We start from the raw sequence: 115343 nt of genomic DNA, 5'->3' as shown, positions 1-115343 counted from the left end.
CGCCAATGCGTTTCGCCGCTTCCACACCGGAATCCACCGCCGCATTGACCGCGCCGACGTCGCCTTTCACCATGGCGGTGACCAGGCCAGAGCCGACGTTCTCATAGCCGATCAGCTCGACGTTGGCGGCCTTGCACATGGCATCTGCCGCTTCGATGCAGGCCACCAGACCTTTGGTCTCAATCAGACCAAGCGCTTCTTTCATCATGTTCTCTCCCGTTATTCGGCAATTTTGTAGTGGGCGACAATCTTGCTGATGTCGTTGTGCGGGCGGGCGATGACCAGCGAGGTCACCACTTCACCGATGCGCTGTGCGGATTCCACGCCGGAGTCCACCGCGGCTTTCACGGCCCCCACGTCGCCTTTCACCATGGCGGTGACCAGGCCAGAGCCGACGTTCTCATAGCCGATCAGCTCGACGTTGGCGGCTTTGCACATGGCATCCGCCGCTTCAATGCAGGCCACCAGGCCCTTGGTTTCAATCAAACCCAATGCATCACCCATTTGCGATCTCCCGGCCTCAAGCCTTGTGTTTAATGACGATTTTGTTGATGTCGTTGTGCGGACGGGCGATGACCAGCGAGGTCACCACTTCACCGATGCGCTGTGCCGACTCCACGCCGGAATCCACCGCCGCTTTCACCGCGCCGACATCCCCCTTCACCATGACGGTGACCAGGCCGGAGCCGATGTTTTCATAGCTGATCAGCTCCACGTTGGCGGATTTGCACATGGCATCCGCGGCTTCAATGCAGGCCACCAGACCTTTGGTTTCGATAAGCCCCAATGCGTCACCCATGGTGATCTCCTCAGAACAGATTGTGTGGTGTGGTTAAGGAACTCCGTCCGTGTCACGGCGTTGAGCCACGGTTGCGGCGTTCAATCGCCACTATAGGTACTGGCGGCATTTGTGGAATTTGAATCTGTAAAATTGAGATATTTAGTTTGTTGTTCTGGATTTATGATTTTTATAAGCCGTATTTATCTATTTATGCTGCGACCACGAGGCTGTTTTCACCTTGCATAAGGCCGAATTCAGGCCCGGGAAAAGATCGTTGGTCGATGTTAATGAGTTGTTGTGTAATGGGGGCCGAGAGGTAATTTGGCCGGCTGCTAACTGTGGCGGAGCTCATGTTTTGCCGGCGACGCTAAATGTAAAAACCGAGCGGTGTGTGACGGGAAGGCGAGATAAGGGCGGTGACGGCGGGTCAAATGGGGGGAGGTGGCATTGAGAGCGGGGCGCGAGTCATGTGGATGCCGGCGCGAGAGTGGATGGGACAGGCTGGAAAAGTAGCGGGAACCGGTCCTGCCTGGTGATGCGCAAGGGGCGTCTTGTCGGTACGGATGTGCAGTCGGGGGAAGGGGGGCAGGCCGAATCAGGGCTGAGTCATCAGGGGCTTGCGCGGGTCAGGTTGCGGGGGCCGGGCGATATGTGTGCGTCATCGACGCTTGGGTCGGGACCACCGGCGTATTGCCGGGACTAGTTCAGTTCGCTGCCGGATTTGAGGGTGCAGATCCAGAGCGGCGAGTTGATGGAGCTCAGCAGTATGGCCTGCTGATTGAGCCGCTGGGCGCTCAGAAACAGCCCATCGTGACTGTCGGACATCTCGCGCATGAAGTAGTCGAAGATGACATCCGGCGATTGATCGATGGAGGAGGCGCTCGCTTCCCATTTGTTGATGCGGTACTGACGCTCGGTGGCGGAGACCCGGTTGCTACTGTAGGTAAACGTGACGTAGCGCTGGAGGTAGAGCCAGCCTGCGGCCGAATCGGTATAGCCTTCAACCACCATGGAGCCTTTCCCTTGGCGGCCGAAATTGAAGTGGATGTTGCCGTTGACGTTCTCTTTGTTCATGTCCTCAAAGCGCATGATGCCTTTGGTGGCGCAGCTCATGACGCCATCATTTTCGCTGGGCAGCTGGTAGCAGGCATAGACTGCCGCAGCTAGGAATACTGAGCAGGACAAAAGAAAGAAGGGACGCGGCGCAAGTCTCATCACGGCTTCCAGGAGTAGTAGAAATAGTTGTCGCAATAGCTGAACGGGTTGTCTTCATGCATGGCGCAGTGAGCCAGAAATACCCGGCCCAGGCCGTTGGTTTCCAGTCTGTCCCCGTAGAAAAACAAAAAACGCTCGCCGGGTTTGCAGCTGATATTCAAACGCTGGCGCACCTGCTCGAAATGTTCACCATAGGTCGTGGCGCTGACCGAGCGCAGCATCTCGTCGCTGGCCAGCAATTCGCACTGGCTGTTGGGGATCCCGGTCAGGGTGACGGGGCGTGGCTCACGGCCATTCAACAGACCGAATGCCAGCAGCATGAGGGCAAATGCGAGCATGCAGCCCCCCGCGATGTACCAGCAGATGCCGCGTGAACGGGGGGTGAGGGGAAGTGGCCATTCGGCAGGGTCGAATGCCGGCTCGGCGGCGGCGACCGTGGAGGGCAAAGGTACTATTTCAATGGACGATGCTGGCGCATTTTCAATAGGCTCGATGATGACCTCGGGATTGAGCTGCAAATAACCGCGCGACACCGTGATGATGATATTGTCGATATCGTAGTGGCGAAAAGCCTTGCGCAATATGCTCAGGTATTGGTTGAGGTTGCTGTTTGATGAGGTTAATCCGTTATCGTCCCAAACTTTTTTAAGCACTTCCTCGCGGCTGACTATCCCGGTATTTCGCAAGAAAAAATAAAACAGCGCATTGGCGGTGATGGATAATTGGCTGTCCGGCTCAACGCTTTCCCGCTGAGTCAGGGAGCCATCGGTCGCGTCATAAATGAAGCGGGCATTGATGTGGTAGCGCATCTCGGCCTCAATCCATCAGCTTCACGTGGGGAGCGTCATAGTATGCAGGGTCTTGACCAGCGCCTGACGGTGCTCGGTGCTCATGGTGCGCCCTTCGGTCAATTCCGATAGCCAGATGCCGTCTGCGGCATAACGTACCAGGGTGCCGATATGGCCATTATCCAGCTCATCCCCTTGTGCCAGATGCGCCAGCATCCAGTCACGCCAGCATTGTCGCAGCACCGGCTCATCCGGCATGGCCAGCGAGAGCACCATCAGCTGACGGCTCTCCTGGGTATCCGTCAATTCAGGAGCAGAGAGATAGTGCAGGTAAGCACGGGTAAAGCGGCCGTAGGCGGTCTTGTCTGCCGCCATCAGCGCTGAAATGGCCTCTTCCATGATGGCCAGCAGGCGCGCAAACAGGGCAAAGATCAGCGCCTGCTTGTTGGGGAAGTGGTGCAGCAAGCCCCCCTTGCTCACCCCGGCCTCAAAGGCAACGGCGTTCAACGACAGGGCGGCGATACCGTCCCGGCCGGCGATGGTGGCGGCCGACTCCAGCAGTTGTCGATAAAGACGTACAGGGTCTTTTTTTCTATGTTGGGTTTCGATGTTCATGGCCCAATCATACCGACCAGACGGTATGATCATTCTTGATCGCCATCAATATGAGGAAATGGGGCGCGGGAGGAAAAGTCGTTATTGTGTGGTGCTTCACAAATAACCTTTAAATAAAGATTAAAGCGTCGTTTTAAATATTTAAATTGGATTTGTTTGAGAACCTTTTTTTGTCAATCAATCACGACTTGTTTATCTCCTGATTAAAGTCATTTTCAATGAGGAATAACTATTTAAAGAAGTCGAAATAGGGATTAAGTTGTCATTTATTTACCTCGTTGCAGCAATCATTTCTCTGAGAGTTTATCTCTTGTTGTTAACCAATGAACGGTTGTTTTTTAGCGGGAAGGTATATATTTCTGCCACCTTTGATCATGGCAGAAATATAAAAAAGCAGTGTGCTTGTTGGCGTCACCTTATTTTTCTAGGGGGGCGTCTGCCTCTTGCACCAGCTCGAGGAAGGCGCGCATGGCGGGGGTGATGCTGTGCTGGCGGGTGATGAAGGCGGTATGGCCGATGTCGCGTTGCGGCGCCAGCGGCAGGCAGACCAGATCCGAGAGCTTGCTGGCGGATCGGGCGAGGCCGGCACTGACGATGGCCCAGCCCAGCCGGTGGCGCACGGCGCTCACCAGGTGAAACAGGGAGTCGGTTTCCAGTACCACGTCAAGCCGGATGCCGGCCCGCTCGGCGGCGCGGTCCAGATACTTGCGAAACTGCATGGTGCGGCTGGGCAGTACCAGCGGCCGCTGCTGCAGTGCGGTCAGGGTCAGCTCATCGCCGGGGAGGTGCTGATCCGCCTCGTCGTGGTTCATCAGCACCGCCATCTGGTTGTTGCCCTGGGGATAGAGGTGAAAAGTCTGTCTGGCGGCGGCGGTGAGCGGCTCGTCAAACCCCAGCCCGATATCGCACTGGTGCAGCTCCAGCTGTGACAGCAGGGCTTCGTTGCTGAGCACCGAGAGACGGATGACGATGTCTGGGTAGCGCTGCTTGCAGCGGGCGATGAGCGGCATGATGTCGACATTGGACTGGGGCACTATGCCGATGCGCAGGGTGCCGGAGAGCTCGCCATGAAACAGTGCCAGCTCCTGCTTGAGCGCCTCCTGCTCCAGCAGCATCCGCTCGGCATACTGGCGTACCAGCTCGCCCGCTTCGGTGAGGGCGACGAACTGGCTGGTACGCACCACCAGATCGGTGCCGAGGTTCTTCTCCAGCGCCGTGATGCTGGCCGAGAGGGTCGGCTGGGTGATGTGGCAGGCCTTGGCCGCCCTGGCAAAATGCTGGTGTTTGGCCAGTTCGTGGAAATAGTGCAGCTGCTTGATGTTCATGATCATTGGGGAGGCGAGGATGAATCTAAAAATTAATCAATTGAAAAAACGCAGTCAATAGAACAACTCTATTGCCATATAGATTTATTTCATTGGTTTTGCGTCTGCCGCCTCTCTAAACTTGAATGCAGTTTGCATTTTTAGGCCAACCTGCATGCCTGCCTACACGCCCGTCGACATCCCCGTCAATTTGCCTGCCTCGTCTTCACTGGATCATCTGGTGGAGGAGGTAGCCGTCGCCATCAACATCAATGGCATCAACCATGCGGTGATGATGGCGACCCCGGACGATCTCGACGACTTTGCCGTCGGCTTTCTGTTTGGCGAGGGGATCATCCGGCACAACCACGAGGTCCACGACATCCAGATTGGGCCGGCCGAGCAGGGGATGGTGCTGGACATCACCATCGCCAACCGCTCCTTGGCCGCCCTGACCGAGCACAAGCGCCGGCTGACAGGGGCGACCGGTTGCGGCATCTGTGGCGTGGTGGCGGTGGAGCTGGCGCTGCCCGCACTGTCGGTATTGCCGCTGACGCCGCCGCTGGATGGGGCCTTGCTGGCGGGGCTGCGTGCGCAGATCGCCCAGTGGCAGCTCAAGGGTCAGCAACACGGCGCCCTGCATGCGGCGCTGGCGCTGGATGCCGAGGGCCGGATCCTGTATTGCCGGGAAGATATCGGGCGCCACAATGCCCTCGACAAGCTGATCGGCCTGCTGCTGCGCCGCCACAGTGCGTGCGACACCCTGGTGGTGACCAGCCGCTGCGGCAGCGAGCTGGTGCAAAAAGCCGCCCGCTTCGGTGCCCGTCACCTCATCTGTCTGGCATCGCCCAGCCAGCTGGCGGTCAGGTTGGCCCTCAAATACAACCTCAACGTCGTTCATATTCCCAAGTTTGATGCCCCGGTCAGCTACTCCAGCTATCGTCCGGCGGATCCCATCGGAGAGTGCCATGAGTCATATTGAAAAGCCCGCCAAAGCCGGCGGTTTTTCGTCCCTGCAATCCACCATGAAGCAGGTGCTGCGCAGCCAGAAGACCCGTCAGAACATCAAGAACCTGCTGCGGGTCAACCAGACCGACGGCTTCGACTGCCCGGGCTGTGCCTGGGGGGACAACGACCACGGCACCTTCCAGTTTTGTGAAAACGGCGCCAAGGCGGTGGCCTGGGAGTCCACCGGCAAGACGGTGGAGGCCGAGTTCTTCGCCGCCCACTCGGTGCGCCAGCTGGCCACCCAGAGTGACTACTGGCTCGAGTATCAGGGGCGGCTGACCGAGCCGATGCGCTACAACCCGGCGACCGATCACTACGAGCAGATAAGCTGGGACGACGCCTTCGCCCTGATTGCCGACACCCTCAAGGGGCTGAATAGCGCGGATGAGGTGGAGTTCTACACCTCGGGGCGTGCCAGCAACGAGGCTTCTTATCTTTATCAGCTGTTTGGCCGCCTGTTTGGTACCAACAACTTCCCCGACTGCTCCAACATGTGCCACGAGGCGAGCGGGGTGGCGCTGATCCAGTCGGTCGGTATCGGCAAGGGGACTGTGGTGCTGGATGACTTCGACCAGGCCGATGCGGTGTTCGTCTATGGTCAGAATCCGGGTACCAACCACCCGCGCATGATGAATGCCCTGCGCCAGGCGGCGCGCGGCGGCTGCAAGATCGTCAGCTTCAACAACTTGAAAGAGGTGGCGCTGGAGCGCTTCGCCAGCCCGCAGAGCCCGCTCGAGCTGCTGACCCCGGCGGCCACTACCATCAGCCACCAGTACCTGACGCCGAAACTGGGTGGCGACATGGCCGCCATGCGTGGCATGGCCAAGTACATGCTGGAAGAGGCGCCAGAGGCGGTGGATCGCGACTTCATCGCCCGCCACACCCGCCATTTTGACGAGTACGAGGCGCAGGTGCGTGCCACCGACTGGGCGGCGATCGAGCACCAATCCGGCCTGACTCGCGCTGACATCGTGCAGGCCGCCCGAGTCTTTGCCGCCAGCCAGCGCATCATCAGCTGCTGGGCCATGGGGGTCACCCAGCACCTGCACTCGGTCGATACCATCCGTGAAATCGTCAACCTGCACCTGATGCGCGGCCAGATTGGCAAACCGGGGGCGGGGCTCTGTCCGGTACGGGGCCACAGCAACGTGCAGGGCAACCGTACCATGGGGATCAACGAAAAGCCCACCGCCGCCTTTATCGACCGGCTTGAGCGTCACCTGCAGGTGAGCCTGCCGCGGGCCCGTGGTCACAATGTTTACGAGGCGCTCAAGGCGCTGGACGAGGGCAAGAGCAAGGTGCTCATCTGCCTGGGTGGCAACCTGGCGGCAGCGGCGCCCGATACTGACTTCACCTACGGGGCGATGAAAAAGGCCGAGCTCAACGTGCAGATCAGCACCAAGCTCAACCGCAGCCATCTGCAGGTGGGCAAGGCGGCGCTGATCTTGCCCTGTCTCGGCCGTACCGAGCTCGATATCCAGCGCAGCGGCAACCAGAAGATCACGGTAGAGGACACCTTCAGCATGGTGCACGCCTCGACCGGCGCTGCCGAGCCGGTGTCGCCCCTCTGCCTCTCCGAGACCGACATAGTGGCGCGGATGGCTCATGCTACCGTGGGCAGCGAGCGGGTCGACTGGCTGGCCCTGCGCGATGACTATGGCCGCATCCGCGATCTCATCGAGCAGACCATCGCCGGTTTCACCGATTTCAATGCCCGCATCCAGCAGCCGTGCGGTTTTCACCTCGATAACTCCGCGGCGCTGCTGACCTGGAATACCGCCAGCGGCCAGGCCGAGTTTCGTGCCAGCACCCTGCCGCACTCTGTGCTGCCGGAGTGTACCCGCCATGCCGAGCAGATGGTGGATCAGCCGGTGCTGCTGCTTCAGAGCCTGCGCTCTCACGATCAGTACAACACCACCATCTACGGCATGGACGATCGCTATCGCGGCATCAAGGGCCAGCGCAACGTGGTGTTCATGAACGAGGCGGATGCTCGTCAGCTTGGCTTTGCCGAAGGGGATCGGGTCGACATGGCGGCCATCTGCAACGATGGGCGCGAGCGCTGCGTGACCGGTTTTGTGGTGGTGATCTACGAGATCCCGCGTGGCAACATCGCGGCCTACTATCCGGAAACCAACCCGCTGGTGCCCATCGACAGCATAGGGGCAGGCTCATTTACGCCGACCTCCAAGTCCATCCCGGTGCTGGTGACCGCCTCCCGTCAACAGGACAATCTCTTGCTGCTATGAACCGAGAGGTTTGCAGGCTTGAGCCGGTTCAAGCCTGCCAGCCCAATGCAGCAGAGCCCGGACATCCTATAAACAACAACGCCGCATAAGATATGCGGCGTTGTTGTTTGCGTGATTGGTGCCGGTAAGAGGAGTCGAACCCCCGACCTTCGCATTACGAATCCAGATTTTGCCAATTTCAACCTGTTTCACCTCGTCTCATGACAAGGCAGTAATAACCAATAAAATCATGCCATTACACACCACCGCCCGTATCTGGTTGTGTCATGAAATATCACCCTATACCATGTGATCTGTTGGGCCCAATGTTGGGCCATAAATGGGGTGAGGTATGAGCGGGAAAGCGTCCAAGGTGGCAATCCGGCAAGATAGAGAGATCCCTTCACTAGTGGTGGATGAAGGGAAGGCGGTTAAGCGGGTATCGGTTCACTCCCGCCACGGGGGCGGACTTCACATGGAGATCCGTGCCGATGGCCGTAAACGCTTTGTGTATCGTGCCCGAGTGGGTGGGAAACAGATCGATTTTCAGATTGGATATTATCCAGCAGTAACCTTAGCCGCTGCTCGTCTCGCTCATGCCGATGCGGTGGCGTTAGTCAAACAGGGTATAGACCCTAGACAAACCGCCAAGCAAGCAAAGGCTAAGAACATCGAGATGCCGACCCTTGGCGAGATTTACCGTGATTGGCTGGCGATGCGAGCCAAATCAAAGCCGATAGGCCCGCGCACTCTGCGCGATTATGAGGGAACCTTTACCCGTCACATTGAATCGGCCATTGGCAATACCCGAGTTTGCGACCTCTCCCGTGCCGTACTGTATGAGCATTTCCGCCGAGTAGAGACCGCAGAGGGCGCACGAAAGGGGCTGATAGTCCTTAACCAGTGTCTTGATCATGCAGTGTTACAAGGTCACATCGAAATAAATCCCGCTCGCCTGCTCAAGCCCGCCATGTTTGGCGCATCTATGCCCCCACCTCGTGAACGCTGGTTGACCCGCGATGAGTTGCACCAGTTATGGGGAGCACTTGAACAGGCGACCGCTGGCGGCGGTTCTGTGGCTGCTGGTGGCCGTGGGATCGCGTCTAACGTAGTGCTATCGCTGGCTGTGGCAAACTGCTTGCGTTTGATAACCCTGACCGCTGTGCGCCGTTCCGAGGCTGTAGGGATGCGCTGGGAGCAGATTAACGGCGACCGCTGGACAATCCCCGAGACCAAGAATGGACGAGCCCACGTTGTGACCCTGTGCCCGCTGGCACTGGAGATTATCGAGCAGCAAAAAGCGTTATCCGGTGGCCCCTATGTGTTCGAGTCCACCAGCAAGGCCGGACACCCGATCACAGGGGATGCTGTAACCAAAGCGCTAGAGCGTGTTCGCATCAAGTACCTTGCCGAGCTTGCGCCATTCAGCCCGCACGACCTGCGCCGCAGTATGGCAACGGGGGCCGCTGAATATCTGGATGCCCCCGAGCGCCTGATTGAGTTGATGCTAAACCACGTCCCCAAAGACAGGCTGATCCGCACCTATCAAGTGGGCGGCATGGCAGAGAAGTTGCGAGCGCTGTTTCTGCGCTGGGGAGATTTCATGGCAACCATAACGCAACCGGAACAGGTCAAGCCAGATAACGTGGTTTCCGTCAACTTTGGGGGGCGTGGGTGATGGCGAAGTTTGATAAGCGCCCAGTACTTGAGGTTATGGGCAAAGTCCACAATGCCCATTATGAGTTTGGGCTTGAGTGGAAAATCTGTGAGGCCATTTACCGCGAATTTAGTCTTGAGCGCCTTGAGCAAATCCACTTGGCGCTAAGGCCGATATTCTTATTGGTCGGTAGGCAATGTGCCATAAAAGAAAAGGGGCTACCCAAAAGCCCCAACTTCAAAAGAGCGATCATAGAGGCGAAGCACGAGCAGCTTAGGCTACTGGAGGAGATTTATAACCTTGGGGTCTCCTTTGAGTGCGAGCATTTAATCATCGCCCTTAACGAGAAGATGGGGGCCGAGCTTGAGCGGTTTGAGAGCGCGGAACTTGGCGAGGATCCCGATAGCGCGGCTGCATTGGCGCAAGAAATCCAAGTCGCGTGGGCTAAGTTAATGCCAGATAAGGATTGGCAGCTTTACCGATTGAGCGAGCGAGCGGACGAGGAGACCCACGGCGGCAGTAGTCTTGATTTTGCAAGGCTGGTGATCGCCTCCATCCCTTGTAGCATACGCCCCTCCCTGCGGTCCCTGTTCGGATAGCGGTACGACACAAATCGGTACAACACCCGCCCCAAAATATGTCGTACCGTGCCGTGAGCAATTCATAAAAAATGCCCTCAGAAGCTACGACATACGCGTCGCTGGCAACGAGGGCAATCCCATGCTTATTCCAACCTCTCAAGTATCCACCCGCCTTGGCGTTAGCCGCTCCACTGTCGAGCGGTTGCGCCGCAACCCCGAAGCCCGTTTTCCCAAGCCCATCCACATTGGGCCCAATTCGGTCCGGTATAACCTCATCGAGATCGAGCAATGGCTAGAGTCTCGCCGTAAAGAGGGGGATAAAGCATGAGCTACGGATTCATAAACGCCAGAATGGACTTGCGCGAAGTTGCGGCAGCCGCAAGTGCCAAATTCGAACGGATCACGGCTCGTCACAGTCGAGGCTGCCCATATGAAACACGGGGCGAGCACAGAGAGATGATGATCCGAGAGCGGGCAAATATCCTGCAAGCCGCCTTTCAGGAAGAGATCGAGTACATAAAAAAAAGCGCCCCTGCTGAGGCGTAGATTAACCGCTGGTGGCCCGTACCTTTACCGAGTTAGGGGCTGCCAGCAAGTTCAAAAGGTATATCGAGATGATCAATTTTACCACTATTTCCAATGTTTCAAATAACGAAACGTTCGGAGTTATTACGTGGCAAGATCTGCAACAAACAGCCTGTATCCCTCACCGAAGCCGCGCTCACACGCCGGACGCCACAAAACGGACTGCCCCACTGGTGGCCGCACACAATGGCAAGACTCGTCACAAGGCAGAAGCAGAGGCTAACGGACTGTTTGGAATGCTTCGCGCCGATTTGGACAACGCCAAGGGCCAGACGCCCGAGAGCATAGCCGATGCTTTGCGGGAGCAAGGGCTGTGCTCGTTTATCATCTATTCAACCCTGAGCCACCAGCCCGACGCCCCCCGTTATCGGGTATTTGTGGAGCTGGCCGAGCCTGTGCCATTCACTATGTGGGCGGATCTGCAATTCGCGTTGGCCGAGTTGCTGGGATCTGATCCATGTGTTGGCCGCCCTGCTCAATTTATGATCCTGCCAACGGTTATCAAAAGAACTACCGAGCATTATCAGCACATGATCGCCGAGGGGGCCGCGCTAAGCCCGTCAGCCCCGTTCTGGCTCAATGCTGCCGCGCTGGCGGAGCAATACCAAGCAGCCACAGCCAAAGTTAGCCAGCGGTTTAAACAGGCAGCCCCCAAGCCATTTAATGAAAAACTGGTGGGTAGGCAGGTGTCGATCATTGAGTGCGTAAACGCCAGCTACGAATGGCCGGAGCTGCTCGCCCATTACGGGTATAAGCGAAAGGGGCGAAATGCATGGATGGCACCAGAATCAACCAGTGGAACCGCTGGGGTTCATATTCTGACCAGTTCGACGGATGGCAAAGAGCGCATTTTCTCGCACCACCAAAGCGATCCCGCTGGTAATAGGCTGTGCGACAAATTCGACCTGATCACCATTCGCAATTTCAGCGGGGATAGCTTCAAAGCCGTTCAAGAGATTGCCAGAGAGCAGTTTCCTGATATTCACGCGCACAACCGCCGCGAGTGGGCACGGGCACAGCGCGACGAGCAACGCCAGCAATTCGAGGCGATGCGAGAGGGCACCAAATCGTTAGCCGTTGCTAAGGGGCAAGCAAAGGCTATTAGCCAGCCCAAGGGGGTTATGTTTCCATTGCTGAGTGCTGCTCAAATGGCCGAGATCATGGAGGCCGCGCAATGAAGCCGCTGCCACCGCCAACAAACGTGATCCCGTTCGAGCCACCAGCTAGCCCCGAACAGAACGACCCACCGTTATTTCTGCCGGACACTGACGAGAAGGGAAAGCCGCTAAAAACGTCCGCTAACCTGTGGGCCGTGTTGGAGCATAGGGGGTGGGTTTACCGCTATAACACGATGACAGTAACCCCTGAGCTAATGACAGCCGAGGGACGCCGCCTTGGCAAAACTGATGAGGGGCAGCGTTCGGCTTTGGTGGACGCCTGCCAACGTGCCGAAGTTCCCGATGCCGCCATAGACGAGCACTTGATCGCGCTGTGCCAGTCGAACAGCTATCACCCTGTCAGAGAGTGGCTAGAGGCTGGCCCCAAATGGGATGAAGTGCGCCGAGTTGATGCTGTCTTGGCAACGCTCAACGCTGCTGAGCCCGATTATGCCGCCGCAGTCCTGCGCCCTTGGCTGGTGGGTTGTGTGGCAGCATTGTATGAACAGCAATGGCTGTCAAAGCTCGTGCCTGTATTGGTGGGGGGGCAGTCATTCAAAAAATCGGCATGGGTTAACAGACTGGCCGCAGTAGTGGCGGGCTCGACGTTGGATTGCTCGATTGACCCCAACAAATCGGACGATGTACGCCGTGCTGTTTCCGCTTGGATTGTGGAACTAGCCGAGTTGGAAACGACAACAAGGCACGAAGCCGGAGCATTGAAGGCGTTCATTACCCGCGATGTGGATCGGTTCCGCATACCCTACGCAAAATCATTCACGGAGAAACCCCGACAGACGGGCTTTATTGCGACGGTAAACGGCACTGACTTTCTCAAAGACCATACAGGGAACGCTCGTTTTGCTGTTATCGAGATGGCAGGTGCCGCAGACCTTGACCGCCTGAATGAATTATTGGGCTGGAGTTGGGATGCTGGCCGTCTAAGCCAAACCGCTCCCGAACTGTTGCGCCAGTTCTGGCTTGAAGTCAAAGCGGACTACGAAGCAGGGGCAAGCTGGTATCTCGACGAGGCCACCAGCAAGCAGGCCACCACGGCGAACGACACGCACACCGACAAGGGGCCGCATTACGAGACAATTGTTGACCGACACTTGGCCCGCCCGATGCAATCCGCCCGCTGGTTCACTGCGGCCGATCTTTGTGAACGTCACGGTGAAAAGCCCGCGATGGCGAGTAGATATGGGAGGGCGTTAACAATGCTGGAAAAGGAAGGGCGCATAGAATCACGCCCAGCCAGATCGGGGCGCAAGGAATACCGTTTGCCGGTGAACGATTTGCCGCAGCCCCAAGAATAGCCGTTGCTGGTGGCCCCCCCTTGAGCCCTGCCGATTTGGCGGGGCTTTTTTGTGGTGAAGCGGTGAGGTAGTGGTGAGGTAGAAAACGGGCTACCTCACCAGCGGCTAACCCTTGCTGCTGCTGGCTTTCATTCATATTTGGTGAAGTGGTGAAGTAGATCTCTTTATAAACTAATCACACATAGATAAGGGGAAGGGATAGGCACACAGGGAGCTGCTCACGAACACAAGCAACGGCTATCTCTGAGGGGGTTTATGGGGAATATTCTTCACCTTCTTCACCACCAACAAAAAACACCCCTGCAAGTCGCGCCAGCACTTAGTTTTAGCATGGTGAGGTACTGGCAACCGCTACCCCACCAGCTACCCCACCGCATCCAAACGACGGTGATATAACGGTGAGAGCCCAACGGTAATAAAACGGTAATATCTGGTTAGTGATTGGCTAGTACCGAACGGACGCAAACCAAAACGGCGTGATCGTTAACATGCAAGAAACAAGCTCCCACGGTTCAGATTGACGCCTGTAGGGTGGTATCATAACAGCTAGGTTACGGCTAGGTCATAGCTAGACGAACGACACAATAGCGGCATGATCGCCAGAAAAACGGGAGTTTGGGGAAGATGAAGAGAGTCATTTTCATGGTAATGCTTGCTGCGCTGACTGGTAATGTTTGGGCTGGCGCGTATGCGAATAAATATCCTACTGGGATGGGATATAACGATACCGGTGACAGAGAATATTGTAATGTTATTGTCGGCCCTAAAGCCAGAAATGCCATGGAGCTTCGCCTATCTGAGACATTCACTCAAGAGGAAGCGATTAAAAAGGCGCGAGATCTTGTTGTTCAAGCTGAAAATGCGTGTCCTGGATGTCAAGACAAAGCAATTGACCAGCTAATATACCTCAGGCTTGTGCTGGAAGCCTATGAAGCCAAGGTTCCGATTATTAAAAGCGAAGCAATGAAGACACAGGTTATAGTGGATTTTGTAGACACCGCATTTAGAAAATGTTACGGCACGGCCGAAGAGTCTAATAGAACAGCCCCAAATAGCATTACATTTTATCCATACAACACGGTTTCAGATTGCCATCAATTTGCAGAGCAGATGAGACGATACATCTATGCCCGCGCAAGCGGTATTCCAAGGGCAAAAATGCAGAATGAGGCAAGAGCCTTTTACTCTATCGATACGCACGAAAATGGAAATAAAGAAAAGGCCGTGTCTATACAGTTAAACCTAGTCAATTTCGCATATAGCATGGGTCCGGTTGGATTTGACGAACTTCATATGATTATGGACGGGGCCAGTGATGCGGTTTTTGATCTGTGCTTAGGCAGATAACCCGACATGAGCTTTTATTACACAGCTCATCCCCCGAACGAGAAGCCCACCCAAGCAGGATGGGCTTTTTTGTTACTCAAGCCGGAGGTGTAGCCAATCGCAAAAGAGGGGGGTATAGGTTGCATGATGTTGGGCCCATTGTTGGGCCAATCCACAAAAAAGCACAAAAGGTTAGCCTCAGTGAGAAGCTAACCCTTTGTTTTATATGGTGCCGATAAGGGGAATCGAACTCCTGACCTTCGCATTACGAATGCGCTGCTCTACCAACTGAGCTATACCGGCATGGCACTAGATTCCTGAAAACAGCAGGGCAAGTCAATGAGCTGCACTCAGTTTTATGAGTGGGCTCATGGAGTTACGGTCAATATCAGAGGTCGGCGAACTCCGGAATATGGGCCCGGCCGCGGCTTTCGAGAAAATCGAGTAACGCACGGGGGGAGCGCGCCAGGATCCGCTCTGCCGGGAAGCCGGCCTCGGTGACCAGTCGGTGGCAGTGCTCGAAATCCCCGAGGCTGAAGGCCACGTGGGAGTCGGAGCCGAAGGTGAGGTAGGCACCCATGTCCCGCGCCGCCTCGACGATGGCACGGCAGTTGCCTTCACTGCCCGGGCGGGAGTGGTTGAAGGAGGAGTTGTTGAGCTCCAGCGCCACCCGATACTCTGCCGCTGCCTTGACCACGGCCTGGATATCGATGGGGAAGGCGGGATTGCCGGGGTGGCTTATCATGTCGACCCGGCCGCTCTTGATGGCGTTGATCATGGCCTGAGTGTGGGTGGCCTGGTCGCAGGGGGGAAACACCGGCTCGTGAAAGCCCGCCATGATCATGTCGAGCCGCGACTCGTAGCGCTCGGGGAAGTCGATCTCGCCGTCGATGTTCTTGATGTTGGCTTCGATGCCGCGCAGGATGCCGACCCCGTCGACCACCCGTGGCAGCACGTGCAGATTGACGAAGTGCCAGAAGTGGGGGGCATCCGCCATGTCGGGGCCATGATCCGTGGTGGCGAACAGCTTGATCCCCTTTGCCTTGGCGATGGGCAGGTAGTCGTGGATGGTGCTGTAAGCGTGGGTGCTGGCGACGGTGTGGGTGTGGGTATCGACCGTGTACTTCATCTTATCTTCCCCTCTGGCGTGAGGCGCCAGCATAGCAAAGGCGGCGGGTCGAGACCATGTCGTGGCTTGTCATACTTTGTCACAAATTGGGGCCTGGCTGACAAAGTTTGAACACGCTTGGCGGTCATGATGGCGTCATCGATGAAAGCCTGAACTCGCATCGATGGGTTGGATCAGGATGGTGCAACCTCATTTCCCCGCCGTCGCGCCCTGCGACGGTTTTTTTTTGCCTGTTTGCCAGCGCGCTGCGCGGTTACCGGGCAAAAAAATGCCCAACTAGCATGGAGCAGGTTGGGCGAGACTTAATGTTTAATTGCAGTGGCATAGATATAGAGTCCGATTCGTCCGTGAAGTTCCCGCCTTGTTCCCCATTTTCAACAAAAACATTTCACTAACACCTGTTCACATTCTCTTGACACAAAAGGTTGTGAAACGTACTTTTTAAACATTCGTTTAAGTGAGGTGTCCTGTGAGTAAAATCGATACCAAAAACCGCATTCTCGATGCCGCTGAGGTGTTGTTTGCCGAACGGGGGTTCGCCGATACCTCTTTGCGTCTGATTACCAGCGAGGCCGATGTCAACCTGGCGTCAGTGAACTACCACTTCGGCTCCAAGAAGGAGCTGATCCAGGCGGTGCTCGATCGCTATCTGAGCCTGTTCATGCCCGAGCTGGATGCACGCCTGCATACCCTGATGGCGCAGGAGCAGCTGACCCTGCTGCAGGTGTTCGAGAGCTTCGTCGACCCGTTGATGAAGCTGGTGGCAGTGCGCACCAACGGCCCGGCCATTTTCATGCAGCTGCTGGGTCGCGGCTACATCGACAGCCAGGGCCACTTGCGCCGCTTCATCACTGCCCACTACGGCCCCATTTTGCAACGGATCACCCAGGCCATCTCCAAGGCCAACCCGGCCTTGTCGCCGGCGGATCTGTTCTGGCGGCTGCACTTCACCCTGGGCACCGTCGTGTTCACCATGGCCTCGGCCGATGCGCTGCGCGACATCGCCCAGGCCGATTTCGGCCAGCAGCTCGATGTGGAGGGGCTGGTACGCAACGTCATTCCTTATCTGGCGTCCGGTGTCGGGGCGCCCGTGGAGTCGACCAGGCTCTCCCTGGCCGTGTAACAACCAACAATAAATCAACGGAAACAGTGAAATAGAAGGAACTTGAGTATGATCACATTGCTTATCCTGCTGGTGCTGGCGATAGCCGTCGTGCTCGGCGTGCCCTCCATCCGTAAAAAGGTGGTCACCCGCCCGGTGTTCGGCATCTTCAAGAAGATACTGCCGCCCTTGTCGGCCACCGAGCGGGAGGCCATGGAAGCCGGCTCCGTCTGGTGGGATGGGGAGCTGTTTCGCGGCAACCCCGACTGGAAAAAACTGCACGGCTACGGTAAAGCCGAGCTGACCGCCGAGGAGCAGGCCTTCATCGACAATCAGGTCGAAACCCTGCTCGCCATGGTCGACGACTTCAAGATCGTCAACGAAACCAAAGACCTGCCGGAGCCGGTCTGGGACTATCTGAAGAAGGAAGGCTTCTTCTCCCTGATCATCCCGAAATCCTACGGCGGCCGTGAATTCTCGGCGATTGCCAACTCCACCATCGTCACCCGCATCGCCACCAAGAGCCTGAGCGTGGCGGTCACCGTCATGGTGCCGAACTCCCTTGGTCCGGGCGAGCTGCTGATGCACTACGGCACCCAGGCCCAGAAGGACTTCTGGCTGCCGGGGCTGGCCAATGGCAAAGAGGTACCCTGCTTCGCCCTGACCGGGCCGGAAGCGGGCTCCGATGCCGGCGCCATCCCGGACAAGGGGATCGTCTGCAAGGGGATGCACAAGGGTGAAGAGGTGCTGGGTATTCGCCTCAACTGGAACAAGCGCTACATTACCCTGGCCCCCCGTGCCACCGTGCTGGGGCTGGCGTTCAAACTCTATGACCCGGAAAAACTGCTGGGTGACAAGGAAGAGCTGGGCATCACCTGCGCGCTCATCCCCACCAGCCACCCCGGCGTGCGCGTCGGCGATCGCCACTACCCCATGGGTCTGGCGTTCCTGAACGGCCCGACTTTCGGTAAAGATGTGTTCATTCCGCTGGACTGGATCATCGGCGGCCCGGATTACGCCGGTCGCGGCTGGCGCATGCTGGTGGAGTGCCTCTCCGCCGGGCGCGGCATCTCGCTGCCAGCCCTGGGTACCGCTTGTGGTCACATGGCGAGCCGCACCGTGGGCGCCTACTCCTATGTGCGCAAACAGTTCGGCATGTCCATCGGCAAGTTTGAAGGGGTGCAGGAAGCGCTGGCTCGCATCGGCGGCCTCACCTATCAGCTGGAGGGGGCCCGCCGCATGACCGCAGGTTCGCTGGACTTGGGTCAGGCACCGGCCATCGTCACCGCGATCTCCAAGTACCACATGACCGAAATGGCGCGCCAGATCATGGATGACTCCATGGATATCCACGCCGGTCGTGCCATCCAACTCGGTCCCAAGAACTACACCGGCTACGCCTACATGGGCATTCCGGTGGCCATCACGGTGGAAGGGGCCAACATCCTGACCCGCAACCTGATGATCTTCGGGCAGGGTGCCACCCGCTGCCACCCGTACGTGTTTGCCGAGCTGGAAGCGGCGGCCGACACCGATGTGGAGCGCGGTCTTGAGAAGTTTGACGCCCTGCTGCTGAAGCACATCGCCTTTGGTGCCGGCAACTTCTTCGGTTCCCTGCTCCAGGGGCTGACCCTGGGCCAGTTCAACAGCGCGCCGGTGGCTGGCGAAACTGCCCGCTACTACAAGCAGCTCTCTCGCATGAGTAAAGGGCTGGCGCTGTGCGCCGACGTCTCCATGCTGATGCTGGGTGGCGATCTCAAGCGCAAGGAGATGATCTCCGCCCGTCTGGGTGACGTGCTGAGCCACCTCTACCTGGCCTCCGCCACCCTCAAGCACTACGAGGATCAGGGCCGCATGGTCTCCGATCTGCCGTTCGTGCAGTACGCGGTGGAGCGCAACCTCTACCTGATTGGCAAGGCGTTCGAGGGCTTCTTCCAGAACTTCCCGAACAAGGTGGTGGGTGCCGTGCTCAAGCGGGTGGTGTTCCCGTTTGGCGTCGGTTACAAGATGCCGGCAGACGATCGTTGCCACGCCATCTGTCTGGCCATGATGAAGCCGGGTGAGTTCCGCGACCGTCTGACGGCGCTGTGCTACGTCGGCAAGGACGAGGCGGATCCGGTCGGTCTGATGGAGCGTGCCTTCCAGGCAATGGTCTCGGTGCAGCCCTACGAGAAGAAACTGGTGCAGGCCCAGAAAGAGGGCAAACTACCCCGCAAACTGGCGCTGCCGGAGCTGGTCGCCGCTGCCCTGTCCCAATCCATCCTGAGCAAGGACGAGGCAGACAAGCTGCTGGCCGCCGATGCTCTGCGCTACGAGGCGATCCAGGTGGACAACTTCGCTCCGGGCGAGCTGGAGGGGTTATCCCAGCAAAATCCGGTGGTGCACGCCGCCTGAGAGAGCGCTCACTCCTGAACCTGAAACCGGCCGTCATGGCCGGTTTTTTTGTTTGTTAACCCTGCATTTACAACCTCGATTAATTCCAGTTTAATGCAATGGCCCCTCACCCTTGGGGCAGGAAGCAAGGCCAGCGGAATGGCCGACAACAACAAACTCAGGAAGAGTGAATGAATCTCGCCAAAACGGCGATCGAACGCCCCATCTGGGTGGCGGTCTCGATCGTGCTGATTTTTCTGCTGGGCCTGCTCAGCATCCGGGGGCTGCCGATCCAGCTGTTTCCCGACATCGATCGCCCGCACCTCAACATCTCGGTGGACTGGCGCTCGGCCTCGCCCCAGGAGATGGAGTCGGAGATAACCGACCCCATCGAGCAGGAGATGCAGGGGGTGCAGGGGCTCAAGAACCTCACCAGCAACAGCTTCCCAGGTTTTACCGAAATCGACCTGGAGTTTGCCCTCGGCACCGACATGCAGCGGGCCCAGCTCGACGTCATCTCCCGTCTGAACCGGGTCTCCGGCCTGCCGGACAAGATTGGCGGCCCCTACGTCAACAACTACAGCAGCAACGACACTCTCACCTTCTTCTTCATCCAGCAGTTGCCCGGTGCCAAGGGGCAGATCGACGATCATCAGGCGCTAATCGAGGCGCGGGTCAAGCCGGAGCTGGAGCGGATCCCCGGGGTGTCGACGGTCGACATCGAGGGGATCAACGAGCGCCAGATCCAGATCCGTTTCGACCCTTACCGCGCCGCCGAACTGGGGGTGGAGATCCCGGTATTGGCCAGCCGGGCCAGCACCGGCTGGGACGTCTCCGCCGGCACCCTCGACATTGGCCGCTGGGAGTACAAGCTGCGCTTTGCCGGCCGCTACGACGTGGCGACCCTGGGGGACAAGGTGGTGGACTGGCGCGACGGCCTGCCCATATATCTGCGGGATGTAGCGGAAATCAGGTTGGCCCGGGAGGAGAACCCAGTGCTGCGCATCCAGAACGGCAACACCGCCATCGCGGCCCAGATCTTCAAGGAGAGCGGTGCCAACGCCCTGGCGGCGCTGGAGGCCATCAAGCTCAAGGTGGGCGAGCTCAACCGCGAGGTGCTGGAGCCGGTCGGCCTGCACATGGAGCAGTCGTTCGACGCCTCCCTCTACATCAACCGGGCGGTGGGCATGGTGACCGCCAACCTGGGGCTCGGCGTGCTGCTCTCCTGTGCCATCCTCTGGGTCTTTCTGCGCCAGCTCAAGGCGACCCTGATGATCGCGATCGCCATTCCCATCAGCATCATGCTCACCTTCTGCCTGCTCAAGGTGCTGGGGCGGACCCTCAACGTCATCTCGCTGGCGGGGATCGCCTTTGCGGTGGGCATGGTGCTTGATGCCGCCATCGTGGTGCTGGAGAGCATCTACCGGCGCCACGAGCGAGGGGATCTCGGCAAGGCGGAGGCGGCGCTGGAGGGCACCAGCCGGGTGTGGACCGCGCTGGTGGCCTCCACCCTGACCACGGTCGCCATCTTCCTGCCGGTGCTGCTGCTCAACGACGTGGAGGGTCAGCTGTTTGCCGATCTGGCGCTGACCATCGCCTGCGCAGTGAGCGTCTCCATGCTGGTGGCGGTGACCGTGCTGCCGGCGGTGGCGGCGCGCTGGATGGGGCGTGAGCGGCTGCTCGATCCCTATGAGGGGCTGTGGCAGGGCACCACCCGACGGGTGATCCGCTGGACCGGCACCTCCCGCCAGCGCTGGACCGTCATCACCCTGATGATGAGCCTGCCGGCACTGGCCACCTGGGCCCTGTTGCCGAAGATGGACTATCTGCCGGATGTGAAGCGCGATGCGGTGGATGTCTGGATGAACTTCACCCCGGGCTTCAACCTGCAGGCCCAGCGCGAGGAGGTGATTGACACCCTGATCGCCCGTCTCGCCCCCTACATGAAGGGGGAGCGGGAGCCGGCCCTCAAGAACTACTACATCCTGCGCTACCCGGGCGGCGCCCAGATCGGGGTGCGGCCGAAAAAGGAGGATCAGATCAAGGTGCTGGAGCAGCTGTTGATGAAGCAGCTGCTGGTGGGGATCCCCGACACCCAGGTGTTTGGCGGCCAGGGGTCGCTGTTCGGCGGCTTTGACAGCGAGAACGGCATCTCCCTGCTGCTGCAGGGGGGCGATCTGGCCGAGCTCTACCAGGCGGCACGGGCCGCCATGGCCATCGTCAAACAGGATCTGCCGGGCGCCCAAGTGAGGCCGCAACCGGATCTCGATTTCACCGCCCCCGAACTGCGGCTGGTGCCGCAGGACAGGCGCCTGGCCGAGGTGGGCTGGGATCGTACCCCCATGCCCGCCATCATCCAGACCTTCGGCGACGGGTTGCGGGTCGGCGAGTATTTCGACGGGGAGGAGCGACTCGACATCATGCTGATGGGACAGACCTCGGCCAACCCGGACGAGCTCAAGGCGGTGCCGCTGGCGACCCCGTCCGGGCGCATCGTGCCGCTCGGCGAGCTGCTGCGGGTGGAGCACGACATGGGGCCGGCCAGCATCTTTCGGGCCGACGGCCGGCGCAGCATCAGCCTGCAGATCTCGCCCCCGGCGGGGATGAGCATGGAGCAGGTGCTCGATACCCTGCAGAGCAAGAGCTTTGCCGCCATCCGGCCACTGCTGCCCGCCGGCGGTGAGCTGCGGGTCTCCGGCAATGCCGACAGCCTGCAGCAGGCGCTGGGCAACCTGGGGGCCATCTTCCTGTTTGCGGTGATGATCCTGCTGATCCTGTTGTGGGGGGTGTTTGCCTCCCTCAAGGATGCCGTGCTGGTGCTGCTGACCCTGCCGCTTGCCACCGTCGGCGGCGTGCTGGCGCTGCACCTGAGCGGCCTGCTGGTGCCGCTGCCGATGGATCTGCTGACCATCATCGGCTTCGTCATTTTGCTGGGGTTGGTGGTCAACAACGCCATCCTGCTGGTGCATCAGACCCGCACCGCGGAGCGGGAGGGGATGAGCCGCCAGCTGGCGGTGGCCGATGCCCTGCAAAGCCGGATGCGGCCCATCGCCATGACCAGCCTCACCAGCATCTTCGGCATGCTGCCGTTGATGCTGAGCCCGAGCGAGGGCAGTGAAATCTACCGGGGGCTGGCCACCGTCATCGTCGGCGGCATGAGCTGCAGCACCCTGTTTACCCTGATCCTGTTGCCCGCCTTCCTGCGACTGGGAGAGCGGGTCGAATCACCGCTCGCCCTGCGCCAGCGGGCCTGAGCAAGGAGCTCATCGATGACACACGGTTTTACAAGGATGGTAGTGGGCGCGGCGCTGCTGGCGGGGGGCGTATTCCCCGTGCTGGCCCAGGGCAAGATGGTGACCCTGGCGGACGTGATCCGGGGGGAGGCGGCGGCCAGCATCTGGGTCAGCGGCACGGTGGCGAGCCGCCAGCAGGCGGCGCTCAGCGCCGAGGTGAGCGGCCGGGTGGAGTGGATCGCCGAGTTCGGCAGCCGGGTCAGGGCGGGGGATGAGCTGCTGCGCCTCGACAGTGCGGCGCTGCGGCTCTCGCTGGAGCAGGCCCAGGCCGAGCAGGCCAAGTGGGAGAGCAATGTGCGCTTCGCCCGCGCCGAGTTTGGCCGGCTGGCGACGCTGCACCGTCAGAAGAGCACCTCCCAGAGCCAGTATGACAAGGCGCGCTACGATGTGGAGCAGGCTGAACTGGCCGAGCGGCTGGCGCGGGTACAGGTGCGCCAGATTGAGGAGCAGCTGCGCAGAAGCCACATCTTCGCGCCGTTCGACGGGGTGGTGAACAACCACTTCATCCAGCCGGGGGAGCACGTGGATGCCGGCGAGCAGGCACTGGAGCTGGTCAACCCCGATCAGCCCGACATCCGGCTGCAGGCCCCCATCGTCTGGGCCGGTCAGCTGGCGCCCCAGACCCGGCTGCGGGTGGAAGGGGAGCAGCTCAGCGGTCACGGTGTCTATTACCAGCGGGCGGCGAGCGCCGATCCCAAGTCGCGCCTCATCGAGCTGCGTCTCAAGCCCGAAGCGGGCCGCTTCATCATCGGCTCGCCGGTGCGGGTGGCACTGCCGCTGGCGGAGCAGCAGACCATGCTGCTGCCGCGCGATGCCCTGGTGCTCAACACCGAGGGGAGCGTGGTCTATCAGGTGGAGCAGCGCGGCGAGGAGCTGACGGTAAACCGGGTGCCGGTGACTGTGCTGTTTGGCGACAGCCGGCAGGTGGCGGTGAGCGGGGCGCTCAAGCAGGGCGACAGGGTGGTGGTGCGCGGCGCCGGCAGCCTGCAGGATGGCGACAAGGTCGAACTGTTTCGCGGCTGAGGCGGCGGGTTCGCCATAAAAAAACGGCTCCTGCAGGAGCCGTTTTTGGTGCCGGTGAAGGGCGATTACTCGACCATCATCACCTTGCAGGTGTTGGTACTGCCGACGGTTTCCATCTTGTCGCCGTGGGTCAGCAACACCATGTCGCCGCTTTGCAGCAGCCCCTTGGCCTTGAGCACGTCCAGCGCGTCACGGCACACCTCGTAGACCGGCTTGGTCTCGTCGCCGTCGAACAGCACCGGGGTGACACCGCGGTAGAGGTTGGTCCAGGCCAGGGTCTTGTTGTGCGGTGACATGGCGAAGATCGGCAGGCCGGAACTGATGCGGGACATCAGCAGCGGGGTGGTACCCGATTCGGTCAGCGCCACGATCGCCTTGACCCCTTCCAGGTGGTTGGCTGCATACATGGTGGACATGGCGACGGCCTCTTCCACCGAGGTGAAGGTGTAGCTCATGCGGTGGTTGGAGACGTTCAGGCTCGGATGCTTCTCGGCACCGACGCAGACGCTGGCCATGGAGGTGACGGTCTCGATGGGGAACTGACCGGCGGCGGTCTCGGCGGAGAGCATCACCGCATCGGTACCGTCCAGCACGGCGTTGGCCACGTCCATCACTTCGGCACGGGTCGGCAGCGGCGCGTTGATCATCGACTCCATCATCTGGGTGGCGGTGATGACCACGCGGTTCAGGCGACGGGAGTGGCGAATGAGCTTCTTCTGCACGCCGACCAGCTCGGGATCGCCGATTTCGACGCCCAGATCACCACGCGCCACCATGACGGCATCGGAGCCGAGGATGATGTCTTCCATCGCCTCGTCGGTGGCGACGGTTTCGGCGCGCTCGACCTTGGCTACTATCTTGGCGTTGGAGCCGGCTTCGCGGGCCAGCTCGCGGGCGTAACGCAGGTCATCGCCGCAACGGGGGAAGGAGACGGCCAGGTAGTCCACGTTCATGCGGGCGGCGGTCTTGATGTCTTCCTTGTCCTTCTCGGTCAGGGCCGGGGCGGAGAGGCCGCCACCCTTCTTGTTGATGCCCTTGTTGTTGGAGAGCGGACCGGCCACGGTGACCGTGGTGTGGATGCGGGTGCCTTCGACCTGCTCCACCTTCAGCTGCACGCGACCGTCGTCCAGCAGCAGGATGTCGCCGGCGATCACGTCGCCCGGCAGGCTCTTGTAGTCGATGCCGACCTGCTCCTGGCAGCCTTCACCCTTGCCGAGCGCGGCATCGAGGATGAACTTGTCGCCGACGGCCAGATAGATCTTGCCGTCCTTGAAGGTGGAAACACGGATCTTGGGGCCCTGCAGGTCGCCCATGATGGCGACGTGACGACCCAGCTTGGCGGCGATGTCACGCACCTGGTTGGCGCGCAGGATGTGGTCTTCAGCAGTGCCGTGGGAGAAGTTCATCCGCACCATGTCGGCGCCGGCACGGATGATCCCCTCGAGGATCCCTTCGCGATCGGTGGCCGGACCGAGTGTGGTTACAATCTTTGTACGTCTTGGCATGAAAGACTCCAGTTTTGAAGTTGATATGACTTGAGATACTGCCCCGTCAAGCGCATGACCCATTGCACCCGCTTGCAAGCCATCTGGGTGGCTTTTGTTACTAAATTACAATACTACACCAAGGAAGGTGGCAGAGACAGCCGAGGGCCGAGGCCCCCGCTGCTTACGAAGAGTGGGGTGTATCAAAGCGGGATTCGCGCAAACCTTCTTTGACTTTCTTCAGGTTTTCGCGAAATTTCATGCCACGGCGCAGGGTAAAACCGGTCGCCAGCACGTCCACCAGGGCGAGCTGGGCTATGCGGGAGGCCATCGGCATGTAGACGTCGGTGTCTTCCGGCACGTCCATGGAGAGCACCAGGTTGCACTCGCGCGCCAGCGGGGAGTCCTTGGCGGTCATGCCGATCACGGTGGCGTCGTTCTCGCGGGCCAGCGCGGCAATCTCCACCAGCGCCTTGGTGCGGCCGGTGTGGGAGATGAGCACCACCACGTCCCCTTCGCTGCTGTTGATGCAGCTCATGCGCATCATGACGATGTCATCGAAGCTCACCACCGGGATGTTGAAGCGGAAGAACTTGTTCTGGGCATCGCGGGCGACGGCGGAGGAGGCGCCGAGGCCAAAGAAGCTGATCTTTTTGGACTGGGTCAGGATATCGACGCAGCGATTGATGGCGGAGATGTCCAGGCTGTTCTTGGCGGCATCGAGGCAGGCCATGGTGGATTCGAAGATCTTGGCGGTATAGGTATCGGGCCCGTCTTCCGCCTCCACATGGCGGTTCACATAGGGCGTGCCGTTGGCCAGGCTCTGGGCCAGATGCAGTTTGAAATCGGGAAAGCCTTTGGTATCGAGACGGCGGCAGAAACGGTTGACGGTCGGCTCGCTGACGTCAGCCATCTTGGCGAGGGTGGCGATACTGGAGTGGATGGCCGTCTGCGGGGAGGCCAGGATGACCTCGGCGACTTTACGCTCTGATTTACTGAAACTTTCCAAATTATTAGTAATTTTATCAAGGGTATTCATCATCACCACCAGGCGTTTTTGTAATTTAGCTTCAGTGTCTTTGCACTAAATTCATGGCTAAGCAGGTTTCCAATCAACTTGATGACTATACAAGACAAGCTCTTATCGAAACTAATCTCGGCCCTGCAAAGTATGACTCATGTCTAATTATTTCGTTGTTTTGGTTACAAACTTCCAGTCATTCCGTGAAAGCGCTTACAAATGTTGCAAAGCAACAACACTGTGAGCAGGCGCACAGTTGCACCCATCAAACGCGCCGCAAGGGGAGGGGCTCGGGTAGAATTGGCACCAAATAATAAGTGCGGGACGGTAACGGCCGCCCCGACCCCAGTAACGAAGGAGTTGTTTTATGCAGCATACCCATGCGCTGGTCGGCGACGTAGGCGGCACCAATGCCCGGTTGGCCCTGTGCGAGCTGGCAACCGGCACCATTTCCCAGGCCAAGACCTATTCCGGGCTGGCCCATCCCAGTCTGGAAGCCGTGGTTCGCCTCTATCTGGATGAGCACAAGGTGCAGGTGGGCGAAGCCTGCATCGCCATCGCCTGCCCCATCAATGGCGACTGGGTCGCCATGACCAACCACAGCTGGGAGTTTTCCATCAGCGAGATGCAGGCCAATCTGGGCCTGAGCCGGTTGCAGGTGATCAACGATTTTACTGCTGTCTCCATGGCGGTGCCGGTGCTGGACGCGGCTGACTGCATCCAGCTGGGGGGCGCGGCGCCGGTGGCCGGCAAGCCCATTGCCATCTACGGGGCCGGCACCGGCCTTGGCGTCGCCCACCTGGTGCACACCGGCGAGCAGTGGCTGAGTCTGCCAGGCGAGGGTGGCCACGTGGACTTTGCCGCCAACAGCGAAGAAGAGGATGCGGTGCTGCAGGTGATGCGCGCCGAGCTGGGCCACGTCTCGGCCGAGCGGCTGCTCTCCGGTCCCGGCCTCGTCAACATCTACCGTGGGCTGGTGAAATCCGACGGCCGCGAGCCGCAGGCGTTCGAACCCAAGGACATCACCGAGCGTGCGCTGGCGGGCGAGTGCCTGGATTGCCGCCGTACCTTGAGCCTGTTCTGCGTGCTGATGGGCCGCTTTGCCGGCAACCTGGCGCTCAACATGGGCACCTTCGGCGGCGTCTACATCGCTGGCGGCATAGTGCCGCGCTTTCAGGAGTTCTTCATCGGCTCGGGCTTTCGGGTGGCCTTCGAAGACAAGGGGCGTTTCAAATCCTACCTCAAGGATATCCCCGTCTTCCTCATCACCCACGAGGGGCCGGGTCTGCTCGGTGCCGGCGCCTATCTGCGCCAGTCGCTCGGCATCAAGTTATAAGCAGGCGGCTTGCCGGGGGACGGATCAGCCATGGTTCAGCCTTGATTCAGTGACCATGGCGTAGAGTGTCTACACGTACTCAAGAAGGCAGGGCTCCATAAGGAGTTGGGACTTGTCTTCATCCGCTGGGTGCGTTTGTCACCTGACAAGCCTGAACTGTTTCACCGGCCCTCGCGGCCGGTTTTTTTATGCCTGCGGTTTGCCGGCTGGATGGGGATGTCGTCCTCTGCGAAAGGATGAGCCTGCGCCGCAATGCACCTGCCGGGTGGCGGGCGCAGTGCATGGGCAGGGATGGGCTCAGGGCAGGTCGAGGGTGAAGCGGGCGCCCCCGAGCGGGGATTCATCCACCATGATCTGGCCGCCGTAGCTGTGCACGATTTCGGTGACCACCGCCAGCCCGATGCCCTGGCCGGGGGAGCTGTCGGCGCGCACCCCGCGCTGGAAGATCTGCTGCGACTTGCCGGGGTCGATGCCGGGGCCGTCGTCCTCGATTTCGATCCGCAGCCGGTCTAGCCGGCGGCTCACCGTTACCTTGATCTCGCTGATGGCGAACTTGAAGGCGTTATCGAGCAGGTTGCCCATCAGTTCCATCAGGTCTCCCTGTTCGCCGGCGAAGAAGACGTCGTCATCGAACTTGAAGCGGGTCTGCAGCTTCTTGTGGCGATAGACCTTGGCGAGGCTGGCCAGCAGCTTCTCGATGAGGGGCACCGGCTCGGTGCCCTTGCTGGCGAGGCGCTTGCGGCCGGTGACGGCGCGGCGCAGCTGGTACTGGATGATCTGATCCATGGTCAGGATCTGCTCATTGATGTTGTCGTGGATGTCGCGCCCCAGCTTGACCTCCTGCGCCGTCATCTGGATCAGCGCCAGCCGGGTTTTCAGGCTGTGGGCCAGATCGTTGAGGGCGTGCTGGTAGCGCTGGGTCTGCTGGCGTTCGTTCTCCAGCAGCTGGTTGACCGACTCGGTCAGCGGCGTCAGCTCCCGCTCATAGTCGTTGGAGAGGGCTTCCCGCTTGCCGGCCCGGATCTCGTCCATCTGGCGTGCCATGGTGCGCAGGGAGCCCAGGCTCCAGAAGCTGGTGAGCAGCAGCAGGGCGCCGAGCAGGGAGTAGGCGAGCAGGGCCTGGCGGATGCACTGGTAGAGGTAATCGCGGGTCTGGGCCAGGTAGCGCTTGGCCGAATCGACCATCACCACATAATAGGTGGTGGGGCCATCGCCGTGATTGCGCAAAAAGCGCAGGCTGTAAATGAAGTAGCTCTCGCCGTTCTTGATGGTGTGACGCTTGAAGAAGTAGTCCTGATCCAGCCCGCCCAGATACTTCATCAGATCCTGGCAGATGGTGTCCCTGGCCTGGATCACCTCCGGCATGTGCATGCTGGACCAGCTCAGCTGGCCGTCGGCCCGGCAGATCAGGGTATCCAGATTGGGGTCGACGGCATCCGGGGTGATCCGGCCCAGATCCGTGGTGGCATGGGCGTCCGGCAGCTTGGAGGAGAACAGCTTGGAGAGGTTCTCCTGCATACGGGTGCTGGCCTTCTGGGCCTGCTCCTCGGTGTGACCCAGGTAGAGGATGTAGACCGAGAAGGCCATGATGAGCGCGATGACCAGCATGGCGCTCAGCATCAGCTTGATGTGCAGCGAGCGGCGGATGAAGCGCATGGGGCGCAGCAGACGAACGTCCATCAGTTGCACGACAGGTTGAAGATGTAACCCTGGCGGCGGATGGTGGAGATGGGCTGGATGGTCCCCTCCGGATCCAGCTTCTTGCGCAGCCGGCTCACCATGACCTCGATGGTGTTGGGGTCCCCCTCACCGTCGCCGTAGAGCTGGTCCAGCAGCTGCTGCTTGGAGACCACCTGGCGGGCGTTGCGCATCAGGTATTCGAGGATCAGGTATTCAAAGCTGGTGAGCACCACCGGGGTGCCGGCGATGGTCAGCTCCTTGCGAGATAGATCCAGCTCGTAGTCGCCGGCCTTGACCCTGGGGGAGATGAAGCCGGCGCTGCGGCGCACCAGGGCGTTGAGGCGGGCCAGCAGCTCGTCCTTCTGGAACGGCTTGACCAGGTAATCGTCCGCCCCGGCTTCCAGTCCCTCCACCTTGTCCTGCCAGTTGCCGCGGGCGGTCAATACGATGATGGGAAAGGGGATCTGCTGCTCGCGCAGCTGGCGGATGAGTTGCAGGCCATCCATGTCCGGCAGGCCCAGATCGATGATGGCCACGTCGATGGGATAGTCGGCGGCGTAATGCAGTGCCACCTGGGCGCTGTCGGTGCTGTGTACCTGATTCTGGGCTTCGGTCAGCAGGGTGCTGAGATGGTGATTGAGCAGCTTGTCGTCTTCGACCAACAATATTTTCATAAGGTGCGCGATCATGGGGATCCAGGCTGTCAATTAGAGGGCTTATGACGGGGAGAGTCAATCCGGATCCTAACAGCCCTGGCTGTATCGGGACTGAATCAGCCCGCCATTACTCACCACCCCATCATTAGCCACTCCCTAGCCTGTGTGAGCTTGGGTCTGACTCGCCTCAGCACCGGTCTGTTGACGCCACAGCCTGGCATAGAGCCCCTCGCGGGCCAGCAGTTCATCATGGCTGCCCGACTCCACTATCTGCCCTGCCTCCATCACCAGGATGCGGTCCGCCTCGCGCAGGGTATTGAGGCGATGGGCGATGCTGATGAGGGTGCGGTTGCGGCGGATGGCCGCCATGTTGGCCATGATGGCCGCTTCCGACTCATAGTCGAGGGCCGAGGTGGCCTCGTCGAGCAGCAGGATCCTGGGGTTGACCAGCAGGGCGCGGGCCAGGGCGATGCGCTGGCGCTGCCCACCCGACAAGCGGGCACCCTTCTCTCCCACCTGTTGCTCGAAGCCATGGGGCAGCTCGCGAATGAAGGCGAGGGCACCGGCCAGCTGCGCCGCCTGCTCTAGCTCGGCCTGGCTGGCATCGGGGCGGCAGATGCGGATGTTGTCGGCGATGGTGCCGGAGAACAGCACGCTCTCCTGCAGCACCACGCTCATGTTGCGGCGCAGGGAGACGGGGTCGGCGATGGCGAGATCCATGTTGTCCACCAGTACCTGGCCGTGCTGAGGCACATAGAGCCGCTGCAGCAAACGGGTCAGGGTGCTCTTGCCGCAGCCGGACGGACCCGTGATGCCGATGAACTGCCCCGGCTCAATGGTGAGGGAGAGGTTGGCCAGCACCTCGGGGGCATCCGGCTGGTAACGAAAGCGGATGTGGCGAAACTCGATGGCACCCTGGAGGACGGGCACGGAGGCGAGCCCGCTGTTGCCATGCTCCGGCGTCTCGTCGAGGATGTCGCCGACCCGGCGCAGGGCAATCAGGGTGTGCTGAAAATCCTGCCACACCTGGGCCAGGCGCAGCACCGGCTGGGTGACGTGGCCGGCCAGCATGTTGAAGGCGACCAGCTCCCCCGGGCTCATGCGACCGTTCAGTACCTCGCCGACCCCGAGCCAGAGCAGCAGGGCGGCGGTGATTTTTTGCACCAGATCGATGCCCTGACCGGCCGCCAACCCCACCTTTTTGGCCTGAAAGCCCCGTCTGAGCTGGCGTGCCAGCAGGTGCTTCCACTCCTGGTAGAAGCGGCGCTCGGTGGCCGTGGTCTTTATGGTTTCGATGCCGGTGACCGCCTCGGTGAGAAAGCTGGTGGCATCGGCATCCGCCTGATACTCCGCCTCGACCTTTCTGCGCACCAGCGGCCCTATCAGCAGCCAGAGCAGGAAGTAGATCAGCAGCGAGCCGAGCACGCAGGCGGTCAGGCGCGGGGCGTAGTGAAACATGACCCCGACGAACAGCAGGATGAACAGCAGATCCAGCACCAGCATCAGGGTCGAGCCGGTGAGGAACTGGCGGATCTGGGCCATCTCCTTGACCCGGGCGATGATCTGACCGGTCTGGCGGGCCTTGAAATAGCCGATGGGCAGGCCGACCAGGTGGCGATAGAGCTTGCCGGAGAGCTCGGCATTGACCTGGTTGGCCAGGTGACCGAACACCTGGCCGCGCAGAAAGCCGTAGAGCGGCTCGGCGCAGGCCAGTGCCACCATGGCCAGGGCCAGCACGTGCAGGCTGCCGAGGCTGCGCCCCACCAGCACCTTGTCGATGATGTTCTCGAACAGCAGCGGGCTGGCGAGGGCGATGAGCTGCAGCAAGATGGCGAAACAGAAGACGTCCCGCAGCTGTTTTTGCTGGCGCAGCACCGCCGGGCTGAACCAGCTCAGCCCGAATTTGACCTCGGCTTGGGTGAGATCCTGCTGGGCCAGCAACAAAAAGTGCCACTGCGCCGCCTCGGCCTGGCTCGGTAGCGGCTGCAGCCCGCTGCTGCCGCTGGCGGGATCAAACAGCAGCCAGCCCTCTGGCGTGATGGCGGTGATGGTGTACCAGCGGCCATCCCGCTTGAGCAAGGCCGGCAGCGGCAGCGCCGCGAGCGGGCAGCCCGGCCCCTGCGACAGGGCGCTGCGAAGGCCGAGGTGGGCAGCGGCTTCCCGCACCGTCAGGTCGGGCGGTGCCAGATCGCACCCTAGGGCGTGGGCCAGTTGCTCGGCATCGGCCGTCAGCATCAGTTGGTGCGCCGCGTGGGTGAGGGCGGCGAGGGCGCCATTGGCGATGGGCGCTGTCTCGCTCACGGGGGCCTCCAAGGCTGGCAAAGCGTGTGTCATTGTCATCGCTCCCTCAGCGCCTCGGCCTGATACTCGCGAATGGGGCTCAGCAGGTAGTCGATGACCCGGCGCCGGTCGGTCTTGATCTCCGCCACCACCGACATGCCGGGGGTGAGTTTGACGGGCTGCTGGTCGATCAGCATCTCGCCCCGGCTCAGCTTGACCCTGGCGGCAAAGACCAGCCCCAGCTGCTCATCGGCGGTGGCGTCGCGCGACACGCTCACCAGCTCGCCATCTATGGTGCCGTAGCGGGTGTAGGGGAAGGCATCCACCTTGATGCTCACCGCCTGCCCCTCGTGCACGAAGCCGATGTCCTTGTTGAGGATCTTCACCTCGGCGAGCTGCACCCCTTCGTTGGGCACGATCACCAGCAACTGCTGGGCCGGCTGCACCACGGCGCCCTGGGTGTGAATGGCCAGCTGCTGCACCGTGCCGGCCACGGGGGCGCGGATCACCTCCAGATGTTCCCGTTCGCGCAGTTTGGCGAGCTCCTGCTCGATGGCGGTCAGCTGCAGCTTGGCCTGCTGGCGTTTCTCGATCCACTCCCGCTGCTTTTGTGCCTTGAAGCCGGCCAGCCGCTCCTGCAGGCTCTGCTGCTGGGATTGCAGCACCTCGAGCTCGGCCCGCTGCTGGGCGAGTTGGCGCTGGGTTTCCAGCAGCTCTTTTTCCTGCTCCAGATACTCCACCCGGGAGATGGCATGGGACTGGCTCAGGGTCTGACGGGCCTGCAGGCGGGGACGGATGTTGGCCAGCAGGGTGGTGAGAGACGCCATGTCGCCCCGTCTGGCGGCCTGGTTGGCCTGGTTGACCCCGAGCTCGGCCTGCAGGTTGCCGAGAGTGCTGTGAAATTCGTGCAGCTCGCTCTGGTAGTTCTCCACCAGCGCCAGCTGCTGCTCCGGCGTGAGCCTGACATAGTCCGGATGCTGGTCGGGGGCCTGATCACGGTAGAGCGACTGGTAGCGGATCAACGTCTGGTACTGGAACGCCTGCTGCTGGCGCAAGCGGCTCAGATCCTGACTGACCCCGAGAGTATTGAGGGTCAGCAGCGGCGCATCGGCGGCAACCACCTGACCGTCTTCCACGTGGATGCTCACCACCCTGGCCTGCTCGTAGGACTGGATCATCTGGCTGCGGCCAAGCACCAGCAGGCGGCCGCTGGCGGTGGCCTGGATGTCGAGCTCGCCCCAGCAGGCCCACAGCAGGGTCAGCAGCACGCCGGCGCTGAGGGTCAGCGCCGTGATGCGGGCAAAAGGAGAGGGGGGCGTCTCGGCCAGCGCCAGGTGGGCCGGCAGAAAGCCGTAGTGGGTATCCGCCTGCCGGGGTGGACGGGGTTGGCGCAAGCGGGCCAGCCAGGTACGCAGATTCATGGGGTCTCCTCGTGCAAGTCCTGCTGCAGTCGCCACAGCCGGGCGTAGTGCTCTCCTCGCGCCAGCAGGCTGGCGTGGTCGCCCTGCTCGACGATCTTGCCGCGCTGCAGAACGATGATGCGGTCGCACTGGCGCACGGTGGAGAGTCGGTGAGCGATGGTGATGACGGTACGGCCACAGGCGATCTGGCGCATGTTGCGCTGGATCAGCGCCTGGGACTCATCGTCGAGGGCACTGGTGGCCTCGTCGAAGATGAGGATCCTGGGGTCGGCCAGCAGGGTGCGGGCGATGGCGATGCGCTGGCGCTGGCCGCCGGAGAGCGAGCTGCCCCCCTCCGCCAGCACGGTGTCGTAACCAAGGGGCAGCCGCAGAATGAAGTCGTGGGCCCCGGCCAGGGTGGCGGCCCGGATGATCTGGTCCAGGCTGGCATGGGGCATCGACTGGGCGATGTTGTCCCGTACCGATTTGTTGAACAGGTGGTTCTCCTGCAGCACCACGCCCATCTGCTGGCGCAGGTGGTGGAGGGGGAGCTGGCGGATGGATTGGCCGTCGATGAAGATCTCGCCCTGTTCGGGTTGGTAGAGGCGCAGCAGCAGTCTGGCCAGGGTGCTCTTGCCCGAGCCTGAGCCGCCGACCACCCCGAGCGTTTCGCCGGCCGCTATGGTCAGGGAGAGATCATCGATGATGAGGGGGGCGTCCGGTTGATAGCGAAAGCGCACCCGCTCCAGTCGAATGGCACCAGCACTCACCTGACCCGCGCCGTCACGCTGGTGCTCGGGGGGCAGGTTGAGCATGTCACCCAATTTGTCCACCGCGATCCGGGTCTGGATGAACTGGCCCCATAGCTCGACCAGCCGTGACAGGGGCTGGGCCACGTGGCCGGCCATCATGTTGAAGGCGATGAGCTGGCCGATGGTGAGCTGCAGGCTGATCACCTCGCTCGCGCCGAGCCAGAGCAAGCCGGCGCTCACCAGTTTTTGCAGCCACATGACGCCGTGCTGGGAGGTATTGTTGAGCTGCTGAACCCGGTAACCGGCGGTCACCATCTGGCTGGTCTGCTCATCCCAGCGCCGCACGAAGCGCGGTTCCAGCGCCAGGCTCTTGAGGGTCTCGGCGCCGGCGACCGTCTCGTTCAAGAAGGCGGTGTTGGCGGCGGCGTGGCCGAACTGCTGTTCGACCGCCTGCTGCATGCGCGGCGTGATCCACCAAGCGATCAGTACATAGGCGGGGATGGAGAGCAGGATCACCAGGGTCAGCATGCCGGAGAGGCTGGCCATGACCGCCAGGAAGACGAACATGAACAGCACGTCCACCGTCAGGGTGAACATGGTGCCGGTCAGGAACTCGCGGATGGTATTGAGCTCCTGCACCCGGGTCACGATGGCCCCCACCTGGCGGCTCTTGAAATAGAGCAGGGGCAGGGCAAACAGGTGCTGCACCATGCGCAGGCCGAGCTGGATGTCGATCCGGTTGGCGGTGTGGGCGTACTGGTACTCCCGCAATCCGAGCAGACAGACCTCCACCAGGGCGGTGATCAGCAGCCCGAACACCAGCACATCGAGCGTCGACCAGGCCTGATGCACCAGCACCTTGTCCATGACGACCTGAAAAAAGAGCGGGGAGATGAGAGCCAGGAGCTGCAAGACCAGCGAAAAGAGCAATATCTCCCCCAGCAGCCGTTTTTGCTGCAGGAAGGCCGGGATGAACCAGCGGATGTCAAAGCGGCTCTGTTGTCTGCGTACTTGATAGACTCGTCCGTTCCAGCGAGCCAGCAGTTCCTGCTGGTCGATGACCTGCGGGTTGCCGACGGCGGGGTCCAGGATCAGGGCCTGCTCCCCCTGACGCTGGGCCAGGACGCAGGGGTTGCCGTTGTCACTGAGTAGGACCAGGGGGAGCGTCTGTTTGGCGAGTTTGCGGGGAGCAATGTGACGTTGGCGGATCTGGCTGTCGGTCTGCTGCTGCAGCCTATCGACAATAATATCAAAGGGTTCGTCTGGCGTGATATCTATATCTTTAGGGGGACAGCCCAATAATCCGGTAATAATCTTCAAGCATGCCAAAACAGACTCGTCATGCGCAGTCATAATATACCCCGTTGCCGCGTTTAAACCCCTCCTGTTTATATGGGGCAAGGTGACCTGTTACAGGCAGGGCGCGCATACTAACGAGCCGGTAATTATCTGTCAAATATTATGTGCGCTGACAAAATTAATAATAAATTCACTGAGTCAATATATCCAAAGGTAATCTCAAGTGTGGCCTCATTATTAACCTTAATGAGTTTGTTGATATTTATTTTGACGTAATCACTCTATTTTTGAATCATTGTTTAATTGAATCAAATAATATTTTCAAATATGGTAAATATAGCGAAAAATGAAATGTTAGCACCATGTTGATTTATCTTTGGTGGGATTTTTGTTTTTTGTTTTACCTTATATTTATTGATAATGGAATTTATATGACAGAGCAGTTTGTACAGACAGTATCCAGCGTCAACTACAACAAGGGGATTTTCTCCCTCTATTTCGTCGGCCAGGATCCGCTCAAGATGGCGCAGGGCGTGATGGCAGAAAGCGACAATGAGCTGGCGCTGAAACAGACGGTGCACATGCCGGCAGCTGGCTTTATGTATATGGTTTCAATGATAAAAAACATGCTTGAAGATCCGCGCATGGCGGCCGAGTTCGACAAGCTGATCGCCGCAGGCCTGATCCCGGTCGCCCCCGCCGACGCACAGGAAACCGCTCCTGCCGCCACTGCACAGGCTGCGCCGCGCAAGAAGAAATAAGTTTCCGGTGTGGGGAGTCAATGCACTTGGTATTGCAACCAACGGAACCTAACTGGCAACAAAAACAACATATGTTGGGAGGTGTCATGCTGCTCAGTCAGCACTCCTCCCTGCACCGGCGTTATTCCGTCGCCGAGTGGCAGCAACGTATATTGCCAGCATTTGAATTGAACCAGTTCTGCTATTATGAAGACTCATGCGGACGCCCGGTTGCATTTTGCAACTGGGCGTTTGTCTCTTTATCCATTCGTGACACCTTGCTGGCCGCCGAGCGGGAGCTGATCCGTGAGGATTGGCAATCCGGCGACCACATTTTTATTCCGGAGATGATAGCGCCATACGGACACGCCCGCGCCGTGGTGAGCGATCTGCGTCGCCGGATATTCTTGCCATGGAAAGGGCAGCGGGTCTGCACAGTGCGCGGTCATGTTCATGCTGAACTTGGCCATTGTGTGCGCAGGGTGCAGTGGTTTTCCATTTAATCATAATGAGTTAATACATGGGAAAGAGTGTATGGAGAAGTATTGAGTACTTCTTTACCGGTAATTACACGGCAGATGACGGAAACAATGAGATCGATGCCTATGGCTTTGGCGGTGTCATCCGCGCCTATGGTGGTGACGACACCATCAGGGTCGGTTCCATCGGTGCCACCGTCTATACCGGTACGGGCAACGACAGCGTCTATGGCGGTGCCGCCTACCTCAAGGTGGTTGACGACTCCGGCAACCTGACCGTCAAGGGGGCGGCGGGCTATGCCGACATCAGCAAGTCCCAGTCCGGCAACGTCCACTTTGCCGGCGCCAGCGGTGCGACCAACATCGATCATCAGGGGCGTGACGGTGACATCCGCTATCAGGGAGCGGCGCTGGCCAACTTCCTGACCCGCAAGGGGATCAGCGGCAACGTCAGCTTCGAAGGGGCCGGTGGCTACAACAAGCTCTGGCACCAGACCGACCGCGGCGATCTGAGCTACAGCGGCGCCGGGGCGGCCAACAAGCTGGACCGCACTTGGCACAGCCAGTATCAGGGCTCGCAGGGCAACATCCACTTCTCGGGGGCCGGTGCGGCCAACATCATCAGCTCCCAGGTGGAGTCCGGCAACGTCACCCTGAACGGCGCCGGTGCCTACAACAAGGTGTTTCGCAAGGGGCGCGAGGGGGATATCAGCTTCAACGGGGCCGGCGGCTGGAACGAGCTCTCCCGTTTGCGCAACGAGCAGGATGAGTACCTGCAGACCCGTGGCGACATCCGCTTCAACGGGGCTGGCGGCTACAACCGGCTGTTGTCGGACGTGGCCGAGGGCAACATCCACTTCAAGGGGGCGGGGGGTTACAACCATCTCTCCCGCAAGGGCTCGGACAGCGACAGCTCCCCCTTCGCCGGCGCCCGTGCCGACGAGATCGCATTGACCACCGCCACCATGGGCGGCAGCTGGATCAACCAGTCCCAGGCCGTCACGGCCATCAAGTCCAGCCTGCAGCCCAATACCTACCTGTTTGCCTTCTTTGACGGCATGTACACCAAGGTCAACCGGGTTGAGCTCTCCAATGATGGCGTGAACGGTGCCCTGCGCTATCACGCTACCTCCTGGTACAAGGAGGGCAACCACCTCGATGGCTTGGCCGGTCGTCAAATTGATGCGGGCAACGGCTTCGTCTCGACGCAAACCGACGGCGCCTATCGGCTGAGCGATCTGGTGTTCGAGCGGCGTCAGCGCATCAAGCTGGAGGCGGTGGAAGCGGATCTGACCGAAAACAGCTGGATCAACTACGGTGGCGGGGTGAACGTGGCGGCTGCCGACGTGACGCTCTCCAGCGCCAAGATGAGCGGCTACGCCATTTTTGAGGATGGCACCAAGGTCGACGTGAACGCGGTGAAATCCCGGGCGCAGGCCAACACCTATGTGTTTGCCAAACAGCTTGGTCCCTACACCAAGATAGTGGTGGTGGAGCTGGCCAATGATCGGGAGACCGGGGCGCTCAAGTACCTCGCCAAGGCGTGGTACAAGGAGGGCAACCACCTGGCGGGGCTGGCCGATAAGGTCATTTCGGAGCATACAGGCTTCACCGCCATGGGGACGGGGGGCTACTCCCTGAGCGAGGTGCGCTACCAGCTCGATACCGTCACGGCCGTGTCGGATCGACTGCCGGCCACCCGCGAGTTCTCCAGCCAGCCGTTGCTGCCCCGCCAGCAAAGTGGCGGCAAGAGCAAGGGTGACATCTTCTTTGACGGCGCCGGTGGCGGCAACGTCATCGAGTCCGATGTGACCGAAGGCAACATCCATTTCAACGGTGCCGGTGCGGCCAACGTGCTGATCAAGCGCGGCCAGCGCGGCGACCTGGTGTTCCGCGGGGCGGGCCTGGCCAACGTGCTGGTTCATCAGGGCGCCCAGGGTCGGATGGATGTCTATGCGGCCGGTGCGGCCAACGTGCTGGTGCGCAGCGGTGACGGCGAGTACTTGGCCCGTCTGCTGGCCTATGGCAACATCTCGGTGCAGCAGGGCCGTGGCGACAGCCAGGTGGTCATGCTGGGCGGTTACAACAGCCATACCCAGCTGGGCGACGGCCGCGGTCTGTGGCTGGCGGGGGGCGGCTTCAACCTGCTGACCCAGGTCGGCAACGGCCGGCTCGACGTCCTGTCGGTGGGCGGTGCCAACGTGTTGACCAAGTTCGGTGCGGGCCAACTGACGGCCGGTCTGCTGGGCGGCGCCAACGTGCTGACTCACGTCACCCAGGGTGATGAGGCTGCCGATACCCGCGCCGTGTTGCTGGGCGGTGCCAACGTGCTGACCAGGAAGGGCAACGGCAAGGTGCAGGCCATTCTGGGGGGCGGCGCCAACGTGTTGACCCAGATTGGTCAGGGGGATACCCAGGCGCTGCTGCTGGGAGCTGCCAACGTGCTGACCCGGGTCGGTGATGGCGATCTCTCTGCGGTGATGCTGGGGGGCGCCAACGTGCTGACCCATGTCGGCAACGGCGACACCCTGGGTGTGATGGGGGCTGCCGGCAACCTGTTTACCAAGGTGGGCGACGGCACGGCGATTGCCGCCATGATCGGCGCCGGCAACCTGTTTACCCAGATAGGCCAAGGCGATGCCTGGGCCCTGATGGGCGGGGTGGCCAACGTCTTCACCAAGGTCGGCGATGGCAATGCACTGGCGCTAATGGTGGCCAAGGCCAACGTCTTCACCCATATCGGTGACGGCCTGACCGTGGCGCTGATGCTGGCCCAGGGCAACCTGGCGACCAAGGTGGGCAATGGCATGACGCAGGCCGCCATGGTGGGCAATGCCAACGTCTTCACCCACGTCGGTGCTGGCGAGACCTTCGCCGCCATGCTGGGGCAGGCCAACCTGTTCACCAAGGTGGGGGATGGTCTGACAGCCGCGCTGATGATCGGCAAGGCCAACGTCTACAGCCACATCGGCAACGGCACCAGCCTGGGGTTGTTTGCCGGCGAGCTGAACGTGATGACCAAGGTGGGCAGCGGCACCACGCTGGCAGCCCTGTTCGGCAAGGCCAACATAGTGACCCATGTCGGCAGCGGTCTGACCGGCGTACTGGCGCTGGGCAAGGCCAACATCATCACCAAGGTGGGGGATGACTTCCTCGGCGCCATCGCCAAGGCCGATGCCAACGTGTTGACCCACGTGGGCAATGGCACCACCGCCGGCGTGCTGTGGGGCAAGGGCAACCTGCTGACCAAGATAGGTGACGGCACCACGGTGGGTCTGCTCATTTCCGAGGTGGGCAACGTGATGACCCACGTCGGGGCCGGCAGCACCATAGGTCTGGCCAAGGGGCGCGCCAACCTCATCACCAAGGTGGGTGACGGGCTGGTGGTGCAGGGCGCCTGGGGCGACGTCAATCTGCTGACCCAGGTCGGCAACGGCGATCGTTACAGCTTCGCCAAGGGCCGCGCCAACGTGCTGACCAAGGTGGGGGATGGGCGTGAAGTGGCCGTGCTGCAAGGGGAGGCCAACCTGGTCACCCAGGTCGGCAACGGCGACGGCTACACCGGCGCCTGGGGCAAGGCCAACGTCATCACCAAGGTAGGGGATGGCCGTCAGGTCGTGCTGGCCAAGGGCGATGCGAACATAGTGACCCAGGTCGGGGAGGGCGAAGGCTATCAGGCGCTGCTTGGCAAGGCCAATATCGTCACCCGGGTGGGGGACGGCATCCAGGTCACCCTCGCCAAGGGGGAGGTCAACCAGACCACTACGGTAGGGGACGGTCTGAGCGTGACGGCCGCCTACGGCAAGTTCAACAACAACGTCAAGGTGGGTGATGGCACCACCGTCAACCTGGTGTGGGGTGATTACAACCTCAACACCAAGGTGGGGAACGGCCTCAACGTTGCTGTCATGAAGGGCAAGGGCAATGCCAACGTCCAGATCGGTGACGGACTGGACATCACGGCGGCCTATGCCCGCCACAACGTGGCCATCAAGATCGGCAACGGCGATTTCTACAGCCTGGCCATCGCTAGCAGCAATACCAGCAGCAACAAGCTCGGCACCCTGTTTGACAACATCAAGCAGACCCTGCTCGGCAGCGCCGGCAACCAGGCCATCAACTATCTGGTGCAGGGGGACGAAGAGGGCCCGCTCAAGGCGCCGCAAGCGGCCAGCCTGGGCGAGGTGCAGGGGCTCAGCGGCTTTGGGCTGGACGAGATCAGCGAGGTGAAATCCTCCCTGGCCGGCAGTCTGACCGGCAAGGTGAGCCAGGCCGGCGAGCGCGACGAGCAGGCCATGGACAAGGCGCTGCAGCTCGATGAGCAAGGCCTGGCAAGGGGCGGTGAAAACCTCATCGTCAACGGCGATTTCGAGCGGGGCGCCCACGGCTGGCAGCATGCCGGTGACGGGATCGAGGCAGATTTTTCTGCTGCCACCTACGGGCTGGCTGCTGACGGGCACGGTGCCCGGGTCAGCGAACTGTCGACTGACCGCAATACCCAGATTTCCCAGGATCTTGCCGGCCTCAAGGCGGGCGAGACCGTCAACCTGACATTTGATTTTGCCCGCCGGGCCAATATTTCCCTGCAACACGGCATCGAGGTGTTGTGGAATGGCGAGCGGGTGTTTGCCAGCGAAGGGGATGCCAGCAGCTGGCAGAGCAAGGCGCTGACGCTGACGGCCCGCGAGGGTCGCAACACCCTGGCGTTCCGCGGTATCGGTGAGAGCAACGGCCTTGGCTACCTGCTCGACAACGTGGAGGCCACCGCCTCTGGCAAGGCCGAGATAGGCCAGGTCAGCGCCCAGCTGGTGCAAGACGACAACGCTGCCCGGGCGAGAGGCGATCAGGCGAGTGCCGATGCCGACAAACAGCGGCTCGAGCAGGAGAAGGCGCAGCAGCTGGCCGCCATCGCCGGGAGCCAGTCCCAGCTGGAGGCTACCGACCAGCAGAAGCTGGCGGAGAATGGCCAGCAGCAGCGTGCCGCCATCGAGGCGGAAGCCGGCGACATGACGGCGCAGCTCGATACCCTGGCGCGCCGCTTCGAGCAGGTCAGAGCGTCCGACGCGGCGAGCGAGCCATCCGGCCAGCATTGGCGCACCGGCTTTGCCGATCGTCTGCTGAGCACGGTCCAGGAAGATCTGGACGATGCCGGCAACACTGCTGGCACGGCGATCGAAGAGGCCAGATCTCGCCATGAGGCGCAGCATCAGCAGGTCGATAGCGCGCAGGCCAAGTCCAAGACGGGTCAGCAGCGCAGTGAACAGCTGCAAGGTGACGCCGAGGCGGCTGGCCAGCAGCGGGCCGCCCAGGCCGAACAGCGCCGTCTCGACGCGCTGGCTCGCCAGGGGGAGGCAGCATCGCGGCAGCAGCAGGGCGAAGCGAATGCCAGCCAGGCGCAGCTCGCCGGCGAGCAGGCGGCCAGCCAGGCCGGTTTGCAGGCCAACCAGGCCAAACAGAATGCGGCGAGCCTCAAGCAAAGCGGCGACAAGCCGAACCGCCAGGGTGCCCAGCCCGGCCAGCCCTCGGCCACCGCACAGCCCCTGCCGCAGGCCGGCGAGCTGGATGTGCCAGCCGTCGGCACCGTATCTGCTCCTGATGAGGTCCAACCCTCGGCCATCGACACTGCCACCGGGCTGAGCGAGCAGGAACAGTCCGCCCTCGACGGGGCGCTGGCGGCGGTCAACCGGCTGCAGATCAATGCCGGGATCCGTCAACCGGCGACACCACCGGTGGCCCCGACCCCAACGCCGAGCCAGGTGCAGCAGGAGGTGCAGGCGACAGCCACGGCGACCAAACCGGTGCAGCAGCATGAGGTACTGGCCACGGCGGCCGTGGATCTCACCGGTCTGCATGGCCCCCGCACGGGCAGCAAGGCCGTGCCTGAGTTCAGCAGTCACTTCGACGGCTCTTCCATCGGCATCGAGAACGAGCTGACTGGGTTGGTGGTGGCGCTGCCGAAGAACTCGGCACAGAAGTTTGGCTACGTGCACGATGCGGCAGGCAACCCGCTGTTCATGCTGACCAAGGACATGAACCAGGGGGGGTACACCAATCCCGCCGGGATCAGCGATGTCAAAGGGATCAACCAGTGGCAGACCCATACCATCGAGCTGGTGACCTATCCAAGCGAGATGCAGGATCAGCAGGCGGTGGAAGCTCGCAAGGAGGCCATGCTCTGGCTTGCCAGAGAGTTCACCCAGCACATCGGCCAGACCAATCACACCAGACTGTCCGATCTCGTGAGCGAGGATGGCCGTTTCACCCTGGTCATCTCCAATGCCAACCACGTGATCGCGGCCGGTAATGGCGCCGCCCGTGACGGTCAGGGGCAGACCATCGGCATGACGCCGAGCGGCCAGCAGGCGACCGTGGCGGTCAGCGCCAAGGCGTTTGGTAGCGGCTCTTCCCAGGAGATCCGGCTGCTGGAGTCCGCTCCCTGGTATCACCCCGAGCTGAAGGAGCTGTTGCTGTCCAACACGGCCAATGTGCAGTGGGAAGATGCGGCCACCGCACAGAATGTGTTTGCCTACCTCACTTCCATTTATGGCAAGACGGCCGATCTGGCCCGGGAATACGGCATTCACATCAATGACTGGGATCCGCTGGCCGAGGGGATCACGCCCAACGCCCAGGGGTTGACCGATCCCAAGGTCAAGAATGCCTGGGAAATCTTGCCAAGAACCAAGCCGGTGGCCATGTTGGCCCTGCTCAGTGCCCATGACCGCAAGCTGGTGTCCGAGCAGATCCTGGCGACCCTCAAGTCGGCCTATTCACCGGCGCTGGCACAGAACATCTATGACTACTTCAAATTTGGTGGCGAGGTAGCCGGGCATGGCATCAACAATGCGACCACGGGGGACAGCAAGCACCCCGAGCCGGCCATCCTGTTCGAGTTCCGCCAGGTACCGAACGAGCTGAGCCAGTTTGTGCCGAAGTCGGAATCGACCGCCAGGGTGGAGGTGAAGACCCTCGACCAGTTCGACCCGGTCAGTCGTCGTACCATAGTGGCGGCGGTCAACCATCTGGTCGAGCAGAGCGCGGACTTCGACAGCTGGTATCAGGCCTATCGGGAGCGCCAGGGGCTGCCACCGGTCAAGAATGCCAAGAAGGTGGCCTCTGCCAACCACAAGGCCGAGTGGGTGATGGCCAACCATGCCGAGGCATGGAGCCAGCTCACCGCCGAGCATCAAGCAGAGGTGACGAGCGGACTGCAGGCCCTAGGCGGCCACAAACCGGGAGACCAGAGCCCGGGCGTGGCGAATGCTGATACGGCCCCGCTGGACCACCCTGTGCGGGGACCGGCCGTCGCCGTTCCCGAGACCGCCGGTTTTGCCTTCCAGCTGCTCAAGAGCGGAGACAACGGCTTCATTGACTCCACCCGTCGCCAGCTGGGCAAGCTCTCCATCGATCTGCCAAGCGAGCGCCTCAAGGCGGTGCGTGAGGCCGTGGTGCGGGTGCAACAGCAACCATCGGAGGCGAATCTGGGGTTGCTGGAACAGAGCCTGACCCAGTGGCAGGCGCGTGACCCCAAAGAGTTTGCCCGGCGCGGCGAGCAAGTGAAGGCGCTGCGTTTCGAAGCGGCATCCTTGCTGAGCCATACGTTTGCCTCCCGAGCCAAGAGCGCTGGCGTGTATGGGCTGGCCTTGCCGCCGGAGCAGGCTGCCCGCTTTGAAGAGCAACTGGTATTCGATGGCATCGGCCGGATTATCGGTGCCGTGGGCGAGCTCAGTGCCACCGACATCGCCAAGGTGAGCGAGCTTGGTATCCGGTCACTGACCGAGACCAACTCCCGCGCCGAGCGACAGGCGCCGCGCACCGAGCATGACAGTCTGATCGCATTTGCGCACCAGCTGAACCAGTTCGACACGCCGCAAACCCGCCAGCTGGCCGCAGAGATCAAGTCCCTCTGGCTGTCTGGCGACGTGCGGGGGCCGCGTACCATCGCCCTGTTTGAAACCGCCAGCAAGACGCTGGGGGATTATCCGCAGTTGCAGGTGCTGGCCCAATCGCTGCTGGCAGATGCCCAGCGCAGCAAGGCGACCGGCCAGTACATCGACAACCTGTTTGGCCGTCGCTTCGATTCGGAGATCGCTCATGGGCTGGTGACGGCACCATCGCAGGCCGCGCTCGATACCTCGGCACAGCTGGGATCCAAGCTGGTGAAGGAGTTTGATGACTGGATCCAGACACTGCAACTGGATGAGGCCACCCGCACCCAGCGCATCGACAAGAAAATGGCGGCATTCGCCGAGGCCATCAAGAAAGACACCCGTCCCTGGTTCAGCCGGGTGCCCAGTCTGACCGAGTTCCTGGCCGAGCCTACCTTTGCCAACTTCAAGCAGATGATGACCCGGGTCGACAACGGTTTCGATGTCATCAAGGTCCCCTTCCTGGCGGTGAAGATGGCCACCCACCCCGAGCTTGGGATGGACACGGCCAACTGGAAGAGAGAGGGCGATCGCTTCTACGGCAGCGTCATCACCAAGGCGCGCTCGACCAGTACCGAGGTTGCTTCGGCCAAGGATGGTCTGCTGCAGGTCGACCTGCCTGGCCGTACCACCAGCGACTATGGCACCGGTCTGCACTACCAGCCCGGTGGTGACAAGTACGAGGATTTCCTGAACGGGCGCAGCGTGGCGGATGGCCGCATCCTGACACCGGGCAAGGAGACCACCTTTGAGCGCAATGCGCTGGACAAGGGGCTGTCCGTGGTGACAGGTGCTTCCGGCTCGACCAACATCATGGTCCACCTGAACAACTATCTGGCGGCCAAAGATCCTGCTTACTCCCCAAGCCAGGCTTACCTCAACACCCTTGCCTTCCTGGTATTCGATGGTGGTCACTCGGTGAACGAGAGTCTGGCGGTCTATCGAGCGCTGCAGGAGAGCGGGGATGCGCGCAAGCAGGTGCTGGAGAGCTATACCGCCAACTACCGGGATCTGATCGATCTGGCTGGCGAAGACAGCAAGGTGTCAGTACAGGCTGCCCTCGATGGTGCCTTCGGCCGTACTCTCGAGTTCTATCAGCAGCATGCCTATACGGCGCAGCTCGATGAGCTGGTCGCCCTTGGCACGCCACGCAAGGGCGATACGCTTGCCGATGGTGAGCTGTCAGCAGGCTCCGGCAAACCCGTCTCCGTGGCGAACGATGGTTCGGCCCCGCTGGACAAACAGCCACTCAATCCGCTGACCCGCTTCCTCAACGACAACCTCTACGGCACCCGCGATGAGCGGCGCCAGGTGGGCGACATCACCCGCCAACTGCTCGACCATGCGGTGAGCAAGGGCGAGGCCGAGCCGGTGACCCTGCAAGGGGATGCCGGCCGTCTGTCCGGTTACCTGCACAAGGGGGCCGAGCGGCCAGGGACGCCGCAGGATGGCAAGCCCGAGGTGGTGCTGTTCCTGCATGGTTCGGGTTCTTCCGCCGAGGAGCAGGCCGATGCGGTTCGCAGCCACTATCAGAAGCAGGGCGTCGACATGCTGGCGGTCAACCTGCGTGGCTATGGGGCCAGCGATGGCGGACCCAGCGAGCAGGGGGTCTACCAGGATGCCCGCACCATGTTCCGCTATCTGGTGGAAGAGCGCGGGGTGGCGCCTGGCAAGATCCTGATCCATGGCTACTCCATGGGCGGGCCCATCGCCGCCGACCTGGTCCGTTATGCCGCCGAGCAGGGCAAGCCGGTGGGCGGGCTGCTGCTCGATCGCCCCATGCCCAGCATGAGCAAGGCGATCACGGCCCACGAGCTGCCCAACCCGGGCGGTCTGGTGGGGGCGCTTGCCAAGGCGGTCAACGGTCGTTTCTCGGTGGAGAAAAACCTCGACGGCCTGCCCAAGAGCACCCCCATCATGCTGCTGACCGACAACGAAGGGCTCGGCAGCGAAGGGGAAAAACTGCGGGCCAAGCTGGCCGTGGCCGGTTATCAGGTCAGCGGCGAGCAGACCTTCTATGGCCATCTGGCCAGCAACCGCCTGATGAGTCAGTACGCCGAGCAGATTGTTGGCGGCTTGTTGAGCCGCACGCCGGCGGCGCTGGATGGCGCGGATCAGCCGGTTCGCAACCAGCGGGTCGAGCAGTGGCAGCGACCTGAGGTGGTGCCGGGCAGTGAAGGGGGCGAGACCCGCTTCACCAGCCAGATCATCATTCAGACCGAAGATGATCCGGTGGCCGCCAAGGCCGCGGCCAGCCTGGCTGGCAAGCACCCAGACCGCAGTCTGGTGGTACAGCTGGATGCGGATGGCAACTATCGGGTGGTGTATGGCGACCCTGCGCAACTGGCGGGCAATATCCGCTGGCAGGTGGTGGGGCATGGCCGCGATGCGGACGGGCAGAACAACAGTCGTCTCAGCGGCTACAGCGCCGACGAGCTGGCCGGTCATCTGCGCCGCCTGGGCGATCGCCTGCAGCAAGAGGCTGGCGTGACCACCAAGCCGAGCCACATCAGTCTGGTGGGTTGCTCCCTGGTGAGCGAGGACCTGCAGACCGGCTTTGCCCGCCGCTTTATTCAGGCGCTGGATGGCGAGGGGATCCGTACCCAGGTATCGGCCCGCAGCAGTGAAGTGGCGGTCGATCAGGGCGGGCGCAAGCATACCCGCGATGAGGCGGATGTCTGGGCTCGCAAGGTGGCAGCCAACAAGGTGGTATTGACCCTGGATGACGCCGGCGAACCTGTGGCGCACAACGAGCGGGTGCGCGGCGGTGTGGCTGAAGGGGATATCGTGCTGGCCAAGGTGGGCGAGGGCGAAAGCCGTGCCCGGGGCGCCATTGCCGACAACGACGAGACCTTCGTCGCACCCGACAAACAGCGCCAGCCGGAAACGGCCTCGAGCCAGGCCGACAATGCGGTCAGCTACTCGGGCAACATCCAGGTCAACGTGGGGGATGGCGAGTTCACCGCCCTCAACTGGGGGACCACCAACCTGGGTGTCAAGGTGGGCACGGGCGGCATGAAGTCGCTGGCCTTCGGCGACAACAACGTCATGGTGCACATCGGGGATGGCGACAGCAAACACAGCGTCGACATCGCCGGCTACCGGGCGCTGGAAGGGGCCCAGCTGTTCGTGGGGCAACGCAATGTCAGCTTCAACCAGGGGCGCAGCAACGATCTCATCGTGATGCTGGAAAAATCCATCCCCACTCCGCCGCTGGTCAACCCGTTTGGCGGGGCGGCCCGTATTGCCGGTGCCCTCCAGCAGATCGCCGGTGACGGTGCCAAGCCGGATTGGGTGGCCAGCCAGTGGGATCAGTGGACCCTGGCCGGTGCCAACAAGTTCGTGGCCGACATGGCCGGGCTGGATCAGACCAGCAGCATCGAATACGGCTCGCTCACGCGTCTGGACAGCGACCATGAGCGCAGCAGCCGCGGGCTCAAGAGCGATCTGGAGGCAACCCTCAACAAGGAGTTCAACAAGCGGATCTCGGGCGGCGGCCAGGGGGAACAGGGACCGTTGAGCCGGGCGGACAAGCTGCGCCAGGCCAACGATAAGCTGGTCTTCAACTTCGCCGTGGCCGGTCAGGGGGCCGACATCCAGGTCACCACGGGCAACTGGAACTTCGTGTTCGGTGACAACATCCAGGCGATCTTGGACACCAACCTGGGCTCCTTGTTCGGGCTGATGACCCAGGAGTTCACTGCCAGCGGGCAGGCGAAAACCACCTTTACCTTCACCCCGACCGATCTGCCGCGCCAGCTGCAGAACCGGTTGCTGGGACGCCTGGCCGGGGTGGGGGCCGATACCACGCTGGCGGACATCTTCGGCGTGGATTACAACGCCCGTGGCCAGCTGGTGGCCCGCGATGGGGCGGCCATCGATGCGCCGGCCCTGTTGCAGGAGATGCTGGGCGTCATCGCCGAGTTTGGCGGCGATCAGCTCAAGAGCCTGACCGATCCGGCCAAGTGGCTCGATCAGCTCAAAGCCGGGCTGGATCTGGGGGAAGATGCCCTCAGCAGCTTTGCCCGCAGCCACGGTCTGCAGGATGAGGCACCCGAGGAGGTCAAGTCCGGTACCGTGACGGTGCAGCAGGGGAGCGACGCCAAGCCGGCGGCGCTGCCAGCCGCCACCGAGGAGCGTGCCTTCGGCTTCAATGCGCTGAGTCTGCCCAACCTGTTTGCCACCCTGTTCAACCGGGACAAGCAGGCGGAGGTGGTGGCGCTGGCCAGCAACCTCAAGCAGAACCTGACGGCCGATCTGCTCAACATGAAGGAGCAGACCTTCGACTTCCTGCGCAACAGTGGTCACCTGCAGGGGGATGGCGACATGCATGTCTCCCTTGGCAACTACAACTTCAACTGGGGAGGAGACGGCAAGGATCTGGGGGCCTACCTCGGCGACAACAACAACTTCTGGGGTGGCCGCGGGGACGATGTCTTCTACGCCACCGGGACCTCCAACATCTTCACCGGCGGTGCCGGTCAGGACACCGGGATCATGATGGGTCGGGAGAACATGATGTTCGGCGGGCAGGGTGACGATGTCGCCGTGCTGGCCGGCCGTGTCAACCGCGCCTTCATGGGGGAGGGCAACGATCAGGCCTTCATCTTCGGGGAAGAGGGCATAGTGGAAGGGGGGGCCGGCCAGGATTATCTGGTGACCTCCGGCAACTACAACCAGATAGACGCCGGCGCGGATCAGGACTTCACGGTGACCATCGGCCATCACAACCAGATCCGGCTCGGAGAGGGCGACGACTTTGCCATGGTGTTTGGCAATCACAACCGTCTGCTGGCCGAACATGGCAACAACCAGGTCAAGCTGATGGGCTATCACGCCACCATTCGGGGCGGTGACGGCCAGGATCGGTTGATCGCCGATCAGGTCGCCAAGTTCAGCCAGCTCGATGGCGGCGTCGGCGATGACCTGCTGGTGCTGGGGGGTTATCAGAACCAGTTCAGCGGTGGCACCGGCGTCGACAGCTTCGTGTTCAGTGGCGCCGTGATAGAGAATCTGGTGCAGGACATCGGCAAGGAGGACTTCATCGTCTTCAACGACGTCAGCTGGCGGGATCTCTGGTTCAAGCGCAGCGGCTACGATCTGCAACTGCTGGTCAACCGTCATACCGACGGTACCAGCGAGCAGGGCAAGTTCGAGCAGCTGGGCAGTGCCACCTTCAGCAACTACTTCGCCGACAACCGGGCCCAGCTGGTGATCGGGCTTGGCGAGCAGCAGGCTGACGGCGAGCGCAGCTACAGCGCGCTCTCCCATCAGGCGGTGGACAAGCTGATCCAGGCCATGAGCAGCTTCGCCCCAGAAGCGGGCGACATGGGCCTGCTCAACCGGCTCGACAGCCAGGCCAACAGCCTGGTGCAGTCGGCCTGGGGTGATGTGATCCAGGGCAAGGGCCGGGTCGCCTGAGCGATCTGACTCCCATCCCGTTAGGTAAAAACCTGCTCTTCGGAGCAGGTTTTTTTATGGGAAAACGGTGGGCGTGAGCGTCCTTGGCGGTGCGTGACGACGGGAAGGCGCGCCTGGGCTACCGGCTCCTTAGCGCAGCCTGCTCGCCGCTCATCACAGGCTCTGCCAATGGCTGAGGCCGCACTTGCCTTTTCAGGCATGGCCAGCTTCCGCTCCCCGGCTGGTTATGATATCCATTCGGTAACCTGGTCTGGGGCAGACGAGTCCTGGAGACTCGCTGCCGCCGAGGCTGACGTCCGCTGGCGCGACTCTGGGTTTCGCCTCGCCCTGTTCATCCCTCCCCTGCTGGTCAGGGGTCATAGACAAAAGAGGATTTTATGGAGTTGGTGTTACTGGCGGATGCGCCATCTGCCGCAGGCGTGGTTGCCTCATGGTATTTTGACGAATGGTGCCGCGACACTGGTCGCTGCACGCAAGACCAGGTACTGGCCAAGGTCACGGCGGCCACCCAGGTTGATCGAGCTCCGCTGATGGTACTGGCCCGCCAGGCCGGTGAATGGGTAGGGGCTGCCGAGCTGAAGATCCGCGAAATGGCGATGTTTCCCGAGTACGAGCATTGGTTGGGTGGGGTCTATGTGGTTGAACAAGCGCGCGGGCAGGGGGTCGCCTCCTTGCTGGTAACAGAGATCCTCAGCCGTGCCCGCAGGGCGGGGATCAGCAAGCTGTACTTGCAAACCGAGAACCTGACCGGTGGCGTTTATTGCCGTCATGGTTTCAAGGCTCTTGAGGAGGTCCATTATAAAGGCCTTCATGTGCTGGTGATGGTGGCGGATACCGGCGTCCCGTCCTCGTCAGAAAAGGTGGTCCAGTGATGCTTGATACTGCTGCTCTGCCTGTATAGCCAGTTCGCGCAATCAATAAAAAAGCCAGTCAGGGTCACTGACTGGCTTTTTTGTTGGCGCTTGTCGGGGATCAGTCGATGAGACTGGCCCACAGGTCGTACTCGTCCGCTTCATCGATGCGGACCTTGACCATGTCGCCGGGCTTGAGGCCGGTTTCACCGTTCAGGTAGACCAGACCGTCGATCTCGGGGGCATCGGCGGCGGAGCGGCCGGTGGCACCCTCTTCATCCACCTCGTCGATCAGCACCAGCATCTCCTTGCCGACCTTGCGGGCGAGCTTGCGGATGGAAACCTGCTGTTGCAGCTCCATGAAGCGCTGGAAGCGCTCTTCCTGCACCTCTTCCGGCACCGGATCCGGCAGCTCGTTGGCCTTGGCGCCTTCGACCGGGCTGTACTTGAAGCAGCCGACCCGGTCCAGCTCCGCCTTGTCGATGAAGTCCAGCAGCATCTGGAACTCTTCTTCGGTCTCGCCGGGGAAGCCGACGATGAAGGTGGAACGCAGAGTGATCTCGGGGCAGATCTCGCGCCACTTCTGGATGCGCTCCAGGGTGCGTTCGACCGTGCCCGGGCGCTTCATCAGTTTGAGGATGCGCGGGCTGGCGTGCTGCAGCGGGATGTCGAGATAGGGCAGTACCTTACCATCGCGCATCAAGGGGATGACGTCATCCACGTGGGGGTACGGGTAGACGTAGTGCAGGCGCACCCACATGCCGAGCTTGGCCAGCTCTTCACACAGGGCCACCATGCTGGTCTTGACCGGCATGCCGTCGTAGAAACCGGTGCGGTGTTTGACGTCCACGCCGTAGGCTGAGGTGTCCTGGGAGATCACCTGGATCTCCTTCACGCCGGCCTCTTTCAGGCGCTTGGCTTCGGCCAGCACTTCGCCGATGGGACGGCTCACCAGATCCCCGCGCATGGAGGGGATGATGCAGAAGGTGCAGCGATGGTTGCAGCCTTCGGAAATTTTCAGATAGGCGTAGTGGCGGGGGGTCAGCTTGACGCCCTGGGCCGGCACCAGGCTGGTGAAGGGGTTGTGGGTCGGCTTCTCGACGTATTTGTGGACGTGGCCCAGCACCTCTTCATAGGCGTGGGGACCGGTGATCTCGAGCACCTTGGGATGGATCTCGCGGATCTGGTTCTCTTTGGCACCGAGGCAGCCGGTGACGATCACCTTGCCGTTCTCGGCCAGGGCCTCGCCGATGGCTTCCAGAGACTCCTGTACCGCGCTGTCGATGAAGCCGCAGGTGTTGACCACCACCACTTCCGCATCGTCATAGCTGGGCACCACGTCGTACCCTTCGGTACGCAGCTGGGTCAGGATGCGCTCGGAATCGACCAGATTTTTGGGGCAACCCAAGGAGACGAATCCTACTTTGGGGGCCTGTTTTGTGTTGGACATCGCTCAATCACTCTTAGGTGGCTCTAGTTTTAGGGCGCGGATTTTACCGGAATGGCTAACCAAAAACTATACAGCCGGCACGGCGGAATCGAACAATATCTCCGGCGAGGCAGGATTGTGCCCAGGCCGGCCCGTTTTGAGCCGATACGGGCCGATGGCGGCACCCTTGCCCCGTCAGTTCGCTGTCTGTTGAGTTTCAACTCAATTTTGCGAGAGCAGGAAGACGGGTGTCACTATACTCCCTGCAGGCAGACTGGAAGGAAGGACGGGATGGACAGCTCATTTGGCGAGAGAATGCAGAACGTGCACGCCACGCTCAGGCAGCGGTTTGACAAGTTGAGCCGGGTGGCCATCGCAATTTATGACCAGCACACGGACAGGCTCAAGACCTTCGCCCACAGCACCGAGGGAAGTTCCCCGCTGGTGCAGTACGAGGTCAAGCTGAGCGACGTCCCCTCTCTGCGCTATCTGGCCGAACACCGGCAAGCAAGGGTGCTCGACACGCTGGATTCGCTGCTGGGCTCCCCCTCCGAGCACAGCCGCAAGCTGCTGGCGGCCGGTTATGAATCCAGCTACACCGAGCCGCTGTTGTTCAACAGCAAGCTGTTCGGTTTTCTGTTTTGCGATGCCAGGGAGCCTGGCTACTTCGACCCCGCCATTCGCGGCGAACTGGCGGCATACGCCCAGATCCTGGCGGCCATCATCGCAGTGGAATTTTTCTCGATTCAGACCCTGAGCGGCGCGCTTACCACGGCGCGGGAGTTCAGCCGCTACCGGGATGAAGAGACCGCCAATCACCTGCACCGGATGTCGGCCTATTCACGGCTCATCGCCCGCGCCGTGACCACCCGTTATCCCTTGAGCGACGAGGAGGTGGAGTTCATCTATCTCTTCTCCGAGCTGCACGACATCGGCAAGATTGCGGTGCCCGACGCCATCTTGCTCAAACCCGGCAAGCTGACGCCAGAGGAGTACGGGGTGATGAAGATCCACCCGCTCAAGGGGCGGGAGATGATCGCCCTGATGATCAGCGAGTTTGGCCTCGACGGCATCCATCACACCGACATGCTCAAGAACATCATCGCCTATCACCACGAGCGCTTCGACGGTCAGGGCTATCCGGAGGGGCTGGCGGGGGAGGCGATCCCGCTGGAGGCCCGTATCGTCGCGGTGGCCGACGTGTTCGATGCACTCACCAGCGAGCGGCCCTACAAGCAGGCCTGGACGTTCGAAGCGGCCTTTGCCTACCTCGAAACCCACGCCGGCAGCCAGTTCGACCCCGCCTGCGTCGCCGCGGCGCTGTGCAACAAGGAGGCGTTTCGCGCCATCCATCAGCAATACCGAGAGCCCGCTGCCAGCTAGGCGGCGAGCCTGGTGTCATGACTTGCTCTACCTCGTTTTGCCCTGTTGCGACTCTGCCCGAGATAGCGTGAGAGCGGCGGCTGGCTCTGCCTCATCAAGGTTGCCAATCGGATAGAGCCCATCATGACGAGCGTCACTGATTGACCCGCCTCGTGCCATTGGGCTTATCCGGCTCTGGCCAGATCTGCTACTGTGACCATCAACTCATCACAAAGGGTGGAGCACAGCATGAAGATTCGATTCCTGGTGATAGCAACGGCCATGGCGCTGGCGTCGGCCCCCAGTCTGGCTGACTGGGCCAAGGTGAAGGCGGCCGCGAGCGAGCTCGGCAGCGCGGTGAGCGACACCAGCAAGGAGGCGTGGCAGAGTGTCACCGACTTCTCCAAGGCGACCTGGGCATCGGTTTCCCAGTGGGGCTCGGAGGCGTTCAACACCGCCGGCGCCTGGACCGACAAGAGCGTGGCGACCGGCAAGGAGTGGCTGACGGTGGCCGACAAGAAGCTCGACGAGATGCTCGAGCCCAAGACGGCCGACGAGGCGCGGCTTGCCCTCGATACCATGGCCGACACCGCCCTGGTGCGGCTGTTCAACCAGCAACCCTCGGCCAAGCTGTTGTTTGACAAGGCTTATGGCTATGCGGTGTTCGACTCGCGCAAGTTCTCCCTGATGCTGCACACCAACCAGGGGGCGGGGGTGGCGGTCAATCGCACCAGCGGCAAGCACACCTACATGAAGATGTTCGGTGCCGGGCTCGCGGCCGGGCTCGGTGGCAAGTTCTACCAGCAAGTGATCCTGTTTGAAGACAAGGCCAGGTTCGATGCCTTCGTCAGCCAAGGCTGGGAGGCCACCTCCGAGATGGGGGCCGTGGCGGGCAAGGAGAGCGCCGAGCTCAGCGCCAAGTACAACGGTGGCATGGCCATCTACCAGATCGGCGAGAAAGGCTTGCTGCTCGATGCCAACATCTCTGGCTCCAAGTACTGGGTGGACAAGGATCTGACCCGCTAGTCACCCGCTTTCCGGCCTTTTCCGTCGGCCCGCATCTTGCTGGCTGGCGGGAAGGTCGTCACTTGGCAAATAATCTGCCCTCGCATCGCCTGTTACGGGCTGCTTACCCCCTCTCATCCCGCTTGCCTGGTGGTTTTCTACTTGTTGGCACCCTAATTGCTTACACCCTGACAGCGTCAATGATTTGTCTGGGGATGGAATATGGAAATTAGTGCAAGCAGCCTGATGCAAGAGATGCAGGCTCTCAAGGTCGAAGCCGGCGCCACGCCGCTGACCCAGCCTGGCCGCCAGGTTACGTCCGACTTTGGCCAGTTGCTGCAACAGGCCCTTGGCAACGTCAACGAGTTGCAGGGGGCCGCCAACGATCTGCGTACCCGTTTTGACATGGGCGACAACTCGGTCGACTTGTCCGAGGTGATGATCGCCGGGCAGAAATCCTCCATCGCCTTCGAGGCGACGGTGCAGGTACGCAACAAGATGGTCGATGCCTACAAGACCATTATGAACATGCCGGTATAAGCGCGCTCACCATGGCAACTGAACATCATGAACATGTCAGCAATAAGGACATAAATCGTGGCTAATGACCAAAACGGCGAACTGCTGATGAACGATGAGGGCAGTGCCGCCCTCGATGAGAATGAGCAGAAGAGTTCAGCACTCGGCTTTCTGTCCAACACGGATGTGCTGCGTCAGATCACCCTGATCCTGGGGTTGGCCATCTGTCTGGCGATCGCCGTTTTCATCCTGCTGTGGGGCAAGGAGCCGGACATGCGGCCCCTTGGCACCTACACCACCCAGGAGCTGGTCAAGACCCTCGACTACCTCGATCAGCAGAAGATCCCCTATCAGGTGGATGGCAAGAGCGTGCTGGTCAGTGCCGAGAACTACTCCAGCATCCGGCTGGCGCTGACCCGTGCCGGCTTGGCCAACGCCACCGACACTACCAGTGACGGGGAAGACATCCTGCTCAAGGACTCCAGCTTCGGCGTCAGCCAGCGGATGGAGAGCGAGCGTCTCAAACTGAGCCGCGAGCGTCAGTTGGCCAGCGCCATCGAGCAGTTCCAGAACGTGGCCAAGGCCCAGGTGCTGCTGGCCATCCCGAAAGACAACGTGTTTGCCCGCAACGAACGCAAACCCAGCGCGACTGTGGTGCTGAGCCTCAAGGGCAATGCCCTCGGCCAGGGTGAAGTGGACTCCATCGTCGACATAGTCGCCTCCGCGGTGCACGGTCTGGAGCCGACCCGCGTCACTGTGACCGACCAGAACGGCCGCCTGCTCAATTCGGGCTCCCAGGATCCCGTCTCTGCCCAGACTCGCAAGGAGTTTGCGATGCAGCAGAAGCAGGAGCTGGAATACAAACAAAAAATTGACGCCATCCTGATCCCGGTGCTCGGCGCCGACAATTATACGGCGGAGGTCGATCTCTCCCTCGACTTCTCCCAGCAGGAGCAGACCCGCAAGACCTACAACCCGGACTTGCCGGCGGTGCGCTCCGAAATGACCATGGAAGAGAACAGCGCCAACGGCAGCAACGGCGGCGTGCCCGGCGCCCTCTCCAACCAGCCGCCTGCCGCCTCCAACATTCCGCAGCAGGCGACCGGCCCCAATGCCGAAACGACCGCCTCCTCTTCCGGCCGCTCCCGCAAGGAGGCGACCCGCAACTTCGAACTGGATACCACCGTCAGCCATATCCGGCGTCAGATGGGTGGCATTCGCCGCATGACCGTCTCGGTGGCGGTGGATTACAAGGCGTCTACCGCTGCCGATGGCAAGGTGACCCGCGAGCCCCGTACCCAGCCCGAACTCGATACCCTGCGTCGCCTGCTGAGCGGTGGCCTTGGCTTTGATGTGACCCGTGGTGATACTCTGGAGGTGGTCGCCATCCCGTTCAACCGGCCCGAGCTCGAAAGCGTGGCCGAAGCGCCGCTCTACGAGCAGCCCTGGTTCTGGCGTGCGGTGCGCATTGCCGCCTCCGTGCTGGTCATCATAGTGTTGATCGTCACCGTGGTGCGGCCCATGCTCAAGCGCCTGCTCTATCCGGATGCCAAGCCGGAAGGGGAACTGGACTTCGACAACCACACCGTCTTGGGTGGGGATGACGAGCTCAGTCTGCTGGCGGCTCAGGCTGAATCCGAGCCGGTGTTCGGGGTACGTGATGGCCATCTGAAACTGCCGGATCTGCACCGTGACGAGGACTTGCTCAAGGCGGTACGTGCGCTGGTGGCGAACGAACCGGATCTGGCCGCACAGGTCATTAAAGAATGGGTAGCGAACAAAGATGGCTGACGAAAACAAGACACAGGTCACCGGCAATGACATCACCGACAGTCAGCGCCAGATCCTGGATCAGATGAGCGGGATGGAGATGGCGGCGGTATTGATGCTGAGCCTCAACGAAGAGGATGCCGCCCAGATCTTCCGCCATCTCGAGCCCAAGCAGGTGCAGCGGCTCGGCATGTCGATGGCCTCCATGTCGGATTTCAGTCACGACCGGGTGGCGGCGGTGCACCGTCAATTCATCGACGACATCCAGAAGTACACCAACATCGGTATCGGCAGCGAAGATTTCGTGCGCAAGGCGCTGGTGGCCGCTCTTGGCGAAGACAAGGCCAGCAACCTGGTGGACCAGATCATTCTGGGTTCAGGTGCCCGCGGCCTCGACTCGCTCAAGTGGATGGATGCCCGCCAGGTGGCCAGCATCATCCAGAACGAACACCCGCAGATCCAGACCATCGTCCTTTCGTATCTGGAGCCGGAACAGTCGGCCGAGATCCTGAGCCAGTTCCCGGAACAGGTACGCCTCGATCTGGTGATGCGTATCGCCAACCTGGAAGAGGTGCAACCGGCGGCACTGCAAGAGCTCAACGACATCATGGAGAAACAGTTCGCCGGTGCGGCGGGTGCCCAGGCAGCCAAGATGGGCGGCCTGAAGGCGGCTGCCAACATCATGAACTACCTCGACACCAACATCGAAGGCCAGCTGATGGACTCCATCCGCGAGTCGGACGAGGAGATGAGCCAGCAGATCCAGGATTTGATGTTCGTGTTCGAAAACCTCATCGATGTGGACGATCGCGGCATCCAGACCATGCTGCGGGAAGTGCCGGGGGATCTTCTGCAACGGGCGCTCAAGGGCTCCGACGATCAGATGCGCGAGAAGGTATTCAAGAACATGTCCAAGCGGGCCGCCGAGATGCTGGCGGACGATCTGGAGGCCATGGGGCCGATCCGGGTCTCCGAAGTGGAAGCCGCCCAGAAGGAGATCCTCTCCATCGCCCGCCGTCTGGCGGATGCCGGCGAGATCATGCTGGGTGCCGGTGGCGGCGAGGAGTTCCTCTGATGAGCGGCCACGTCGGCGTGAATAGCAGACCGGGCAGTAGAATGGCGAGGAGTGCGGCAGACAGATGAACAACAACAAGCTGCGCGGTTATGTCAGACCCGACGGGGATGAGAGCCAGGTCCAGACCTGGGGCTGGCCCGAGATGGAGGTCGAGGCCGAGGTCGAGACCAACGCCCTCGGGCTGACGCCGGACTGGTATCGGCAGGAAGAAGAGGTCCCGGTCGAAGAACCGGTGGAGGAGCCGGCCCCCAGCATCACTGCCGAGGAGCTCGAAGCAATTCGCCAGGCCGCCTGGGAAGAGGGGATGACCGAGGGGCGTGAAGCCGGTTACGCCAAGGGGCTCGAAGAGGGCAAGCTGGAAGGCCTGCAGCAGGGACATGCCGCCGGGCTGGAGCAGGGCAAGGAGGAGGGGCTGGCCCTCGGTCGCGAGCTGGTGGATCAGCAGATGAGCCACTGGCAGGGGCTGATCGATCGCCTCGCCAACCCGCTCAAGGAGCTGGACGGCGCGGTGGAGCAGCAGCTCATCGCCCTGGTGATGCAGTTGGCCCGTGCCCTCATTCGTCACGAGGCCGAAACCTCGCCCCGGCTGTTGCTCGAAGCGCTCAAGCAGGGGCTGGCGCTGTTGCCGGCCGCCGAACTGGGGGTCACCCTGATGCTGCACCCGGACGATCTGGCCCGGGTCGAGCAGGCGTTCGGCGCCGAGGAGTGCGCCAAGCGCCACTGGCGGCTGCAAAGCGATCCCACCCTCTTCCCCGGCGATCTGCAGCTGGCCACCGAGCTATCCAGCATCGATCTGACCCTCGCGGGGCGCATCGATCAGCTGCTGCGCAACTTCCTGCGTGACAATGCATCGCAGGATGCCCGTGGCTAAGGGCATGCGGGCTGCCAGGGGGCGGCCCGTCTGCTTTCTCTACCCATTCAACGTCATATCTCAGGAGGCCGGATGAGCGGCTCATTACTCAATCGGTTGCAAGGGTATCGGGTACGCGATATCGCCCCCAAACCGCCGGTGGCCGGCAAGCTGACCCGGGTGGTGGGGCTGACCCTCGAAGCCATCGGCTGCCGCGCCGCCATCGGGGCACTCTGTCGCATCGATACCCAGGATGGCTCGCTGGAGGCCGAAGTAGTGGGCTTCTCCGGCGATCGGCTGTTTCTGATGCCAAGCGAACAGCTCAAGGGGGTCATTCCCGGTGCCCGGGTAGTGCCCATCACCGAGGAGCACGGCATTCCGGTCGGCATGAACCTGCTGGGCCGGGTCATCGACGGCATCGGCCAGCCGCTGGACGGGCTCGGCCCTATCCTCTCTTCCCAGACGGTGCAGTTTGCCCAGCACCGCATCAACCCGCTCTCCCGCCGCCCGATCCATCAGCCGATGGACGTGGGGGTGCGCGCCATCAACGCCGTGCTGACCGTGGGGCAAGGCCAGCGGATGGGGCTGTTCGCCGGCTCCGGCGTCGGCAAATCCGTGCTGCTCGGCATGATGACCCGTGGCTCGGTGGCCGACGTGGTGGTAGTGGGGCTCATCGGCGAACGGGGCCGCGAGGTGAAGGAGTTCATCGAGGAGATCCTGGGGGAGGAGGGGCGTGCCCGCTCCGTGGTGGTGGCGGCGCCGGCCGATGCCTCGCCGCTGATGCGGCTTAAGGGGTGTGAGACGGCGCTGGCCATCGCCGAGTATTTCCGCGATCAGGGGCTCAACGTGCTGCTGCTGATGGACTCGCTCACCCGTTACGCCCAGGCCCAGCGTGAGATCGCCCTGGCAGTGGGCGAGCCGCCGGCCACCAAGGGCTATCCGCCCTCGGTGTTCGCCAAATTGCCGGCACTGGTGGAGCGGGCCGGCAACGGCAGCGACGGCCAGGGCTCGATCACGGCCTTCTTCACCGTGCTGACGGAAGGGGACGATCTGCAGGATCCCATCGCCGATGCGGCGCGGGCCATCCTCGACGGCCACATCGTGTTGTCGCGCGAGCTGGCCGATGCGGGCCACTACCCGGCCATCGACATCGAAAAGTCCATCAGCCGGGTGATGCCCATGGTGACCTCGCCGGAACACATGGAGCTGGCGCGCACCCTCAAGCAGTTCTACTCCCTCTACCAGCAGAACCGCGATCTCATCACCATCGGTGCCTATAGCCAGGGCTCCGACCCCCGCATCGACCGCGCCATCATCCAAAAACCCTATCTGGATCAGTTCTTGCAACAAGGCATGCGCGAGGTCATTCACTACGATGCGGGCCTGCAGGCCCTGCAGCTGGTGGCTATGCCGCTGATGCGTTGACGAGAAGATAAGAGGGAGGCGTGCCCATGAGTAAAGGCTTGGTAATGTTGTCGGAGCGGCTGGTGGAGGCCGAACAGCAGGCGGCGCTGGCGCTGGCCAAGGCCCAGCAGGATCTGAAAATCTTCATGGAGCAGCAGGACGCGCTCAACCAGTACCGCCAGATTTACCACCAGCAGTGGACCGACCGCGGCCTGCAGGGCATAGGTGCCCAGCAGAACAGCCAGTATCACGCCTTCATCAACAAGCTCGAGCAGGCAGCCACCCAGCAGTACGAAGGGGTGTTGCAGGTACGCCAAGCGCTGGAACTGCGCCGCGAGGAGTGGTTGGCCGCGCAGCAGCGGCGCAAGGCGGTGGAGTTGCTGCTGGCCAAGCAGGCGGGCCGCGAGCAGCAGAAAGCCCAGCGCCAGGAGCAGAAGATGCTGGACGAGTACGCCATGCTGCGCCGTTTCCACCATTCTGGCCTGTAACTTGCTTTCTTCTTGCCATCCCGTGTGCGCCTCACTTCCCCCGGGGAGCTGAGGATAAACCCGAAGCCGAATGTCGCCAGGAATCTTCACCATGATGCAGACACTGTTAACCAATTCCCCCGCCGCGCCGACAGCTGCCGCTGCCGACAAGAGCGCTGTGCTGACGGCGAGCCAGGATGGCGGTGAAGGGGCGTTGCAGAGCGACGGCAAGGCTGGCTTTTCCGAGGTGATGAACCGGGTGCAGCAGGCTGACAAGGTTAATGCCAAAGCCGATGGCAAGGCCCCGGCCCGGCCCGGCGCCGAGCAGGGGAGTGCTGGTGCATCGGAGAGCAACAAGCCGGTGCCGACCGCCAAGAGTGAGGCTGCCAAATCTTTGGCGAATGAGGCCGAAGAGGCCGGTAGCGCCGACGACAAACCACAGAAGGGGAGTGAGCCCGACCCCGCTCTCACCCCCAACGATTTCTTGCAGCGTCTGCAGGATGCCCTCAAACAGGACACCTCCCTGGTCGCCCCAACGGCCATCAATCTGGTCGCCACTGCTCCCGTCGTTGAGACGGACGGCAAGATGTTGCCGCAGAAGGGCGCGGACGCCGAGTCGGCCGAGGCTTCGGCCACTCTCACCCAGCCGCTTGCCGGCAGCAGCGACAAACAGGGGGCGACGACCAGTGCCGCCGCGCTGGCCCGCCAGGCTGCCAGCTTGCTCACGGGAGAAACCAGTGTGCCGGTTGATGCGAAGGCCGCGCAGCCGGATGCCGCCATGACGGATGACGCCGCCCTGACGGCTCAGTTGCAAGAAACCGGAAAAGTGGGAAGCGGCAAGGAGAGCGGCGCCAATGCCGACCAACAGGCCGATAGCAGTGGCAAAGAGACCAAGGGGAGCAAAAGCGAGCTCTCCACCGCCGAGCGGGCGGCCTTGTTGAGCAAGGTGCCCGCCGCCGCGTTAAGCGAACAGGGTGAGAATGACACCAAGATCCCGCTGGAGGGCGCCGACAAAGGGGCCAAGCCTGTGGTGCCGCCCATGGCGGGCAAGGAAGAGCCGGTAAAAACCGCTCCGCTGCAGGCCACCCACCAGGCCGTGGCCACTCAGCCCGGCGCCGCCAGAGCGTTTGAAGATGGGGTGACCCGCACCGATGACGGCTCGAGCAGCGCCGCTGCTGACAAGGCGCCAACGCAGACCGCCACTGAGGGGGATGGGCAGTCCAAGCCGGTGGCCGCCAAGGCCGAGGGTCAGCCTGCTCCTGCCGCCAGCAGCGGCGCACCGGCGCCGGCCACCGCTCCCGCCAGCGAACCCGTGCTGGTGGCGCCGCAACAGGTGCTCGCCAGCAGCGAGCCGCAGGGCCCGCAAGCGTCCCTGGCAAGCCTGTCAGCCGGGCTCAAGCAGATGGAAGCCACCGAGCGCAGCGACGCACCCATGGCCCGCAGCGAGGTGAAAGTTGACGTGAAGCAGAAGGTGGCAGAGTTGGCTCGCGGCGGTGCTCAGGAGAGCAGTGAGACGACCACCACCCCGGAGAACAGCCGCAGCCAGCAGGTCCAGCAGAACAGCCAGCCCCAGGCGGTGGGTCATGACAATCGGCCGGCGGCCACCGAAGCGGCCGCGCGGCGCGAGCCCGCCAACCTGCCCCACCTCAAGTTGGCCGATCCGGAGGCGCCGGCCCAGTTGCACCAGAAGGTCAACCTGATGCTGGCGGACAAGCTGCAGCAGGCGGAGATCCAGCTCGATCCCCTCGGCCTTGGCAAGATGAAGATCCAGATACAGATGGGGGCAGACAGCCAGGCCAACGTCCATTTCGTGGTGCAGCACGGCCAGACCCGGGAAATGCTGGAGCAGGCCATGCCCCGGCTGCGTGATATGCTGGCTGGACAGGGCATCCAGCTGGGTCAGACCCTGGTGCAACAACAGCCGCAGCAGCAGTCACAGGGCCAGTCGGCGTTTGCCGGTCAGGGTCAGCAAGGCCAAAAAGGCAGCGGATCTTTTGCCGAAACAGGCCAAACTGAGGCAGAGGTCACGGGCGCCGGCATGCGTTTGTCGACGGAATCGACAAACGACAGCGGAATTGATTTCTATGCTTGATGCCAGCCCGAGTAAGTTTATGATATCGAACAAGTTTGAGACTAGGGTGGACAAGGGATGGCAGACGATAACGAACTGACGCTGAAAGACCCGGCGGCAGGCAAGAAAAAGAAGCTGATCATGATTATCGCCCTGGCCGTGATTGTGCTGGGTGGCGGTGGGGCCGGCGCCTGGTTCATGCTATCCGGCGGCGATAAACCGGCGGCCGAGGCCGCGGGGGAGGGCAAAGATGCCAAGCCCAAAGAGGCGGCGCCTCAGCCTTCGCTCTACGTGGGCATGCCGCGCCCCTTCGTGTTCAACGTCTCCGGTGGTCAGCGTGACCGGCTGGTGCAGATCAAGATCCAGCTGATGGTGCGCGGCACCGCCGACGAGACGCTGGCCAAGCAGAATATCCCCCTCATCGAAGGCACCCTGTTGCGGGTCTTCAGTGCGGCCACCAGCGAGCAGCTGATGACCTTCGAGGGCAAGGAGAAGCTGCGCAAGGATTCACTGGAAGAGTGCCGTCGGGTGCTCAATGACCTGGTCTCTTCCCCCGTTATCGAACAAGTGCTGTTTACCGGCTTTGTCATGCAATAAGGGTGAAGCGTGAGCGATCTGTTAAGTCAGGACGAAATTGATGCCCTCTTGCACGGGGTCGATGATGTCGAAGAGGAAGAGATAGGCGCGGCGGGGGATCCCGGCGTCGCCCAGTTCGACTTCTCCTCTCAGGACCGCATCGTCCGTGGTCGCATGCCGACCCTGGAGCTGGTGAACGAGCGTTTCGCCCGCCACATGCGGATCAGCCTGTTCAACATGATGCGCCGCACCGCCGAGGTCTCCATCAACGGTGTGCAGATGCTCAAGTTCGGCGAGTACGTGCACACCCTGTTCGTGCCGACCAGCCTCAACATGGTGCGCTTCCGCCCGCTCAAGGGGACGGCGCTCATCACCATGGAGGCGCGGCTGGTCTTCATCTTGGTGGAGAACTTCTTCGGTGGCGACGGCCGCTACCACGCCAAGATCGAGGGGCGCGAGTTCACTCCCACCGAGCGGCGCATCATCCAGATGCTGCTCAAGCTGGTGTTCGAGGATTACAAGGACGCCTGGGCGCCGGTGATGGACGTGGGCTTCGAGTACCTCGACTCCGAGGTAAACCCGGCCATGGCCAACATCGTCAGCCCCACCGAGGTGATCGTGGTCAGCTCGTTCCACATCGAGCTGGATGGCGGTGGCGGTGACTTCCATGTGGCCATGCCCTACTCCATGCTGGAGCCCATCCGCGAGCTGCTGGATGCTGGTGTGCAGAGCGACAAGGGCGACACCGACGTGCGCTGGAGCAAGGCGCTGCGCGACGAGATCATGGACGTCAAGGTGGAGCTGCGGGCCAAGTTGCTGGAGACCGAGCTCACCCTGCGCGAGCTGATGGAGCTGCAACCCGGCGACATCATCCCGGTAGATATGCCGGAGAACCTGCTGGTGTTCGTGGAGGACTTGCCCACTTTCCATGCCAAGATGGGGCGGACCAAGGACAATGTGGCGCTCAAAATCACCGACAAACTCAAGCGCCCGGAAGGGGTCAAGACCGAGATGCATCTGGTGACCCGGGGCGGTGTACGCATCGATGGCGAGGCCGAGCTGGAAGAGCTCGAGCGCAGCATCGAAGATCAACAACGATAAACGGCGATCTGCGCTGGCAGGCCGTCAAGAAAGCAGCATAAGGAATTCAAGATGAGCGGAACTGATGAAGAGGATCTGATGGCGGACGCCTGGGCAGCCGCGCTGGAAGAGCAGGTGACTGCCGAAGCCAAGCCCGCTCCCCTCGAAGAGCTCAAGGATGATGCCCCCATCAGTGCCGAGGAGCGGCGCAAGCTGGATACCATTCTGGATATTCCGGTGACCATCGCCATGGAAGTGGGCCGCAGCCAGATCAGCATCCGCAACCTGCTGCAGCTCAACCAGGGCTCGGTGGTGGAGCTGGATCGGGTGGCGGGCGAGCCACTGGACGTACTGGTCAACGGCACCCTGATCGCCCACGGCGAGGTGGTGGTGGTGAACGACAAGTTCGGTATCCGGTTGACCGACGTCATCAGCCAGATTGAACGGATCAAGAAACTCAAATGATCCGCATCTCCCCGTTGTTGCTGTTGTCCTTGCCCGCACTGGCTGAACCCGGTGCGGGTGCCAATCCGCCCAGCCTCACCTCCTGGCTGCTCTCCAGCCTGATGGTCATCGGCCTCATCCTGGTGCTCGGTTTCCTGCTCAAGAAGAGCAAGATTGCCACCGCCATGGGGGGCGGCCAGATGCGGGTCATCGCCAGCCTGCCGGTGGGCTACAAGGAGAAGCTGCTGGTGGTCAAGGTGGGCGAACAGCAGCTGTTGCTTGGGGTGACGCCGCAGCAGGTCAACTTTCTCTATCGTCTGGAAGAGCCGCTGGACGAGAGCCAGCCCCAGGCGTTCTCCCAGCAGCTTGGCAAATTGATGGGCAAGCATGAAAAAAGCTAACGGCTCACGGCCGCACGGTGGGCTGCTGGTCGGCCTGTTATCCCTCTTGATCCTCTGCTCGCCGCTGGCGCTGGCCCAGGACGGCATGTCGGCAGTCACCATCAAGACCATGGCGGATGGCAGCCAGGAATACAGCCTGACCCTGCAGGTGCTGGCGCTGATGACGGCGCTCTCCTTCCTGCCGGCCATCGTCATCATGATGACCTCCTTTACTCGCATCATCATAGTGCTCGGCATTCTGCGCCAGGCCATCGGTCTGCAGCAGAGCCCCTCCAACCAGGTGTTGATCGGCATTGCCCTGTTCATGTCGTTCTTCATCATGTCGCCGGTGCTGGATCGCATCAACAACGAGGCGCTGCAACCCTATCTGGCCGAGACCATCCAGGCCAAGGAGGCGCTGGAGAAGGCCGAGCTACCCATCCACCAGTTCATGCTGGCCCAGACCCGGATCAAGGATCTCAACACCTTCATGGAGATAGCGAACGTGCAGGTGGACAAGCCCGCCGACGTGCCGCTGCGGGTGTTGATCCCGGCGTTTGTCACCAGCGAGCTCAAGACCGCGTTCCAGATAGGCTTCATGCTGTTTCTGCCGTTCCTGGTGATAGACCTGGTGGTGGCCAGTATCCTGATGGCGATGGGGATGATGATGTTGTCGCCGATGCTGGTCTCCCTGCCATTCAAGCTGATGTTGTTCGTCATGGTGGATGGCTGGAATCTGATCCTGGGATCCCTGGCCAACAGCTTCGGGCTGGGTGCCGGTGGTTAAGGGCGAGCAACGCAAGGAGCGAACGGCATGAGTCCTGAAACCTTTATCGACGTGTTTCGCGAGGCGCTCTGGCTGGTCACCATCATGGTGTGTGCCGTGATCCTGCCGAGCCTCTGCGTCGGTTTGCTGGTGGCCATCTTCCAGGCGGCCACCTCCATCAACGAACAGACCTTGAGCTTTTTGCCCCGCCTCATCGTCACCCTGTTTGCACTGGGGGCAGGGGCGCACTGGGGCTTGCAGAGTCTGATGGACTTCTTCCTGCTGATGGTGAGCCAAATTCCGGAGGTGGTGGGATGAAGGGCTCGCTCGAGCAGAGCGGCCTGCTGCGCCCGTTGCCGGCCTCGATGGCCCGCAAGGTGCCGGGATGACCTACACAACCGCTCTCATCATGGAGTGGTTGTCTTCCATCGTCTGGCCGTTGGCGCGGGTGAGCGGGCTGCTGATGGTGATGGCGGTGTTTGGTAGCCGGCTGACGCCGGCTCGCGTGCGCATCAGCCTGGCGCTGGCGCTGACCCTGATGATTGCCCCTTTGCTCCCCCCTATGCCCAAGATCGAGCTGTTCTCGGTCGGCAGTTTTCTGGTGCTGGGCCAGCAGTTGCTCATCGGGGTCGCGCTCGGCCTCATGACCCAGTTTCTGATGGAGAGCTTCGTGATGGCTGGCCAGATCATCGCCATGCAGACCAGTCTGGGTTTCGCCACCCTGGTGGACCCCATGAACGGCCAGTCGGCACCGGTGGTGGGCCAGTTCTACCTGATGCTGGCGACCCTGGTATTTCTGGCGGTGGATGGTCACCTCATCATGTTGCGCATGGTGGTGCTGAGCTTTGATACCCTGCCGGTGTCGGACAGCGGCCTCAGCCTGCCCTCCATTCGCGATCTGATCGGTTTTCTCGGGGTCATGTATCAGGCCTCGCTGGTGATGGCGCTCTCCGCCATCGTCGCCCTGCTGCTCATCAACTTTGCCTTCGGCGTCATGACCCGTGCCGCACCCCAGCTCAACATCTTCAGCATCGGCTTTGCGGTCAGCATGATGTCGGGCCTGCTGATCCTCTGGTTGACCATAGGTGGCTTCCTCGGCCATTTCGACAGCATGTGGGAGCGGGTGCAGGAGACCAGCTGCACCCTCATCGGCACCCAGTGCCTGGGGGGCCAGTAAGATGCCGGCGGCAGGCTGTGGGCTCCCTTGCCCGAGATTGATTGCCTGGACCTGCCCTGTTGGCATGGTGCAACTGAACAACGGCGCTCAGGCGGCTTTGATGCCTGATTGCCTCGACCTGTGCGGGGGTCAGCATGGCTGATACCGATCAGGAACGTACCGAACAACCCACGGGCAAACGACTGCAACAAGCCCGGGAAAAAGGGCAGATTGCACGATCCAAGGAGCTGGGTACCGCCAGCGTCCTGCTGGCGGCCGTGTTTGGCCTGCTGATGGTCAAGGAGAGCCTGGCCGGTGCCATGGTCAAGGTACTCACCATGGGCTTCACCCTGGATCGGGATCAGGCGTTCGATCCCAATGCCATGATGACCATGCTGCCTGCCCTGCTGCGGGAGCTGCTGCACCCCCTCGGTCTGCTGTTCATGCTGGTGGCCATCGCCGCCTTCGTGGGCAACACTCTGATGGGGGGGATGAACTTCTCCTCCGAGGCCATGCTGCCAAAGTGGAGCAAGCTGAGCCCGCTCAACGGCATCAAGCGGATGTTCGGGGTGCAATCCCTGGTCGAGCTGGTCAAGTCCATCGCCAAGGTGGTGTTCATCTCCCTGTTCGCCTGGTGGATGCTCTCCAGCCAGTTCAACCACCTGCTCAATCTCTCCCTCGAGGGTTACCCAGGCGGCATCATAGACGCACTGGATCTGCTGCTGTGGATGCTGATCATCCTCTGCTGCGCCCTCATTCCCATCGTGGCCATCGACGTACCGTTCCAGCAGTGGAACCACATGCGCCAGCTCAAGATGACTAAGCAGGAGGTCAAGGACGAGTTCAAGGACAGCGAAGGCAAACCCGAGGTGAAGGGGCGGATCCGCCGCTTGCAGATGGAGATGGCGATGCGCCGCATGATGGGGGATGTGCCCAAGGCGGACGTGGTGATCACCAACCCGACGCACTACTCGGTGGCACTCAAGTACGATACGGCCAAGCCGGGCAGCGCGCCCAAGGTTGTGGCCAAGGGCACCGATGAAATCGCGATGAAGATCAGAGAGATAGCCAGGGAGTACGAGATCCCGGTGATGCCGTCCCCGGCGTTGACCCGCGCCATCTACCACGCCACCGAGATTGGTCACGAGATCCCGGAAGGGCTGTTTGCTGCCGTGGCCCAGGTGCTGGCCTATGTCTATCAGCTCCAGAAGTTCCGTCGTGGCCGTGGTCGCCGCCCCAATCCGCTGGCCAAGGATCTGCCCATTCCAACCGAATTCCGCAAATGACAAACTTCTGACACAGTAAAAATAAAATCATTGTATTTCAATATCTTGTATTATTGGCTTGATGTTTGCTTTAATCTGGCATCAGCGGTTTGAGATTGAGAAAAACGATGAAACTCCAGGCATCATTGGGCCGTATCAAAGAGTACAAGTGGCTGTTGACCAAGGGCGTGGGGACGCCACTGCTGGTGCTGGCCTCTCTTGGCATGGTGGTGCTGCCCATTCCGCCGCTGATGCTGGATATCCTGTTTTCTTTCAACATCGCGCTCTCCATCGTGGTGCTGCTGGTGGCTGTCTACACCCGCCGCCCGCTTGAATTTGCCGCCTTTCCAACCGTCTTGCTGCTCGCCACCTTGCTGCGGCTGGCACTCAACGTCGCCTCTACCCGGGTGGTGCTGCTGGAAGGCCACAACGGCAGTGCGGCGGCCGGCCACGTGATCGAAGCCTTCGGCAACGTGGTGATCGGTGGCAACTACACGGTCGGCATCATCGTCTTTACGATCCTGATGATCATCAACTTCGTGGTGATCACCAAGGGTGCAGGGCGGATCGCCGAGGTGAGCGCCCGCTTCACCCTGGATGCCATGCCCGGCAAACAGATGGCCATCGATGCGGACTTGAACGCCGGCCTCATCAATCAGGAAGAGGCCAAGAAGCGCCGCCAGGACGTGACCCAGGAAGCCGACTTCTACGGCTCCATGGACGGTGCCTCGAAATTCGTGAAAGGGGATGCGGTGGCGGGGATCATGATCCTCTTCATCAACATCCTGGGCGGCTTCATCATCGGCATGGTGCAGCACCAGCTCACCTTCAGCGAAGCGGCCCAGATCTATACCCTGCTCGCCATCGGTGACGGTCTGGTGGCCCAGATCCCGTCGCTGCTGCTCTCCATCGCTGCCGCCATCATAGTGACCCGGCAGAACACGGATCAGGACATGGGCACCGCGGTGCTGGGCCAGTTGTTCGACAATCCCAAAGCCCTGATCATCTCGGCCGGTATCTTGCTGATGATGGGGTTGGTACCCGGCATGCCGCACTTTGCCTTCCTGAGTCTGGGTGCCATCGCCGCCGCCGGTGCCTGGTGGCTGCTGCGCCGCGAGAAACAGCTGGCGGCCAAGGTGGCCAAGGGTGAGCTGATGCCGGCGAGCTCGGAGCAGACCCACGAGCAGAAAGACCTGAGCTGGGACGACGTGATGCCGGTGGACATCATCGGGCTGGAGGTGGGTTATCAACTCATCCCGTTGGTGGATCGCAACCAGGGCGGTGAGCTGCTCAACCGGATCAAGGGGGTGCGCAAGAAGCTCTCCCAGGAGCTGGGTTTTCTGGTGCCTGCGGTGCATATCCGCGACAACCTGGATCTTGCCCCGAACCAATATCGCATCACCTTGATGGGAGTCAGCACCGGCGAGGCCAATGTTTACCATGATAAGGAAATGGCCATCAATCCGGGCCAGGTGTTCGGCCAGATCCAGGGGGTTGCAACCCGGGATCCCGCTTTCGGACTGGAGGCGGTGTGGGTTGCCAAGGAGCAGGTCTCCCAGGCGCAGACCCTTGGCTACACAGTGGTGGATACCGCGACCGTGGTGGCCACTCACCTGAGCCAGATCCTCTCCAACCATGCCGCCCTGCTGCTGGGCCATGACGAAGTACAACAGTTGCTCGACATGATTGGGAAGCACCAGAACAAGCTGGTGGAAGGGCTGGTTCCTGAGGTCATCAGCATGGGTAACCTCGTGAAGGTATTGCAGAATTTACTCAATGAAGGCGTGCCAATCCGCGATATGCGCACTATCCTGCAAACCCTGGTGGAATATGCCCCGCGCAGCCAGGATCCGGAAGTGCTGACGGCGGCCTGCCGTATCGCCCTGCGCCGGCTGATCGTGCAAGAGATTGCCGGCCCGGATCCCGAACTGCCGGTGATCACCTTGGCGCCGGAATTGGAACGTATATTGCATCAATCCCTGCAGGCAGGGGGTGGTGATGGTGCGGGCATCGAGCCGGGTCTGGCGGAGCGGATGCAACGCTCGCTGGTGGAAGCCACTCAACGACAAGAACTGGAAGGCCAACCGGCCGTGCTTCTGACATCAGGGATACTGCGCAATACCCTGGCGAAATTTGTCAAGAATGCCATTCCTGGATTGCGCGTTCTGTCTTATCAGGAAGTGCCTGATGACAAGCAAATCCGCATCGTCAGTGCGGTAGGACAGAACTAGTTAGCGGAGATGACGGGTGAAGATTAAGCGGTTTTTTGCCAAGGACATGCGAACGGCTCTGGCCGAGGTCAAGGAGACTCTCGGGCCCGATGCCGTCATCATGTCCAACAAGAAGGTCACCGGTGGGGTGGAGATAGTCGCCGCTGTCGATTATCAATCCCAGGTTCCGGGACCCAAAGATGCGCCGGTTCGCCGTCAGTTGAACGATGAGAGCGTCAATATCTCGTCTGCCGGACGGCAGATGACCCGCCCTGCACCGAGTCCGGCCCAGGAGCAGAACGAACATTATGCCGACACCTTGGCCGCCCTGCTGGCACGCCAGCAGAAGCTGAACCCGGCCCAGAACGGTCAGGCGGGCCAGAGCGGCGCCCCGTCGGCTGCTGCCAGCGGCGCGCCCCGCACTCTGGCCGAACAGGGACAATGGGGAGCAGCTCCCGAGCCCGCCAAACCGAAAGCGAGAGCCACCGCGCCTGGCCGTGCTCCCCAATCCCCCCAGCGGGATCAGGAGATGGAGGGGATGCGCAAGGAGATGGCCAGCATCCGCAAGCTGCTGGAGCACCAGATCTCCGGCCTGATGTGGCAGGAGGTGGAGCGTCGCGAGCCGATGCGTGCCCTGCTCATCAAGGAGCTCAAGAAGATAGGGTTTGACGATGCCTTTGCCGATCAGCTGGCTGGCCTTATCCCCGAGGATATGTCGATCCATCAGGCCATGGCCCAGTTGGCCGAGGTGTTGACGGCCCAGCTCAAGATCAGCGAAGACGAAATTCTGCGGCAGGGCGGGGCGGTTGCCCTGCTCGGGCCGACCGGGGTGGGCAAGACCACCACCATTGCCAAGCTGGCGGCGCGGTTTGCCATGAAGTATGGCGCCGAGCAGGTGGCGCTCATCACCACCGACAACTACCGGATCGGTGCCCATGAGCAGTTGCAGACCTATGGTCGCATCATGGGCTGCCCGGTGCGGCAGGTGCGGGATGCCGAGGAGCTGGCCAATGCGCTCTATCAGTTCCGCCACCGCCGGCTGGTGCTCATCGATACCGCCGGGGTGGGGCAGCGGGATATTCGGCTGACCGAGCAGCTCGATACCCTGGTCAAGAATGCCAAGGTGCGCATCCGCAGTTACCTGGTGATGTCGGCCACCTCCCAGCGTCGGGTGATGCAGGAAGCGGTGGACCATTTCCGGCGTATTCCATTGAGCGGCTGCATACTTACCAAATTGGATGAGAGTCTGAATCTGGGCGAAGTGATTAACGTGTGTATCCAGAATGCATTGCCCATCAGCTATATCACTGATGGACAAAGGGTTCCGGAAGATATTCAGGTCGCCAATGCGGCACAGCTCGTCGGCGCTGCCATGGGCTCGCTGGAGCGGGAAACAGAAGAACCCTATTTCTGGGGCACAGGCTTTGGCGAGGCCGAAGATTCGGAGTTTTATGAGTAACATGTATATGGATCAGGCGAGTGGTCTGCGCAAAATGCGTCAAAACAATCGAGTAAAAGTGATCGCCGTGTCTGGTGGCAAGGGGGGCGTCGGCAAGACCAACGTGACCCTGAACGTGGCGGGAGCCATGGCCGCCCAGGGCAAACGGGTGATGGTACTGGACGCCGACCTTGGCCTGGCCAACGTGGACGTCATGCTGGGGCTGCGGGTGCATCGCAACCTGTCCCACGTGCTGGCCGGCGAGTGCACCATCGACGACATCATCGTCGAGGGTCCTTACGGCATGATGATAGTGCCGGCCACCTCGGGTACCCAGTCCATGGTCGAGCTCTCGCCGGTGCAACACGCCGAGCTTATCCGCGCTTTCAGCGAGATGAAGACCCAGGTCGACATCCTGCTGGTGGATACGGCTGCCGGCATCTCCGACATGGTGCTGAGCTTCACCCGTGCGGCCCAGGACATCATGGTGGTGGTGTGCGATGAACCGACCTCCATCACGGATGCCTACGCCCTCATCAAGATCCTTTCCAAGGAGCACGGCGTCTTCCGCTTCAAGGTGGTGGCCAACATGGTTCGATCCTTGCGTGAAGGGCAGGAACTCTATGCCAAGCTGACCCGGGTCACCGACCGTTTCCTGGATACCTCGCTGGAACTGGTTGCCTGCGTCCCCTACGACACCAATCTGCGAGCCGCCGTGCGCAAGCAGAAGCTGATTGTCGAAGCCTTCCCCAAGTCCCCGGCCGCGCTGGCGTTCAGAGCGCTGGCCAACAAGGCGGCAAGCTGGCCCATTCCTAACCAACCCGGCGGTCATCTCGAATTTTTCCTGGAAAATTTGCTGCAAAAGCCGGTCATAGCACAGGAAGGTTCCCGTGAATAAAGCCCAAGCGTACTTGCGTCATCAGGATTCCTATGTGCTGGTCGAGCGTCATGCTCCGCTGGTGAAACGGATCGCCCAGCATTTGTTGGCTCGCCTGCCAAGCAGTGTCTTGCTGGATGACCTGATCCAGGCAGGTATGATTGGATTGCTCGAAGCCTCCCGCAATTTTGACGGCAGCAAGGGGGCGAGCTTTGAAACCTACGCCGGGATCCGCATCCGCGGTTCCATGCTCGACGAGATCCGGCGGGGTGACTGGGTGCCGCGTTCGGTCCACCGCAACAGCCGTACCATCGCCGAAGCCATCGAAAATGTTGAACAAGCCCATGGCCGTGATGCCCGCGATAGCGAGGTAGCCGCCCAGATGGGGGTCAGCCTTGGTGAGTATCACGCCATGCTGCAGGATGTCTCCTGCGGCAAGATCATCGGCATCGAAGATCTTGGCGTCAGCGAGGATGTCATTGGCCACCCCGATGACGAGCCGGGCAGCAACGGGTTTGATGAACTGGCCGCCGAGCGTTTTCAAGGGGCGCTGGCCGAACACATTGGCCGCTTGCCGGAGCGGGAAGCGCTGGTGCTCTCCCTTTACTACGATGAAGAACTGAACTTGCGTGAAATAGGCGAGGTATTGAACGTCAGCGAGTCTCGCGTGAGCCAGATACACAGTCAGGCGATGCACAGATTACGCGCGCGTTTAAGAGATTGGCATGTATAAGTGTTTGTACTGGCTACACTGAAACAAAACTCTAAGGCATAATCCGCAAAACAAAACCTGCGATCTGCATCATGTAAGTGAGCCGCTCTGGCGGCTATTTAGGAGGGAATTTTGGACAAGAACATGAAAATCCTCATTGTTGACGATTTTTCAACGATGCGCCGGATTATCAAGAACTTGCTGCGTGACTTGGGATTCAACAATACCCACGAAGCAGACGATGGCAACACGGCCTTGCCAATGTTGAAAAATGGTGATTTTCAATTTGTCGTGACCGACTGGAACATGCCGGGCATGCAAGGTATAGACCTGCTCAAGGCTATTCGTGTCGATGACAAACTCAAACACCTGCCGGTGCTGATGGTGACTGCCGAAGCGAAACGCGAGCAGATCATTGAAGCTGCCCAGGCCGGCGTCAATGGCTATATCGTCAAGCCTTTCACTGCTGCAACGCTCAAAGAGAAACTCGACAAAATCTTTGAACGAATCGGCTAAGGAGCAGCAGGGATGAAGGCCAAAACGAGTGCAATGATTTCGCTCGATCAGGCAAGGATGCTTGTTGCCCATCTTGAGCAAGGTGAATTTGAACAGGCCGACACTCTCATCGCCGATGCGTGTGCTCCCAATGCGGCGGCCCTGTTTGACAAAGTGGGTCAGTTGACCCGACAACTGCATGATTCCCTACAAGATTTTCGGCTAGATCCACGGATCCCCGATCTGGCCACCCATGAAATCCCCGATGCGCGGGAGCGACTCAGTTATGTCATCGACATGACGGACAAAGCGGCCAATCGCACCATGGATGCCGTGGAAGCCAGTCTACCGATTGCCGATCGACTAAATGACAATATTCAGCTTGTTCTGCCCAACTGGAATGCCCTGATGAGCAGAGAGATGAGTGTTGGGCAGTTCAAGTCTTTGTGTCACCAACTGGATGATTTCATTAAGGCTTCTGAATCTGATGCCGATAAATTACGGCAACTGCTGACAGAAATCCTGATGGCGCAAGATTTTCAGGATTTGACCGGCCAGATGATCCGCAAGGTCATCAAGTTGGTTCAGGAAGTTGAAACTAAATTAATAGAAATGCTGACTATGTTTGGTGAGGCATCTGCTGAGCACTCTTCTCGCAGCCTTCCTGTAAGCGGGATTGAAGCTGAAGGCCCCATCATGAACCCTGAGACTCGTTCCGATGTGGTCAATGGTCAGGATGATGTGGACGATCTGCTGTCTAGCCTGGGATTTTAATGGAGTGACGCATGGCCTTCGAAGTTGATGAAGACATACTGCAAGACTTTTTGGTCGAAGCATCCGAAATATTGGAACAGTTGTCTGAACAACTGGTCGACTTGGAAAAGCGGCCCGATGACAAGAATCTGTTGAATGCCATATTTCGCGGCTTCCATACCGTCAAAGGCGGTGCCGGCTTTCTCTCGCTGACCGAATTAGTGGATGTTTGTCACGGTGCCGAGAACGTGTTCGATATCTTGCGCAATGGCAAGCGGACCGTTACCGCCGAGTTGATGGATGTCATTTTGCAGGCGCTGGATGCCATCAATGTGATGTTTGCCCAGGTGCAGAATCGCGAACCGCCAAGCCCGGCTTCCGCTGAAATCCTGCACGACCTGCATGAGCTCTGCAAGCCTGAAGGGGAAGAGCAGCTGTTGACCGCCTCTGCGGGTGGCAATGCGGCGTCCGAAGAGATGGCCCCTGCCGTTGAAGAGGTGGTCGAGGTGGCCGCAGTCATCCCGGAACCTGTCGCCGATCCCGTCCCCGCGTCTTCCGTGGTCAGTGGTGGGGGATCCATCGACGAGATCTCCGCCGATGAATTCGAGCGCCTGCTCGATGAACTGCATGGGGTGGGAGGCGCACCAACGGCTGCCGCCAGTCCTGTGGTGGCAAGCTCTGGTGATATTACCGACGATGAATTCGAGGCTCTGCTCGATCAGCTGCATGGTCAGGGCCAACATGGCGGTGCCCCTGAAAGCAATCCATTGAAATCAGTACAGAAAGAAGTCGATGAACTGATCGATGACGATGAATTTGAGCGACTGCTGGATGAACTGCACGGTCGTGGCCAGGGGCCGCAAACCAGTATTACGCCGCCAGCAGCGCCTGTGCAGGCCGCGGTAGCACCCGCTGCCGCCACGCCAGCTCCGGCAGCCAAGCCAGCCCCGGCACCGGCTGCCGCCAAACCGGCTGCTGCACCGGCAAAACCGGCACCAGCCCCTGCGCCAGCCAAGCAACCGGCCCCTGCGCCTGCTGACAACGCAGTGCAAAGTGATACCACCGTGCGGGTGGATACCAAGACACTGGACGTCATCATGAACATGGTGGGTGAGCTGGTATTGGTGCGCAATCGTCTGGTCAGCCTTGGTATTGCCAGCAACGATGAAGACATGTCAAAAGCGGTTGCCAACCTGGATGTGGTGACGGCAGATCTGCAGGGTGCGGTGATGAAAACCCGCATGCAGCCTATCAAGAAAGTGTTTGGTCGCTTCCCGCGCGTTGTTCGTGATTTGGCTCGTACTCTCAAGAAAGAAATTGAGCTGGTGATGGTCGGGGAAGAGACGGATCTGGACAAGAACCTGGTTGAAGCGCTGGCTGACCCGCTGGTTCACCTGGTGCGCAACTCCTGTGACCATGGGGTTGAAATGCCGGATGTCCGCGAGAAAGCTGGTAAGCCACGGCAGGGTACCATTACCCTGAGCGCTTCCCAGCAGGGCGATCATATCTTGCTGTCCATCGAAGATGATGGTGCCGGTATGGACCCCGAGAAGCTTAAGTCCATCGCTATCAGCCGTGGTGTGCTGGATGCTGATACGGCGGCGCGAATGAGTGACAACGATGCCTATAACCTGATCTTCGCCCCCGGTTTTTCTACCAAGTCCGAGATCTCGGATATCTCCGGCCGTGGTGTCGGGATGGACGTGGTGAAGACCAGTATCGTCAGCCTGAATGGCTCGGTGCATATCGATTCGACCTGGGGCAAGGGCACCCGTCTTGAAATCAAAGTACCGCTGACCCTGGCCATTCTGCCGACCTTGATGGTGGAAGTAGGTGAGCAGACCTTCGCGCTGCCGCTGGGTTGTGTGAACGAGATTTTCCATCTGGATCTCAAGAAGGCCAACATGGTGGATGGACAGCTCACCATCATAGTGCGTGAAAAAGCCATCCCGCTCTTCTATCTGTACAACTGGCTGGTCAGAGGCAAACACAAGAAGTCACGGCAGGATACGGGTCATGTGGTGATCGTGCAGATTGGCACGCAGCAGATCGGTTTTGTCGTGGATAACCTGATTGGCCAGGAAGAAGTGGTGATCAAGCCGCTGGACAGCTTGTTGCAAGGTACTCCAGGCATGGCGGGAGCCACCATCACCAGCGATGGCGGTATTGCACTCATTCTGGATGTGCCGAGTCTGCTCAAGGCGTATGCCCGTAGACATTGATAGCCCAGGCCCAAGGAGTTAGAAAAATAACAATGGCAGTCAAGGTATTAGTTGTCGACGATTCGAGCTTCTTCCGTCGTCGGGTCAGCGAGATCATCACTCAGGATCCCATGCTGACGGTGATCGATACGGCTCAAAATGGACGCGAAGCCGTGGACAAGGCGATCCAGCTGCGCCCGGATGTGATCACCATGGACATCGAGATGCCCGTGATGGATGGCATCAGCGCCGTACGCGAGATCATGGCCAAGTGTCCGACTCCGATCCTGATGTTCTCCTCTTTGACCCATGAAGGGGCCAAGGCGACGCTGGATGCGCTGGATGCCGGGGCGCTCGATTTCCTGCCCAAGAAATTTGAAGATATCGCCCGTGACAAGGATGAGGCTGTTCGCTTGTTGCAGCAGCGAGTCAAGGAGATTTCTCGCAAGCGTTTCCTGATGGCGGCACCTGCTCGTCCCAAAGCGCCTGAGCCCGCAGCCCGTTCCCCGCTGGGCAGCCCAATCGCCCGGCCAGCAGAGCGTCAGGCCGAGCCGCCGCGAGCCATGCCTGCGGCTGCCTTCAAACGCAGTGGCAAGAGTTATCAGCTGGTGGCCATCGGTACCTCGACGGGGGGCCCGGTTGCGCTGCAGAATGTGTTGACCAAATTACCCGGTGATTTCCCTCATCCCATCTTGTTGATCCAGCATATGCCGGCAACCTTTACCGCCGCGTTTGCCGCTCGCCTCAACGGTCTGTGCCAGATCGGAGTCAAGGAAGCGGAAGATGGCGATGTGCTCAAACCTGGCCATGCCTACCTGGCTCCGGGCGGCAAGCAGATGCTGCTGGAAGGGCGTGGTGCGGGTGCCCGCATCCGGATTGTCGAGGGCAATGACAAGGTGAATTACAAGCCATGCGTCGACATCACCTTTGCGTCAGCTGCCAAAACCTATGCCGACAAGGTGCTCGCCATCGTGTTGACCGGGATGGGGGCGGATGGTCGGGATGGTGCGCGTCTGCTCAAGGAGCAGGGCTCTACCATCTGGGCACAGGATGAAGCCTCCTGCGTGGTATATGGCATGCCACAAGCGGTTGCCAAAGCCGGCATCGCCACGGAATCACTGCCGCTGGATCGGGTTGCACAACGAATCCTGGTTGAGCTGGGCCGCTAACGATGGGCATGTTCGGCCTGATCCTGGCACTGGGAGCCATCGCCATTGCCCAGTTATGGCATGGCGGCAACCTGCTCACCCTGCTTGACGGGCCTGCTTTCGTCATCGTGGTGGGGGGAACTTGGGGGGCGGTGATTTTGCAGACGCCACGCAAGTTTCTGCTGGAAGCGATCAGACAGACCCGTTGGATGTTGCTGCCTCCCGCCTGGGATCTGGTCGCCCAGGCCGAGCGACTGCAAGCCTGGGCCGTGTTTGCACGTCAGCAGGGGTTGCTGGCGCTGGAGAACCAGGCCGATCAGGAGAGCGACGAATTTACCCGGCAGGGGCTCACCATGATAGTGGACGGGGTGTCGATAGATGATATTCGCATGCTGCTCGAAGCAGATATCGACATCGAGCAGGAGCGAAACGAACACTCCGCCAGAGTCTTTGAAGCCATGGGAGGCTACAGTCCGACCATAGGTATCATTGGTGCCGTGATTGGACTTATCCAGGCCATGTTTCATCTGGAAGAACCCGCCTCGCTGGGTGCCGGTATCGCCGTTGCGTTTGTCGCCACTATTTACGGGGTTGGCTTTGCCAACCTGTTATACCTGCCGATTGCCAACCGGTTGCGGGCTTTTCACTATCATTACGCCCTGTTTCAGGAGATGACGCTGGAAGGCTTGATGGCAATCGCCCACGGCGAAAATGGTCCTCAGGTTGAACGGCGGTTGAAGGCTTATCTGAAGGGAGAATAGCCATGCGCAAGCGCTACCGTTTGCATCTGCAAGGTCGGGAACATCTCGACCGCTGGCTGGTTTCCTACGCCGATTACATGACGCTGATCTTTGCCCTGTTCGTGGTGCTCTATTCGGTGGCGCTGGTCAACAAAGACAAGTATCGCGCGGTCATCGATGGCATGACCCAGGCATTCAACGTCATGCAGCCACGTAGCGACGGTTTGCTGGAAGGGCAGGGGAAGTCGTTGTTGAACAACGAGGTATCTGCCGCCTCCTCGGTTCTGGAGAGCGCCAAAGCGCGCTCACCCTCTTTGGCTCCCATCTCAGGTGTTCCCATCGCGCAAGATGGTATGACTCTTGCGAAGATCGATACGCAATTGCAGGAGAGCATGGGTTCTCTGGTCGATGCCGGGGTGGTCAAGTTGACGCTCAATGACAACTGGTTGACCGTAGAGTTGAGTTCCGGTCTGTTGTTCGGCAGCGGCAGCGCCTTCATGAGTACCAATGCCGATCCCGTGCTAAATACTCTTTCAAGTATTCTAAAGCAGGTCGATAACTATGTAAGAGTGCGCGGTTATACCGATAACCAGCAGATAAATAATGAAATTTTTCGCTCCAACTGGACGTTGTCTGCGGCAAGGGCGGAAGCCGTGCTCACCGCACTCATCGCCAAAGGGATAGCGCCGCAGCGGTTGGCCTATGAAGCTTACGGGGAGTTTTCTCCCTTCACGGACAACAGTACCGAGCAAGGGCGCTTACAGAATCGCAAGGTGGTGGTCGCTATTTCCAAGTTCGCCTGGGTACCACCTGCTCCGGTATCAACTCCCCCGGTGCAGCCTGTAGCGGAAACGCAAGTGCCGGCAGTGCAACAGGCGGTTGAGGCAGGAGAGGTCAAGGTGATCACGCTGCCAGGTGGTGGCATACGCATAACAACGAGGCAGGATTGATACAGTGATTGTTTGGACGGTTGCCAACCAAAAGGGTGGGGTCGGTAAAACCACCACAGTGGTCTCGCTGGCCGGTATTCTGGCCCAACGCGGCCAGCGGGTGCTGTTGATTGACACCGACCCTCATGCCTCCCTGACCTCTTATCTCGATTTTGATTCCGACCGGCTGGATGGCACTCTTTATGAGCTGTTTCAGGCGGTCAAACCAACGGCAGAGCTCGTCAATAAACTGACGCTGCGCACCAAGTTTGACAACATTCACCTGCTGCCCGCGTCAATCACCCTGGCGACCCTGGATCGGGTGATGGGTAACCGTGAGGGGATGGGGCTGGTACTCAAGCGTGCACTGCTGCGCATTCAGGATCAGTACGATTATGTGCTGATCGACTGCCCGCCCGTCTTGGGGGTCATGATGGTCAATGCGCTGGCGGCGTGTGACCGGATCCTGGTGCCTGTGCAGACCGAGTTTCTGGCGCTCAAAGGGCTGGAGCGGATGATGAAGACGTTTGAAATCATGCAACGTTCCAAGCGGGAGAAGTTCCGTTATACCGTCATTCCCACCATGTTTGACAAGCGAACCCGTGCCTCGCTGATGACTCTGCAGTCCATCAAGGAGCAGCACGGCAATGCGGTATGGAATGCCGTCATACCCATAGATACCAAATTCCGGGATGCCAGTTTGCTTCACATTCCCCCCTCCATCTATTCGCCGAGCAGCCGTGGCACCTATGCCTATGAGACCCTGCTCAACTATCTTGATGCGCAAGAGCGTCAGCGTACTCATGAGGCGACATCATGAGAGATACCACCCAAGTTCGGGCCATGGATGATTACTTCCACTCCCTGTTGCTGGATGATGCGCTGCTGCTGGATTCGTCTGACGAGCCTGACTCTGCCCCCGTCATCCAGCTACAGCGTCAGCCCCAGCCGGTTATCGATAATGTGGTGCAACCCTATCTGGAAGCGGATCAACGGCTGGAGCAGTTGAGTGAATTGCTGGCTCAGGTCGGTCAGGTGCAGTTTGAAATCGACGCGCTGAGCCATGAAGAGGTTGTCAGCGAGCCGCTCCAGATTGAGGCAGAAGATGCCCTGCTGCCCGTCGAGCCAGTCTGGCCCGAAGTGATGCCCGAGCCTGCAGCTGCGGATCCTGCCACGCTGGTGGTGACAGAGACCGATGTTGCACTGGCGCCACAGGAGGAGGTTGCACCCTCCACTTGGGAGAATATCGATACCGGCAAGGAGTTTCAGGCGCTGTTCTTTGAGGTCGCCGGTGTCACCTTTGCGGTGCCGTTGACCGAGCTTGGCGGCATTCATCAATTGGGAGAGGTGAACACCCTGTTTGGTCAGCCAGGCTGGTACAAGGGGATCATGACTTCCCGCGAACAGAAGATGAACGTGGTGGACACGGCGCAGTGGGTCATGCCCGGCCAGCATCTGGAAGTGCCTGATTACAAGTATTTGATCATGCTGGGTGAATCTCCCTGGGGACTTGCCTGCCATCATCTGAAGGGAACGGAGTTATTGCATCGTGACCAGGTCAAATGGCGCCATCAGGAAGGTAAACGCCCCTGGCTGGCGGGCATGGTCAAGGAGAAGATGTGTGCCCTGCTGCACGTGAAGGAATTGCTCCTGTTGCTGGAGCGCGGGGTCAACATAGAAGGTCGCTGATAACTTCTGCACTCGGGCTGTTTTATTGCTAGTTTTACCAGTAGACGTTTTCATAAAAGGAATAAAAACATGACAGAAAAGCGCAATATTGCACAGAATCTGGCCGAAGATGAAGTGCTGCAATGGGTCACCTTCCAGCTGGAAAATGAAACCTACGGCATCAACGTGATGCAGGTGCAGGAGGTGCTGCGCTACACCGAGATCGCCCCTGTGCCCGGTGCACCCGAGTATGTACTGGGCATCATCAACCTGCGCGGCAACGTGGTGACCGTCATCGATACCCGTTCCCGTTTCGGCCTGCCCTCCGGCGATGTGAGTGAGAACTCGCGTATCGTCATCATCGAGGCGGAGAAGCAGGTGATCGGCATCATGGTCGACAGCGTGGCCGAGGTGGTTTATCTGCGCTCCTCCGAGATCGACGCGGCCCCGGCGGTGGGTACCGAAGAGAGTGCCAAGTTCATTCAGGGTGTCAGCAACCGCGATGGTCAGCTGTTGATCCTGGTCGATCTGAACAAGCTGCTCTCCGATGAAGAGTGGGAAGATATCGGTTCCCTCTGATAGGAAGATAATGTGTTGATGATTGAAATTGCCGCCTTGGGGTTGTCCTTGCTGGCGTTGGTGCTGGCCCTGTATGGGGTGATTGGCAGCCGACGTGGCCAGCGAGAGTCCGAGGCCAGGGTGGAGACGCTGCAAGGGCAGCTCGAGAGCCTGCGCAAGCAGATGATGGAGCTGCATACCGGGGCCATCGGCATGGGCCAGCGTCTGCAATCCGTCGAAGGGGCCATGCAGCAGATCAACGATCGCCAGCAGGAGCTGACCCTGCAGGATCCGGAACGCCGTCTGTACAGCCGCGCCGCCAAGATGGTGGAACTCGGTGCCGACCTCGATGAGGTCATGAACGAATGTGAATTGCCTAAGGCCGAGGCTGAATTGTTGATTTCATTGCGAAAAGGCCGCTCATGAATGTTCGGGAAGGCATCCGCCTTCCTGATTTTCTTCCCCCCTCTTCAAGGCGGGATCTCCCCCACAAATCCTGCTGATAATTGGCATCTTTGAAAAGACGCTTCCCGATACTGTGTTAATATGCAGGCCGCTTCTTTTCACTGATTACATCCTCATGCTGCTTCAAATTCACAATCTGAGCTGCGTGCGTGAAGATCGCACTCTGTTTGAACATCTCTCCTTTGCGGTGGCTCCCGGTGATCTGGTGCAAATTGAAGGCCCCAACGGGGTAGGGAAGACCAGCCTGCTGCGCTTGCTGACCGGCTTGTCGCAACCCTTTGCCGGTGAAGTGTGCTGGAATGGCGAAAATATCCGCAGTTGCCGCGATGAATATCACGCCAATCTGCTCTATCTCGGTCACCAGCCTGGCGTCAAGGCTGCCCTGACACCGCTCGAAAACCTCGCCTTTTACCAGAAACTGCACCATGCGGCCGATACCAGCGTGGATCTGTGGCGGGTGCTGGCCCAGGTCGGTCTGGCCGGGTTTGAAGACAACCCCACCGGTCAGCTCTCTGCCGGCCAGCAGCGCCGTGTCGCGCTGGCCCGCCTGTGGCTCAGCGACAAGCCGGCGCTCTGGATCCTGGATGAGCCGTTCACCGCCATCGACAAGCAGGGGGTGAAGGTGCTGGAACGGCTGTTCCTGACCCACGCCGAACGAGGGGGCATGGTGATCCTCACCACCCATCAGGACATGACCCTGATGCAGGGACGGTTGAAGACCCTCTCTCTCACGCCCTTGCTGCAGGAGTAGTTCTGATGTTGCGCGCCGTAATGCACCTGATCCACCGCGAGTTATTGATGGCCCTGCGCCAGCGCTCCGACATCCTCAACCCGCTCTGGTTTTTCCTCATCGTCATCACCCTGTTTCCGTTAGGGATCGGCCCCGAGCCCAAGCTGCTGGCCCGCATCGCTCCCGGCATCATCTGGGTGGCCGCCTTGCTGGCGGCCATGCTGTCGCTGGAACGGCTGTTTCGCGACGACTTCGGCGACGGTGCGCTGGAGCAGATGATGCTGATGCCCCATCCGCTGGGCTTGCTGGCGCTGGCCAAAGTGATCGCTCACTGGTTGCTGACTGGCCTGCCACTGCTGCTCATCTCTCCGCTGCTCGCCATTTTGCTGTCGCTGGACATGAACACTTATCTGGCGGTGGTCGCCACCCTGGCGCTGGGGACGCCCGTGCTGAGCCTGCTCGGGGCGGTCGGCGTCGCCCTGACGGTCGGTTTGCGCAAGGGGGGGGTACTGCTCAGCCTGCTGATCCTGCCGCTCTATATTCCGGTACTGATTTTTGCCACCTCCGCCATCGATGCGGCGGGGATGGGGCTGCCCTATTCGGGGCAGCTGGCGATTCTGGGGGCCATGCTGGCCGGTGCGCTGACCCTGACCCCGCTGGCGGTCTCGGCGGCGCTGCGAGTCAGCGTGAATTGACGAAAGCGTCTGAAAAAGTGGCCATGGAAGGGCCGTTATAAAAAATATAATTGAGATAGATCAAGAGGATGGCTGCTTATTGCTTTCGGGGGATGTGATGTTTTCCGGCAGTGGGTATGGTAGGCCTCGCCACGATATTAATAACAGAAAGGTTTTGTGAGCTATGTGGAAATGGTTGCACCCTTACGCTAAACCCGAGCGCGCGTACCAGTTGGCAGGGACCCTGCTGCCCTGGTTTGCCGTGACAAGCCTGCTGGCATTCATCATCGGCACCCTCTGGGGGCTGGCCTTTGCACCTGCGGATTATCAGCAGGGCGACTCCTTCCGGATCATCTACATCCATGTTCCGGCCGCGATCCTCTCCATGGGGGCCTACTCCACCATGGCGGTGGCCGCCTTCATCGGCCTGGTGTGGCAGTTACGGATGGCGGACATGACGGTGGCCGCGGTCGCGCCGGTCGGCGCCGTGTTCACCTTCATCGCACTGTTTACCGGCGCCGCCTGGGGCAAACCCATGTGGGGCACCTGGTGGGTGTGGGATGCACGACTCACCTCCGAGCTGATCCTGCTGTTCCTCTACCTCGGTGTCATCGCCCTCTACAACGCCTTCAGCGACAAGGTGCTGGCCGGTCGCGCCGCCGGCATCCTGGCGCTGGTGGGGGTGATCAACCTGCCCATCATCCACTACTCGGTGGAGTGGTGGAACACCCTGCACCAGGGCGCCAGCATCACCAAGTTTGACAAGCCTTCCATCTCGCCCGAGATGCTGTGGCCGCTGCTCATCATGATCCTGGCCTTTGCCGCTTTCCTCGGGGCCCTCTCCCTGATGCGTTTTCGAAACGAGCTCTTGATGCGGGAGTGGCACCGCCCCTGGGTCAAAGAGATAGCCGAGCAGGAGAAGTAAGCATGCACTTTGCCTCATTCAGTGACTTTCTGGCGATGGGCGGTTACGCCTTCTACGTCTGGCTCTCTTTCGGTCTGACCCTGCTCTGCCTGGTCGGCATCGTCATTTCCACCCGTATGAAAACCCGCGCCCTGCTCGGTGAACTGCGCAACAAGCAGGCGCGCGAGGCCCGCCGCAAGGCGGCCCAGCAGATGGAGAACACCCTATGAACCCGAGACGCAAGAAACGCCTCACCATCATCCTGGCGATCAGTGCCGGGCTTGCCGCGGTGATCGGCCTGGTGCTCTATGCCCTCAGCCAGAACATCGATCTCTTCTACACCCCGAGCGAGCTGGTGGAGGGCAAGGGCCCGGACAAGATCAAGCCGGAAGAGGGACAGCGCCTGCGCATCGGCGGTCTGGTGGTACCGGGTTCGGTACAGCGGGATCCCCAGAGCCTCAAGGTGGCCTTCAAGCTGGTGGACAACGGCGGGCATCTGGTGACCGTCGAGTTTGACGGCATCCTGCCGGACCTGTTCCGTGAGGGGCAGGGCATCGTCGCCCAGGGCACCCTCAAGGATGCCACCACGGTCGCCGCCTTCGAGGTGCTGGCCAAGCACGATGAGAACTACATGCCGCCGGAAGTGGCCGATGCTACCAACGGCATGCACTTCAAGCCGGAATATACCGAGGCGCAGCTGAAGGGGAGCAAGCAATGATCCCGGCAGCATTCGCACCGTTTTCACCTTTTCAAGCCGGTTTACAGGGTCGTGCTGCGGCTCATTTGAAAGGAGTTCAGCCATGATCCCTGAATTGGGACAGTTTTCACTGATCCTGGCCTTCGCCACCGCCCTGCTGCTGGGCAGCTATCCGCTGCTCGGAGCCAAATGGGGGCGCCTTGGCATGATGTCGGCGGCCCGTCCGCTCGCCTATGCCCAGTTCCTGCTGCTGTTGCTGTCGTTCCTGTGCCTGACCTGGGCCTTCATCGACAACGATTTTACCGTGCAGTACGTGGCCACCAACTCCAACAGCTTGCTGCCGCTGGCCTATCGCATCTCCGCGGTGTGGGGTGCCCATGAAGGCTCTCTGCTGCTGTGGGTGCTGACCCTGGGGGGCTGGACGGCGGCGGTCGCCATGTTCAGCCGCCGCCTGCCGCTCGACGCGGTGGCGCGGGTGCTCGGCGTGCTCGGCCTCATCTCGGTCGGTTTCACCGCCTTCGTGCTGTTTACCTCCGACCCCTTCACCCGCACCTTGCCCTACTTCCCGGTGGATGGGCGCGACCTCAACCCGCTGTTGCAGGATCCCGGCCTCATTTTCCACCCGCCGATGCTCTACATGGGCTATGTGGGCTTCTCGGTGGCCTTTGCCTTCGCCATAGCGTCCTTGATGACCGGTCGGCTCGATGCCACCTGGGCGCGCTGGTCGCGTCCCTGGACCATGGCGGCCTGGGTCTTCCTCACCCTGGGTATCGTGCTGGGCTCCTGGTGGGCCTATTACGAGCTCGGCTGGGGTGGCTGGTGGTTCTGGGATCCGGTAGAAAACGCCTCCTTCATGCCCTGGCTGGCGGGCACCGCCCTGCTGCACTCGCTGGCGGTGAGTGAAAAGCGCGCCACCTTCAAGGCCTGGACCGTGCTGCTGGCGCTTTCCGCCTTCTCCTTGAGCCTGCTCGGTACCTTCCTGGTGCGCTCCGGCGTGCTGGTGTCGGTGCATGCATTTGCCTCCGACCCGACCCGCGGCCTGTTCATTCTGGGCTTCCTGCTGGCGGTAATCGGTTCATCCTTGCTGCTGTTTGCCTTCAAGGGCTCCCAGGTGAGAAGCCACGGCAAGCATGAACTGTGGAGCCGCGAGACCCTTCTGCTGTGCAACAACATCATGCTGGTGGCGGGTCTGCTGACCGTGCTGCTCGGCACCCTGCTGCCGCTGGTACACAAGGAGCTGGGGCTGGGCAGCATCTCCATCGGTACTCCCTTCTTCAACCACATCTACAGCTGGCTGATCATTCCGTTCGCCCTGTTGCTGGGGGTCGGCCCGTTGTTTCGCTGGCGTCGCCAGGAGCTGGGTGAGCTCAAGGGCAAGGTGGTGCTGGCGCTGGTATTGAGCCTGGCCGCCGCCATCTTGCTGCCGCTGCTGCTGGCCGAGGAGTTCAAGCCCTGGGCTGCGCTCGGTATCGGGCTTGGCGCCTGGATCATCGTGACCAGCGTGCAGGAGACCTGGGTGCGTGCCACCCACAAGCACAGCTTCGCCGTCGGCGTGCGCCGGCTTGGCAACAGCCACTGGGCGATGATCCTGGGCCACGTGGGCCTCGCGGTCAGCATCATCGGCATCGCCTGTACCCAGAACTACAGCATCGAGAAGGATCTGCGGATGCAGGCCGGCGATCGGGTCCAGTTTGCCGACTACGAGTTCGTCTTCACCGGCATCAAGGAGAAGAACGGCCCCAACTACGACGGCTTCAAGGGCGTACTGGAAGTGCACAAGGACGGCAAGCAGGTCGCCCTGCTCAAGCCGGAGAAACGCATGTACAAGGTGACCCGGATGCCGATGACCGAGGCGGCCATCGATGCCGGCTTCACCCGGGATCTCTACGCGGCACTCGGTGAGCAGCTCGACAGCGGCGCCTGGGCGGTGCGGATCTACTACAAACCCTTCGTGCGCTGGATCTGGTTCGGCGGCGTCTTCATGGCCATCGGCGGCGTGCTGGCGATGCTGGACAAGCGCTACCGTTTCGGTCGCCGTGACGAGGAGGCCAAGGCATGAGCAAGAAGACCTGGTTGTTTCTGATCCCCTTCATCGTGTTTCTGCTGGGGGCCGTGTTTTTGTTCAAGGGGCTCTACTCCGATCCTACCAAGCTCGAGTCCGTGATGGTGGGCAAGGAAGTGCCCGTGTTCACCCTGCAGGACATCTACGACCTCAATAAGCAGCATGACAGGAGCATCCTCAAGGGGCGCCCCATGCTGCTCAACGTCTGGGCCACCTGGTGCCCGACCTGCTATGGGGAGCACACCTACCTCAAGCAGCTGGCGGGGCAGGGGATCTACATCGTCGGCATGAACTACAAGGATGAACGCGCCAAGGCCATCAACTGGCTGGCGGAGCTCGGCAATCCCTACCAGATCAATCTTTATGATCCCGACGGCATGCTGGGGCTGGATCTGGGGGTCTACGGCGCGCCGGAGACCTTCTTCATCGACAGTCAGGGCATCATTCGCTATCGCCACGTGGGGGACGTCAACCCCGAGGTGTGGGCCAGCACCCTCAAACCCATCTATGACGCCATGAAGTGAGGGAGAGCCTGATGAGAATGTTTATTGCGTCCCTGCTGCTGCTGGCAGGACTGGGCGGGGCGGGCCAGGCGCTGGCCGCCATCGATGTCTACACCTTCGACAGCGACGCCCAGGAGCAGACCTTTCGCGAGCTGACCAAGGAGCTGCGCTGTCCCAAGTGCCAGAACCAGGATATCGCCGACTCCAACGCGGGCCTGGCCAAGGACTTGCGGGACAAGACCTACCAGATGGTGCGCGAGGGCAAGGACAAGCAGGAAGTGGTGGATTACATGGTCGCCCGCTACGGCAACTTCATCCTGTACAACCCGCCGCTGATGGCATCGACCCTGATCCTCTGGCTCGGCCCTCTGCTGGTGATCGTCATCGGTGTCGTCATGGTGGTGGTGCGCAGTCGCCGTCGTCCCGCGGCTGCCACGCCGGCGGATAGCGCCCTGAGCGCGGAGGAGCAGCGTCGTCTGGCTGCCCTGCTCAAAGAGGAAAAGAAACAATGACCGCATTTTGGATAGTGATCGCGGCCCTGCTGGCGCTGGTGAGTCTGGCACTGGTGCTGCCGTTGTGGCGGGGTGAGGGCAAGCAGAGCATCAGCCGCTCGGCCCTCAACAAACAGCTCTATCGCCAGCGTCTGCTGGAGATCGGGGAAGAGCGCGAGCAAGGGGTGCTGGCGGAAGAGCAGGACTCCCTGATCGAGCTGCAACGCAGCCTGCTGGACGACATTCCCGACGTGGAGCAGACCGCCCGCGGTGGCAAGAGCATGATCTGGATCCCGGGTGTGCTGGTGCTGCTGGTGGTGAGCCTGGGGCTCTACTACAAGCTCGGCTCCTGGCAGGAGGTCAGCCGCTGGCAGGATGCCAACAGCCGGCTGGGCGAGCTCAGCAACCGCATTCTGGTGGAGCGGGACGCCGAGGTCACCGAGCAGGATCTGCTGGACTTCACCCTGGCCCTGCGTACCCGCCTGAAGGACGAGCCGAACGATTACCGTGGCTGGCTGCTGCTGGGTCGGCTGTCGCTGGATGGCAATGATCCCGAGATGGCCCGCGAGGCGCTGGAGCGGGCCTACGGGCTGGCCCCGCAGAAGGCGATGGTGGCGGTGCCCTACGCCCAGGCGCTGATGATGACAGGGGATGACGCGCAAGCCGATCAGCTGCTGCGGGTGGCCATTGCCCAGGATCCGGCCAATATCGAGGCGCGCTCCGTCTACGCCTTCATGGCGCTGCAAAAAGAGGACTTCAAGACCGCTCTGCAACGCTGGCGCGAGATGTTGCCACTGATGGAGAAGGGCTCGACCCGTTACACCATGGTGGAGCGCTCCATCGACTATGCCGAGCAGCAGTTGAAGAAGCGCGGCATGGCCAGTGTGGCCGTGCCGGCTGAGGCGAGCGGGCAGAACGCCGCCTCTGACCAGGTGCTGGAGGTGAAGGCTGGCGAGTTCCCGCTCAAGGTGACGCTGGCCGATGGCATTGCACTGCCGGAAGATGCCCATCTGTTCGTGTTTGCGGTGATCCCCAACGGACCGCCCATGCCCATCGCGGTGAAGCGTATCCCGGGGCCGCACTTCCCGCTGACCCTGTCGCTGGGTGACGGTGACGCCATGATGGAAGGCAACAAGCTGGCTGCCTACCCCGAACTGCAGTTCAAGGCGCGCCTCTCCCGTGGCGGCAACGTCATGAACAAGGAAGGGGCGTTTGAAGGTGTCTCCGTTCCGGTCGCCACTGGTTCGATTCCTTCAGCGCCGATTGACATCCGCATCGATCACGCCCTCTAATACGCCTTTGGCCCGGCCCCTCGATGGGGCCGGGCTGCCTATAATTCAGATTAATCACAATAAAAAGCTAGGACTTCCATATGTATGTGCGTGTAGGGGCATTGATGGTGGCCTTGTTGCTGGGGGGCTGTGCTGGCGGCCCGCCCAAGCAGGGGCCCGAGAGCCTTGACCTCAAGGAGACGCCGAGCCGGCCCGGTGCGACCAGCACGGCCAGCGATGGTCGTGACCCGTTTCAGGGCGCCAACCGGGCCATGTGGGCTGTTAACTACGATGTGCTGGAGCCCTATGTGGCCCGTCCCGTGGTGCATGGCTATGCCCGCTATATCCCGCAAGGAATGAAGGACGGCATCGAAAACCTGGTGGAAAACTTCAACGAGCCGAGCAGCATGGTCAACCATCTCATCACCGGCGATTTGAAGGGGGCGGGTACCAACCTGGGTCGCTTCACCCTCAACACCACCGTGGGTCTGCTGGGTATCTTCGACGTGGCCAAGCATGCCGGTCTGGCGCGCAACAAGCTGGAGCTCAATACCGTGCTGGGTCGCGCCGATATCGGCGATGGCGCCTACCTGATGGTGCCGGTCTACGGCCCGACCACCACCCGCAAGCTGGTGGGGGATACCATCGATACCATCTACTTCCCCTATGCCTTGCTGACCCTGCCTCTGCGCATCACTCACTGGGCGCTGGATGGTCTGGGTACCCGTTCCAAGCTGATTGATCAGGAGCGGATCATCGACAACGCGCTCGATCCTTACGCCCTGACCAAGGACTTCTATCTGCAGTACAACCAGAACAAGGTGACCGGCCGTCAGACCGAGCTCAAGCAAGAGCAGCAGGAGAAGCAAGACGACAGCAATCTGGATGACTATCTGGATGAAATCGACCAGTGATGCCAGCGCATCCGGCTCGAGTAACGTAACAAAGGCGCCTGCGGGCGCCTTTTTCGTCTCAGCTGTTGCACAGGCATAAAAAAACGCCCCGCAAGAGCGGGGCGTTTTGGCAAGAACGGGGGCTATCAGGCAGCCAAGTTCTTGGCCACAAATTCCCAGTTGACCAGGGTCCAGAAGGTTTCCATGTACTTCGGACGCAGGTTGCGGAAATCGATGTAGTAGGCGTGTTCCCACAGGTCAACGGTCAGCAGCGGAGTGGTACCGGCTTCGGTCAGCGGGCAACCGGCGTTGGAGGTGTTGACGATGGCCAGGGAGCCGTCAGCCTTTTTCACCAGCCAAGTCCAGCTGGAGCCGAAGTTGCCGATGGCGGACTTGGTGAACGCATCCTTGAACTCGGCGAAGGAGCCAAAGGCCTTGGTGATGGCATCGGCCAGGGCGCCAGTGGGCTCGCCACCGCCGTTCGGGGAGAGGCAGTGCCAGTAGAAGGTGTGGTTCCAGATCTGGGCGGCGTTGTTGAAGATGCCGCCAGTGGAGGTCTTGATGATCTCTTCCAGAGACTTGCCTTCAAACTCGGTACCCGGCACTAGGTTGTTCAGGTTGACCACATAGGTGTTGTGGTGCTTGCCGTGGTGGTATTCCAGAGTTTCCTGGGAGATGTGCGGTTCCAGAGCATTGATTGCATAGGGCAGAGCGGGAAGTTCGAATGCCATTTTCTACTCTCCATTGGCTGGCCGTGCGAAGGCGACGGTTGCAAGACATTGCGTACTCTTTTCTATCTTGAAAAGAATTGTTCTTGAAATAAGGGGGCCAGATGGCCCAAAGCCCATCGATTGTACCAGCATCAAAGATGGGCTAACAACTCTTGATTCTCGCCATGATCCGGATCAAGCTGCGGCGTATTGATTCATCACTTCTTGCATCCGAGGTGGTTTGCCAGTTTGTGGTCTGCCCGGATTGCAGTAGAATGGCCGCCGAAATCGCTCTAGTGAGGCACCTATGGAAACTATTGAAAAGATCAAACAGCAGCTGGCTGAAAACCCCATCATCCTGTACATGAAGGGCTCCCCCAAGCTACCCAGCTGCGGTTTCTCTGCCCAGGCCTCCCAGGCCCTGATGTCCTGTGGCGAGCCGTTTGCTTACGTCGACATCCTGCAAAACCCGGATATCCGCGCCGAATTGCCGAAGTTTGCCAACTGGCCGACCTTCCCCCAGCTGTGGGTGGAAGGTGAGCTGGTCGGTGGCTGCGACATCATGATCGAGATGTTCCAGGCCGGCGAGCTGCAGACCCTGATCAAGGAAACTGCCGCCAAACACAAGCAGGATGACGCCGCCGCCGAATAAGGCAGCATCCGCATCATGCAAAAAAGGGGAGCCAGTGGCTCCCCTTTTTTATTTCACAACTTTATGTCACAACAGGCATCAGGCGATGCGTTCGATGCGTGCCATGTAGAAGCCATCGAAGCCGGTAGCGGCCGGGCTGACGGTGTGGTCATCCCGCAGGCGGTAGTTTTCATTGGCGGCGAGGAACTTGTCCACCTGCTGACGGTTCTCTTCCGGCAGGATGGAACAGGTTGCATAGACCAGCAGACCGCCCACCTTCACCATCTGGCTATAGCGCTGCAGGATCTCCGCCTGCAGGGCAACCAGTACCGGCAGCCGCTCCGCGGTGTCGCGCCACTTGGCATCCGGATTGCGCTTGAGCACGCCGAGGCCGGAGCAGGGCACGTCCAGCAGCACGCGATCGGCACTCTCTTTGAGGCGTTTGACGGTCTTGCTGCTGGTGATCACCCGTGTCTCCACGTTGTGGGCCCCGGCGCGGCGGGCGCGCTGCTTGAGGTTTTCCAGCTTCCACTCTTCCACATCCATCGCCAGCAGGCGGCCCTTGCCCTCCATCATGGCGGCCAGATGCAGGGTCTTGCCGCCAGCCCCGGCGCAAGCATCGATGACGCGCATGCCGGGGCTCACTTCCAGCGCGGCCGCAACCTGCTGGGAGCCGGCATCCTGCTGCTCGAACCAGCCATCGGCAAAGGCCTTGGTACGAAACAGGGCGGCATCCGAGGTCACTTGCAGGGCTGAGTCGACCCCTTCCACTGGAATGGTGGTGACCTGCTCTTTGGCCAGTGCGGCCTGCAGCTCTTCACGGGTGCACTTGAGGCTGTTCACCCGCAGATAACGCTTGGGCATCCAGGCCAGCGCGGCACGTTCGGCAGGCCAGGCTTCGCCCAGTTGCTCGCTGCCGAGTTTTTCCAGCCAGGTCGGGCAGCCATCCATCAGCACCGGGTTCTTCTTGGCTTCGGTCAGACGGCGACGAAACGCCTCTTCATTGAAGCGATCCAGTGTCGGATGGTTGGGTTGGGCTATCTTGTGAAAAGCGTGCCAGCTGTGCAGCAGCGGCCAGACGTTCTTCTCGGCCTGACGGACCTGGATGCCGGTCAGGGCGCAATAGAGGCTGAGGCGACGCAGCAGATCGCCGGTGACCAGGGCAATCCTTGCCTGTTCTTGCGGTTTGAGTTCGATGCCGGAGAAGTGACGGGCATAGGCGCGGTCCAGGGTGAGACCCTGGCCCAGCACATCGTCAACAATGGCAACGACCAGGTCCCCGAAACGGGGCAACAGTGGGGATTTGAGCATGAGATTAACCTTGGTCAGATAAAGACGAACCGTCGTCATGGTGACGCGGCTCAAAAACTGATAAATCCGCGCAATGATAGGGGCTAGACAGGGTTGGTGCAACACTCCCCATTCGGGGAATATCCGCTAGCTGGTGCTGGACTAAGCAGGGCGGCAGGCGAATGATGCCAGTTGCAGTTTGGGTGAGTGCATTTAAAAGGACTAAAAAGATGCAGTTGATGAAATTTTCTCCCTTGGCGCTGGTGGTAGCCAGCCTGATGAGCTCGGGTGGCCTCGCGGCCAAGGAGTGGGACACGGTGGCGGCGCGCGCCAGCGCCGCCGACGGCTATGAAGTGCGGGCCAACCAGTTTCGGGTCGCCAAGGTCCCCATCGATTATTTTGCCGGCCTGCAGGCCGGGGCCCGTTCGCTGACCCTGCCGTTGCCCGACGGGGGAGAGGTGACCTTCACCCTGCAAGCCTATGATCTGCTGCCGGCCGATCAGGCGGCCAAATTCCCCGAGATCCTGACCTTCAAGGGCCATAACCCGGCAGCACCGGTAGAGACGGGACGTTTTGACCTGGGGCCGCTGGGCTTTCACGCCATGTTCACCCATCAGGGCAAGACGGTGTTCGTCGACCCGCTGCGCAATGCCGACGGTTATGCCGTCTATTACCAGCAGGATGCCTACAGCCGGCTGGAAGAAGAGGCGGACAAGGTTATCGGTAGCGAGGCCAGTAGGGCGCTGGCGCACAAGGTGCAGGTGGATGGCAACGTGCGCAAGCGTTACGTCATCGCCATCTCGGCGGCGGGGGAGTACACCCAGTTCCACGGTGGCTCCAAGGTGCTGGCCACTGCGGCCATCGCCACCCTGCTCAACCGGGTCAACGAGGTGTACCAGCGCGATGTGGGGGCCGAGTTTCAGCTGGCCAGCGGCAACGACAACATCATCTTTACCGATCCGGCCAGCGATCCCTTCACCAATGGTGATGCCGACGTCGACATCAACAGCGCGGTACAGGCCAATGCCCAGACCCTGCCCAGCGCGCCGCTTGGACAGTTCGACATCGGCCATGTGGTCAATACCGGGGGCGGTGGGCTGGCCAATCTCGGTGCGCTCTGTACCGCCACCCGTTCGCAGGGCATGACCGGCTCGGCCACTCCGGTGGGGGATGCCTTCTTTATCGACTACGTGGCTCACGAGATCGGCCACCAGTTCGGCGCCGACCACACCTTCAACGGCACCACCAACAGTTGTGGCAGCGGCAATCGGGAGGCGACCCAAGCCTGGGAGCCGGGCAGCGGTACCTCCATCATGGCCTATGCCGGGATCTGCGGGGACGAGAACATCCAGCCCCACAGCGACCCCTATTTCCACAGCAAGTCCATCGAGCAGATGCGAGCGCACATGGCGACCGTGCCGGCCTGTGGTACCACCCTCAACCTCGTCAACAATGCGCCCCAGGCGGCGGCCGGGGCCAGCCGCATCATCCCGGCCAACACGCCGTTCGTGCTCAAGGGGGCCGGCGCCGATCTGGACGGGGATCCCCTGACCTACACCTGGGAGCAGATCGACCTGGGCACGGAGTCGAGCAGCCCGGCCACCATGGTGGACGACGGCAGCCGGCCGCTGTTTCGTTTCCCCCACCAGCTCGGCGGAGCGGATCCTGCCGAGCCTGCCCTCCCTGCTCTCGGGGACGCTCGCCAAGGGCGAAGCCTGGCCCACCACCAACCGGGATCTCAACTTCCGGCTGACGGTGCGTGACGGCAAGGGCGGTGTCGCCAGCGACGACATGAAGATTCAGGTGGTCAACACCGGCAGCGCCTTCCGGCTGACTGCCCCGCTTGGGGTGGCGCTGACGCCGGGGGCTAGCCAGGTGGTCAGCTGGGATGTGGCCGGCACCACGCTGGCGCCGATCAGCTGCAGCAAGGTGGATCTGTTCATCACCCAGAACGAGGGAACCAGCTGGAGCAATCTGGCGGTCAGCCAGCCCAACAGCGGCACAGCCACCGTCACCCTGCCGGCGGATCTGGCCAGCGCCGCCCGCCTCAAGGTGGCCTGCAGCGACAACATCTTCTTTGCGATCAGTCCGGCCAAGCTGCCAGTCGTTCAAAGCGGCGGCAGCTCGGGTGGTGGCGGCGGTGGTGGCGCCCTCGGTCTCTGGACTCTGGCGCTGGCCCTGTTGGGTTGGCAACGGAGGCGTGGATGAGGGCTGGCTGGCTGGTGCTGGTGTCCTTGCTTGGCGGTTGTCAGGCGGACGCAGATACCCTGGAGCAGGCGGTCAGCGCCAGTCTGGCCAAGCAGGATTACCGGCTGATCGTGCGGGCCGGGCGCGGCGAGGTGGCGCCCGGCATTGCGCCGGAGCAGCAGGCCTCGGCCAAGACCCGCTGTGGCGTGCGCTACCTCGATGGCCTGGGGGATGTCATCAAGCCCGGGCAGGAAGAGGCCCAGGCCAAGCTGGCGGCCTACGCGGCGGATTACAACCGGCGCATGCTGGCGCATTGTCCCGCGGCCTCTGGCAAGCAATAAGCCTGCGCGTAGCAAGAGCGTACGAAGGGCATACCAAGGGAGGGAGGCGTGAGCCGCCCTCTTTTTTTGCAGCCGCCATTTGCCGGTCACAAGGCTTGTACCCATGGCGTGCTCGTCGCACAATGCCAGCACGCATGGCCGCATGGGCGGCAAAGAGAGAAGGAAAATCAAGATGATGGATGTAGCCGATCTGCGCCGCGAATACACCCGGGGTGGGTTGCACCGGGCCGATCTGCCGGCCGAGCCCCTCGCCCTGTTCGAGAAGTGGCTGGCCCAGGCGTGCGAAGCCAAGCTGACCGATCCCACCGCCATGGTGGTGGGCACCGTCGATGCCGACGGCCAGCCCTGGCAGCGCACCGTGCTGCTCAAGCACTACGATGCCGAGGGCATGGTGTTCTACACCAACATGGGCAGCCGCAAGGCGCATCAGCTGGAGGGCAACCCCCGCATCAGCCTGCTGTTTCCCTGGCACACGCTGGATAGACAAGTGCATGTGACCGGCCGGGTGGAGAAGATGAGCACCTTCGAGGTGATGAAGTACTTCCACAGCCGCCCCAAGGACAGCCAGATCGCCGCCTGGGTTTCCCAGCAGTCGACCCGCATCTCGGCGCGCGGCGTGCTGGAGGCCAAATTCCTCGAGCTCAAGCAGAAGTTTGCCAATGGCGAAGTGCCGCTGCCGAGCTTCTGGGGCGGTTTTCGGGTGCGGATCGACACGGTCGAATTCTGGCAGGGGGGCGAGCATCGCCTGCACGACCGTTTCTACTACACCCGCGAGGGGGAAGGCTGGCACATCGAGCGGCTGGCGCCCTGAGTGCCCGCTGCCGCTGACAAGGAGTCTGTATGCGTCTGTATGGCGATCTGAAGTCCGGCAACTGCTACAAGCCCTGGTTGCTGGCCCGCTGGCTTGAACTGCCCCTCGACTGGGTGCCGGTGGATGTGCTGGCGGGGGAGACTCGTACCCCCGATTTTCTGGCCATCAACCCCAACGGCAAGATCCCGGTGCTGGAGCTGGCCCACGGCGATACCCTGGCGGAGTCCAACGCCATCCTTTTCTATCTGGCGCAGGGGTCGTCCCTGTGGCCGACCGAGCCGCGCCAGCAGGCCGAGGTGCTCAAGTGGCTGTTCTTTGAGCAGTACAGCCATGAGCCCTATATCGCGGTAGCCCGTTTCATCGTGCACTATCTGGGGCGGCCGGAGTCCCAGGAGGCGCGCCTCGACGGGCTCAAAGCCGGTGGCGAAAAGGCGCTGGCGGTGCTGGAGCAGCAGCTCAAGCAGAGTCCCTACCTGTGCGGTGATTCCCCGACCATCGCCGACATCGGGCTTTACGCCTACACCCATGTGGCGGAGGAGGGGATCTTCTCGCTGCAGGGCTGGCCAGCTATTCGCGACTGGATCGCCCGTATCGAGGCACATCCTCGCCACCTGAGCCTGCCGGCTGCCTGTCAGGCCGGCTGATGGAGCTGCTGATCGAGCGGGCCCTGTGGCAGCCCCACTGGGCGCCGGTACTGCAGGCCTGGCAACGGCAGGGGGGGCGCTGGCTGTTGCTGCAGAGCAAGGCCGATGAGGGTTTGCCGAGCGACACCGGCGGACTCTGGTCCTGTTGTCCGCCCGATGGCGTGCGTTCGGCCAGCGCGCTGCTGGCCGCCTGGCTGGATGGTGACTTGCCTGCCCAGCCCGCGAGGGATCCGAGCCGCCAGATCCTCATCAGCGGCTCGGCCTCCCTGCTGACCCTGGCCCGGGAAGAGGGGCTGCTGACGCTGGGTCCACAGGGCGCCGATCTGACGCTGACGGCGCAAGACGATCTGGGCGCGGTGCTCAACCGCCTGCTGGCCCGCCGCCTGACGGTGCCGGTGCTGGCCGAGCTCGCCTCGCAGTCGGGGCCTGCCCTGCAACTGCGTCCCCTGCTGGCGCACGATGAGGCCGATGTAGTGCGCTATTGCAGCGATGCGGCGCTCGCCCGCTACACCCTCAACATCCCCCATCCCTACCCGCCGGAGGCTGCCCGCGATTGGTTGGCCGGCTGCTGGCGCAAGGCGGCGCTCGGGCTGGGCTGGAGCTGGGCGCTGACCCTGCCGGCGGGGGAGGGCCAGGCGCCACTGGTGGGGGTGATCTCGCTGCATTGGAATGGCGAGCTCGCCTGGTGGGTGGGCGTGCCCTGGCAAAATCGCGGGTTGGCGACCCGGGCCGCCCGGCTGGTCAAGGCCTTTGCGTTTGACCGGCTGCAACTGCCGGCGCTGACCGCCCGCCATATGCCGGGCAACCTGGCCTCCGGCCGGGTGATGGCCAAGCTGGGCATGCGCTATTGCGGCCGGCGCGAGCTGAGTGGTCAGCCGCCGAGCGAGGTGAGCTACTGGCAACTGGAGCGAAGCCAGACGTTGGCGGCGCCGCTGACACGGCAGTTGGCTCCTCTGCTGGCCGACGAACGGGTGGTGGCGGCCATCCTGCAAGCAGGCGCCGAGGAGGGTGAGCCGAGGCGGCTGGCCCTCTTCCTGGCGCAGTCGGAGCCAGAAAGTGAACTGGCTGTCGACACCCTGCCCGAGCAGGAGGACGACGGGCCGCTGGCGGTGGAGTATCACGACCAAGAGGCACTGGCGCAGGCCGAGCCGGACCAGCTCTATCTGTACCGGGGGCTGCTGCTCAAGGACCATGACGAGCAGGGGCTGGCTTATCTGCAGCAGCTGGCCAGCCTGCAGCGCCAGGGGCCGGCGCCGCTCACGCTGGCGGAGCGGCGTCAGCGGCTCGGCTGGCTGGGCACCTTGGCCCGCCGGGTGAGCGGCGAGAACACACAGGGGAATGGCGTCAGTCGCCGTTATCACCAGCTCTGGCTGCTGGTGGAGTTGCCCGCCCTCATCGACGAGCTGGCCGGGCGCTGGCATCGCGGACCAGACCAGACGCTGAGCTGGCTGGAGCAGACGGATGCCGAACTGTTTGCGGCCTATCGGGCGGCCATCACCACCCTGCAACCGAGCAATCTGCAAACCGTGCTGCGCCTGCTGGCCGTGCGGTTTCCTGAGTCCACCCTCCCATTTCTGGACAAAGGTGCTCAGGGCGGCGGTCAGTTTGTGGAATAATGCCCGCTCTGCTGTACGAGGAGTAACGCTGTATGCTGAGAACCGAGCGCCCCGGCGACATGCTGCCGGTCTATGACCTGGTGAGCGCCGCCTTTGGCCGTTCCGACGAGGCCGAACTGGTCAACCGCCTGCGCGAATGTGGCGCCGCTGTGGTGACCATGGTCGAGGAGGAGGAGTACGAGTTCATGGGGCACCTGATGCTGAGCCCGATCACCATTAACGGCATGGAAGGGCCCTGGCTCGGTCTTGCGCCCGTGGCGGTCCATCCCGATTGGCAGGGGCAGGGCATAGGGTCGGATCTGGTGCGCGAGGGGCTGGACACGGCGCTGGAGATGGACTGGAAGGCGGTGGTGGTGCTGGGTGACCCGACCTATTACAGCCGCTTCGGTTTTCGTCCCGCCAGCGAGTTCGGCCTGCATTGCATCTACGAGGTGCCCGCCGACTGCTTCATGGCGATGGAGCTGCAGGAAGGCGGCCTGACCGGGATGCAGGGCGAAGTACTCTACCACCCGCTGTTTGACGAGCTGCCTGACGAAGCGCCGGTCGAGGCATGAATGGTCTATATCTGTGAAAAAGGCGCCCTCGGGCGCCTTTTTTATCTCTGTCCGTCAGCTCAGCTGAAGAACCAGTAGCCGCGGTTGACCAGCCGGGTCAACAGTTGCAGGAAGCCGGCCTGATCGGCAAGCTCCGCCATGTCGGCCTGGGTGACCATGTCCTTGTCGCACAAGAGCGAAATGGCGGCCGCATCCTCGCTTGGCAGGGTCCAGGCTTCGCCGTCGATATAGCACTGCTGGCTCTCACCGCTGAACCAGACGGTGCGCAGGCCCGGCACCTTGATGGCGGGCTCGCCCTGGGTCAGCAGGTCGGCCACTTCCTCGGCGCTGTAGTCTGGCTCCACCGGGTTGACGTCCAGATCGTGCTTGGCCTCGGAGATCATGGTGCCGAACCACTCCTTGAACAGGGTCTCGTCATCGAGGGCCTGCTGCATCAGCTCGCGCAGGCGATGCAGCTCGTGGGGCTGGATCTCGCCGTGACGGGCGCGGGGCTTGAGGTCGGCATCGCCGTAACGCTCGGTGCGCACCTCGTTGTCGATCAGGTGATCGGCAAAGGAGGAGATAAGCGCCTTGGCATCCGGCGCGCGGAAGCCTACCGAGAAGTTCAGGGAGGGCTCGATGGCGTAGCCCTCGTGGGGGAATCCAGGCGGGATGTAGAGGATATCGCCCGGCTCCATGATGACGTCGATGATCGCCTCGAACGGCTCGCAGTGCAGCAGGGCCGCGTGGGCGGCGAACTCGTTCAAGGGCTTGGCATCGCCGACGCGCCAGTGGCGCTTGCCCTGGCCCTGGGTGATGAACACGTCGTAGTTGTCGATGTGGGGACCGACCCCGCCGTGAGGGGTGGAGAAGCTCACCATCACGTCGTCAAAACGCCAGCCCGGAATGAACTGGAACGGCACTGCCAGCTCGTTGACCTCGGGGGCCCAATGGTTGCAGGCCTGCACCAGCACGGTCCAGTTCTCTTCACCTAGGTGATCGTAGGATTCGAAGGGGCCGTGAGCCGCCTCCCACTTGTTGTTGAAGCGGGTGACGAGGCGCGATTCAATCACCTCTTCCATGGCCAGACCCGCCAGCTCGTCCGGGCTGATGGGATCCTGAAAGTCGGTGAAGCCGCCCTTGATGAGCAGTGGGCGCTTCTGCCAGTAGTGCTCGAGGAAGTGAGCGATATCCAGATTGAGTTGGTACATAGGTCTTCTCGTCAAAGGGTTCGACAAAGGTCAAGAGAGGTCTTGCCGGAGGCGGTGGCTGGCCTCGGGCAAGACCTCTTGCAAAGGGTGTATAGGGTGCCACATAAAATAACCGGGGCCCTGTTGCAGATCATGCACAGGGCCCCGGTGGTGTCACTTATCCGCTTATTTCAGCAGATCGACCAGACGCTGGGCGTCGCCGATGTAGTTGGCCGGGGTCAGCTTCTTCAGCTCGACCTTGACCGCTTCCGGCAACTCCAGGGTGTCGATAAAGGTACGCATCCCTTCGGCGTCGACGCGGCGGCCACGGGTCAGCTCCTTGAGCTTCTCGTAGGGCTTCTCGATGCCGTAACGGCGCATCACGGTCTGGATCGGCTCGGCCAGCACTTCCCAGTTGGCATCCAGATCGGCAGCCATGGCGGCGTCGTTGGCTTCCAGCTTGGAGATACCCTTGAGGGTCGCCTGATAGGCAATCAGGGAGTAGCCGACCGCCACCCCCAGGTTGCGCAGCACGGTCGAGTCGGTCAGATCACGCTGCCAGCGGGAGATGGGCAGCTTGGAGGCCAGATGCTGGAACACGGCGTTGGCCAGACCCAGATTGCCTTCGGAGTTCTCGAAGTCGATGGGGTTGACCTTGTGCGGCATGGTGGAGGAGCCGATTTCGCCGGCGATGGTGCGCTGCTTGAAGTGCCCCAGGGAGATGTAGCCCCACACATCGCGGTCGAAGTCGATCAGGATGGTGTTGAAGCGTGCCATGGCATCGAACAGCTCGGCGATGTAGTCGTGTGGCTCGATCTGGGTGGTGTAGGGGTTCCAGGAAAGGCCGAGGGAGGTGACGAACTCCTCGGAGAACTGGTGCCAGTCCACATCCGGGTAGGCGCTGATGTGGGCGTTGTAGTTGCCGACCGCGCCGTTGATCTTGCCGAGGATCTCCACCGCCATGATCTGCTTGTACTGGCGCTCCAGCCGGTAGGCGACGTTGGCCATCTCCTTGCCCATGGTGCTCGGGGTCGCCGGCTGACCGTGGGTACGGGAGAGCAGCGGCATGTCACGATACTCGTGAGCCAGACGCTTGAGTTCGGAAATCAGCTTCTCGCAATAAGGCTTGATGACCTCTTCGCGGGCGGTTTTCAGCATCAGGCCGTGGGAGTTGTTGTTGATATCTTCCGAGGTGCAGGCGAAGTGGATGAACTCGCTGACTGCGGCCAGCTCCGGGTTCACTTCGACTTTCTCTTTGAGGAAGTACTCCACCGCTTTCACATCATGGTTGGTGGTGCGCTCGATCTGTTTGATGCGGGCGGCATCCTGCTCGTTGAAGCTCTGGACTATGCCGTCGAGCAGGGCACTGGCGGCCGCGCTCAGGGCTGGGACTTCCGGGATCCCGGCGTGGCTGGCCAGTTTTTGCAACCAGCGCACCTCGACTTCGACGCGAAAACGCAGCAGGCCGAATTCGGAGAAGATAGGGCGCAGGGCATCGGCCTTGTCGCCATAACGACCGTCAATCGGGGAAACAGCAGTCAGCGCGGACAGCTCCATGGGGTGAACTCCTGATGATTGGTGTGGGGGATCCGTATCCACTCGCGCGTGGGCCTGGGTTGTCAGCAAGGGGGATGTGCGGCTGCCCGCCTTGCTGTCGTCCCTCGGCCCGCGCACGAGCCGATGATTAGTAACGTTTGGCCAGCTCCACCATCTTCTTGCGAGCGAAGATGATCTGGGTGCGGCTGCCGCCGAGCTGACGCCACAGCACGCAGGCCCGGATGCCGGCCAGCAGCAGGGCGCGCACCTTGTGCTGCACCAGCGGCTGCTGCAGGAACAGCGGGGTACCCGCCACCTGGATTCTGGGGCCGATCGGGCTGATGAGATCGCTGTAGATGCTCGCCATGTTGGCCAGGATCTGCTCGTCGAGCAGATCGAAGTGCTGTTGCTGGCGGCCAATCTGGCTGATCCGCTCACCCAGCATGTTGAGGATGTCTTTGCGCTTGGCCAGCTTGCGCTCCAGCGCGATCAGGCTCACCACGTAGCGGGTCAGCTCGGCATTCTTCTGGCTGCCGTCGGCGCCCAGCTGCTCGACCAGTGCGCGGTAGCCGTCGCGAATGGCCAGATGGGTGTTGTTGAACACCTCGAGCGGCTGGCTCGGGTTGGTCACCAGAATGCTGGAGAGGCTCTCGCGCAGGGCCGCCTCGTCGCAGCTGCCGTCACGGGCCACCTTCTGTACCAGATAAGCGGCCTGGCAGATGCCGGCAAAGGCCATTGTTCTGTCTTGGAATTTGTCGCTCATATCTTCACAGCCCTGTTCTGTTCATTCACCGGCCGATGCCATGATCCGGCCTGGAAGTTGCCAATCATGTATCGCTGCCTTGTGCTGTTTTGTCTTTGTCCCCTCTCCCTCAGGGAGAGGGTCAGGGTGAGGGTGGTTACCCCCTCATCCCCAACCCTTCTCCCGCGAGGGGAGAAGGGAGTACAGCGCGGACGCTCGTGAGCGCCCAGCCCTTAGACCGGATGGCTGAAACGTTGTTCGATGATGCCGCCGCCCAGACACACTTCCCCGTCGTAGAAGACGGCGGACTGACCCGGGGTGACCGCAGCCTGTTTCTCATCGAAGATGACCCGGATGGTCTCATCGTCGATGGGCTGGATCAGGCAGGGGATATCTTCCTGCCGATAGCGGGTCTTGACGGTGCAGCGACGCGGCGCGCGAATGGGGGTGCGATCCACCCAGTGCAGCTGGCTGGCGATCAGGCCATCGGAGTAGAGACGGGGATGCTCGCCCTGCGCCACCACCAGGGTGTTGCGCTCCACCTCTTTGTCGACCACGTACCAGGCCTCTTCGGTGGCATCTTTTCGCCCGCCGATGCCAAGCCCTTTGCGCTGGCCCAGGGTGTGATACATCAGGCCCTGATGCTCGCCGATCACCTTGCCATTGACGGTTTCGATGGGGCCGGGCTGGGCGGGGAGGAACTTGGCCAGGAAGTCCTTGAATTTGCGCTCACCGATAAAGCAGATGCCGGTAGAGTCTTTCTTCTTGGCGGTGATGAGATCCAGCTGCTCGGCGATGCGGCGCACCTCCGGCTTTTCCAGGTCGCCGACTGGGAACAGGCTCTGACCCACCTGAGCTTCGCTCAAGGTGTATAGGAAGTAGCTCTGATCCTTGTTGGTATCCAGACCGCGCAGCAGGCGGGGGCGGCCGGTGCTGTCGTCACGGCGCACATAGTGGCCGGTGGCGATGTAGGTGGCCCCCAGCTCTTCGGCGGCAAACTCCAAGAACGCCTTGAACTTGATCTCCTTGTTGCACAGGATATCCGGGTTCGGCGTACGGCCGGCCTTGTACTCTTCGAGGAAGTGTTCGAACACGTTGTCCCAGTACTCGGCGGCGAAGTTGATGGTGTGGAGTTTCATCCCCAGCTTGTCGCAGACGGCCTTGGCATCAGCCAAATCCTGGGCGGCAGAGCAGTACTCGTCCGTGTCGTCTTCTTCCCAGTTCTTCATGAACAAGCCTTCGACCTGATAGCCCTGCTGCTGGAGCAGGTAGGCCGAGACGGAAGAATCCACGCCGCCGGACATGCCGACGATCACCTTGATTTGGCTGTTGTCTGTCATTAGTCGAAGTTACCAGTTCGTTTAAACGGGGCGTATTCTACCAGAATTTCGCGCCCCCGGTCACATATCCATGCCGCCGTTCCCATCAGGAACCCGGCAGCAGGAAATCGTTTTTCTATTTGTCGGCGCCATGATGAAAAAGTGGCGCCAAACGATCCCACATAGCCTGTTCACGATCTGTCACGAGAGGCCGTCAGCAAGGTAAAGAGCAGCGCAGGAACCGGAGCGTATAGATATACGTGAGGATTCCGAGCAGCACATGAGCCTTGATCACGGTCTCGCAGTAAGAGCGTGGGCAGGCTCTCAGATGAAGGCCTTGAGGGCCGACAGCGGCAGCCTGGTGCCGGCCAGATAGTCCTGAATGCACTGCCACACCAGGGGGCTGCGCAGGGTCGGTTTGCACTCGGCGAGCTCCGCCAGGGTGAGCCAGTGGCAGGCCAGCACGTCGCCGTCAGGATCCTCTGGATGGTGCTGACCCGGCGCCTTTTCAAGGTCGAAGATGACGGCGGTGCGCACAAAGGTGGCCTCGCTGTCCGCCGGCTTGTAGAGATAGACCCCGAGCCAGGCGGTGGGAGCGGCGGTGAGCCCGGTCTCCTCCTTCAGCTCGCGGCAGGCCGCCTGAATGAGATCTTCCCCCGGCTCCACATGGCCGGCGGGCTGGTTGAAGCGGCGCTGGCCCTTGATCTCCTCTTCCACCAGCAGAAAGCGACCCCGCCAGTGGACCAGGGCGGCCACGGTGAGGCGGGCGGGCAGGGGGGGATGATCGCTCATAAGGGACTCCTTGTCTGGTTGGCTGTGCCCCGGCGGGGCGCTGGATTCAACTGCGCTGTTCATATGACTGCACGTGTGCCCGCTAGCCGGCGCACGTTATTCCACCGGCTTGCTGCGGGCCGGGCGACGGGCGGTGCCGCGTCCGCCGCTGCGATTGCCGGGGCGTGGCTCGGCCTCGCGGCTGCCCCGTCCTTGGCCGGGTGCCTGCTCTTGGCCCTGATGCAGGGGACGGCGAGCCGCTCGTGGTGCGCTGTGGCTGCCTGTCCCTTGCGGCTTGGCGGATGTCCGTGCTTTGCCGCCTTGTGTGGCAGGTTGCCGTGGGGCTGCTGTCAGCTCGGGAGCGGGCAGGGCGCGGCTCTCCCCCGGTGCCAGCCCATCGAGGGTCCACTCCCCGATGGCGTAGCGGATAAGGCGCAAGGTGGGGTGACCGATGTGGGCGGTCATCCGCCGCACCTGGCGGTTGCGCCCCTCCACTATCTTGATCTCCAGCCAGCAGGTGGGGATCTCCTTGCGCTCGCGAATGGGCGGGTTGCGTGGCCACACGGCAGGTTCCTCCATGATGCGCGCCCCGGCGGGCAGGGTCATGCCGTCGTTGAGTTCCACTCCGGCGCGCAGGGCAGCCAGTTTCTCCTCGCTTGGCACTCCTTCCACCTGCACCCAGTAAGTCTTGGGGGTCTTCTCTCCCGGCTGGGTAAGGCGTGCCTGCAGCTTGCCGTCGTTGGTGAGCAGCAACAGCCCCTCGCTGTCGCGGTCTAGCCGGCCCGCGGCATAGATGCCGGGCTCGGTGATGTAATCCTTGAGGGTCTCGCGGCCCGCCTCGTCGGTGAACTGACAGAGCACCATGTAGGGCTTGTTCAAGAGCAGCAGCTTGCGATCGGCCGGGGCGGGGGCCGGTTTGCGCTCGCCCTCCCTGTCTCTCATGGCGTGCTGTGCCTCCCGGCGTTGGGATGGGCGCGCAGTGGCGGGCCCTTTGGCCTTGTGCTCGGTGTCAGGGCGGGCGGAGAGGGAGAGGCGGGGACGGGCTGATTTCATCGCATGCATACCAAAAACAGGGGAAGGGCGAGTGTACCACAGGGGGCTGTCGCGGGCATGAACGACGGGGACGGGAGGCCAGCCGCTCAGCCGAGCAGGCCGTCGATGACGATGGCCTGACGGGCGGGGGCCGAGCTCGCGTGCAGCAATGCGGTGCCTACCTGCTCGTCCATCAGTGCGCGGGCCAGCCGGGTGAGGGGGCGCAACCGCTCGGGAGCCAGGCCGGTGGGCACAGCCAGCAAAATCAGGGTCTGCACCGGCCCGAGTACGGAGCCCCACTCGATGGGCTCGCTGCTGCTGAGCAGCGAGAGCGCGGGGCGGCTGATGGCGGGGCAGATGACGTGGGGCATGGCGAGTCCGGGCCGGATGATGGTGGCGGCCAGCTGCTCGCGCGCGGCGATGGCCTGCTCCAGCGCTGGCCTGTCGCTTATCAGCGCGGCGGGCAGCAGATCTACCAGCACCGCCAGTGCCTGGCCCTTGTCGAGGGGCGCCGTGGCATGGCCAAGTTGAGCCAGGGTGAAGCAATAGTCGGGCAGCGCCTGGCCGAGGCGCAGCTCGGCCAGGGCGGCGCTGCCGGGGCGCCCCAGCGGCTGGCCCAGCTCCACGCACCAGCAGGTGAAGGCCATGTGGGCGAGCTCGGCATCCAGCCCCTCGATCAGCAGCAGACAGAGATCGCCGGGCTGGGTGGCCAGGGTGAGCAGGGAGAGCTGGTTGGTCGCCTCAACCGCCTGGCGGCGGGTGACGTTGATGAACTGGATATGGGACTTGAACAGCCCGGCCAGCCGACTCAACTGCTTGGCCTGGGTGATGGTGAGCCCCAGCCGGCAGTGAAAGGAGATCTCGCGGATCAGCATTCAGACGCCGGGGGCGGCGGTCTTGAGCACGGCCACCGCATCGAGCAGCACCGCCTCCAGTGCGACCTGGTGGATAGGGCAGCCGAGGAAGCGATCCTTCTGCTCAATCTCGATATCGGAGGCGATCAGCACCAGATCGGCGCCAGCGATGTCGCGGGCGGTGAGGATGTTCTCCAGCCCCATGGCCCCCTGGGTTTCGACCTTGATCTTGAGCCCCAGCTTGTCGGCGGCTTTTTGCAGCGCCTCGGCGGCCATGTAGGTGTGGGCGATGCCGGTGGGGCAGGCGGTGACGGCGAGGATCTTCATGGGCTCTCACGGCAAATTCGGGTGGTGCAACAAGATAGCGCCAAGGGGCGGCCTTGCCAAAGGGGCGGAGGCAAAAATGGGATCCCGACTGCGCTCTGTCGAAGGGATGGGCAAGGGGTGAGCGCTTTTGCGGCCTCAAAAGGGACAAGTGGGGAAAAGAGGGGATAAAAAACGGCCCGCCAGAGGGCGGGCCGAATGCACACTACAAAGTGAAACCGTGCGACCGGGCAGTGACTGCCCGGTCTGCTTGGGCGGATGCCGGGGATCAGGCGGACTGGGTCGCCAGGGTGGCAGCTTTCAGTTCGCGCTGGTTCAGACGGACTGGGTCGCCAAAGTGGCAGCTTTCAGCTCCCGCTTGATGCGGCGGATCTTGCGCTCTTCGGCAACCGCGACGCAGGCCATCAGCACCAGACAGGCGGCGGCGGCCATGTCCAGCGCCGCGAAGGTGCCGGTCCAGCCGGTCAGGCCGAAGATGGGGGTGCCGTCGGCAATCATGCCCAGACCCAGTTTGGCGAAGCTGTCACCGATGAGGTAGGCGAAGGTGCCCTTGACGCCATCGGCCACGCTGATGCCCTGCTTGGGCACGAAGCCCACGGCGGCCACGCCGATCAGCAGCTGCGGACCGAACACCAGGAAGCCCAGCAGGAACAGGGAGCCCAGGAACATGAACTGGGTAGTGGCGTGCTGGTAGAGGCCCAGGGTGGCGATGATCAGCGCCAGCGCCACGCAGGCCACCAGACCACGGCGACCGTTGGCCAGATCTGAGAGGTAACCCCACATCAGGGTTCCGACCAGGGCGCCCACTTCGAAGAAGGTAAAGCCCTGAATGGCTACTTCCTTGGAGAAACCGAGCTCCTGGTGGGCGTAGACGGTGGACCACTGGTCGATACCGATACGCACCACGTAGAGGAAGATGTTGGCAAAGCAGAGCAGCCAGATCACCTTGTTCATCAGCACGTACTTGACGAAGATCTGCCACTTGGTCAGCTGCTGCTCTTCGGTGGCGATATCTTCTTCGCTGGCCACTTCGTCAAACAGCTCTTCCACCTTGCCCAGGCCATAGGCTTCGGGCGAATCGCTACCAAAGCGCAGGCCGATGAAGCCGACGATCAGCGCGATGATGGAGGGGAAGATGAACATGCCGAGCACGTTGCCATCGAACAGGTAGTTGGCACCGAACAGTGCCACACCGGCCGCACCGGCCCCGCCCACGTTGTGGGAGAGGTTCCACATGCCCAGATAGGTGCCGCGCTTGTTGCGGGGTGTCCACTTGGTGATGGTGGAGTAGCTGCAGGAGCCGCCGCAGCTCTGGAAGAAACCGCTGGCCGCGTAGAAGAAGATCATCAGGTAGAGACTGAAACCCGTGCCACCCATGCTGGCACTGAAGCCCAGCATGCAGAGGGAGGAGAGGATCAGCATCAGCGGCAGGAACTGCTTGGTGTTCTTGCCATCGGCATAGTAGGAGACGATGGTCTTGCCCACCCCGTAGGTGATGGAGAAGCCAAGGCCGATCATGCCGAGCTCGGTCATGGAGAGACCGTACTCCTGGATCATGTCGTTCTGCGCAATGTTGAAGTTCTTGCGGATCAGATACATGGTCAGGTAACCGATGAACACAACCAGATAGGATTGCATAAACGGTTTGAACCAGAGCTTGCGCCGGGCTTCGACCGGCAGGTTCAGGGTGGGGACCCGGACCTGTTCGAGCAGTTTAAACATCTTCGTTCATCCTCTGCGAGATAGACGCTGTTTCCGCCGCGTTCCTCACTTTTTGATTGGTGTTGGAGGTCACGCCACGGAAAGAACAACAGGAAGCGGGCGCGGTGCGCGGCGAGCCCCTGTCGATTGAACCCATGCCCGTCCCTTGCGCCGTGGCGCGGGTCGGGTAACGACATCAGGTAGCGTGACTTTAATGAGGCGCGCTGCAAATGGCGTGAGAGCCATCCCTAGGGGGGGTAGGAAAATTTCCTAGTTTGGCGGGATCCGGCCGCGAAGCGTGAAGAGGATCACAAGCCGGCGTCGTACAGCAGAGGTGAACGGGCTCTCTCGAACCCGACAAAAGACGAGGCCACCCGCAGGTGGCCTCGTCCGGTTTGGTCACCGCCAGCAGGGGCGGCTTGGTTGGGCGGGGATCAGGCGGCCTTGGCCAGCGTCACCTCGTCACTCTTCTTGACCCGCAGTTTTTTCAGGGCAACCGCCACCACGCCGGTGACGATGGCGCCGCAGATCATGCAGAGCAGGGCCAGCAGCGGCTTGTTGACGGCGCCGAGCAGGGCCACGATGGGGCCACCGTGGGCGACGCTGTTGGTGATGCCGAACAGGAAGGCCATCACGGCGGCGGTCATGCTGCCCAGCACGTTGGCCGGGATGACGGCGAGCGGATCACGGGCGGCGAATGGAATCGCACCTTCGGAGATACCCACCAGGCCCATGGCACCGGCGGCTTTGCCCGCCTCAATCTCGGTGGCGTCGAAGATGCCGAGCTTGCGACCCAGTACGGTAGCCAGCGACATGCCAAGCGGCGCGGCCGGGATGGCGCAGGCCATAGCGCCCATAAACTGGGTCTGGCCGGAGGCGATCATGCCCACCGAGAACAGGAAGGCCACCTTGTTGACCGGGCCACCCATGTCAAAGCCGGCCATGCCGCCCAGCACGATCCCCAGCAGCACCAGGCTGCCGCCGCTCATGGAGAGCAGCATGGCGTTCAGACCCGTCATCATGTCGGCGATGGGGGCACCGATGATGAAGATGAAGACGGCAGCGATAAAGAGCGACCCGACGATGGGGGCGATCAGGATCGGCACCAGCGGCTGCACCATCTTGTGGTAGTGGCGGGTGGCAATCCAGCGCACCAGATAACCGACCAACAGGCCCGCGATGATGGCACCGATAAAGCCGGTACCGGCATCGGCGCCGTAGAAGCTGCCGTTGTTGGCGATCCAGCCGCCGATAAAGCCTGGAGCAAGGGCTGGTCGGTCACCGATGGCGTAGGCGATGTAGCCCGCCAGAATGGGGATCATCAGGGTGAAGGCGGCGACACCCACGTTGAGGATCTGGTTCCACATGCTCCCTGCCGGGATCTGCATGCCGCTCGGGGTCGGATCGCCGCCGATGGCCAGTGCCAGGGCGATCAGCAGACCCCCCGTGACCACAAACGGGATCATGTGGGAGACGCCGTTCATCAGATAACGGTAGAGATCCGAGCTGCCGCCTGAGTTCTTCTCCTCGCTCTTGCGCTCATCCTTGTCCGCCACATAGGCGGGGGCCTTCAGCGCCTGCTCGATGAGGCCCTTGCCATCCTTGATGGGGGCCTTCACGCCAGTCTTGATGAGCGGTTTGCCGTTGAAGCGGGCCATGTCCACTTGCTTGTCACAGGCCACCACGATGGCGCTGGCACGGGCAATCTCGGCCGCAGTCGGGCTGTTCTTGACGCCAATGGAGCCGTTGGTCTCCACTTTCACCTCAAAGCCCAGCTCCTTGGCGGCGCGCTCCAGGGATTCTGCCGCCAGATAGGTGTGGGCGATGCCGGCCGGGCAGCCGGTGACGCCGATGATCAGCCCCTTGTCGGCGGCCGGGGTGGCCACTTGCGGCTCTTTCTTCTCGAGCAGCAGCGCCAGCGCATCGGTAGGTGTCTTGGCTGCCAGCAGGGCATCGATAAAGCCCTCTTCAATCAGCTTGGCGGAGAGCTCGGCCAGCACCTCGATATGGTGGTTGGCGCCACCGGCCGGGGAGGCAATCATAAAAAACAGCCGGGAGGGCTTGCCATCCTCGGCGCCGTACTCGATACCGGCGCGGCTGATGCCGATAGCCACCGCCGGGGTGCTTACTGCCGCACTCTTGGCGTGGGGCAGGGCGACGCCCTCTTCAAAGCCGGTGTTGTCCAGCTCTTCCCGGGCCCACAGGTCCTTGATGAACTGCTGCTCGTCGCTGACCTTGCCTTGCGCCGCGAGCAGGCGGGTCATCTCGGTGAAGACCTCCTCCTTGCGCGTGGCTTTTAAATCGAGCGCGATCAGCTGCTCGTTGATAAGGGTGGTGATCATGGCGTTCTCCCTGCTCCTGGCCGGAGCCTGTTGGCATCTTTTCCTGGGCTACTGCCCAGGAGATGCAGACAAAAGTGACCCCACTATTATCCCGCCCGCTAGGCATCACACCTATCGGACAAAACTGCGAAATACTGGATTTTTGTGCGGAGTCGCCCCGAGTGTGACCCCGATCGCACAGCAGGCCAGCTGAAAAGATGGGTCTGGATTGAATCGGAAAGTGATTTTTTGTCTTTAATAATCAGCATCTTGATTTTGATTCTTTCAACGTGCTTTTATGATGGAGGGTGATGTTATCCGGCCAGGAAGCGGTGTGAAACTGTAAATTTGTGAGGTAAAAAGAGGGCGCGGGGTGTGAGCTGTCGCACATAAATGGCGGTGATGGGGGGCTTGGTAAGGGGAGGCCGGCGAGGGAATAGGTGGAGAAATGGATTGAGCCATTGGAGCCAGATAGCTCACCACAACGCGCGAGTGAAACCACAGGCATTGGCCCCGTAGGGTGCAATGTGCTGCGCTTATTGCACCCTACCGAATTGATGACGCGAATGTCTAAGTACGCTTGGGTATTAAAAGTTCTAGGTTAACTTTTGGCTATTGCTTCTGGAAGATAGAGCCAGCGGACAAGGGGGCCTTTTCTGGAGGCAAACCGAATCTTAATCCAGTCATCTTTCTGCTCGAGAATTTCTACTTTGTCGTTATGAATAAGATAGGCTTTGGTCTTTGATGTTTTTTCAGGTGATGAGTAGAGAAAGGCTTTCTCGGATGTGATTGGCCAAAGAATTTTCTTGCCATCAAAGTCAATCGCAACGGTGTCCAGTTTCTCTCCCTTCTGATTAAATGTGTGCTCGTAAAGAGGGAAAGTATCAATCTCGGAGTTTTGGATCTGATACTCTGTTGTTTTATATAGCCAGAGTTCACCTTTGGCGTTATATCGGTAAGTGTCGTAATACCATACAGGGCCGGAGCGGCAAGAGCTAACTAAAGAAAGAGAATCTAATTGAACTGCAAGGTTGTAGAGATCGCCACAGGCAGATGTTGGCGTCTTCGAGTCTGCAATTTTTAGCTCTTTAAATGCTGTGTTTACATGGTCATATAAGAATACATAAAAAGCATTATTTACCATTCCAAGATAATTGGTAATGGCAATTTCCTTATAACCATCAAAGTTGAAATCCTGTATAATAATATCAGACTCTAAATTATCATCAATACATTTAAGTTGCTGCTTTTCTTTTCCTGCTGTTATCAAGTAAAAGCATTCACCCTCTTTTTTAATGTCTATTTTCACTCCGTCAATTATAAATGTGGCGTCTGCTTTTGCAGAGATGGATAAGCATAGTAATAAAGTTGTGATGATGATAAGTAATTTCATGTTGATTTATCCTGCCACTTGAACTTTTGTAAAGTGTTGCTTGCGTCGTTTATTTACTGTCTCGGAGCGTCTTAAATTGAGTTGAATAATGAAGCGAAATTCCACGCTACCGACCGTGGATTACAGCCTCCAGCCTGCGGCGGTCATCCGGCGATGTGGTGGATGGCGAAACGGCCGCACAGATGTGTCTTTGCATAAATGGTTTCCAAGTGGGCATCTTAACCAAGGTGATTGGGTGGCAAAACAGGAAGCTGAACAAAATCAGCCTCAGATCAACAAATTACTTAATAAGGAAGAGGGTTGATTGGCTGCCGCCTGCCGGTAGCGACGAGTTACTGGCCGCTATGGATCGGGGGATTGGGCTCCAGCATCAGCGAGAGCCGCAGCATATCCTTGTGCTGGATGCCGTGCTCCATCAGGGGCTCCGGGTAGTGGATAAGGAAGTGCTCCTTGACGACGGCATCGACGCGAAAGCCGTGGCGCTGGTAATAGGTGAGCTGGTGGCCGAAGCTGCCGGTACCGAGCTCGACGCGGCATACCCCTTTCTCGGCCAGGCTGGTCAGTACGAAGTGCAGCAGGCTGGATCCGATGCCTTGCTGCTGGCGGTTGGGGGCAACGGCGATATTGAAGATCTCGGCCGTTTGCTCCCCCACCAGACCCGCCACGCAGGCGCCCACTACCTCGTTGCCCGCCAGGGCGGCAAAGCCCCAGGCGCCGGGCAGATAGGCTGCAATGCGCTGCTCTGCGGGATCTGCTTCTAGCAGCAGTGCCAACGGCAGTTGACCGGGGTCCATCTCGACAAACTTCATCTTTCTCTCTTTTATCTCGCTCTGACTGTCCGGGGCGCACCGCCCTCTGGGCATCAATATTCCAGAAACTTCTCGCCGCAGCGCTCGCAGATCAGGTGCTTTACATGGGTGGCCTGGTAAGCCAGCGTTTCACCAAACGCCCAGTTGGTGATGCTGCTGGAAGTAAAGGCTTGCCAGAAGGCTTTGCGCGGATCCTTGGGCATGATGTCCTGAGTGTGATCGCGGGCGACCAGCACCACGATATGGCGGGTGCGCTCCCGGCATTTGTCACAGCGATGGATTTCACTCGGTGGATTCTGGTCGTGCGGGTTGCTCATATAGGGGCTCGTGAAGAGAGTGGGCGCCCATCATATTCCTCTCCACTTGGCTCTCAATCTCTCCTTGCTAACCCAGTGAGCAGGCTCACGTTTTGGCATGCTGTGGGCTAGCAGAAGGAATGAATTATCAAGGCGCGGGCGTGAGCCCCCGCCGTGATGTAAGGTTCAAGCCGACTCGTGCAGAGTGTTGGCATGGGCAAGCCAGGCCTCCTCGGTGACGATACGCACCGAATGCCCCTGCTCTTGTAACAGCATGGCCTTTTCGATTTTTCTGCCGTATGAGGAGAAGCGCCAGTCCCGTGAGCTCAACTCGCCGATGATAAGATAATCCAGTTTCTGGGTGACAGAACTCTGTGCTGTGGCCCCCAGTTGCTGAGCTGTCTCTTCGCACTGCCGGCGTGTACCGGAAAGAAACATACCGGTAAAACAGACACTGCAACCATGCAAGGTATCGATCTCGGTATCGCTGATGGCCAGCTTGGTCGCCATACCCGTGACAACCCCTTGCTCGAAAGGATTGCCGACAAACAGCAGCAATTGTTGCTGCAACTCTTCCCTCTCTTCTTCAGTGATAACGCCATCCTGAAGGATCCGCTCCACGGTCTGATAAAGCTGCTTACCGGGATAGTGGGCTCGTAGCATGCTGTTTTGTTTCATCCACCAGTTCAGGTAGTGGATCTCATCATCAGAAAGCGTTTGGTCTCCCATCAAGCCCTGGCAGAGTCCCTCGAGTAACAACTTGTCTGACTCTTCTGAATAGAAGTCGACTCCGGGTAGATGGCGATAGGTTTCCATCAGGCGGGGAAGGGCGCTCATCAAGTGCAGCTTCTCTGCTTCACACAATTGCCCGTCTTGCAGGACGTCGGCCACCATCTCCCGCAGTTCACAAAAGATCCAGCCGTTGAGGCTGGCGCTCTCTTTGAGCCAGATGTCCAGATAGAGCATCTCCTGCTCATCGATGGCGCTGTCGGCCACGATACCATCCAAAATACCCATCAGATTGTTTAGCTGCTTGTCGCGGTTACGTGCCGCGTTGTAATTGGCCAATGGCTGGCCGTGACGATCCAATCCACTCATTGCATGATCCCTGGCTGGTTACGAAGAGAGGGGCATATGTTTTTGCCAGCGGTGACACTGTGGCCACCTGCATTCCTCATGGCGCCATCATATAGAAGCTGGTTTCAATCAGACCAGAAGACTCGTCATCGATTGATCATACATGTGAGCGTTGTCGAGAATGCGGGGAGCTTGTCCCCGCATATGGTGAAGGCAGGCCTCTAGAAAATAATCCCGATCACCCGATCCAGCATCACCTCGAACGGGAACAGGGTGAACAGCAGCGGCACGAAGGGGACCAGGGTGGCCAGGATGAGCTGCATAAAAGTGTCCCGGCTAAAGGGCAGGGGGCGGATCTCCTTGACCACA

99 protein-coding genes, 1 tRNA gene and 1 pseudogene (2 of these 101 only partly in view) are annotated in these 115343 nt (G+C 61.1%); 67 read left to right on the top strand and 34 right to left on the bottom strand.

Annotation, left to right across the window (positions count from 1 at the left end; all coding sequences use genetic code 11):
• The 7 genes from PG900_RS07580 to PG900_RS07550 all read right to left on the bottom strand — a co-directional run.
• Window positions 1-208: the 5' portion of a BMC domain-containing protein gene (locus PG900_RS07580; protein WP_017408466.1), read on the bottom strand. 74 nt of this gene lie to the left of the window's left edge; 208 of the gene's 282 nt are visible here — the first part of the coding sequence; its start codon is at window positions 206-208; the stop codon falls past the left edge of the window.
• Window positions 209-219: 11 nt separating this feature from the next.
• Window positions 220-504, bottom strand: a complete 285-nt coding sequence (locus PG900_RS07575) for a BMC domain-containing protein (protein ID WP_011705244.1) — start codon at window positions 502-504, stop codon at window positions 220-222.
• Window positions 505-520: 16 nt separating this feature from the next.
• Entirely contained in the window at window positions 521-799 is a 279-nt protein-coding gene (locus tag PG900_RS07570; protein ID WP_010634659.1) for a BMC domain-containing protein, read from the bottom strand.
• 681 nt (window positions 800-1480) lie between these two features.
• The gene (locus PG900_RS07565; protein WP_235333247.1) at window positions 1481-1894 is read right to left on the bottom strand and encodes a FidL-like protein; all 414 of its coding nucleotides are present in this window, start codon (window positions 1892-1894) and stop codon (window positions 1481-1483) included.
• A gap of 101 nt (window positions 1895-1995) precedes the next feature.
• Window positions 1996-2805, bottom strand: a complete 810-nt coding sequence (locus PG900_RS07560) for a winged helix-turn-helix domain-containing protein (protein ID WP_270831200.1) — start codon at window positions 2803-2805, stop codon at window positions 1996-1998.
• Window positions 2806-2826: 21 nt separating this feature from the next.
• Window positions 2827-3399, bottom strand: a complete 573-nt coding sequence (locus tag PG900_RS07555) for a TetR/AcrR family transcriptional regulator (RefSeq protein WP_270799297.1) — start codon at window positions 3397-3399, stop codon at window positions 2827-2829.
• A 416-nt stretch (window positions 3400-3815) separates the two neighbouring features.
• Window positions 3816-4730 (bottom strand): LysR family transcriptional regulator, encoded by a 915-nt coding sequence (locus tag PG900_RS07550; protein ID WP_270831199.1) that lies wholly within the window; start codon window positions 4728-4730, stop codon window positions 3816-3818.
• 148 nt (window positions 4731-4878) lie between these two features.
• Here PG900_RS07550 and fdhD point away from each other — a divergent pair, with 148 nt between their 5' ends.
• The 9 genes from fdhD (at window position 4879) to PG900_RS07510 (ending at window position 14582) form a co-directional block, all read left to right on the top strand.
• Window positions 4879-5685, top strand: coding sequence for a formate dehydrogenase accessory sulfurtransferase FdhD (gene fdhD, locus PG900_RS07545; RefSeq protein WP_270831198.1), 807 nt, complete (start codon window positions 4879-4881; stop codon window positions 5683-5685).
• On the top strand, window positions 5672-7960 hold the full coding sequence (locus PG900_RS07540; protein ID WP_270831196.1) for an FdhF/YdeP family oxidoreductase: 2289 nt from the start codon (window positions 5672-5674) through the stop codon (window positions 7958-7960). Before fdhD ends, PG900_RS07540 begins: the two co-directional genes overlap by 14 nt.
• A gap of 331 nt (window positions 7961-8291) precedes the next feature.
• On the top strand, window positions 8292-9617 hold the full coding sequence (locus tag PG900_RS07535; protein WP_017408460.1) for a tyrosine-type recombinase/integrase: 1326 nt from the start codon (window positions 8292-8294) through the stop codon (window positions 9615-9617).
• Window positions 9617-10195: a hypothetical protein gene (locus tag PG900_RS07530; protein WP_160837485.1), complete on the top strand. Its 579-nt coding sequence runs from the start codon at window positions 9617-9619 to the stop codon at window positions 10193-10195. The genes PG900_RS07535 and PG900_RS07530 overlap by 1 nt, the downstream gene beginning before the upstream one ends.
• Window positions 10196-10316: 121 nt before the next feature.
• Window positions 10317-10505: a helix-turn-helix transcriptional regulator gene (locus tag PG900_RS23050; RefSeq protein WP_139392487.1), complete on the top strand. Its 189-nt coding sequence runs from the start codon at window positions 10317-10319 to the stop codon at window positions 10503-10505.
• The gene (locus PG900_RS07525) at window positions 10502-10723 is read left to right on the top strand and encodes a hypothetical protein (protein WP_139392488.1); all 222 of its coding nucleotides are present in this window, start codon (window positions 10502-10504) and stop codon (window positions 10721-10723) included. The genes PG900_RS23050 and PG900_RS07525 overlap by 4 nt, the downstream gene beginning before the upstream one ends.
• Window positions 10724-10791: 68 nt before the next feature.
• Window positions 10792-11940 (top strand): hypothetical protein, encoded by a 1149-nt coding sequence (locus PG900_RS07520; protein ID WP_160837487.1) that lies wholly within the window; start codon window positions 10792-10794, stop codon window positions 11938-11940.
• Window positions 11937-13235, top strand: a complete 1299-nt coding sequence (locus tag PG900_RS07515) for a VapE domain-containing protein (RefSeq protein ID WP_160837489.1) — start codon at window positions 11937-11939, stop codon at window positions 13233-13235. The genes PG900_RS07520 and PG900_RS07515 overlap by 4 nt, the downstream gene beginning before the upstream one ends.
• A 624-nt stretch (window positions 13236-13859) precedes the next feature.
• Complete coding sequence (locus tag PG900_RS07510) at window positions 13860-14582, top strand: hypothetical protein (protein ID WP_160837490.1); 723 nt, start codon at window positions 13860-13862, stop codon at window positions 14580-14582.
• A gap of 206 nt (window positions 14583-14788) precedes the next feature.
• On the opposite strand, the gene PG900_RS07505 is transcribed toward PG900_RS07510, so the two are convergent.
• Window positions 14789-14864: transfer RNA gene (locus tag PG900_RS07505), tRNA-Thr, on the bottom strand.
• Window positions 14865-14949: 85 nt separating this feature from the next.
• Window positions 14950-15690, bottom strand: a complete 741-nt coding sequence (locus tag PG900_RS07500) for a phosphatase (RefSeq protein ID WP_270831195.1) — start codon at window positions 15688-15690, stop codon at window positions 14950-14952.
• A gap of 469 nt (window positions 15691-16159) precedes the next feature.
• Between PG900_RS07500 and PG900_RS07495 the strand changes: the two genes are divergently transcribed.
• From PG900_RS07495 to PG900_RS07480, 4 genes are all read left to right on the top strand, one after another.
• Window positions 16160-16813 carry a TetR/AcrR family transcriptional regulator gene (locus PG900_RS07495; RefSeq protein WP_011705252.1) on the top strand — a complete coding sequence of 218 codons (654 nt, stop codon included), beginning with the start codon at window positions 16160-16162 and terminating at the stop codon, window positions 16811-16813.
• A gap of 48 nt (window positions 16814-16861) precedes the next feature.
• Complete coding sequence (locus tag PG900_RS07490) at window positions 16862-19186, top strand: acyl-CoA dehydrogenase (protein ID WP_270799270.1); 2325 nt, start codon at window positions 16862-16864, stop codon at window positions 19184-19186.
• A gap of 170 nt (window positions 19187-19356) precedes the next feature.
• Window positions 19357-22419 carry an efflux RND transporter permease subunit gene (locus PG900_RS07485; protein ID WP_270799269.1) on the top strand — a complete coding sequence of 1021 codons (3063 nt, stop codon included), beginning with the start codon at window positions 19357-19359 and terminating at the stop codon, window positions 22417-22419.
• Window positions 22420-22434: 15 nt separating this feature from the next.
• Complete coding sequence (locus tag PG900_RS07480) at window positions 22435-23481, top strand: efflux RND transporter periplasmic adaptor subunit (RefSeq protein WP_270799267.1); 1047 nt, start codon at window positions 22435-22437, stop codon at window positions 23479-23481.
• Window positions 23482-23546: 65 nt separating this feature from the next.
• Here PG900_RS07480 and pyk read toward each other — a convergent pair whose 3' ends face one another.
• Together pyk and PG900_RS07470 are read right to left on the bottom strand one after the other, a co-directional pair.
• The gene (pyk, locus tag PG900_RS07475) at window positions 23547-24986 is read right to left on the bottom strand and encodes a pyruvate kinase (RefSeq protein ID WP_011705256.1); all 1440 of its coding nucleotides are present in this window, start codon (window positions 24984-24986) and stop codon (window positions 23547-23549) included.
• Between the two features lie 163 nt (window positions 24987-25149).
• Window positions 25150-26004, bottom strand: a complete 855-nt coding sequence (locus PG900_RS07470) for a MurR/RpiR family transcriptional regulator (RefSeq protein WP_005298732.1) — start codon at window positions 26002-26004, stop codon at window positions 25150-25152.
• A 349-nt stretch (window positions 26005-26353) separates the two neighbouring features.
• Here PG900_RS07470 and glk point away from each other — a divergent pair, with 349 nt between their 5' ends.
• A complete protein-coding gene (glk, locus tag PG900_RS07465) occupies window positions 26354-27322 on the top strand; it encodes a glucokinase (RefSeq protein ID WP_011705258.1) in 969 nt (322 codons plus the stop codon).
• Window positions 27323-27619: 297 nt separating this feature from the next.
• On the opposite strand, the gene PG900_RS07460 is transcribed toward glk, so the two are convergent.
• From PG900_RS07460 to PG900_RS07440, 5 genes are all read right to left on the bottom strand, one after another.
• Window positions 27620-29002 carry an ATP-binding protein gene (locus PG900_RS07460; protein WP_016350039.1) on the bottom strand — a complete coding sequence of 461 codons (1383 nt, stop codon included), beginning with the start codon at window positions 29000-29002 and terminating at the stop codon, window positions 27620-27622.
• Window positions 29002-29676 (bottom strand): response regulator, encoded by a 675-nt coding sequence (locus PG900_RS07455; RefSeq protein WP_016350040.1) that lies wholly within the window; start codon window positions 29674-29676, stop codon window positions 29002-29004. Before PG900_RS07455 ends, PG900_RS07460 begins: the two co-directional genes overlap by 1 nt.
• A gap of 138 nt (window positions 29677-29814) precedes the next feature.
• Window positions 29815-31959, bottom strand: a complete 2145-nt coding sequence (locus PG900_RS07450) for a type I secretion system permease/ATPase (RefSeq protein ID WP_270799265.1) — start codon at window positions 31957-31959, stop codon at window positions 29815-29817.
• 35 nt (window positions 31960-31994) lie between these two features.
• Window positions 31995-33359, bottom strand: a complete 1365-nt coding sequence (locus PG900_RS07445; RefSeq protein ID WP_043160093.1) for an HlyD family type I secretion periplasmic adaptor subunit — start codon at window positions 33357-33359, stop codon at window positions 31995-31997.
• Window positions 33356-35419, bottom strand: a complete 2064-nt coding sequence (locus PG900_RS07440) for a peptidase domain-containing ABC transporter (protein WP_270831194.1) — start codon at window positions 35417-35419, stop codon at window positions 33356-33358. The genes PG900_RS07445 and PG900_RS07440 overlap by 4 nt, the downstream gene beginning before the upstream one ends.
• A 332-nt stretch (window positions 35420-35751) precedes the next feature.
• Between PG900_RS07440 and rtxH the strand changes: the two genes are divergently transcribed.
• The 4 genes from rtxH to PG900_RS07420 all read left to right on the top strand — a co-directional run bounded on the left by rtxH (window position 35752) and on the right by PG900_RS07420 (window position 50829).
• Window positions 35752-36150 carry a protein RtxH gene (gene rtxH / locus PG900_RS07435; RefSeq protein WP_080697672.1) on the top strand — a complete coding sequence of 133 codons (399 nt, stop codon included), beginning with the start codon at window positions 35752-35754 and terminating at the stop codon, window positions 36148-36150.
• Window positions 36151-36236: 86 nt separating this feature from the next.
• Window positions 36237-36632 carry a protein-lysine palmitoyltransferase gene (locus tag PG900_RS07430; RefSeq protein ID WP_270831191.1) on the top strand — a complete coding sequence of 132 codons (396 nt, stop codon included), beginning with the start codon at window positions 36237-36239 and terminating at the stop codon, window positions 36630-36632.
• A 17-nt stretch (window positions 36633-36649) separates the two neighbouring features.
• Window positions 36650-49957 carry an MARTX multifunctional-autoprocessing repeats-in-toxin holotoxin RtxA gene (gene rtxA, locus PG900_RS07425; RefSeq protein ID WP_270831190.1) on the top strand — a complete coding sequence of 4436 codons (13308 nt, stop codon included), beginning with the start codon at window positions 36650-36652 and terminating at the stop codon, window positions 49955-49957.
• Window positions 49958-50334: 377 nt separating this feature from the next.
• Window positions 50335-50829, top strand: coding sequence for a GNAT family N-acetyltransferase (locus PG900_RS07420; RefSeq protein ID WP_270801937.1), 495 nt, complete (start codon window positions 50335-50337; stop codon window positions 50827-50829).
• Between the two features lie 100 nt (window positions 50830-50929).
• Here the strand turns inward: PG900_RS07420 and rimO are convergent, their stop codons facing one another.
• Complete coding sequence (rimO, locus tag PG900_RS07415; protein WP_270831189.1) at window positions 50930-52258, bottom strand: 30S ribosomal protein S12 methylthiotransferase RimO; 1329 nt, start codon at window positions 52256-52258, stop codon at window positions 50930-50932.
• Window positions 52259-52528: 270 nt separating this feature from the next.
• On the opposite strand from rimO, the gene PG900_RS07410 reads away from it, so the two are divergent.
• From PG900_RS07410 to PG900_RS07210, 41 genes are all read left to right on the top strand, one after another.
• Window positions 52529-53620 (top strand): HD domain-containing phosphohydrolase, encoded by a 1092-nt coding sequence (locus PG900_RS07410; RefSeq protein WP_270831188.1) that lies wholly within the window; start codon window positions 52529-52531, stop codon window positions 53618-53620.
• 228 nt (window positions 53621-53848) lie between these two features.
• Window positions 53849-54625 carry a beta cell expansion factor BefA gene (befA, locus tag PG900_RS07405; protein ID WP_043124314.1) on the top strand — a complete coding sequence of 259 codons (777 nt, stop codon included), beginning with the start codon at window positions 53849-53851 and terminating at the stop codon, window positions 54623-54625.
• A gap of 201 nt (window positions 54626-54826) precedes the next feature.
• On the top strand, window positions 54827-55144 hold the full coding sequence (fliE, locus tag PG900_RS07400) for a flagellar hook-basal body complex protein FliE (RefSeq protein ID WP_029301485.1): 318 nt from the start codon (window positions 54827-54829) through the stop codon (window positions 55142-55144).
• A gap of 57 nt (window positions 55145-55201) precedes the next feature.
• On the top strand, window positions 55202-56914 hold the full coding sequence (gene fliF / locus PG900_RS07395) for a flagellar basal-body MS-ring/collar protein FliF (RefSeq protein ID WP_270831187.1): 1713 nt from the start codon (window positions 55202-55204) through the stop codon (window positions 56912-56914).
• Complete coding sequence (gene fliG, locus PG900_RS07390) at window positions 56907-57968, top strand: flagellar motor switch protein FliG (RefSeq protein ID WP_011705273.1); 1062 nt, start codon at window positions 56907-56909, stop codon at window positions 57966-57968. Before fliF ends, fliG begins: the two co-directional genes overlap by 8 nt.
• Before the next feature lie 64 nt (window positions 57969-58032).
• Window positions 58033-58839 carry a flagellar assembly protein FliH gene (gene fliH / locus PG900_RS07385; protein WP_270831186.1) on the top strand — a complete coding sequence of 269 codons (807 nt, stop codon included), beginning with the start codon at window positions 58033-58035 and terminating at the stop codon, window positions 58837-58839.
• A gap of 72 nt (window positions 58840-58911) precedes the next feature.
• Window positions 58912-60243, top strand: coding sequence for a flagellar protein export ATPase FliI (fliI, locus tag PG900_RS07380; RefSeq protein ID WP_011705275.1), 1332 nt, complete (start codon window positions 58912-58914; stop codon window positions 60241-60243).
• A 26-nt stretch (window positions 60244-60269) separates the two neighbouring features.
• The gene (gene fliJ, locus PG900_RS07375) at window positions 60270-60710 is read left to right on the top strand and encodes a flagellar export protein FliJ (RefSeq protein WP_011705276.1); all 441 of its coding nucleotides are present in this window, start codon (window positions 60270-60272) and stop codon (window positions 60708-60710) included.
• A gap of 91 nt (window positions 60711-60801) precedes the next feature.
• Complete coding sequence (locus tag PG900_RS07370) at window positions 60802-62781, top strand: flagellar hook-length control protein FliK (protein ID WP_270831185.1); 1980 nt, start codon at window positions 60802-60804, stop codon at window positions 62779-62781.
• 57 nt (window positions 62782-62838) lie between these two features.
• Window positions 62839-63357, top strand: coding sequence for a flagellar basal body-associated protein FliL (fliL, locus tag PG900_RS07365; RefSeq protein WP_011705278.1), 519 nt, complete (start codon window positions 62839-62841; stop codon window positions 63355-63357).
• Window positions 63358-63366: 9 nt separating this feature from the next.
• A complete protein-coding gene (gene fliM, locus PG900_RS07360) occupies window positions 63367-64437 on the top strand; it encodes a flagellar motor switch protein FliM (RefSeq protein ID WP_039215301.1) in 1071 nt (356 codons plus the stop codon).
• Window positions 64438-64488: 51 nt separating this feature from the next.
• Window positions 64489-64881, top strand: a complete 393-nt coding sequence (gene fliN / locus PG900_RS07355) for a flagellar motor switch protein FliN (RefSeq protein WP_011705280.1) — start codon at window positions 64489-64491, stop codon at window positions 64879-64881.
• On the top strand, window positions 64878-65261 hold the full coding sequence (gene fliO / locus PG900_RS07350; RefSeq protein WP_270831184.1) for a flagellar biosynthetic protein FliO: 384 nt from the start codon (window positions 64878-64880) through the stop codon (window positions 65259-65261). Before fliN ends, fliO begins: the two co-directional genes overlap by 4 nt.
• Complete coding sequence (fliP, locus tag PG900_RS07345) at window positions 65248-66027, top strand: flagellar type III secretion system pore protein FliP (RefSeq protein ID WP_011705281.1); 780 nt, start codon at window positions 65248-65250, stop codon at window positions 66025-66027. Before fliO ends, fliP begins: the two co-directional genes overlap by 14 nt.
• Before the next feature lie 27 nt (window positions 66028-66054).
• Window positions 66055-66324, top strand: coding sequence for a flagellar biosynthesis protein FliQ (fliQ, locus tag PG900_RS07340; protein WP_011705282.1), 270 nt, complete (start codon window positions 66055-66057; stop codon window positions 66322-66324).
• A 67-nt stretch (window positions 66325-66391) separates the two neighbouring features.
• Window positions 66392-67183 carry a flagellar biosynthetic protein FliR gene (fliR, locus tag PG900_RS07335; protein WP_011705283.1) on the top strand — a complete coding sequence of 264 codons (792 nt, stop codon included), beginning with the start codon at window positions 66392-66394 and terminating at the stop codon, window positions 67181-67183.
• Window positions 67184-67317: 134 nt separating this feature from the next.
• On the top strand, window positions 67318-68448 hold the full coding sequence (gene flhB / locus PG900_RS07330; protein WP_270801926.1) for a flagellar biosynthesis protein FlhB: 1131 nt from the start codon (window positions 67318-67320) through the stop codon (window positions 68446-68448).
• Window positions 68449-68555: 107 nt separating this feature from the next.
• Window positions 68556-70658, top strand: coding sequence for a flagellar biosynthesis protein FlhA (flhA, locus tag PG900_RS07325; protein ID WP_041217136.1), 2103 nt, complete (start codon window positions 68556-68558; stop codon window positions 70656-70658).
• 16 nt (window positions 70659-70674) lie between these two features.
• Window positions 70675-72096, top strand: coding sequence for a flagellar biosynthesis protein FlhF (flhF, locus tag PG900_RS07320; protein WP_227289922.1), 1422 nt, complete (start codon window positions 70675-70677; stop codon window positions 72094-72096).
• A 1-nt stretch (window position 72097) separates the two neighbouring features.
• Complete coding sequence (locus PG900_RS07315) at window positions 72098-72973, top strand: MinD/ParA family protein (RefSeq protein WP_010634619.1); 876 nt, start codon at window positions 72098-72100, stop codon at window positions 72971-72973.
• Window positions 72966-73685: an RNA polymerase sigma factor FliA gene (locus PG900_RS07310; protein WP_017409955.1), complete on the top strand. Its 720-nt coding sequence runs from the start codon at window positions 72966-72968 to the stop codon at window positions 73683-73685. Before PG900_RS07315 ends, PG900_RS07310 begins: the two co-directional genes overlap by 8 nt.
• Window positions 73686-73808: 123 nt before the next feature.
• Window positions 73809-74180, top strand: coding sequence for a chemotaxis response regulator CheY (gene cheY, locus PG900_RS07305; RefSeq protein ID WP_005298814.1), 372 nt, complete (start codon window positions 73809-73811; stop codon window positions 74178-74180).
• A 12-nt stretch (window positions 74181-74192) separates the two neighbouring features.
• Window positions 74193-74933 carry a protein phosphatase CheZ gene (locus tag PG900_RS07300; RefSeq protein ID WP_011705289.1) on the top strand — a complete coding sequence of 247 codons (741 nt, stop codon included), beginning with the start codon at window positions 74193-74195 and terminating at the stop codon, window positions 74931-74933.
• 11 nt (window positions 74934-74944) lie between these two features.
• Window positions 74945-77134, top strand: coding sequence for a chemotaxis protein CheA (locus tag PG900_RS07295; protein WP_270831183.1), 2190 nt, complete (start codon window positions 74945-74947; stop codon window positions 77132-77134).
• 32 nt (window positions 77135-77166) lie between these two features.
• Window positions 77167-78282, top strand: coding sequence for a protein-glutamate methylesterase/protein-glutamine glutaminase (locus tag PG900_RS07290; RefSeq protein ID WP_257684578.1), 1116 nt, complete (start codon window positions 77167-77169; stop codon window positions 78280-78282).
• A 2-nt stretch (window positions 78283-78284) separates the two neighbouring features.
• The gene (locus PG900_RS07285) at window positions 78285-79022 is read left to right on the top strand and encodes a flagellar motor protein (protein WP_024943899.1); all 738 of its coding nucleotides are present in this window, start codon (window positions 78285-78287) and stop codon (window positions 79020-79022) included.
• Window positions 79023-79024: 2 nt separating this feature from the next.
• Window positions 79025-79951 (top strand): OmpA family protein, encoded by a 927-nt coding sequence (locus PG900_RS07280; protein WP_270831182.1) that lies wholly within the window; start codon window positions 79025-79027, stop codon window positions 79949-79951.
• Window positions 79952-79955: 4 nt separating this feature from the next.
• Entirely contained in the window at window positions 79956-80750 is a 795-nt protein-coding gene (locus PG900_RS07275) for a ParA family protein (RefSeq protein ID WP_270831181.1), read from the top strand.
• The gene (locus PG900_RS07270) at window positions 80747-81619 is read left to right on the top strand and encodes a chemotaxis protein CheW (RefSeq protein ID WP_270831180.1); all 873 of its coding nucleotides are present in this window, start codon (window positions 80747-80749) and stop codon (window positions 81617-81619) included. Before PG900_RS07275 ends, PG900_RS07270 begins: the two co-directional genes overlap by 4 nt.
• 69 nt (window positions 81620-81688) lie before the next feature.
• Window positions 81689-82177, top strand: a complete 489-nt coding sequence (locus PG900_RS07265; protein ID WP_005298836.1) for a chemotaxis protein CheW — start codon at window positions 81689-81691, stop codon at window positions 82175-82177.
• An 18-nt stretch (window positions 82178-82195) separates the two neighbouring features.
• Window positions 82196-82582 (top strand): DUF2802 domain-containing protein, encoded by a 387-nt coding sequence (locus PG900_RS07260; protein WP_011705296.1) that lies wholly within the window; start codon window positions 82196-82198, stop codon window positions 82580-82582.
• A 154-nt stretch (window positions 82583-82736) separates the two neighbouring features.
• A complete protein-coding gene (gene ccmA / locus PG900_RS07255; protein ID WP_011705297.1) occupies window positions 82737-83372 on the top strand; it encodes a cytochrome c biogenesis heme-transporting ATPase CcmA in 636 nt (211 codons plus the stop codon).
• 5 nt (window positions 83373-83377) lie between these two features.
• Entirely contained in the window at window positions 83378-84046 is a 669-nt protein-coding gene (gene ccmB, locus PG900_RS07250; RefSeq protein ID WP_011705298.1) for a heme exporter protein CcmB, read from the top strand.
• Between the two features lie 163 nt (window positions 84047-84209).
• A complete protein-coding gene (locus tag PG900_RS07245) occupies window positions 84210-84950 on the top strand; it encodes a heme ABC transporter permease (RefSeq protein ID WP_011705299.1) in 741 nt (246 codons plus the stop codon).
• A gap of 2 nt (window positions 84951-84952) precedes the next feature.
• Window positions 84953-85159 (top strand): heme exporter protein CcmD, encoded by a 207-nt coding sequence (gene ccmD / locus PG900_RS07240; protein ID WP_011705300.1) that lies wholly within the window; start codon window positions 84953-84955, stop codon window positions 85157-85159.
• Complete coding sequence (ccmE, locus tag PG900_RS07235) at window positions 85156-85647, top strand: cytochrome c maturation protein CcmE (RefSeq protein ID WP_011705301.1); 492 nt, start codon at window positions 85156-85158, stop codon at window positions 85645-85647. Before ccmD ends, ccmE begins: the two co-directional genes overlap by 4 nt.
• Before the next feature lie 82 nt (window positions 85648-85729).
• On the top strand, window positions 85730-87685 hold the full coding sequence (locus tag PG900_RS07230) for a heme lyase CcmF/NrfE family subunit (RefSeq protein ID WP_060388876.1): 1956 nt from the start codon (window positions 85730-85732) through the stop codon (window positions 87683-87685).
• A complete protein-coding gene (locus tag PG900_RS07225; RefSeq protein ID WP_005298853.1) occupies window positions 87682-88212 on the top strand; it encodes a DsbE family thiol:disulfide interchange protein in 531 nt (176 codons plus the stop codon). Before PG900_RS07230 ends, PG900_RS07225 begins: the two co-directional genes overlap by 4 nt.
• A gap of 11 nt (window positions 88213-88223) precedes the next feature.
• Window positions 88224-88703 carry a cytochrome c-type biogenesis protein gene (locus PG900_RS07220; protein WP_270801913.1) on the top strand — a complete coding sequence of 160 codons (480 nt, stop codon included), beginning with the start codon at window positions 88224-88226 and terminating at the stop codon, window positions 88701-88703.
• Complete coding sequence (gene ccmI / locus PG900_RS07215; RefSeq protein ID WP_270801911.1) at window positions 88700-89974, top strand: c-type cytochrome biogenesis protein CcmI; 1275 nt, start codon at window positions 88700-88702, stop codon at window positions 89972-89974. The genes PG900_RS07220 and ccmI overlap by 4 nt, the downstream gene beginning before the upstream one ends.
• An 80-nt stretch (window positions 89975-90054) precedes the next feature.
• Window positions 90055-90867, top strand: coding sequence for an MlaA family lipoprotein (locus tag PG900_RS07210; RefSeq protein ID WP_029301472.1), 813 nt, complete (start codon window positions 90055-90057; stop codon window positions 90865-90867).
• Window positions 90868-90992: 125 nt separating this feature from the next.
• Here the strand turns inward: PG900_RS07210 and sodB are convergent, their stop codons facing one another.
• Window positions 90993-91577, bottom strand: a complete 585-nt coding sequence (gene sodB, locus PG900_RS07205; protein WP_011705306.1) for a superoxide dismutase [Fe] — start codon at window positions 91575-91577, stop codon at window positions 90993-90995.
• 286 nt (window positions 91578-91863) lie between these two features.
• Here sodB and PG900_RS07200 point away from each other — a divergent pair, with 286 nt between their 5' ends.
• Window positions 91864-92208, top strand: a complete 345-nt coding sequence (locus tag PG900_RS07200; RefSeq protein WP_010673955.1) for a Grx4 family monothiol glutaredoxin — start codon at window positions 91864-91866, stop codon at window positions 92206-92208.
• A gap of 78 nt (window positions 92209-92286) precedes the next feature.
• On the opposite strand, the gene PG900_RS07195 is transcribed toward PG900_RS07200, so the two are convergent.
• Complete coding sequence (locus PG900_RS07195) at window positions 92287-93498, bottom strand: RsmB/NOP family class I SAM-dependent RNA methyltransferase (protein WP_029303566.1); 1212 nt, start codon at window positions 93496-93498, stop codon at window positions 92287-92289.
• A gap of 209 nt (window positions 93499-93707) precedes the next feature.
• Between PG900_RS07195 and PG900_RS07190 the strand changes: the two are divergent.
• The 6 genes and pseudogenes from PG900_RS07190 to PG900_RS07165 all read left to right on the top strand — a co-directional run bounded on the left by PG900_RS07190 (window position 93708) and on the right by PG900_RS07165 (window position 99630).
• Window positions 93708-95685, top strand: a pseudogene (locus tag PG900_RS07190) (reprolysin-like metallopeptidase).
• The gene (locus PG900_RS07185) at window positions 95682-96005 is read left to right on the top strand and encodes a hypothetical protein (RefSeq protein ID WP_044799532.1); all 324 of its coding nucleotides are present in this window, start codon (window positions 95682-95684) and stop codon (window positions 96003-96005) included. The pseudogene PG900_RS07190 and the gene PG900_RS07185 overlap by 4 nt, the downstream one beginning before the upstream one ends.
• Window positions 96006-96177: 172 nt before the next feature.
• Window positions 96178-96816: a pyridoxamine 5'-phosphate oxidase gene (gene pdxH / locus PG900_RS07180; RefSeq protein WP_011705310.1), complete on the top strand. Its 639-nt coding sequence runs from the start codon at window positions 96178-96180 to the stop codon at window positions 96814-96816.
• Window positions 96817-96845: 29 nt separating this feature from the next.
• A complete protein-coding gene (locus PG900_RS07175) occupies window positions 96846-97460 on the top strand; it encodes a glutathione S-transferase family protein (protein WP_270831179.1) in 615 nt (204 codons plus the stop codon).
• Complete coding sequence (locus PG900_RS07170; protein ID WP_270831178.1) at window positions 97460-99076, top strand: GNAT family N-acetyltransferase; 1617 nt, start codon at window positions 97460-97462, stop codon at window positions 99074-99076. Before PG900_RS07175 ends, PG900_RS07170 begins: the two co-directional genes overlap by 1 nt.
• A 32-nt stretch (window positions 99077-99108) precedes the next feature.
• Window positions 99109-99630 (top strand): GNAT family N-acetyltransferase, encoded by a 522-nt coding sequence (locus tag PG900_RS07165; RefSeq protein WP_270831177.1) that lies wholly within the window; start codon window positions 99109-99111, stop codon window positions 99628-99630.
• Window positions 99631-99689: 59 nt separating this feature from the next.
• On the opposite strand, the gene PG900_RS07160 is transcribed toward PG900_RS07165, so the two are convergent.
• The 11 genes from PG900_RS07160 to PG900_RS07110 form a co-directional block, all read right to left on the bottom strand.
• A complete protein-coding gene (locus PG900_RS07160) occupies window positions 99690-100820 on the bottom strand; it encodes a ribosomal protein uL16 3-hydroxylase (RefSeq protein WP_270831176.1) in 1131 nt (376 codons plus the stop codon).
• Window positions 100821-100985: 165 nt separating this feature from the next.
• Complete coding sequence (gene purB, locus PG900_RS07155) at window positions 100986-102356, bottom strand: adenylosuccinate lyase (protein ID WP_060388887.1); 1371 nt, start codon at window positions 102354-102356, stop codon at window positions 100986-100988.
• A 127-nt stretch (window positions 102357-102483) separates the two neighbouring features.
• Complete coding sequence (gene hflD, locus PG900_RS07150; protein WP_005334622.1) at window positions 102484-103098, bottom strand: high frequency lysogenization protein HflD; 615 nt, start codon at window positions 103096-103098, stop codon at window positions 102484-102486.
• 212 nt (window positions 103099-103310) lie between these two features.
• The gene (mnmA, locus tag PG900_RS07145; protein WP_270831175.1) at window positions 103311-104417 is read right to left on the bottom strand and encodes a tRNA 2-thiouridine(34) synthase MnmA; all 1107 of its coding nucleotides are present in this window, start codon (window positions 104415-104417) and stop codon (window positions 103311-103313) included.
• A gap of 303 nt (window positions 104418-104720) precedes the next feature.
• A complete protein-coding gene (locus PG900_RS07140) occupies window positions 104721-105188 on the bottom strand; it encodes an NUDIX hydrolase (protein ID WP_270831174.1) in 468 nt (155 codons plus the stop codon).
• A 96-nt stretch (window positions 105189-105284) separates the two neighbouring features.
• Complete coding sequence (locus tag PG900_RS07135) at window positions 105285-106229, bottom strand: pseudouridine synthase (protein ID WP_270831173.1); 945 nt, start codon at window positions 106227-106229, stop codon at window positions 105285-105287.
• Between the two features lie 77 nt (window positions 106230-106306).
• Window positions 106307-107074 carry a PTS sugar transporter subunit IIA gene (locus PG900_RS07130; protein WP_270831172.1) on the bottom strand — a complete coding sequence of 256 codons (768 nt, stop codon included), beginning with the start codon at window positions 107072-107074 and terminating at the stop codon, window positions 106307-106309.
• Window positions 107075-107380 carry a PTS fructose transporter subunit IIB gene (locus tag PG900_RS07125; RefSeq protein WP_017409976.1) on the bottom strand — a complete coding sequence of 102 codons (306 nt, stop codon included), beginning with the start codon at window positions 107378-107380 and terminating at the stop codon, window positions 107075-107077.
• 312 nt (window positions 107381-107692) lie between these two features.
• Window positions 107693-109099 carry a hexose-6-phosphate:phosphate antiporter gene (gene uhpT, locus PG900_RS07120; protein ID WP_043159854.1) on the bottom strand — a complete coding sequence of 469 codons (1407 nt, stop codon included), beginning with the start codon at window positions 109097-109099 and terminating at the stop codon, window positions 107693-107695.
• A gap of 413 nt (window positions 109100-109512) precedes the next feature.
• Window positions 109513-111420 carry a PTS fructose transporter subunit IIABC gene (locus PG900_RS07115; RefSeq protein WP_270831171.1) on the bottom strand — a complete coding sequence of 636 codons (1908 nt, stop codon included), beginning with the start codon at window positions 111418-111420 and terminating at the stop codon, window positions 109513-109515.
• Between the two features lie 580 nt (window positions 111421-112000).
• Window positions 112001-112792, bottom strand: coding sequence for an XAC2610-related protein (locus tag PG900_RS07110; RefSeq protein ID WP_270831170.1), 792 nt, complete (start codon window positions 112790-112792; stop codon window positions 112001-112003).
• Between the two features lie 88 nt (window positions 112793-112880).
• Between PG900_RS07110 and PG900_RS07105 the strand changes: the two genes are divergently transcribed.
• On the top strand, window positions 112881-113096 hold the full coding sequence (locus PG900_RS07105; RefSeq protein ID WP_270831169.1) for a hypothetical protein: 216 nt from the start codon (window positions 112881-112883) through the stop codon (window positions 113094-113096).
• 28 nt (window positions 113097-113124) lie between these two features.
• On the opposite strand, the gene PG900_RS07100 is transcribed toward PG900_RS07105, so the two are convergent.
• The 4 genes from PG900_RS07100 to PG900_RS07085 form a co-directional block, all read right to left on the bottom strand.
• Window positions 113125-113601 carry a GNAT family N-acetyltransferase gene (locus PG900_RS07100; RefSeq protein ID WP_270831168.1) on the bottom strand — a complete coding sequence of 159 codons (477 nt, stop codon included), beginning with the start codon at window positions 113599-113601 and terminating at the stop codon, window positions 113125-113127.
• A 53-nt stretch (window positions 113602-113654) separates the two neighbouring features.
• Window positions 113655-113918, bottom strand: a complete 264-nt coding sequence (locus PG900_RS07095; protein WP_016350086.1) for a hypothetical protein — start codon at window positions 113916-113918, stop codon at window positions 113655-113657.
• Between the two features lie 165 nt (window positions 113919-114083).
• Window positions 114084-114995, bottom strand: coding sequence for a BRCT domain-containing protein (locus PG900_RS07090; protein ID WP_270831167.1), 912 nt, complete (start codon window positions 114993-114995; stop codon window positions 114084-114086).
• Window positions 114996-115195: 200 nt separating this feature from the next.
• Window positions 115196-115343 carry the 3' end of a hypothetical protein gene (locus PG900_RS07085; protein WP_139706739.1) on the bottom strand. Its footprint extends 1058 nt past the window's final position, so the window shows 148 of its 1206 coding nt (coding positions 1059-1206); its start codon lies off the right edge, out of view; it ends in the stop codon at window positions 115196-115198.

This window comes from Aeromonas sp. QDB03, assembly GCF_027707985.1.
GTDB lineage: Bacteria > Pseudomonadota > Gammaproteobacteria > Enterobacterales > Aeromonadaceae > Aeromonas > Aeromonas hydrophila.
Note: the sequence above shows the minus strand (reverse complement) of the source record. Positions and strands in the feature narration are given on the sequence as shown.

Excerpts from the sequence above, each read along its gene's own strand:
- PG900_RS07575 (WP_011705244.1), bottom strand. The coding sequence starts at position 504 with ATGGGTGATGCATTGGGTTTGATTGAAACCAAGGGCCTGGTGGCCTGC.
- PG900_RS07570 (WP_010634659.1), bottom strand. The coding sequence starts at position 799 with ATGGGTGACGCATTGGGGCTTATCGAAACCAAAGGTCTGGTGGCCTGC.
- PG900_RS07565 (WP_235333247.1), bottom strand. The coding sequence starts at position 1,894 with ATGAGCTGCGCCACCAAAGGCATCATGCGCTTTGAGGACATGAACAAA.
- PG900_RS07560 (WP_270831200.1), bottom strand. The coding sequence starts at position 2,805 with ATGCGCTACCACATCAATGCCCGCTTCATTTATGACGCGACCGATGGC.
- PG900_RS07555 (WP_270799297.1), bottom strand. The coding sequence starts at position 3,399 with ATGAACATCGAAACCCAACATAGAAAAAAAGACCCTGTACGTCTTTAT.
- PG900_RS07550 (WP_270831199.1), bottom strand. The coding sequence starts at position 4,730 with ATGATCATGAACATCAAGCAGCTGCACTATTTCCACGAACTGGCCAAA.
- fdhD (WP_270831198.1), top strand. The coding sequence starts at position 4,879 with ATGCCTGCCTACACGCCCGTCGACATCCCCGTCAATTTGCCTGCCTCG.
- PG900_RS07540 (WP_270831196.1), top strand. The coding sequence starts at position 5,672 with ATGAGTCATATTGAAAAGCCCGCCAAAGCCGGCGGTTTTTCGTCCCTG.
- PG900_RS07535 (WP_017408460.1), top strand. The coding sequence starts at position 8,292 with ATGAGCGGGAAAGCGTCCAAGGTGGCAATCCGGCAAGATAGAGAGATC.
- PG900_RS07530 (WP_160837485.1), top strand. The coding sequence starts at position 9,617 with ATGGCGAAGTTTGATAAGCGCCCAGTACTTGAGGTTATGGGCAAAGTC.
- PG900_RS23050 (WP_139392487.1), top strand. The coding sequence starts at position 10,317 with ATGCTTATTCCAACCTCTCAAGTATCCACCCGCCTTGGCGTTAGCCGC.
- PG900_RS07525 (WP_139392488.1), top strand. The coding sequence starts at position 10,502 with ATGAGCTACGGATTCATAAACGCCAGAATGGACTTGCGCGAAGTTGCG.
- PG900_RS07520 (WP_160837487.1), top strand. The coding sequence starts at position 10,792 with ATGATCAATTTTACCACTATTTCCAATGTTTCAAATAACGAAACGTTC.
- PG900_RS07515 (WP_160837489.1), top strand. The coding sequence starts at position 11,937 with ATGAAGCCGCTGCCACCGCCAACAAACGTGATCCCGTTCGAGCCACCA.
- PG900_RS07510 (WP_160837490.1), top strand. The coding sequence starts at position 13,860 with ATGAAGAGAGTCATTTTCATGGTAATGCTTGCTGCGCTGACTGGTAAT.
- PG900_RS07500 (WP_270831195.1), bottom strand. The coding sequence starts at position 15,690 with ATGAAGTACACGGTCGATACCCACACCCACACCGTCGCCAGCACCCAC.
- PG900_RS07490 (WP_270799270.1), top strand. The coding sequence starts at position 16,862 with ATGATCACATTGCTTATCCTGCTGGTGCTGGCGATAGCCGTCGTGCTC.
- PG900_RS07485 (WP_270799269.1), top strand. The coding sequence starts at position 19,357 with ATGAATCTCGCCAAAACGGCGATCGAACGCCCCATCTGGGTGGCGGTC.
- PG900_RS07480 (WP_270799267.1), top strand. The coding sequence starts at position 22,435 with ATGACACACGGTTTTACAAGGATGGTAGTGGGCGCGGCGCTGCTGGCG.
- pyk (WP_011705256.1), bottom strand. The coding sequence starts at position 24,986 with ATGCCAAGACGTACAAAGATTGTAACCACACTCGGTCCGGCCACCGAT.
- PG900_RS07470 (WP_005298732.1), bottom strand. The coding sequence starts at position 26,004 with ATGAATACCCTTGATAAAATTACTAATAATTTGGAAAGTTTCAGTAAA.
- glk (WP_011705258.1), top strand. The coding sequence starts at position 26,354 with ATGCAGCATACCCATGCGCTGGTCGGCGACGTAGGCGGCACCAATGCC.
- PG900_RS07460 (WP_016350039.1), bottom strand. The coding sequence starts at position 29,002 with ATGGACGTTCGTCTGCTGCGCCCCATGCGCTTCATCCGCCGCTCGCTG.
- PG900_RS07455 (WP_016350040.1), bottom strand. The coding sequence starts at position 29,676 with ATGAAAATATTGTTGGTCGAAGACGACAAGCTGCTCAATCACCATCTC.
- PG900_RS07445 (WP_043160093.1), bottom strand. The coding sequence starts at position 33,359 with ATGAATCTGCGTACCTGGCTGGCCCGCTTGCGCCAACCCCGTCCACCC.
- rtxH (WP_080697672.1), top strand. The coding sequence starts at position 35,752 with ATGTTGATTTATCTTTGGTGGGATTTTTGTTTTTTGTTTTACCTTATA.
- PG900_RS07430 (WP_270831191.1), top strand. The coding sequence starts at position 36,237 with ATGCTGCTCAGTCAGCACTCCTCCCTGCACCGGCGTTATTCCGTCGCC.
- rtxA (WP_270831190.1), top strand. The coding sequence starts at position 36,650 with ATGGGAAAGAGTGTATGGAGAAGTATTGAGTACTTCTTTACCGGTAAT.
- PG900_RS07420 (WP_270801937.1), top strand. The coding sequence starts at position 50,335 with ATGGAGTTGGTGTTACTGGCGGATGCGCCATCTGCCGCAGGCGTGGTT.
- rimO (WP_270831189.1), bottom strand. The coding sequence starts at position 52,258 with ATGTCCAACACAAAACAGGCCCCCAAAGTAGGATTCGTCTCCTTGGGT.
- PG900_RS07410 (WP_270831188.1), top strand. The coding sequence starts at position 52,529 with ATGGACAGCTCATTTGGCGAGAGAATGCAGAACGTGCACGCCACGCTC.
- befA (WP_043124314.1), top strand. The coding sequence starts at position 53,849 with ATGAAGATTCGATTCCTGGTGATAGCAACGGCCATGGCGCTGGCGTCG.
- fliE (WP_029301485.1), top strand. The coding sequence starts at position 54,827 with ATGGAAATTAGTGCAAGCAGCCTGATGCAAGAGATGCAGGCTCTCAAG.
- fliG (WP_011705273.1), top strand. The coding sequence starts at position 56,907 with ATGGCTGACGAAAACAAGACACAGGTCACCGGCAATGACATCACCGAC.
- fliH (WP_270831186.1), top strand. The coding sequence starts at position 58,033 with ATGAACAACAACAAGCTGCGCGGTTATGTCAGACCCGACGGGGATGAG.
- fliI (WP_011705275.1), top strand. The coding sequence starts at position 58,912 with ATGAGCGGCTCATTACTCAATCGGTTGCAAGGGTATCGGGTACGCGAT.
- fliJ (WP_011705276.1), top strand. The coding sequence starts at position 60,270 with ATGAGTAAAGGCTTGGTAATGTTGTCGGAGCGGCTGGTGGAGGCCGAA.
- PG900_RS07370 (WP_270831185.1), top strand. The coding sequence starts at position 60,802 with ATGATGCAGACACTGTTAACCAATTCCCCCGCCGCGCCGACAGCTGCC.
- fliL (WP_011705278.1), top strand. The coding sequence starts at position 62,839 with ATGGCAGACGATAACGAACTGACGCTGAAAGACCCGGCGGCAGGCAAG.
- fliN (WP_011705280.1), top strand. The coding sequence starts at position 64,489 with ATGAGCGGAACTGATGAAGAGGATCTGATGGCGGACGCCTGGGCAGCC.
- fliO (WP_270831184.1), top strand. The coding sequence starts at position 64,878 with ATGATCCGCATCTCCCCGTTGTTGCTGTTGTCCTTGCCCGCACTGGCT.
- fliP (WP_011705281.1), top strand. The coding sequence starts at position 65,248 with ATGAAAAAAGCTAACGGCTCACGGCCGCACGGTGGGCTGCTGGTCGGC.
- fliQ (WP_011705282.1), top strand. The coding sequence starts at position 66,055 with ATGAGTCCTGAAACCTTTATCGACGTGTTTCGCGAGGCGCTCTGGCTG.
- fliR (WP_011705283.1), top strand. The coding sequence starts at position 66,392 with ATGACCTACACAACCGCTCTCATCATGGAGTGGTTGTCTTCCATCGTC.
- flhB (WP_270801926.1), top strand. The coding sequence starts at position 67,318 with ATGGCTGATACCGATCAGGAACGTACCGAACAACCCACGGGCAAACGA.
- flhA (WP_041217136.1), top strand. The coding sequence starts at position 68,556 with ATGAAACTCCAGGCATCATTGGGCCGTATCAAAGAGTACAAGTGGCTG.
- PG900_RS07315 (WP_010634619.1), top strand. The coding sequence starts at position 72,098 with ATGTATATGGATCAGGCGAGTGGTCTGCGCAAAATGCGTCAAAACAAT.
- cheY (WP_005298814.1), top strand. The coding sequence starts at position 73,809 with ATGAAAATCCTCATTGTTGACGATTTTTCAACGATGCGCCGGATTATC.
- PG900_RS07300 (WP_011705289.1), top strand. The coding sequence starts at position 74,193 with ATGAAGGCCAAAACGAGTGCAATGATTTCGCTCGATCAGGCAAGGATG.
- PG900_RS07295 (WP_270831183.1), top strand. The coding sequence starts at position 74,945 with ATGGCCTTCGAAGTTGATGAAGACATACTGCAAGACTTTTTGGTCGAA.
- PG900_RS07290 (WP_257684578.1), top strand. The coding sequence starts at position 77,167 with ATGGCAGTCAAGGTATTAGTTGTCGACGATTCGAGCTTCTTCCGTCGT.
- PG900_RS07285 (WP_024943899.1), top strand. The coding sequence starts at position 78,285 with ATGGGCATGTTCGGCCTGATCCTGGCACTGGGAGCCATCGCCATTGCC.
- PG900_RS07280 (WP_270831182.1), top strand. The coding sequence starts at position 79,025 with ATGCGCAAGCGCTACCGTTTGCATCTGCAAGGTCGGGAACATCTCGAC.
- PG900_RS07270 (WP_270831180.1), top strand. The coding sequence starts at position 80,747 with ATGAGAGATACCACCCAAGTTCGGGCCATGGATGATTACTTCCACTCC.
- PG900_RS07265 (WP_005298836.1), top strand. The coding sequence starts at position 81,689 with ATGACAGAAAAGCGCAATATTGCACAGAATCTGGCCGAAGATGAAGTG.
- PG900_RS07260 (WP_011705296.1), top strand. The coding sequence starts at position 82,196 with ATGATTGAAATTGCCGCCTTGGGGTTGTCCTTGCTGGCGTTGGTGCTG.
- ccmA (WP_011705297.1), top strand. The coding sequence starts at position 82,737 with ATGCTGCTTCAAATTCACAATCTGAGCTGCGTGCGTGAAGATCGCACT.
- ccmB (WP_011705298.1), top strand. The coding sequence starts at position 83,378 with ATGTTGCGCGCCGTAATGCACCTGATCCACCGCGAGTTATTGATGGCC.
- PG900_RS07245 (WP_011705299.1), top strand. The coding sequence starts at position 84,210 with ATGTGGAAATGGTTGCACCCTTACGCTAAACCCGAGCGCGCGTACCAG.
- ccmD (WP_011705300.1), top strand. The coding sequence starts at position 84,953 with ATGCACTTTGCCTCATTCAGTGACTTTCTGGCGATGGGCGGTTACGCC.
- ccmE (WP_011705301.1), top strand. The coding sequence starts at position 85,156 with ATGAACCCGAGACGCAAGAAACGCCTCACCATCATCCTGGCGATCAGT.
- PG900_RS07230 (WP_060388876.1), top strand. The coding sequence starts at position 85,730 with ATGATCCCTGAATTGGGACAGTTTTCACTGATCCTGGCCTTCGCCACC.
- PG900_RS07225 (WP_005298853.1), top strand. The coding sequence starts at position 87,682 with ATGAGCAAGAAGACCTGGTTGTTTCTGATCCCCTTCATCGTGTTTCTG.
- PG900_RS07220 (WP_270801913.1), top strand. The coding sequence starts at position 88,224 with ATGAGAATGTTTATTGCGTCCCTGCTGCTGCTGGCAGGACTGGGCGGG.
- ccmI (WP_270801911.1), top strand. The coding sequence starts at position 88,700 with ATGACCGCATTTTGGATAGTGATCGCGGCCCTGCTGGCGCTGGTGAGT.
- PG900_RS07210 (WP_029301472.1), top strand. The coding sequence starts at position 90,055 with ATGTATGTGCGTGTAGGGGCATTGATGGTGGCCTTGTTGCTGGGGGGC.
- sodB (WP_011705306.1), bottom strand. The coding sequence starts at position 91,577 with ATGGCATTCGAACTTCCCGCTCTGCCCTATGCAATCAATGCTCTGGAA.
- PG900_RS07200 (WP_010673955.1), top strand. The coding sequence starts at position 91,864 with ATGGAAACTATTGAAAAGATCAAACAGCAGCTGGCTGAAAACCCCATC.
- PG900_RS07195 (WP_029303566.1), bottom strand. The coding sequence starts at position 93,498 with ATGCTCAAATCCCCACTGTTGCCCCGTTTCGGGGACCTGGTCGTTGCC.
- PG900_RS07185 (WP_044799532.1), top strand. The coding sequence starts at position 95,682 with ATGAGGGCTGGCTGGCTGGTGCTGGTGTCCTTGCTTGGCGGTTGTCAG.
- pdxH (WP_011705310.1), top strand. The coding sequence starts at position 96,178 with ATGATGGATGTAGCCGATCTGCGCCGCGAATACACCCGGGGTGGGTTG.
- PG900_RS07175 (WP_270831179.1), top strand. The coding sequence starts at position 96,846 with ATGCGTCTGTATGGCGATCTGAAGTCCGGCAACTGCTACAAGCCCTGG.
- PG900_RS07170 (WP_270831178.1), top strand. The coding sequence starts at position 97,460 with ATGGAGCTGCTGATCGAGCGGGCCCTGTGGCAGCCCCACTGGGCGCCG.
- PG900_RS07165 (WP_270831177.1), top strand. The coding sequence starts at position 99,109 with ATGCTGAGAACCGAGCGCCCCGGCGACATGCTGCCGGTCTATGACCTG.
- PG900_RS07160 (WP_270831176.1), bottom strand. The coding sequence starts at position 100,820 with ATGTACCAACTCAATCTGGATATCGCTCACTTCCTCGAGCACTACTGG.
- purB (WP_060388887.1), bottom strand. The coding sequence starts at position 102,356 with ATGGAGCTGTCCGCGCTGACTGCTGTTTCCCCGATTGACGGTCGTTAT.
- hflD (WP_005334622.1), bottom strand. The coding sequence starts at position 103,098 with ATGAGCGACAAATTCCAAGACAGAACAATGGCCTTTGCCGGCATCTGC.
- mnmA (WP_270831175.1), bottom strand. The coding sequence starts at position 104,417 with ATGACAGACAACAGCCAAATCAAGGTGATCGTCGGCATGTCCGGCGGC.
- PG900_RS07140 (WP_270831174.1), bottom strand. The coding sequence starts at position 105,188 with ATGAGCGATCATCCCCCCCTGCCCGCCCGCCTCACCGTGGCCGCCCTG.
- PG900_RS07135 (WP_270831173.1), bottom strand. The coding sequence starts at position 106,229 with ATGCATGCGATGAAATCAGCCCGTCCCCGCCTCTCCCTCTCCGCCCGC.
- PG900_RS07130 (WP_270831172.1), bottom strand. The coding sequence starts at position 107,074 with ATGCTGATCCGCGAGATCTCCTTTCACTGCCGGCTGGGGCTCACCATC.
- PG900_RS07125 (WP_017409976.1), bottom strand. The coding sequence starts at position 107,380 with ATGAAGATCCTCGCCGTCACCGCCTGCCCCACCGGCATCGCCCACACC.
- uhpT (WP_043159854.1), bottom strand. The coding sequence starts at position 109,099 with ATGTTTAAACTGCTCGAACAGGTCCGGGTCCCCACCCTGAACCTGCCG.
- PG900_RS07115 (WP_270831171.1), bottom strand. The coding sequence starts at position 111,420 with ATGATCACCACCCTTATCAACGAGCAGCTGATCGCGCTCGATTTAAAA.
- PG900_RS07110 (WP_270831170.1), bottom strand. The coding sequence starts at position 112,792 with ATGAAATTACTTATCATCATCACAACTTTATTACTATGCTTATCCATC.
- PG900_RS07105 (WP_270831169.1), top strand. The coding sequence starts at position 112,881 with ATGAAGCGAAATTCCACGCTACCGACCGTGGATTACAGCCTCCAGCCT.
- PG900_RS07100 (WP_270831168.1), bottom strand. The coding sequence starts at position 113,601 with ATGAAGTTTGTCGAGATGGACCCCGGTCAACTGCCGTTGGCACTGCTG.
- PG900_RS07095 (WP_016350086.1), bottom strand. The coding sequence starts at position 113,918 with ATGAGCAACCCGCACGACCAGAATCCACCGAGTGAAATCCATCGCTGT.
- PG900_RS07090 (WP_270831167.1), bottom strand. The coding sequence starts at position 114,995 with ATGAGTGGATTGGATCGTCACGGCCAGCCATTGGCCAATTACAACGCG.